At 73.2% G+C, this 115,032-nt stretch carries 107 protein-coding genes and 1 pseudogene (2 of these 108 only partly in view); 61 read left to right on the top strand and 47 right to left on the bottom strand.

All coding sequences use genetic code 11. The features are described 5' to 3' along the window. Positions 1-1,091: the beginning of an ATP-dependent helicase gene (locus O2W16_RS18315; RefSeq protein ID WP_269160254.1), read on the bottom strand. Its footprint begins 3,517 nt before the window's first position; only the first 1,091 of its 4,608 coding nucleotides appear in the window; its start codon is at positions 1,089-1,091; its stop codon lies off the left edge, out of view. Between the two features lie 68 nt (positions 1,092-1,159). Continuing rightward, positions 1,160-1,924, bottom strand: a complete 765-nt coding sequence (locus tag O2W16_RS18310; RefSeq protein WP_269160253.1) for a class I SAM-dependent methyltransferase — start codon at positions 1,922-1,924, stop codon at positions 1,160-1,162. A 109-nt stretch (positions 1,925-2,033) separates the two neighbouring features. Between O2W16_RS18310 and O2W16_RS18305 the strand changes: the two genes are divergently transcribed. The 5 genes from O2W16_RS18305 to O2W16_RS18285 all read left to right on the top strand — a co-directional run bounded on the left by O2W16_RS18305 (position 2,034) and on the right by O2W16_RS18285 (position 7,838). Then, on the top strand, positions 2,034-2,258 hold the full coding sequence (locus tag O2W16_RS18305) for a KTSC domain-containing protein (RefSeq protein WP_269160252.1): 225 nt from the start codon (positions 2,034-2,036) through the stop codon (positions 2,256-2,258). A 15-nt stretch (positions 2,259-2,273) separates the two neighbouring features. Continuing rightward, positions 2,274-3,419 carry an acyl-CoA dehydrogenase family protein gene (locus O2W16_RS18300; RefSeq protein ID WP_269160251.1) on the top strand — a complete coding sequence of 382 codons (1,146 nt, stop codon included), beginning with the start codon at positions 2,274-2,276 and terminating at the stop codon, positions 3,417-3,419. Positions 3,420-3,531: 112 nt separating this feature from the next. Further along, the gene (locus tag O2W16_RS18295; RefSeq protein WP_269160250.1) at positions 3,532-6,108 is read left to right on the top strand and encodes a beta-glucosidase family protein; all 2,577 of its coding nucleotides are present in this window, start codon (positions 3,532-3,534) and stop codon (positions 6,106-6,108) included. Between the two features lie 81 nt (positions 6,109-6,189). Next, the gene (locus O2W16_RS18290) at positions 6,190-7,482 is read left to right on the top strand and encodes an MFS transporter (protein ID WP_269160249.1); all 1,293 of its coding nucleotides are present in this window, start codon (positions 6,190-6,192) and stop codon (positions 7,480-7,482) included. 161 nt (positions 7,483-7,643) lie between these two features. Continuing rightward, positions 7,644-7,838 carry a DUF3046 domain-containing protein gene (locus O2W16_RS18285; RefSeq protein ID WP_269160248.1) on the top strand — a complete coding sequence of 65 codons (195 nt, stop codon included), beginning with the start codon at positions 7,644-7,646 and terminating at the stop codon, positions 7,836-7,838. A gap of 36 nt (positions 7,839-7,874) precedes the next feature. Here the strand turns inward: O2W16_RS18285 and O2W16_RS18280 are convergent, their stop codons facing one another. Further along, a complete protein-coding gene (locus O2W16_RS18280; RefSeq protein WP_269160247.1) occupies positions 7,875-8,732 on the bottom strand; it encodes an NmrA family NAD(P)-binding protein in 858 nt (285 codons plus the stop codon). Positions 8,733-8,812: 80 nt separating this feature from the next. Between O2W16_RS18280 and O2W16_RS18275 the strand changes: the two genes are divergently transcribed. The 3 genes from O2W16_RS18275 (at position 8,813) to O2W16_RS18265 (ending at position 11,493) form a co-directional block, all read left to right on the top strand. Next, positions 8,813-9,223, top strand: coding sequence for a winged helix-turn-helix transcriptional regulator (locus O2W16_RS18275; RefSeq protein ID WP_269160246.1), 411 nt, complete (start codon positions 8,813-8,815; stop codon positions 9,221-9,223). A gap of 228 nt (positions 9,224-9,451) precedes the next feature. After that, positions 9,452-10,486, top strand: coding sequence for a recombinase RecA (recA, locus tag O2W16_RS18270; protein WP_269160245.1), 1,035 nt, complete (start codon positions 9,452-9,454; stop codon positions 10,484-10,486). Between the two features lie 266 nt (positions 10,487-10,752). Then, positions 10,753-11,493, top strand: coding sequence for a regulatory protein RecX (locus tag O2W16_RS18265; RefSeq protein ID WP_269160244.1), 741 nt, complete (start codon positions 10,753-10,755; stop codon positions 11,491-11,493). A 179-nt stretch (positions 11,494-11,672) separates the two neighbouring features. On the opposite strand, the gene O2W16_RS18260 is transcribed toward O2W16_RS18265, so the two are convergent. The 5 genes from O2W16_RS18260 to O2W16_RS18240 form a co-directional block, all read right to left on the bottom strand. After that, positions 11,673-12,083 (bottom strand): hypothetical protein, encoded by a 411-nt coding sequence (locus tag O2W16_RS18260; protein ID WP_269160243.1) that lies wholly within the window; start codon positions 12,081-12,083, stop codon positions 11,673-11,675. Between the two features lie 376 nt (positions 12,084-12,459). Next, positions 12,460-13,347, bottom strand: a complete 888-nt coding sequence (locus O2W16_RS18255) for an amino acid ABC transporter permease (RefSeq protein WP_269160242.1) — start codon at positions 13,345-13,347, stop codon at positions 12,460-12,462. Then, positions 13,344-13,991: an amino acid ABC transporter permease gene (locus O2W16_RS18250; RefSeq protein WP_269160241.1), complete on the bottom strand. Its 648-nt coding sequence runs from the start codon at positions 13,989-13,991 to the stop codon at positions 13,344-13,346. The genes O2W16_RS18255 and O2W16_RS18250 overlap by 4 nt, the downstream gene beginning before the upstream one ends. A gap of 77 nt (positions 13,992-14,068) precedes the next feature. Continuing rightward, positions 14,069-14,956: a glutamate ABC transporter substrate-binding protein gene (locus tag O2W16_RS18245; protein ID WP_269160240.1), complete on the bottom strand. Its 888-nt coding sequence runs from the start codon at positions 14,954-14,956 to the stop codon at positions 14,069-14,071. Positions 14,957-14,985: 29 nt separating this feature from the next. Next, positions 14,986-15,705 carry an amino acid ABC transporter ATP-binding protein gene (locus O2W16_RS18240; protein WP_269160239.1) on the bottom strand — a complete coding sequence of 240 codons (720 nt, stop codon included), beginning with the start codon at positions 15,703-15,705 and terminating at the stop codon, positions 14,986-14,988. Between the two features lie 205 nt (positions 15,706-15,910). On the opposite strand from O2W16_RS18240, the gene miaB reads away from it, so the two are divergent. Next, positions 15,911-17,374, top strand: coding sequence for a tRNA (N6-isopentenyl adenosine(37)-C2)-methylthiotransferase MiaB (gene miaB / locus O2W16_RS18235; protein WP_269160238.1), 1,464 nt, complete (start codon positions 15,911-15,913; stop codon positions 17,372-17,374). A gap of 115 nt (positions 17,375-17,489) precedes the next feature. Here miaB and O2W16_RS18230 read toward each other — a convergent pair whose 3' ends face one another. The 3 genes from O2W16_RS18230 to O2W16_RS18220 all read right to left on the bottom strand — a co-directional run bounded on the left by O2W16_RS18230 (position 17,490) and on the right by O2W16_RS18220 (position 22,109). Then, the gene (locus tag O2W16_RS18230) at positions 17,490-18,632 is read right to left on the bottom strand and encodes a glutathione-independent formaldehyde dehydrogenase (protein WP_269160237.1); all 1,143 of its coding nucleotides are present in this window, start codon (positions 18,630-18,632) and stop codon (positions 17,490-17,492) included. A 28-nt stretch (positions 18,633-18,660) separates the two neighbouring features. Next, on the bottom strand, positions 18,661-20,214 hold the full coding sequence (locus O2W16_RS18225; protein ID WP_269160236.1) for an alpha/beta hydrolase fold domain-containing protein: 1,554 nt from the start codon (positions 20,212-20,214) through the stop codon (positions 18,661-18,663). 179 nt (positions 20,215-20,393) lie between these two features. Next, positions 20,394-22,109, bottom strand: coding sequence for a DUF349 domain-containing protein (locus O2W16_RS18220; protein ID WP_269160235.1), 1,716 nt, complete (start codon positions 22,107-22,109; stop codon positions 20,394-20,396). Positions 22,110-22,149: 40 nt separating this feature from the next. On the opposite strand from O2W16_RS18220, the gene O2W16_RS18215 reads away from it, so the two are divergent. From O2W16_RS18215 to dapF, 3 genes are read left to right on the top strand one after another with little or no spacing between them, the layout of a single operon-like run. Continuing rightward, on the top strand, positions 22,150-22,842 hold the full coding sequence (locus tag O2W16_RS18215) for a hypothetical protein (protein WP_269160234.1): 693 nt from the start codon (positions 22,150-22,152) through the stop codon (positions 22,840-22,842). Further along, a complete protein-coding gene (gene miaA, locus O2W16_RS18210) occupies positions 22,839-23,792 on the top strand; it encodes a tRNA (adenosine(37)-N6)-dimethylallyltransferase MiaA (protein ID WP_269160233.1) in 954 nt (317 codons plus the stop codon). Before O2W16_RS18215 ends, miaA begins: the two co-directional genes overlap by 4 nt. Continuing rightward, positions 23,789-24,697, top strand: a complete 909-nt coding sequence (dapF, locus tag O2W16_RS18205) for a diaminopimelate epimerase (protein WP_269160232.1) — start codon at positions 23,789-23,791, stop codon at positions 24,695-24,697. The genes miaA and dapF overlap by 4 nt, the downstream gene beginning before the upstream one ends. Positions 24,698-24,722: 25 nt before the next feature. Here the strand turns inward: dapF and O2W16_RS18200 are convergent, their stop codons facing one another. Together O2W16_RS18200 and O2W16_RS18195 are read right to left on the bottom strand one after the other, a co-directional pair. Continuing rightward, positions 24,723-24,923, bottom strand: a complete 201-nt coding sequence (locus O2W16_RS18200) for a hypothetical protein (RefSeq protein WP_269160231.1) — start codon at positions 24,921-24,923, stop codon at positions 24,723-24,725. Between the two features lie 72 nt (positions 24,924-24,995). After that, complete coding sequence (locus O2W16_RS18195) at positions 24,996-26,309, bottom strand: MFS transporter (RefSeq protein WP_269160230.1); 1,314 nt, start codon at positions 26,307-26,309, stop codon at positions 24,996-24,998. 69 nt (positions 26,310-26,378) lie between these two features. Here O2W16_RS18195 and O2W16_RS18190 point away from each other — a divergent pair, with 69 nt between their 5' ends. The 4 genes from O2W16_RS18190 (at position 26,379) to O2W16_RS18175 (ending at position 30,360) form a co-directional block, all read left to right on the top strand. Next, on the top strand, positions 26,379-26,948 hold the full coding sequence (locus O2W16_RS18190) for an ArsR/SmtB family transcription factor (RefSeq protein WP_269160229.1): 570 nt from the start codon (positions 26,379-26,381) through the stop codon (positions 26,946-26,948). Between the two features lie 49 nt (positions 26,949-26,997). After that, positions 26,998-28,494, top strand: a complete 1,497-nt coding sequence (hflX, locus tag O2W16_RS18185; protein WP_269160228.1) for a GTPase HflX — start codon at positions 26,998-27,000, stop codon at positions 28,492-28,494. Between the two features lie 101 nt (positions 28,495-28,595). Next, entirely contained in the window at positions 28,596-29,324 is a 729-nt protein-coding gene (locus tag O2W16_RS18180) for a phosphatase PAP2 family protein (RefSeq protein WP_269160227.1), read from the top strand. Further along, complete coding sequence (locus O2W16_RS18175) at positions 29,296-30,360, top strand: hypothetical protein (RefSeq protein WP_269160226.1); 1,065 nt, start codon at positions 29,296-29,298, stop codon at positions 30,358-30,360. The genes O2W16_RS18180 and O2W16_RS18175 overlap by 29 nt, the downstream gene beginning before the upstream one ends. 110 nt (positions 30,361-30,470) lie before the next feature. On the opposite strand, the gene lexA is transcribed toward O2W16_RS18175, so the two are convergent. Next, positions 30,471-31,298 (bottom strand): transcriptional repressor LexA, encoded by an 828-nt coding sequence (gene lexA, locus O2W16_RS18170; protein ID WP_269160225.1) that lies wholly within the window; start codon positions 31,296-31,298, stop codon positions 30,471-30,473. A gap of 387 nt (positions 31,299-31,685) precedes the next feature. Between lexA and O2W16_RS18165 the strand changes: the two genes are divergently transcribed. The 13 genes from O2W16_RS18165 to O2W16_RS18105 all read left to right on the top strand — a co-directional run bounded on the left by O2W16_RS18165 (position 31,686) and on the right by O2W16_RS18105 (position 50,142). Continuing rightward, a complete protein-coding gene (locus O2W16_RS18165; RefSeq protein ID WP_269160224.1) occupies positions 31,686-32,150 on the top strand; it encodes a LysM peptidoglycan-binding domain-containing protein in 465 nt (154 codons plus the stop codon). Positions 32,151-32,577: 427 nt separating this feature from the next. Next, positions 32,578-33,171, top strand: coding sequence for a transcriptional regulator NrdR (nrdR, locus tag O2W16_RS18160; protein WP_269160223.1), 594 nt, complete (start codon positions 32,578-32,580; stop codon positions 33,169-33,171). A 130-nt stretch (positions 33,172-33,301) separates the two neighbouring features. Next, entirely contained in the window at positions 33,302-36,187 is a 2,886-nt protein-coding gene (locus O2W16_RS18155) for a vitamin B12-dependent ribonucleotide reductase (protein WP_269160222.1), read from the top strand. Positions 36,188-36,386: 199 nt separating this feature from the next. Next, positions 36,387-37,097: a helix-turn-helix domain-containing protein gene (locus O2W16_RS18150; protein WP_269160221.1), complete on the top strand. Its 711-nt coding sequence runs from the start codon at positions 36,387-36,389 to the stop codon at positions 37,095-37,097. Between the two features lie 113 nt (positions 37,098-37,210). Next, on the top strand, positions 37,211-39,007 hold the full coding sequence (locus O2W16_RS18145; RefSeq protein WP_269160220.1) for a hypothetical protein: 1,797 nt from the start codon (positions 37,211-37,213) through the stop codon (positions 39,005-39,007). Further along, complete coding sequence (locus O2W16_RS18140; RefSeq protein WP_269160219.1) at positions 39,004-40,461, top strand: hypothetical protein; 1,458 nt, start codon at positions 39,004-39,006, stop codon at positions 40,459-40,461. The genes O2W16_RS18145 and O2W16_RS18140 overlap by 4 nt, the downstream gene beginning before the upstream one ends. Before the next feature lie 312 nt (positions 40,462-40,773). Next, positions 40,774-42,339, top strand: a complete 1,566-nt coding sequence (locus tag O2W16_RS18135) for a DUF3375 family protein (RefSeq protein ID WP_269160218.1) — start codon at positions 40,774-40,776, stop codon at positions 42,337-42,339. After that, positions 42,336-43,178, top strand: coding sequence for a DUF4194 domain-containing protein (locus O2W16_RS18130; protein ID WP_269160217.1), 843 nt, complete (start codon positions 42,336-42,338; stop codon positions 43,176-43,178). The genes O2W16_RS18135 and O2W16_RS18130 overlap by 4 nt, the downstream gene beginning before the upstream one ends. Before the next feature lie 4 nt (positions 43,179-43,182). Further along, positions 43,183-46,656: an ATP-binding protein gene (locus tag O2W16_RS18125; protein ID WP_269160216.1), complete on the top strand. Its 3,474-nt coding sequence runs from the start codon at positions 43,183-43,185 to the stop codon at positions 46,654-46,656. Further along, positions 46,653-47,828, top strand: a complete 1,176-nt coding sequence (locus O2W16_RS18120; protein WP_269160215.1) for a Wadjet anti-phage system protein JetD domain-containing protein — start codon at positions 46,653-46,655, stop codon at positions 47,826-47,828. The genes O2W16_RS18125 and O2W16_RS18120 overlap by 4 nt, the downstream gene beginning before the upstream one ends. Before the next feature lie 229 nt (positions 47,829-48,057). Beyond that, on the top strand, positions 48,058-49,296 hold the full coding sequence (locus O2W16_RS18115; RefSeq protein WP_269160214.1) for a hypothetical protein: 1,239 nt from the start codon (positions 48,058-48,060) through the stop codon (positions 49,294-49,296). Positions 49,297-49,345: 49 nt separating this feature from the next. Further along, positions 49,346-49,810 (top strand): hypothetical protein, encoded by a 465-nt coding sequence (locus tag O2W16_RS18110; protein WP_269160284.1) that lies wholly within the window; start codon positions 49,346-49,348, stop codon positions 49,808-49,810. Beyond that, on the top strand, positions 49,693-50,142 hold the full coding sequence (locus O2W16_RS18105) for a helix-turn-helix domain-containing protein (protein ID WP_269160213.1): 450 nt from the start codon (positions 49,693-49,695) through the stop codon (positions 50,140-50,142). Before O2W16_RS18110 ends, O2W16_RS18105 begins: the two co-directional genes overlap by 118 nt. A 19-nt stretch (positions 50,143-50,161) precedes the next feature. Here O2W16_RS18105 and O2W16_RS18100 read toward each other — a convergent pair whose 3' ends face one another. The 7 genes from O2W16_RS18100 to O2W16_RS18070 form a co-directional block, all read right to left on the bottom strand. Then, complete coding sequence (locus O2W16_RS18100) at positions 50,162-53,512, bottom strand: DUF2442 domain-containing protein (RefSeq protein WP_269160212.1); 3,351 nt, start codon at positions 53,510-53,512, stop codon at positions 50,162-50,164. Next, positions 53,509-54,285, bottom strand: coding sequence for an ATP-binding protein (locus O2W16_RS18095; RefSeq protein ID WP_269160211.1), 777 nt, complete (start codon positions 54,283-54,285; stop codon positions 53,509-53,511). Before O2W16_RS18095 ends, O2W16_RS18100 begins: the two co-directional genes overlap by 4 nt. Next, complete coding sequence (locus tag O2W16_RS18090) at positions 54,282-55,991, bottom strand: Mu transposase C-terminal domain-containing protein (RefSeq protein ID WP_269160210.1); 1,710 nt, start codon at positions 55,989-55,991, stop codon at positions 54,282-54,284. The genes O2W16_RS18095 and O2W16_RS18090 overlap by 4 nt, the downstream gene beginning before the upstream one ends. Continuing rightward, positions 55,988-56,605, bottom strand: coding sequence for a hypothetical protein (locus O2W16_RS18085; RefSeq protein ID WP_269160209.1), 618 nt, complete (start codon positions 56,603-56,605; stop codon positions 55,988-55,990). Before O2W16_RS18085 ends, O2W16_RS18090 begins: the two co-directional genes overlap by 4 nt. A gap of 1,096 nt (positions 56,606-57,701) precedes the next feature. Further along, positions 57,702-58,106: a hypothetical protein gene (locus O2W16_RS18080; protein WP_269160208.1), complete on the bottom strand. Its 405-nt coding sequence runs from the start codon at positions 58,104-58,106 to the stop codon at positions 57,702-57,704. 680 nt (positions 58,107-58,786) lie between these two features. Beyond that, complete coding sequence (locus tag O2W16_RS18075) at positions 58,787-59,056, bottom strand: hypothetical protein (RefSeq protein ID WP_269160207.1); 270 nt, start codon at positions 59,054-59,056, stop codon at positions 58,787-58,789. A 704-nt stretch (positions 59,057-59,760) separates the two neighbouring features. Beyond that, positions 59,761-60,474 (bottom strand): HIRAN domain-containing protein, encoded by a 714-nt coding sequence (locus O2W16_RS18070; RefSeq protein ID WP_269160206.1) that lies wholly within the window; start codon positions 60,472-60,474, stop codon positions 59,761-59,763. A 336-nt stretch (positions 60,475-60,810) separates the two neighbouring features. On the opposite strand from O2W16_RS18070, the gene O2W16_RS18065 reads away from it, so the two are divergent. The 6 genes from O2W16_RS18065 to O2W16_RS18040 all read left to right on the top strand — a co-directional run bounded on the left by O2W16_RS18065 (position 60,811) and on the right by O2W16_RS18040 (position 67,303). Then, positions 60,811-62,349 (top strand): exonuclease domain-containing protein, encoded by a 1,539-nt coding sequence (locus O2W16_RS18065; RefSeq protein WP_269160205.1) that lies wholly within the window; start codon positions 60,811-60,813, stop codon positions 62,347-62,349. A gap of 234 nt (positions 62,350-62,583) precedes the next feature. Continuing rightward, positions 62,584-63,375, top strand: coding sequence for a PASTA domain-containing protein (locus O2W16_RS18060; protein ID WP_269160204.1), 792 nt, complete (start codon positions 62,584-62,586; stop codon positions 63,373-63,375). 247 nt (positions 63,376-63,622) lie between these two features. Next, the gene (locus O2W16_RS18055; protein WP_269160203.1) at positions 63,623-64,600 is read left to right on the top strand and encodes a hypothetical protein; all 978 of its coding nucleotides are present in this window, start codon (positions 63,623-63,625) and stop codon (positions 64,598-64,600) included. A gap of 463 nt (positions 64,601-65,063) precedes the next feature. Next, a complete protein-coding gene (locus O2W16_RS18050; RefSeq protein ID WP_269160202.1) occupies positions 65,064-65,636 on the top strand; it encodes a hypothetical protein in 573 nt (190 codons plus the stop codon). Positions 65,637-65,695: 59 nt separating this feature from the next. After that, entirely contained in the window at positions 65,696-66,283 is a 588-nt protein-coding gene (locus O2W16_RS18045; RefSeq protein WP_269160201.1) for a hypothetical protein, read from the top strand. Between the two features lie 297 nt (positions 66,284-66,580). Further along, complete coding sequence (locus O2W16_RS18040) at positions 66,581-67,303, top strand: hypothetical protein (RefSeq protein ID WP_269160200.1); 723 nt, start codon at positions 66,581-66,583, stop codon at positions 67,301-67,303. 157 nt (positions 67,304-67,460) lie between these two features. Here O2W16_RS18040 and O2W16_RS18035 read toward each other — a convergent pair whose 3' ends face one another. Further along, positions 67,461-68,384: a DUF732 domain-containing protein gene (locus tag O2W16_RS18035; RefSeq protein WP_269160199.1), complete on the bottom strand. Its 924-nt coding sequence runs from the start codon at positions 68,382-68,384 to the stop codon at positions 67,461-67,463. A gap of 366 nt (positions 68,385-68,750) precedes the next feature. Next, a complete protein-coding gene (locus O2W16_RS18030) occupies positions 68,751-69,479 on the bottom strand; it encodes a DUF6308 family protein (protein ID WP_269160198.1) in 729 nt (242 codons plus the stop codon). 183 nt (positions 69,480-69,662) lie between these two features. Between O2W16_RS18030 and O2W16_RS18025 the strand changes: the two genes are divergently transcribed. Together O2W16_RS18025 and O2W16_RS18020 are read left to right on the top strand one after the other, a co-directional pair. Beyond that, complete coding sequence (locus O2W16_RS18025) at positions 69,663-69,989, top strand: helix-turn-helix domain-containing protein (RefSeq protein WP_269160197.1); 327 nt, start codon at positions 69,663-69,665, stop codon at positions 69,987-69,989. Then, positions 69,976-70,236 carry a hypothetical protein gene (locus O2W16_RS18020; protein WP_269160196.1) on the top strand — a complete coding sequence of 87 codons (261 nt, stop codon included), beginning with the start codon at positions 69,976-69,978 and terminating at the stop codon, positions 70,234-70,236. The genes O2W16_RS18025 and O2W16_RS18020 overlap by 14 nt, the downstream gene beginning before the upstream one ends. Before the next feature lie 308 nt (positions 70,237-70,544). On the opposite strand, the gene O2W16_RS18015 is transcribed toward O2W16_RS18020, so the two are convergent. Further along, entirely contained in the window at positions 70,545-70,958 is a 414-nt protein-coding gene (locus O2W16_RS18015) for a MarR family transcriptional regulator (RefSeq protein WP_269160195.1), read from the bottom strand. Between the two features lie 971 nt (positions 70,959-71,929). Between O2W16_RS18015 and O2W16_RS18010 the strand changes: the two genes are divergently transcribed. Together O2W16_RS18010 and O2W16_RS18005 are read left to right on the top strand one after the other, a co-directional pair. Next, a complete protein-coding gene (locus O2W16_RS18010) occupies positions 71,930-72,460 on the top strand; it encodes a class I SAM-dependent methyltransferase (protein WP_269160194.1) in 531 nt (176 codons plus the stop codon). 275 nt (positions 72,461-72,735) lie between these two features. Beyond that, positions 72,736-73,470 carry an SCO family protein gene (locus tag O2W16_RS18005; RefSeq protein ID WP_269160193.1) on the top strand — a complete coding sequence of 245 codons (735 nt, stop codon included), beginning with the start codon at positions 72,736-72,738 and terminating at the stop codon, positions 73,468-73,470. 86 nt (positions 73,471-73,556) lie between these two features. Here the strand turns inward: O2W16_RS18005 and O2W16_RS18000 are convergent, their stop codons facing one another. Further along, on the bottom strand, positions 73,557-73,811 hold the full coding sequence (locus tag O2W16_RS18000; protein WP_269160192.1) for a hypothetical protein: 255 nt from the start codon (positions 73,809-73,811) through the stop codon (positions 73,557-73,559). Between the two features lie 87 nt (positions 73,812-73,898). Further along, entirely contained in the window at positions 73,899-74,147 is a 249-nt protein-coding gene (locus tag O2W16_RS17995; protein WP_269160191.1) for a hypothetical protein, read from the bottom strand. A gap of 101 nt (positions 74,148-74,248) precedes the next feature. Here O2W16_RS17995 and O2W16_RS17990 point away from each other — a divergent pair, with 101 nt between their 5' ends. Further along, complete coding sequence (locus O2W16_RS17990; RefSeq protein ID WP_269160190.1) at positions 74,249-74,548, top strand: hypothetical protein; 300 nt, start codon at positions 74,249-74,251, stop codon at positions 74,546-74,548. 38 nt (positions 74,549-74,586) lie between these two features. Here the strand turns inward: O2W16_RS17990 and O2W16_RS17985 are convergent, their stop codons facing one another. From O2W16_RS17985 to O2W16_RS17965, 5 genes are all read right to left on the bottom strand, one after another. Further along, a complete protein-coding gene (locus O2W16_RS17985) occupies positions 74,587-75,174 on the bottom strand; it encodes a TlpA family protein disulfide reductase (protein ID WP_269160189.1) in 588 nt (195 codons plus the stop codon). Further along, positions 75,174-76,067: a F510_1955 family glycosylhydrolase gene (locus O2W16_RS17980; RefSeq protein ID WP_269160188.1), complete on the bottom strand. Its 894-nt coding sequence runs from the start codon at positions 76,065-76,067 to the stop codon at positions 75,174-75,176. Before O2W16_RS17980 ends, O2W16_RS17985 begins: the two co-directional genes overlap by 1 nt. Positions 76,068-76,133: 66 nt before the next feature. Further along, complete coding sequence (locus tag O2W16_RS17975; protein ID WP_269160187.1) at positions 76,134-77,093, bottom strand: M56 family metallopeptidase; 960 nt, start codon at positions 77,091-77,093, stop codon at positions 76,134-76,136. Beyond that, positions 77,090-77,458, bottom strand: coding sequence for a BlaI/MecI/CopY family transcriptional regulator (locus O2W16_RS17970; RefSeq protein ID WP_269160186.1), 369 nt, complete (start codon positions 77,456-77,458; stop codon positions 77,090-77,092). Before O2W16_RS17970 ends, O2W16_RS17975 begins: the two co-directional genes overlap by 4 nt. Positions 77,459-77,853: 395 nt before the next feature. Further along, positions 77,854-78,066: a hypothetical protein gene (locus O2W16_RS17965; RefSeq protein WP_269160185.1), complete on the bottom strand. Its 213-nt coding sequence runs from the start codon at positions 78,064-78,066 to the stop codon at positions 77,854-77,856. A gap of 155 nt (positions 78,067-78,221) precedes the next feature. Between O2W16_RS17965 and O2W16_RS17960 the strand changes: the two genes are divergently transcribed. Further along, positions 78,222-78,818, top strand: coding sequence for a TlpA family protein disulfide reductase (locus tag O2W16_RS17960; RefSeq protein ID WP_269160184.1), 597 nt, complete (start codon positions 78,222-78,224; stop codon positions 78,816-78,818). Then, positions 78,815-79,690, top strand: coding sequence for a cytochrome c biogenesis CcdA family protein (locus O2W16_RS17955; RefSeq protein WP_269160183.1), 876 nt, complete (start codon positions 78,815-78,817; stop codon positions 79,688-79,690). Before O2W16_RS17960 ends, O2W16_RS17955 begins: the two co-directional genes overlap by 4 nt. Positions 79,691-79,872: 182 nt before the next feature. Here O2W16_RS17955 and O2W16_RS17950 read toward each other — a convergent pair whose 3' ends face one another. After that, positions 79,873-80,517 carry a DUF2795 domain-containing protein gene (locus O2W16_RS17950; RefSeq protein WP_269160182.1) on the bottom strand — a complete coding sequence of 215 codons (645 nt, stop codon included), beginning with the start codon at positions 80,515-80,517 and terminating at the stop codon, positions 79,873-79,875. Positions 80,518-80,806: 289 nt separating this feature from the next. On the opposite strand from O2W16_RS17950, the gene O2W16_RS17945 reads away from it, so the two are divergent. The 4 genes from O2W16_RS17945 to O2W16_RS17930 all read left to right on the top strand — a co-directional run bounded on the left by O2W16_RS17945 (position 80,807) and on the right by O2W16_RS17930 (position 83,222). Then, entirely contained in the window at positions 80,807-80,989 is a 183-nt protein-coding gene (locus O2W16_RS17945) for a hypothetical protein (RefSeq protein ID WP_269160181.1), read from the top strand. Between the two features lie 265 nt (positions 80,990-81,254). Continuing rightward, on the top strand, positions 81,255-82,091 hold the full coding sequence (locus tag O2W16_RS17940; RefSeq protein ID WP_269160180.1) for a TIGR02587 family membrane protein: 837 nt from the start codon (positions 81,255-81,257) through the stop codon (positions 82,089-82,091). Positions 82,092-82,098: 7 nt separating this feature from the next. Next, positions 82,099-82,515 carry a hypothetical protein gene (locus O2W16_RS17935; RefSeq protein ID WP_269160179.1) on the top strand — a complete coding sequence of 139 codons (417 nt, stop codon included), beginning with the start codon at positions 82,099-82,101 and terminating at the stop codon, positions 82,513-82,515. A gap of 77 nt (positions 82,516-82,592) precedes the next feature. Beyond that, positions 82,593-83,222: a hypothetical protein gene (locus O2W16_RS17930; RefSeq protein WP_269160178.1), complete on the top strand. Its 630-nt coding sequence runs from the start codon at positions 82,593-82,595 to the stop codon at positions 83,220-83,222. Positions 83,223-83,280: 58 nt separating this feature from the next. Here O2W16_RS17930 and O2W16_RS17925 read toward each other — a convergent pair whose 3' ends face one another. From O2W16_RS17925 to O2W16_RS17915, 3 genes are all read right to left on the bottom strand, one after another. Further along, positions 83,281-84,495: an AI-2E family transporter gene (locus tag O2W16_RS17925; protein WP_269160177.1), complete on the bottom strand. Its 1,215-nt coding sequence runs from the start codon at positions 84,493-84,495 to the stop codon at positions 83,281-83,283. Positions 84,496-84,955: 460 nt separating this feature from the next. Next, complete coding sequence (locus O2W16_RS17920; protein ID WP_269160176.1) at positions 84,956-85,579, bottom strand: CAP domain-containing protein; 624 nt, start codon at positions 85,577-85,579, stop codon at positions 84,956-84,958. 168 nt (positions 85,580-85,747) lie between these two features. After that, on the bottom strand, positions 85,748-86,281 hold the full coding sequence (locus tag O2W16_RS17915; protein ID WP_269160175.1) for a DinB family protein: 534 nt from the start codon (positions 86,279-86,281) through the stop codon (positions 85,748-85,750). A 92-nt stretch (positions 86,282-86,373) separates the two neighbouring features. On the opposite strand from O2W16_RS17915, the gene O2W16_RS17910 reads away from it, so the two are divergent. Continuing rightward, positions 86,374-87,336, top strand: a complete 963-nt coding sequence (locus tag O2W16_RS17910) for a helix-turn-helix transcriptional regulator (protein WP_269160174.1) — start codon at positions 86,374-86,376, stop codon at positions 87,334-87,336. An 87-nt stretch (positions 87,337-87,423) separates the two neighbouring features. Here O2W16_RS17910 and O2W16_RS17905 read toward each other — a convergent pair whose 3' ends face one another. From O2W16_RS17905 to O2W16_RS17895, 3 genes are all read right to left on the bottom strand, one after another. Beyond that, positions 87,424-88,428 carry a DUF1648 domain-containing protein gene (locus O2W16_RS17905; RefSeq protein ID WP_269160173.1) on the bottom strand — a complete coding sequence of 335 codons (1,005 nt, stop codon included), beginning with the start codon at positions 88,426-88,428 and terminating at the stop codon, positions 87,424-87,426. Beyond that, positions 88,425-88,778 (bottom strand): GntR family transcriptional regulator, encoded by a 354-nt coding sequence (locus O2W16_RS17900; RefSeq protein ID WP_269160172.1) that lies wholly within the window; start codon positions 88,776-88,778, stop codon positions 88,425-88,427. Before O2W16_RS17900 ends, O2W16_RS17905 begins: the two co-directional genes overlap by 4 nt. Positions 88,779-88,879: 101 nt before the next feature. Further along, complete coding sequence (locus O2W16_RS17895; protein WP_269160283.1) at positions 88,880-89,050, bottom strand: hypothetical protein; 171 nt, start codon at positions 89,048-89,050, stop codon at positions 88,880-88,882. Between O2W16_RS17895 and O2W16_RS17890 the strand changes: the two genes are divergently transcribed. Both O2W16_RS17890 and O2W16_RS17885 read left to right on the top strand, forming a co-directional pair. Further along, on the top strand, positions 88,972-89,670 hold the full coding sequence (locus tag O2W16_RS17890) for an SDR family oxidoreductase (RefSeq protein WP_269160282.1): 699 nt from the start codon (positions 88,972-88,974) through the stop codon (positions 89,668-89,670). The two genes, O2W16_RS17895 and O2W16_RS17890, sit on opposite strands and share 79 nt — an antisense overlap. Positions 89,671-89,683: 13 nt before the next feature. After that, positions 89,684-90,667, top strand: coding sequence for a hypothetical protein (locus O2W16_RS17885; RefSeq protein ID WP_269160171.1), 984 nt, complete (start codon positions 89,684-89,686; stop codon positions 90,665-90,667). A 6-nt stretch (positions 90,668-90,673) separates the two neighbouring features. On the opposite strand, the gene O2W16_RS17880 is transcribed toward O2W16_RS17885, so the two are convergent. After that, positions 90,674-91,627, bottom strand: coding sequence for a GGDEF domain-containing protein (locus tag O2W16_RS17880; protein WP_269160170.1), 954 nt, complete (start codon positions 91,625-91,627; stop codon positions 90,674-90,676). 151 nt (positions 91,628-91,778) lie between these two features. Here O2W16_RS17880 and O2W16_RS17875 point away from each other — a divergent pair, with 151 nt between their 5' ends. Next, complete coding sequence (locus tag O2W16_RS17875) at positions 91,779-92,495, top strand: mycothiol-dependent nitroreductase Rv2466c family protein (RefSeq protein ID WP_269160169.1); 717 nt, start codon at positions 91,779-91,781, stop codon at positions 92,493-92,495. A 150-nt stretch (positions 92,496-92,645) separates the two neighbouring features. Next, positions 92,646-94,106, top strand: coding sequence for a benzaldehyde dehydrogenase (locus O2W16_RS17870; RefSeq protein WP_269160168.1), 1,461 nt, complete (start codon positions 92,646-92,648; stop codon positions 94,104-94,106). A gap of 83 nt (positions 94,107-94,189) precedes the next feature. Here the strand turns inward: O2W16_RS17870 and O2W16_RS17865 are convergent, their stop codons facing one another. Further along, a complete protein-coding gene (locus O2W16_RS17865) occupies positions 94,190-95,593 on the bottom strand; it encodes an NAD(P)/FAD-dependent oxidoreductase (RefSeq protein WP_269160167.1) in 1,404 nt (467 codons plus the stop codon). Positions 95,594-95,701: 108 nt separating this feature from the next. Here O2W16_RS17865 and O2W16_RS17860 point away from each other — a divergent pair, with 108 nt between their 5' ends. Further along, entirely contained in the window at positions 95,702-96,382 is a 681-nt protein-coding gene (locus tag O2W16_RS17860) for an alpha/beta fold hydrolase (protein WP_269160166.1), read from the top strand. 12 nt (positions 96,383-96,394) lie between these two features. On the opposite strand, the gene O2W16_RS17855 is transcribed toward O2W16_RS17860, so the two are convergent. The 3 genes from O2W16_RS17855 to O2W16_RS17845 all read right to left on the bottom strand — a co-directional run bounded on the left by O2W16_RS17855 (position 96,395) and on the right by O2W16_RS17845 (position 100,549). Beyond that, positions 96,395-96,853, bottom strand: a complete 459-nt coding sequence (locus O2W16_RS17855) for a hypothetical protein (RefSeq protein WP_269160165.1) — start codon at positions 96,851-96,853, stop codon at positions 96,395-96,397. Between the two features lie 153 nt (positions 96,854-97,006). Next, positions 97,007-98,461 carry a DEAD/DEAH box helicase gene (locus O2W16_RS17850; protein WP_269160164.1) on the bottom strand — a complete coding sequence of 485 codons (1,455 nt, stop codon included), beginning with the start codon at positions 98,459-98,461 and terminating at the stop codon, positions 97,007-97,009. A 567-nt stretch (positions 98,462-99,028) separates the two neighbouring features. Further along, positions 99,029-100,549 carry an aldehyde dehydrogenase family protein gene (locus tag O2W16_RS17845; RefSeq protein ID WP_269160163.1) on the bottom strand — a complete coding sequence of 507 codons (1,521 nt, stop codon included), beginning with the start codon at positions 100,547-100,549 and terminating at the stop codon, positions 99,029-99,031. A gap of 250 nt (positions 100,550-100,799) precedes the next feature. Here O2W16_RS17845 and O2W16_RS17840 point away from each other — a divergent pair, with 250 nt between their 5' ends. Continuing rightward, a complete protein-coding gene (locus O2W16_RS17840; RefSeq protein ID WP_269160162.1) occupies positions 100,800-101,102 on the top strand; it encodes a GlsB/YeaQ/YmgE family stress response membrane protein in 303 nt (100 codons plus the stop codon). Positions 101,103-101,206: 104 nt separating this feature from the next. Continuing rightward, entirely contained in the window at positions 101,207-104,155 is a 2,949-nt protein-coding gene (locus tag O2W16_RS17835; RefSeq protein WP_269160161.1) for a sacsin N-terminal ATP-binding-like domain-containing protein, read from the top strand. 62 nt (positions 104,156-104,217) lie between these two features. On the opposite strand, the gene O2W16_RS17830 is transcribed toward O2W16_RS17835, so the two are convergent. Both O2W16_RS17830 and O2W16_RS17825 read right to left on the bottom strand, forming a co-directional pair. Beyond that, positions 104,218-104,598 carry a hypothetical protein gene (locus O2W16_RS17830; RefSeq protein WP_269160160.1) on the bottom strand — a complete coding sequence of 127 codons (381 nt, stop codon included), beginning with the start codon at positions 104,596-104,598 and terminating at the stop codon, positions 104,218-104,220. Positions 104,599-104,842: 244 nt separating this feature from the next. Beyond that, complete coding sequence (locus O2W16_RS17825) at positions 104,843-105,181, bottom strand: hypothetical protein (protein ID WP_269160159.1); 339 nt, start codon at positions 105,179-105,181, stop codon at positions 104,843-104,845. Between the two features lie 111 nt (positions 105,182-105,292). Between O2W16_RS17825 and O2W16_RS17820 the strand changes: the two genes are divergently transcribed. Both O2W16_RS17820 and O2W16_RS17815 read left to right on the top strand, forming a co-directional pair. After that, complete coding sequence (locus O2W16_RS17820; protein WP_269160158.1) at positions 105,293-106,414, top strand: 5-methyltetrahydropteroyltriglutamate--homocysteine S-methyltransferase; 1,122 nt, start codon at positions 105,293-105,295, stop codon at positions 106,412-106,414. 192 nt (positions 106,415-106,606) lie between these two features. Beyond that, positions 106,607-106,954 carry an STAS domain-containing protein gene (locus O2W16_RS17815; protein ID WP_269160157.1) on the top strand — a complete coding sequence of 116 codons (348 nt, stop codon included), beginning with the start codon at positions 106,607-106,609 and terminating at the stop codon, positions 106,952-106,954. Positions 106,955-107,035: 81 nt separating this feature from the next. Here the strand turns inward: O2W16_RS17815 and O2W16_RS17810 are convergent, their stop codons facing one another. Continuing rightward, the gene (locus O2W16_RS17810) at positions 107,036-107,899 is read right to left on the bottom strand and encodes a DUF1206 domain-containing protein (protein ID WP_269160156.1); all 864 of its coding nucleotides are present in this window, start codon (positions 107,897-107,899) and stop codon (positions 107,036-107,038) included. A gap of 37 nt (positions 107,900-107,936) precedes the next feature. Next, on the bottom strand, positions 107,937-108,773 hold the full coding sequence (locus tag O2W16_RS17805; RefSeq protein ID WP_269160155.1) for a DUF1206 domain-containing protein: 837 nt from the start codon (positions 108,771-108,773) through the stop codon (positions 107,937-107,939). Positions 108,774-108,933: 160 nt separating this feature from the next. Between O2W16_RS17805 and O2W16_RS17800 the strand changes: the two genes are divergently transcribed. The 5 genes and pseudogenes from O2W16_RS17800 to O2W16_RS17780 form a co-directional block, all read left to right on the top strand. Further along, positions 108,934-109,575, top strand: a complete 642-nt coding sequence (locus tag O2W16_RS17800; RefSeq protein WP_269160154.1) for a hypothetical protein — start codon at positions 108,934-108,936, stop codon at positions 109,573-109,575. Positions 109,576-109,959: 384 nt separating this feature from the next. Further along, positions 109,960-111,210 carry a cytochrome P450 gene (locus tag O2W16_RS17795; protein ID WP_269160153.1) on the top strand — a complete coding sequence of 417 codons (1,251 nt, stop codon included), beginning with the start codon at positions 109,960-109,962 and terminating at the stop codon, positions 111,208-111,210. A 52-nt stretch (positions 111,211-111,262) separates the two neighbouring features. Continuing rightward, positions 111,263-112,054 (top strand): alpha/beta fold hydrolase, encoded by a 792-nt coding sequence (locus O2W16_RS17790; protein ID WP_269160152.1) that lies wholly within the window; start codon positions 111,263-111,265, stop codon positions 112,052-112,054. Then, complete coding sequence (locus O2W16_RS17785) at positions 112,045-114,339, top strand: SpoIIE family protein phosphatase (protein ID WP_269160151.1); 2,295 nt, start codon at positions 112,045-112,047, stop codon at positions 114,337-114,339. Before O2W16_RS17790 ends, O2W16_RS17785 begins: the two co-directional genes overlap by 10 nt. 60 nt (positions 114,340-114,399) lie before the next feature. Next, a pseudogene (locus O2W16_RS17780) lies at positions 114,400-115,032 on the top strand (Acg family FMN-binding oxidoreductase) (its annotated part continues 375 nt past the right edge of the window); the annotation flags it as partial.

Raw genomic sequence — 115,032 nt, 5'->3', positions numbered from 1 at the left:
TGCCCGGACTTGAGCGCCTCCTCGACCACCGCGCGCTGCTCCCGGGAGACCGAGCCGTGGTGCGCCGAGGCGACCGGCTTGGCCTCCGGGGGCAGCCCGCCGCCGGAGCCGGCCTGGGCCATCAGCTCGGCCGGGTTCGCGCCGTGCGGCAGCGGCTCTCCGGTCGCCCGTTCGTACGCCAGCTCGTTGAGCCGGCTGGTCAGCCGCTCGGCCAGCCGGCGGGAGTTGGCGAAGACGATGGTGCTGCGGTGGGTCTCGATCAGGTCGAGCACCCGCTCCTCGACCGCCGGCCAGATCGACGTCCGCGGCTGGTTGCCCGCCGCCGACCCCTCCAGCTCCCCGGTGGGCTGCCCCAGCTGGCTCATGTCCTCGACCGGGACGACGACGGAGAGGTCCCACTGCTTCTGCGACGGCGGGGCCACCACCTGCACCGGACGGCCCCCGGCCAGGAAGGTCGACACCTCCTCGATCGGTCGCACCGTCGCCGACAGCCCGATCCGCTGGGCGGGCCGTTCCAGCAGCTCGTCGAGCCGGTCGAGGGAGACCGCCAGGTGGGCCCCACGCTTGCTGCCGCAGACGGCGTGCACCTCGTCGAGGATCACCGTCTCCACCCCGCGCAGCGACTCCCGCGCCTGGCTGGTGAGCAGCAGGAAGAGCGACTCCGGGGTGGTGATCAGGATGTCCGGCGGGCGCTTGGCGAACAGCCGTCGCTCGTCGGCCGGGGTGTCACCCGAGCGGATGCCGACGCTGATCTCCGGCCGTTCCTGACCCAGCCGGGCGGCGGCCTGGCCGATCCCGGTGAGCGGTGCGCGCAGGTTGCGCTCGACGTCGACGGCCAGCGCCTTGAGCGGGGAGACGTAGAGGACCCGGCAGCGGCGCAGCGGGTCCCCCGGCGGGGGCGTGGCGGCCAGCCGGTCCAGGGACCAGAGGAAGGCCGCCAGCGTCTTGCCCGACCCGGTCGGGGCCACGACCAGCGCGTGCTCGCCGCTGCTGATCGCCGTCCAGGCGCCCTCCTGGGCCGGGGTCGGCTGCTCGAATGCGCCGGTGAACCACGCCTGGGTGGGCGCGGAGAACCGGTCGAGAGCGGACACGCGACCAGTGTCCACGCGGGTACGACAGTTCGCCGGGGCCGTCCCGGTGCGATCGAGGTCAGCGCGGTTCAGCGCGGTTGGCGGACCTCGATCAGGTAGCGCTGCGACCACGAGACGAAGGTGCCGTCCCGCTCGATCTGCCGGTGCACCTCCGCGAGCTGTGACCTGTACCGCTCGACCGAGAAGCCCGGCACCGTCCAGACGACCTTCCGCAGGAAGTGCACGACCGCGCCGATGTCGCCGAACTCGACTCGGCATCGGTGGGACCGCACGGCGACCACCAGCAAGCCTGCCGACCGGGCGGCCTCGGCGGTCCGTTCGGCGGTGGGTTCATCGGCATCGTGCCGGGGACCCACCAGCGCCTCGGCCAGCACCCGGTGGGTGCCTGACCCGACGCCCTGGCACAGGTGGGTGCCGCCGGGGGCCAGGACACGCGCCATCTCGTCCCATCGCTGGACGGTGGGGTGCCGGCTGCTCACCAGGTCGAAGGTCGCATCCGAGAAGGGCAGCGGACCGTCGTCCGCGACCTCGGCCACCTCGCCGCCCCAGCCCCCCAGGCGCTCCCTGGCCAGGAGCAGGTTCGGTGGCCACGACTCGGTGGCCGCCACCCGCCCGGGTGCCCGCGCGGCCCGGGTCAGCGCCTCGGCGTACACCTCGCCGCCTCCGGTCTGCAGGTCGAGGGACCTGGTGGCGCGGCCGAGCCGATCGGCCAGCAACCCGCACCAACCCCAGGGAGGCCGCTCCTCGGTGGCCCGGCCGGCGAACCAGGAGAAGTCCCAGCCCTCGGTGGACACGGCTGCGCCTTCGGCGATCAGCTCATCGAATGCGCGCACCGCGGCAGCCTGACGACCCGGTGACGAGCCGACAAGCGGATTCGTCGACATGCGGACCCGGGCGAATCACACTGGTGTCATCTCCACCGTCGTCCCCCAGGGGGCAGCCATGCAGCGAGCAGCAGTGCAGTCCTCCAGCATCGCCACCGTCGGCTACGACGAGGAGGAGCAGGTCCTGGAGATCGTGTTCTGCGACGGCCGCGTCTACCACTTCCTCGAGGTGCCACCGGAACGGGTGCTGTCGCTGCTCCGGGCCGAGAGCAAGGGCCGCTTCTTCAACGCCGAGATCAAGCCGGCCTTCGGTCACCGGGCTGTCGGTCGGCGCTGGGGCTGAGCCACACTGCGTGGCATGCGTCACAGCTTGTACGAGGCCGACCACGACGACTTCCGGAGCAGCGTCCGGGCGTTCTGCGAGAAGGAGGTCGCGCCCTTCCACGACGACTGGGAGCGCGCCGGCATCGTGCCGCGGGAGCTGTGGACGGCGGCCGGCGCCCAGGGGCTGCTGGGCATGGGCGTGGACGAGCGGTACGGCGGCGGCGGGGTGCGCGACTTCCGCTGGTCCTGCGTGCTGAGCGAGGAACTGGTCCGGATCGGCGCCAGCGGCGTGGGCTTCGGGCTGCACAACGACGTCGTCGGCCCCTACCTGCAGGACCTCGCGACCGAGGAGCAGAAGGAACGCTGGCTGCCCCGGTTCTGCACCGGTGAGCTGATCACGGCGATCGCGATGACCGAGCCGGCCGCCGGCAGCGACCTGCAGGGCGTCCAGACCACCGCCCGCCGGGACGGCGCCGACTGGGTGCTCAACGGCTCGAAGACCTTCATCACCAACGGCATCAACGCCGACCTGGTCATCGTCGTCGCCCGCACCGATCCCGAGGCGCCCGGCTCCCGGGGCCTGAGCCTGCTCGTGGTCGAACGCGACATGGCCGGCTTCTCCCGCGGCCGCAACCTGGACAAGGTCGGGCTGAAGGCGCAGGACACCGCCGAGCTGTTCTTCGACGACGTCCGGGTGCCCGCCGCCAACCTGCTCGGCACCGAGGGGCACGGCTTCGCGCACCTGATGCAGAACCTGCCGCAGGAACGACTGCACATCGCCGTCTCCGCGGTCGCCGCCGCCGAGACCGTGCTCGCGCTGACCGTCGAGTACGTGACCACCCGGACGGCGTTCGGCCGGCCGATCGGCTCCTTCCAGAACTCCCGCTTCGTCCTCGCCGAGCTGCAGACGGAGGTGACGATCGCCCGGACCTTCGTCGACGAGTGCGTGCGCCAGCTCGGCAGCGGTGACCTCACCGCCACCGACGCCGCGATGGCCAAGTGGTGGACGACGGAGCTGCAGAACAAGGTCGCCGACCGGTGCCTGCAGCTGCACGGCGGCTACGGCTACATGAGCGAGTACCGCGTCTCCAAGGCCTGGCGGGACGCCCGGGTGCAGTCGATCTACGGCGGCACCAACGAGATCATGAAGGAGATCGTGGGGCGCTCGATGGGGCTGTGACGTGGTTGCCGCCCACCGGAAGGCCTGGTTGTGGGGCGGCTGAGCCGGTCTCTAGGTTCGGCGGGTCTCGGGGGACATCGGGGTCACCTCGAGTGCGACACAGGAGTCGTTCATGAGACCGCACCGCACTCGACGCCTGCGTGCCGGCGTCGCCCTCGTCGCCGCGGCGGCGGTCGTCACCGGCGGGGCCACCCCGGCGCTCGCCTCGCCGGGCACGGACCGGCACGCGGACGGCAACGGCAACGGCCACGGCCACGGCAAGGGGAACGGGCACCGCGACGGGAACGGCCACGGCCACGACCGTGGCGACCACGACCGGGTGGCGCGGCAGGTGGCCGCCCTGGTGGCCCAGCTGACCGTCCCGGAGAAGTTCGGGCTGCTCGGGGGGACCACCGGCAGCAACGGTGCCGCCGGCGCCCTGGGCGGGGTCCCGCGGCTGGGCATCCCGACCCTCGACATGGCCGACGGCCCCTCGGGTGTCCGCGCCGCGGAGCCGGCGACCGCCCTGCCGGCCCCGGTGGCCCTCGGGGCCACCTTCTCCCCGGAGCTGGCCGCCGCCTACGGCGGGGTGCTCGGCCAGGAGGCCGATGCGCTGGGCATGGAGGTGCTGCTCGGCCCGATGATGAACCTGGTACGCACCCCCTACGCCGGCCGGAACTTCGAGACGCTGAGCGAGGACCCGCTCCTCACCGCCTCCCTCGCGGCCCCGCAGGTCTCCGGGATCCAGGACCACGGCGTCATCGCCACGGCCAAGCACTTCGCGGCGAACAACCAGGAACTGGGCCGCGCCGGCCTGGACGTCCTGGTCGACGAGAAGACCCTGCACGAGACGGAGCTGGCCGGCTTCGAGGCGGTCGTCGATGCCGGGATCGGCGCGGTCATGTGCGCCTACAACCAGGTCGAGTCCGTCCAGGCGTGCCAGAACTCCGAGCTCCTCACCGAGGTGCTGCGCGAGCAGTGGGGCTTCGACGGCTTCGTCATGACCGACTGGTTCGCCATCCACGGGCCCGAGGCCCTGGTGGCCGGGCTGGACGTCGAGATGCCCCGGCCGATGGCGTTCCCCGAGCTGGCCCAGGACGTCGACGGCGACGGGCAGGTGACCGAGCGCGACCTGTCCGAGCCGGTCGCGGCCGCACTGGACCGGGCGGTCACCGGCGTGCTGACCGCGATGGCCGAGGTCGGGCTGCTCGACGGCGTGGGCGAGGACCCCGAGCGTGCGGTCGAGGAGAACGCCGCGGTGGCCCGGCGGGTGGCGACGGAGGGCGCCGTCCTGCTGCGCAACGAGCAGCGTGCGCTCCCGCTGTCCGACGAGGCTCTGGGCAGTCTCGCGGTGGTCGGGCCCACGGCGGCCACCCCGTTGAACGGCGGCGGTGGCAGCGCCCGGGTCAACCCCGACGCCGGCGCGGTCGACAGCACCGCCGAGGTGCTCGAGGCCGGCGGCGCCGAGGTCACCTGGGCGACCGGTGAGGACCTCGAGGGCGAACTGGTGCCCGGCGCAGTGCTGGGCAGCGGCAGCCCGTTGGAACTCACCGGCGAGGCCGCCCTCACCGGGGAGTTCAGCGAGGACGTCACCGTCACCGCCCCCGAGGCCGGCACGTACACCTTCCACCTGCAGACCACCGGCCCCGGTGCCGAGGTGACCCTGGGCGAGGAGCAGGTGGCCTCCACCCAGAACCGGTTCGGTGCGCTGGGCGGCAGCCTCATCCCCACCGCCGACGGCTTCATCAACGACAGCTGGACCGTCGAGCTGGCGGCCGGCGAGCAGGTCTCCTCCACGGTGAGCGGCACCGGGACGGTCGAGGCGCCGGTGCAGCTCCGCCTGCACTGGACGACCCCGCAGCTGCGTCAGCAGCGGATCGACGAGGCCGTCTCCGCAGCCGAGGCGGCGCACACCGCGGTGGTCTTCGGCTACAACGAGGGCACCGAGGGAGAGGACCGGGCGTCGTTGGCGCTGCCCGGGTTCCAGGACGAGGTCATCGCCGCCGTGGCGGCGGCGAACCCGCGCACGGTCGTCGTGCTGAACACCGGCGACCCGGTGCTCATGCCGTGGCTGGAGGACGTCTCGGCGGTGCTGCAGATGTGGTACCCGGGTCAGGAGGGCGCCGAGGCCACCGTCGACCTGCTCACCGGTACGGCCACCCCGGGCGGCAAGCTCCCGCAGACCTACCCGGCCGACCCGGCCCGGACGCCGGTCAGCGACCCGGCGAACTACCCGGGCGTCGACCTCGACGGTGACGGGGTGCCCGACCAGCAGACGTACACGGAGGGCACGGACGTCGGGTACCGCTGGTACGCGGCCACCGGGACCGACCCGTTGTTCGCCTTCGGGCACGGACTGTCGTACACGTCCTTCGACTACTCCGAGCTGCGCACCCATACCGGCAAGGACAATGCGGAGGTGTCCTTCGTGCTCACCAACACCGGGTCCCGGACCGGCACCGAGGTGCCGCAGGTCTACCTGGGCGCCGGCACCGCGGCCGGCACGCCGACGCTCCAGCTCGCCGGCTTCGACCGGGTGACGCTGGAGCCGGGCGAGCGGCAGCGGGTGACGATCGAGGTCGACGAGCGCCAGCTCTCGGTGTGGGACGCCGAGGACGACCGGTGGGAGCGCGCCTGCGGCGTCCGTCCGGTCTTCGTCGGCGCGGCCTCGGACGACGTGCGGCTGACGGACTCGGTGCGCGTCCGCTGAGCCGGCCGGCCCGCCGGTGACCACCTCACCGGCGGGCCGTCGACCGGCCGGTCAGCGGCGACGGTCGGGCACACTCACCCGGTGACCCGACCGTCGCTCGCTCCGCCCGACCAGGCTGTCGTCCAGCGCCGCACGCTGTCGGTGCTGTCGGCCGGGGTGGCCCTCGGGGGGCTGGGGGTGACGATCGGCATCACCGTCGGCGGGCTGCTCGCCCGGGACGTCGCCGGGAGCGACGCCGCGGCCGGGCTGGGGCAGACGGCGAGCGTGCTGGGCGCCGCGCTGATCGCCGTCCCGCTGGCGCAGGTCAGCGACCGGTACGGCCGGCGCGCCGGCCTGTCCCTGGGCTACGGGATCGCGGTCGTCGGCTCCCTGGTCGTCGTCGCGGCCGCGGCGCTGTCCTCCCTGCTGCTCCTGCTCGTCGGCCTCTTCCTGTTCGGGGCCGCCACCACCAGTGGCCTGCAGGCCCGCTACGCCGCCGCCGACCTGGCCGAACCCGAGCACCGCGGCCGCTCGCTGTCCCTGGTGGTCTGGGCGACCACGATCGGCTCGGTGCTCGGGCCCAACCTGGCCGATCCGGCCGACGACCTGGGGCGCGCTCTCGGGCTGCCCGCACTCGGCGGGGCGTTCGTGCTGTCGATCGCGGTGTTCGGGGTCGTCGTCCTCGGGGTGCTGGTGCTGCTCCGCCCCGACCCGCTGCTGCTGGCCCGGCAGCTCACCGCGGCCGACCGTCCGGCTGGTCCGGCGCCGCTGCGATCGGGCTCGGCGGCGGCGCTGCGCGCGGTGTGGGCGACCCCTGGTGGGCGGCTGGGGCTGACCGCCGTCGTCGTCTCGCACGCGGTGATGGTCGGGCTGATGGTGATGACCCCGGTGCACATGGGGGCCGGCCACTCCGACGCCGACGGGACGACATTGCAGGTGATCGGCCTGGTCATCAGCGTGCACGTGGCCGGGATGTACCTGTTCTCCCCGGTCGTCGGCTGGCTCGCCGACCGGGCCGGTCGCACCGCGACGGTCGCCCTGGGCGGGGTGCTGCTCCTGCTCGCCGCCGTGGTCGCCGGCACGGCGCCGCCGGGGGCCGCCCTCCAGCTCGGCACCGGGCTGTTCCTGCTCGGGCTGGGCTGGTCGTGCGGCCTGGTGGCCGGGTCGACCCTGGTCACCGAGGCCGTCTCCACCGAGGTCCGCCCGGCCGCCCAGGGCGCCACTGACCTGCTCATGGGGCTGGGGGCGGCCGTCGCCGGCGCGGTGGGTGGCCCGTTGCTCGCGCTCGGCGGCTTCGGGCTGGTGGCTGCGGTGTCCGCGGTCCTCATCGGCCCGCTGGCCGTCGTCTGGGCGGTGACCCGCGGGCCGCTGGCGGCTCAGCGCCGGTTGAGGTAGTCCCGCCCCAACAGGACCAGCAGCGTGACCAGGGCGAGGACGATGCCGATCTGCAGGATGACGTCCCAGGTGGGCGAACCGGTGCTGGGGACCATGCGCCGAGCGTAGGACGCCGGTGGTGCCCGGCGCACAGGTCACCGCCCGGTGGGTACCGTCGGGGCGTGCGGTTGCAGGAGTTCCGGTCCCGGATGGAGCGCCAGTTCGGTGCGATCCGCGCGCAGAGCGTGGCCAGCGACCACGTCTTCGGCCCGCTGGGTGGGCGCACGCCCGCCCAGGCGATCGAGGCCGGCGTGCCGGTGCGCACCGTCTGGCTGGAGATCTGCAAGGAGTACGACGTCCCGCCGAAGGAGCGCTGAGCTCTCCTCCGGGCCCTCCTCCGGCGGGACGCGGGCTCAGCCCCTCAGGACCGAGCGGACGTGGTCGGCGAGCGGCGTGGTCGGCCGGCGGATGAGCCCGGACAGCGCGGTGCTCCCGGTGTCCAGGGCGCCCTGGGCGATCGACTGGTCGAGGCCGACGACGAACTCGGCGGTCTCCTGCGGCAGACCCTGCCCGAGCAGGAACTGCACGTGCTCCTCCGCGGAGAGGTCGCGGTAGGTGACCTCCCGGCCGGTCTCGGCGGCGACGGCGGCAGCGAGGTCGGCGAGCGTGAACGCCTGGTCGCCACCCAGCTCGACGACGCCCGGCTCGGGCTCCGCCGCGGTCAGGACGGCGACCGCCCCCGCCGCGAAGTCGGCCCGCGTCGCCGCCGCGATCTTCCCCGCGCCCGAGCTGCCGACGACCTCGCCGGTCTCGGCGGCGGTGCGGATCTGCTGGTCGTAGTTCTCCAGGTACCAGTTGTTCCGCAGCACCACCGCCGGCAGGCCGACGTCGGCGATCAGCCGCTCGGTGGCGGCGTGCTCCGGGGCCAGCGGCAGCGGGGTGTCGTCGACCTTCGGTGCGCTGGTGTAAGCGACCAGCCCGACGCCGGCGGCTTTCGCGGCCCGCAGCACGTTGCCGTGCTGGGCCACCCGCTGGCCGACCTCGTTGCCGGAGACCAGCAGCAGTCGGTCGCTGCCCTGCAGGGCGGACTCGAGGCTCGCCCGGTCGCCGTACTCCGCCCGACGGACCTGGACCCCGCGCGCGGCGAGGTCGCCGGCCTTCTCCGGGTCGCGGACGACGGCGACGACCTCGCCGGCGGGCACCCCGGCGTCGAGCAGTCCGGTGACGACGAGCCGGCCGAGCTGGCCGGTGGCTCCGGTGACGGTGATCAAGGGGACTCCTCCGAGTGCTTCCTGCATGACTGGCACTTACGAACAGTAAGTGCATGCCGTCCGGACGGTACTCTGGTGGCGTGCGCGACGCAGGCGAGGGTGTGGTGGAGCAGACGGTCGAGGAGCTGGTGGCCGACGTCTTCCGGCGCGCCTGCACCTCCCGCGAGGCGCTGGAGCACGTGACCGGCAAGTGGTCCCTCCTGGCGCTGTCCGCCCTGGCCGAGTCGCCGCACCGGTTCGGTGAGCTGCGTCGCCGGATCGAGGGCGTGAGCGAGCGGATGCTGGCGCAGAGCCTGCAGACCCTGGAGCGGGACGGCTGGGTGCACCGCGAGGTCCGGTCGGCGATCCCCCCGCACGTGGAGTACCGACTGACCGAGGACGGTGCCGCCCTCGTGCCGCACCTGCTGGCGCTCATCACCTTCGTCGAGGGCCGGATGCCCGCCGTCCACGCGTCCCGGGCCGCGGTCGACGAGGTCCGCCCGCCGCGTTGACCCCGTCGCCCCGGGCGGTCTGCGGTGCCGGTCGAGGGCGTTGCCGGAGGGTGCGGGTCGGCGTGACGCGCCGAACCGGCGTGTCACTGGATTCGAACAGGTGTTCGGCATACCGTGGCTCCACAGGTCCGGTGTCTCTCCACAGATGTGCCCGGTCCGCGGAAAGTGTCAGACCCCGGCCCTAGCGTCGGCAACGACCCGCTACAGCGACATCCGAAGGTGGCCACCATGGCAACGCTCGACCGCGACAAGGCCCTCGACATGGCCCTCGCCCAGATCGACAAGCAGTTCGGCAAGGGCTCCGTCATGCGCCTGGGCGACTCGCCCGAGGTCGCCATGAAGGTCATCCCCACCGGCTCCGTCGCCCTCGACATCGCCCTCGGTGTCGGCGGCCTGCCCCGCGGCCGCGTCGTCGAGGTGTACGGCCCCGAGGCCTCCGGCAAGACGACGGTCGCCCTGCACGCGGTGGCCAACGCCCAGGCGGCCGGCGGCATCGTCGCCTTCATCGACGCCGAGCACGCCCTCGACCCCGACTACGCCCGGGCGATCGGCGTCGACACCGACGCCCTGCTGATCAGCCAGCCCGACACCGGTGAGCAGGCGCTGGAGATCGCCGACATGCTGATCCGCTCCGGGGCGCTCGACCTCATCGTCGTCGACTCGGTGGCGGCCCTGGTGCCCCGCGCCGAGATCGAGGGCGAGATGGGCGACAGTCACGTCGGTCTGCAGGCCCGGCTGATGAGCCAGGCGCTGCGCAAGATCACCGGTGCGCTCAGCAACTCCGGCACCACCTGCATCTTCATCAACCAGCTGCGCGAGAAGGTCGGCGTGGTCTACGGCTCGCCCGAGGTCACCACCGGTGGCCGGGCGCTGAAGTTCTACGCCTCGGTGCGGCTGGACATCCGCCGGATCGAGACCCTCAAGCAGGGCACCGACGCGGTCGGCAGCCGGGTGCGGGTGAAGGTCGTCAAGAACAAGGTGGCCGCCCCGTTCAAGCAGGCCGAGCTCGACCTCATCTGGGGTCATGGCTTCAGCCGCGAGGGTGGGCTCATCGACATGGGCGTCGAGCAGGGCTTCGTCCGCAAGTCCGGCGCTTGGTACACCTACGAGGGCGACCAGCTCGGCCAGGGCAAGGAGAACGCCCGCACCTTCCTGCGGGACAACCCCGACCTCGCCGACGAGATCGAGAAGAAGATCAAGGAGAAGCTCGGCATCGGGGTCGTGGCCGCTGCGGCCCCGGCGGACGCACCGGCTGACTTCTGATCCCGCCGGTGTCCGATGCGCTGACCGATGGCGGGCCGGGCAGCGACGGCTTCGGGGACGACGCCGGACCGGCCGGTGACGGAGGTCGCCGGTCCGGTCGGCGTCGTCCCGGTCCGGGCAGTGCCGGGATCGGCGGTGCCCGGACTGGTGGAGATCCATCCGACCGGTCCGAGTCCGGTGGCCGCCGTAAGCGTGGCGGTCGCAGCTCGGGTCCCCAGTGGAGCCGTACGTCGGCGGACGCCGACGAGTCCGATGGGCCGGCCGAGATGGAGGACCCCGAGGCGGTCGCCCGGGGGATCTGTCTTCGGGCGCTGACCGGAACCCCCAAGACCCGCAAGCAACTGGCCGACCTGCTGGCCAAGAAGGACGTGCCCGACGAGGCCGCGGCCGCGGTGCTCGACCGCTTCACCGAGGTCGGGCTCATCGACGACGCGGCGTTCGCGGCCGCCTGGGTCTCCACCCGGCAGTCCGGTCGCGGCCTGGCCCGGCGGGCACTGGCGTCGGAACTGCGGGCCAAGGGCGTCGACGGCGAGGTCGCCGCGGCCGCCGTGGCCGAGGTCGACCCGCAGGACGAGTGGGACTCCGCCCGGCGGCTGGTCGAGCGCAAGCTGCCCTCGATGCGCCGACTCGACCGGGTGACGGCGGAGCGGCGCCTGGTCGGCATGCTCGCCCGCAAGGGCTACGGCGGCGGGCTGGCCGGCTACGTGGTCCGGGAGGCCCTCGACGGCCTCGACGACGAGCTCTCCGACGACCCGCCGGGGGCACTGCCAGCTGCCGGCCCGGGAGGCCAGCCTGCGCCGATCGAGACGTCCAGCGAACCGGACCCGGACCTCGTCGCACCGGTGCCGTGGTCACGCGAGCGCTCGGCTGCCCGTGCTGCTGCCCGCGCTCGCGCCACCGGTGGCGAGGAGGCCGACGTGGGCGGCGAGGTGGGGGAGGGGCTGGCCCGGTCGATCGGCCGGTTGCGACCGCCACCGGACTCACTGCCGGTCGACGACCTGCCCTGAGAGCCTGAGCCGGGTGTCCACCCGGCCGCCGCTGTCCGCAGAACGCAGATCAGCCGATGCGACGATCTTCGCATCGGCTGATCTGCGTTCGGGGATCTCGGTCCCGCCCCGGGGCAGGGTGGACCGGTCGGCGCCTCGTGGGTGGGGTGAGCCGGACGATCAGTGCCCCGGATGGTCGCTCAGCGGTTCAACCAGGCGGAGATGTCGATGGCCACGCCGTCGGCGGCCTCCTCGTCCGGCATCAGCCAACGCCGGCTGCGCTCCTGCCCGGCCCGCAGCCACAGCTCGATCGCGGTGTCGAACTGCGACATGGTGACCTCCTTGCCCGCGAGCGAGCTGGACGGGCCCAGGAAGGTCACGTCGGTCTCCTGTCCACCGACGTACAGCAGCACCACGCGGCAGCGAGAGCGACGGTGCCGGGCCGGTGGCACGGCCTCTCGGACGATCGCCGAGTCCGCGCCGGCGGCGGCGGCGAACCGGCGTGCGCTGGCACGCAGCTTGCTCACGAAGATCTGGGTGGTGGTGGCCAGGTCGTCGTCCTCGTCGAGGTCCAGGTGCATGTGGCGGGGAGCAGCGGCGGTGGAGGTCACGCTTCTCATCTCGGCAGCCGGCGGGCGGGAACGAACCGGCTGAAGGTGCCAAGCGCCGTGCCGCACCAGGGCAGACCTGCCCGCCGAGGAGGACCGGGGCACGCCCGGGACTTGGGCACCCCGACGGCACCCGACGCGCCGGCCCGGCCCACGCCCGGGCCTGCTCAGCCGCCGCATCGTGCGACGGTTGGAGCCGGTCCCGGGCGTCGCACCGGCCACCCGCCCGCCGTACGACGCACGGGGCCGGACACCGCCGGTCGACAGTACGGCTGCCCGGCGCGTCCTGCACGCCCTCATGGGGGTGGCATCGGAGCCGGGGTCGGTCCCACCCGCCGGCGCCCCGACGGTCCGGCGCGCAGCGGGACCGGGTCGAACGCTAGATGCCGGTGGTGGTGGGCGCGTTCTCGTCCGGCATCCGGATCGGCTCGGTCGCGACGGTGGCCTTCTGCCGGCGCCCGCGTCGTTCGACGTACTTGGCCAGCTGGGAGAGGAGCACGTTGACGATGATGTAGATCAGCCCGGCGCCCACGTACAGCTGGAAGGTGTACTGGTCGCCGAACCGCGGGATGAAGAACTCGACCAGGCTGCGGGCCTGCCGCAGCAGCTCGAAGTAGCCGATGATGAAGCCCAGCGAGCTGTCCTTGAGCAGCACCACCAGTTGGGCGATGAGCACCGGGAGCATCCGGCGCACGGCCTGGGGGAGCAGCACCAAGGTCATCACCTGGGACTTGCGCAGCCCGATGCCGAAGGCTGCCTCCCGCTGCCCCTTGTCGATCGACATGATCCCGGCCCGGAAGATCTCGGCCAGCACCGCCATGTTGTAGAGCACCAGTCCGCCGGTGAGCGCGGCGTAGGCGCTGAGCCGGATGCCGAAGCTCGGCAGGATGAAGAACAGCGCGAAGATCACCACGAGCAGTGGGATCGCGCGGAAGAACTCGATGACCGTGGTGACCGGGATCCGGACCCAGCTGTGGTCCGACAGGCGGCCCGCTGCCAGCAGCAGCCCCAGGAGGGTCGCGAAGACCATCCCGACGAGGGCGACCTGCAACGTGCGCAGCAGCGCCTCACCGAGCGCCTGGGGCACGCCGCTGGCGGGGTCGAAGAGCACGGCCCAGCGCTGCGGGTCGAGCTGGTCGTTGCCTGCCAGGCGGAGCAGGACGAAGCCGACGATCGCCAGCACCACCAGCGCGCCGACGGCGGAGCCGATGCGGATCCGGGCCTGGGCCTTGGGGCCGGGCACGTCGAACAGGACCGGAGCGCTCATCGCAGGATCGCCACCCGTCGCTCCACCCGGCTGATCGCGTAGGCCGAGGGCAGCGTGATCAGCATGTAGCCGACGACGACGGCCACCAGGACCAGCACCAGCTCCCCGGCGTTGGCGTTGGACAGACGCTGCATGGACGCGGTCAGCTCCGAGACCGCGAAGCCCGCGGCGATCGAGGTGTTCTTCACCATGGCGATCCAGACGTTGCCCAGCGGCGGGACGACCGACCGGAAGGCCTGCGGCAGCACCACCTCGCGCAGCGACTGGCCGAAGGTGAGCCCGATGGCGCGTGAGGCCTCGGCCTGGCCGGCCGAGACGGCGTTGATGCCCGAACGGACCGCCTCACAGACGAACGCGGCGGTGTAGAGGCCGACGGCGAGCACCGAGCCGGTGAAGAAGCCGACCGAGAAGTCGATCTGCGGCAGCCCGAAGATGATGAAGAAGAAGACCACCGTCAACGGGGTGTTGCGGAAGGTCTCGACGTAGAAGGTGGACAGCCCGCGCAGCGGGGGGATGGGGCTGACCCGGAAGGCCGCCAGCGCGGTGCCCAGCACCAGGGCCAGCACGCCGGCGAGCAGGGACAGGCTCAGCGTCGTGAGGAAGGCGTCCCACAGCAGCGGGAAGTTGTCGATCAGGAACTGCACTGCGCCTCCTCTCGAGGCCGGGGGTGGTGCGGGGCTGCCGGGCGGGGTCGACCCGCCCGGCAGCCCTCACGGGACGATCAGTAGCGGTCGACGGCCGGCGGCTCGGGGGCGTCGGTGCCGCTGATCGCACCAGCGGTCTCGTCCCACGCCTCCGCCCAGGCGCCGGACTCGTAGGCCTCTTCCAGGGTGTCGTTGATGAAGGCCCGGAACTCGTCGTCGCCCTTGGGGATGCCGATGCCGTAGGGCTCCTGGGTGAAGGGGTTGCCGACCAGGTCGAACTCGTCCGGGCTGCCGGCGACGATCCCGGTGAGGATGACGTTGTCCGTGGTCACGGCGTCGACCTGGCCGTTGGCCAGTGCGTCGGCGCACTTGGAGTAGACGTCGAACAGCGTCAGCTGCGCCTCGGGGTAGTTGGTGCGGATCTCCTCCGCGGGCGTGGAGCCCTCCACCGAGCAGACGTTCTTGCCCGCGAGGTCCTCGGGACCTTCGATGCCCAGCGGGTTGCCCTCGGCGACCATGATGTCCTGCCCGGCCTCGTAGTACGGGCCGGCGAAGTCGATCCGCTGCTTGCGGTCGTCGTTGATCGTGTAGGTGGCCACGACCATGTCCACGTTGTCGTTCTCGATGAACTGCTCACGGTTGGCCGACACGGTCTCGGTCCAGGTGATGTCCTCGGCCGCGATGCCGAGCTCGGCAGCGATGATCTTGGCGATCTCGACGTCGAAGCCCTCCGGCACCCCGGACGGGTTGCGCAGCCCGAACCCGGGCTGGTCGAACTTGGTGCCGACGGTCATGGAGCCGGCCTCGGCGAGCTCGGCCATCGTCGTCCCGGCCTCGAAGTCGACCTCCTCGGCGAGCTCGGGGGCCTCGGCGGCCTCTTCGACGGTGTCGCCGGCCTCGCTGGAGCAGGCGGTCATGAGGATGCCGGCGGCCGCGACGGCGGCCGCGTAGCGGGTGATGCGCATGGAGGGTCCTCTCGTGGGTGTGCGGGTGGTCAGTGGTTCAAGATCTTGGAGAGGAAGTCCTTGGCCCGGTCGGAGCTCGGGTTGGTGAAGAACTCCTCCGGGGTGGAGGACTCGACGATGCGGCCGCCGTCCATGAACACGACGCGGTTGGCCGCCTTGCGGGCGAAGCCCATCTCGTGGGTGACCACGACCATCGTCATGCCGTCCCGGGCCAGGCCCACCATCACCTCGAGGACCTCGTTGATCATCTCCGGGTCGAGCGCCGAGGTGGGCTCGTCGAAGAGCATCACCTTCGGGTCCATGGCCAGCGCGCGGGCGATCGCGACGCGTTGCTGCTGACCACCGGAGAGCTGGGCGGGCACCTTGTCGGCCTGGGCGCCGACGCCGACCCGGTCCAGCAGCTCGCGGGCCCGCTTCTCGGCGTCGGCCTTGGACTGCTTGCGCACCTTGATCGGGCCGAGGGTCACGTTCTCGAGCACCGTCTTGTGGGCGAAGAGGTTGAAGCTCTGGAACACCATGCCGACGTCGGCGCGCAGCTTGGCCAGCTCCTTGCCCTCGGCAGGCAGCTGCTGCCCGTCGATGGTGATCTCACCGTTCTCGATCGACTCGAGACGGTTGATCGTGCGGCACAGCGTCGACTTGCCCGAGCCGGACGGCCCGATGACGACGACCACCTCGCCCCGGTCGATCGACAGGTCGATGTCCTGTAGGACGTGCAGTTCGCCGAACCACTTGTCGACGCCGGACATGCGGACGAGAGGCTCTCCGGTCGGACGTTCGGTCACAGCGGGTGACCCTAGGTGGCTCCCGCCCCAGTAACGTCGCGAAGCCATCACGAAGCTGTAACGAAGCTCCGGATGAGCCCTGAGTTCACCCGGTCGAGGTCCTGCCGGTCACCAACCGGAGTCGTCGGCGTGCACCGGGTGCGGCTGGCGCCCCCGTACGATCCCGGTGGTGAACGGCAAGACCTACCTCGTGCGCACCTACGGCTGTCAGATGAACGTGCACGACTCCGAGCGGCTCTCCGGCCTGCTCGAGTCGGCCGGGTACTCGGCAGCTCCCGAGGGCACCGACGCCGACGTCGTCGTGCTCAACACCTGCGCCGTCCGGGAGAACGCCGACAACCGGCTCTACGGCAACCTGGGGCACCTGCGCCCGGTCAAGGACGCCCACCCCGGCATGCAGATCGCCGTTGGCGGCTGCCTGGCGCAGAAGGACCGCGGCGAGATCGTCCGGCGCGCGCCCTGGGTCGACGTCGTCTTCGGCACCCACAACGTCGGGTCGCTGCCGGTGCTGCTCGAGCGGGCCCGGCACAACGCCGAGGCCCAGGTGGAGATCGTCGAGTCGCTGGAGGTCTTCCCCTCCACGCTGCCGGCCAAGCGGGACTCCGCGTACTCCGGCTGGGTGTCGATCAGCGTCGGGTGCAACAACACCTGCACGTTCTGCATCGTCCCGGCGCTGCGCGGCAAGGAGAAGGACCGCCGTCCCGGCGAGATCCTGGCCGAGGTGCAGGCCCTGGTCGACCAGGGCGTGCTCGAGGTGACCCTGCTCGGCCAGAACGTGAACGCCTACGGCGTCGAGTTCCGCGAGCGCGGCGCGTTCGCCGACCTGCTGCGCGCGACGGGGCGGATCGAGGGCCTGGAGCGGGTGCGCTTCACCAGCCCGCACCCGCGGGAGTTCACCGACGACGTCATCGCGGCGATGGCGGAGACCCCTGCGGTCTGCCACCAGCTGCACATGCCGCTGCAGAGCGGGTCGGACGACGTGCTGCGCCGGATGCGCCGCGGCTACCGGCAGGACCGCTACCTCGGGATCATCGACCGGGTGCGGGCCGCGATGCCCGACGCCGCGATCACCACCGACATCATCGTCGGGTTCCCGGGCGAGACCGAGGCGGACTTCGAGCAGACCCTGGAGGTCGTCCGGCAGGCGCGCTTCGCCAGCGCCTTCACCTTCCAGTACTCCAAGCGCCCGGGCACCCCAGCCGCGGAGATGGACGGGCAGCTGCCCAAGGACGTCGTCCAGGAGCGCTACCTGCGGCTGACCGCGCTGCAGGAGGAGATCAGCTGGGCCGAGAACCGGGCGCTCGTCGGCCGGCCGGTCGAGCTGCTGGTCGCCGCGGGGGAGGGCAGCAAGGACGCCGCCCGCGGCCGGCTCTCCGGCCGGGCCCGGGACGGTCGGCTGGTGCACTTCACCGCCGCCGACGGCGTCCGGGCCGGGGACGTCGTGGAGACGGTCGTGACCGCCGCGAAGCCGCACTTCCTGGTCGCCGACGGCGCGCTGCTCTCCCATCGGCGGACCCGGGCCGGCGACGCCAGCGAGGCCGGCACCCGCCCGACCACGCCCGGCGTCACGCTGGGCATGCCCGGGATCGGTGTCCCGCCGCCGCTGCCGGCAGCCGTCCCGGCCTGCAGCTGACACCACCGGGCCCGCGAGGTCCCGGACGGACGAAGGACCGTCCCCCTGCACCGGTATCGGTGCAGGGGGACGGTCCTCGATCAGGTCACCGGGTGGGACGTCCCGGTGGGGTGGGTCAGCTGCCCGGGTGCAGCAGCACCTTGGTCCAGCCCTGGTCCCGGTCGTCGAAGCGCTGGTAGCCCTCCACGGCCTGGTCCAGGCCCAGCTCGTGGCTGGTGATCAGGCCCGGGTTGGCCTTGCCGTCGATGATCAGGTCCCGCAGCTGCCGGTTGTAGCGCTTGACCGGCGCCTGCCCGGTGCCCATCGACTGGCCCTTCGTGAAGAAGGTGCCGAACTGCCAGGGGATCCGGCCCTCCTTGGCCAGGTCGCTGGTCGCGCCCGGGTCCTGCGGCACGTAGACGCCGACGACGCCGATCCCACCGGTGGACCGGACCACCTGGACGAGGTTGTCCAGCACCAGCTCGGGGTGCTCCTCGCCACCGGAGTCGTGCGCCTGGTAGCCGACCGCCTCGACGCCGCGGTCGACACCGCGCCCACCGGTGGCCTCCAGCAGCTGCTCCACCGGGTCACCGGCGCTGAAGTCGATCGCGGTGGCCCCGTACTTCTCCGCCAGGGCCAGGCGGTCGGTCTCCTTGTCCACGACGAAGACCTCGGACGCGCCCCGGATCATGGCGCTGTGCGCGGCCATCAGCCCGACCGGGCCACCGCCGAACACCGCGACCCGGTCGCCGACCTGGAAGCCGGACAGCTCCACCCCGTGCCAGCCGGTCGGGAAGATGTCCGAGAGCATCGTGAAGTCGTTCTCGTGCTCGGTGCCCTCGGGCAGGTGGAGCAGGTTGAAGTCCGCCCACGGCACGCGCAGGTACTCGGCCTGCCCGCCGTCGTAGGGGCCCATGTTGGCGTAGCCGTAGGCCGCGCCGTCCATCCCCTCGGTGGGGTTGGCGCGCAGGCAGAACGACGTCCAGCCGTCGGTGCAGTTGCGGCAGGTGCCGCAGGCGATGTTGAACGGGACCGACACCCGGTCGCCGACCTTGATCCGGTCGACACCGTCGCCGACGGCCTCGACGACGCCCATGTTCTCGTGGCCGAGGACCTTGCCCTCCTCCACGGAGGTGCGGCCCTCGTACATGTGCAGGTCCGACCCGCAGATGTTGGTGGTCGTGATCCGGATGACCGCGTCGGTGGGCGCCTGGATCGTGGCGTCCGGCACCTCCTCGACGGCGACGTTCTTGGGGCCTCGGTAGACGATGGCCTTCATGGTGGTGCTCCTTCCCTGAGGACGGCGATCAGCGGGTGCTGAACGCCCGGGTGAGGTGTGCGGCGGCGTCCTGCTGGGCCTGCTCGGCCTCGTCCAGGACGGCGGCGGCGCCGAAGAACTCGTGCATGACGCCGGCGAAGTAGCGGTGGGTGGTCGGTGCCCCGGCGGCCTCGAGGTCGCGGGCGAACTGCTGCCCCTGGCTGCGCAGCACGTCGCGCTCGTCGGTGATCACCAGCGTGGGCGGCATGCTCGCGCGCTGGGCGGGGGTCCAGTCCAGCAGGGCGATCCGCGGGTCGGTGGCCGCCTCGGGCTTGCCCTGGAAGGCGTGCATCGCCATCCAGGACAGCAGCGCCCGGTTCAGCGGACGGCCGTCGGCGGCGTCCTCCATCGACTCCCCGAACTGCTCGGCGGTGGTCAACGGGTAGACGCAGACCTGCGCCACCGGCGTCGGCTGGCCGTTCGCGGCCAGCTGGAGGGAGGTGGCCGCGGCCATCGTCCCGCCGACGGACTCCCCGCCGATGGCCATCCGGTCGGGGTCGCCGCCGAGCTGCCCGGCGTTCTCCCGGACCCAGGTCCAGGCGGTCAGCACGTCGTCGTGCGAGGCGGGGAAGACCGCCTCCGGCGCCCGCCGGTAGTCCGGGGAGACGACGATCGCGTTGGTCTTGTTGCACAGGCCGCGGCAGGAGGCGTCATAGGTGTCGATGTCGAACAGCACCCAGCCGCCGCCGTGCACCCACATGACGATCGGCAGCGGACCGTCCCCGGCGTTGCTGGGGGTGTAGACGCGCAGGGTCTGCTCGCCGTCGGCGCCGTTCGGGATCTTCAGGTCCTGCACCGAACCGACCGGCTCGGGGCCGGAGATGCCGCGGTCGGCCATGACCTTCTTCACCGCGTCGTCCGGGCCGGGCTGCTTGCGCGCCTGCTCGGGCTTGAGCACCTCGAACGGCAGCGGGCCGAACGAGGAGAGGGCGTCGACGATCGCCTGGGCCTGCGGGTTGAGCAGACCGGAGGCGTCGGTGGCCAGCTCCTTCTGCCGGCCGGACGCCATGTCGCGGACCATGTCCAGCGGCTTGCCCAGCATGCCGGCGACCTTCTCCGCGAAGCCCTCGCTGGGTGCGTGCGGGTGCGGCCGGGTGGGTGCCTCGCGCTTGTTGGTCAGGAAGTCCTTGCCCAGCTCGGCCATCCGCTCCGCACCGGCCTTGGCGCGGAACTGGGGCAGCTCGTCGTTCTCCTCGTCGTCGACGTGGTGCCGGGTGACCTGGATCAGCGTGGTGAGCGACTCCTCGAACTCCGGCTCCCCGGGCTCGGTCTTCCCGAGGACGACGAGGAGCTCCTTGATCTGCTGGTGCTCGTGCTCGGCGTCGTCGTGCTCGTCGGTCATCCCGATCTCCGGCCAGATCGGGTACAGCACGACCTCCTCGGCGAAGGCGTGTGCGGCGAGCTCGAAGGAGATCTGGTCGACCAGCACGCGACGGTTGCCGCGGCCGGCCTCCAGGTGCTGGAACTGCCGGTCGACGATCGCGTGGTCGTCGGCGATCAGGTGGTCGATGTCACCGGGCTGGGTGGGGTAGGACAGGGCCACGGCGGGCTCCTTCCGGGTCGGCGTCTGGCACGCACGCATGCGGCGTTGCGCATTCCGTTGTCCACGACCTACCCGTCGTCCCCGGAGCTACACGACCGTTCCGGAATACACCGAGGGCCCGTCCGGTGAACGGACGGGCCCTCGGTGTTCTGCGCCGTGGCGGACCCGGCGACGGTGCCTCAGCGGCGGGAGGAGGCCTTCTCCGCCTCGGCCAGCCACTCCCGGCGGGTGGCCAGGGCAGCCTCGGCCTCGCTGATCCGCTTCGCGTTGCCCGCGGCCTGCGCCTTGGCCAGCTGGTCCTCGGCCTTGGTCACCGCCGCTCGCATCGAGGTCAGCAGCGGGTTCTCCGGCTGGACCCGGGGGCGGGAGGACTCGCTGGCACCGCGGAACTTCTCCTCCACGGTGCGCATCCGGTCCTCGAGCTCGCGCATGGCACCGCGGGGCACGTGCCCGATCGCGTCGTAGCGCTCCTGGATCTTGCGGAGCGCGTTCTGGTTGCCCTTGTTGGCCGGGTCGAGCTTCTCCGCCTCGGCGAGCAGCTCCTCCTTGGCCTTCTGGTTGGCCACCTCGTCGCTGCTGCGCGCCTGGTCGTTGGCGGTGCGGGCGGCGAAGAACACGTCCTGGGCGGCGCGGAACTTCTTCCACAGGTCGTCGTCGGTGTCCCGGCCGACCCGCGGCACGGCCTTCCAGCGGTCCATCAGCCCACGCATCGCTGCGCTGGTCGGGCCCCACTCGGTGGAGGTCGACAGCCGCTCGGCCTCGGCGATCAGCTCGCTCTTGGCCGCCCGCGACTCGCCCCGCTGCTTGTCCAGCTCGGCGAAGTGCGCGCCACGGCGGCGGCCGAAGGCGTCCCGCGCGGCCGCGAAGCGCTGCCACAGCGCCTCGTCGGTCTTGCGGTCGATGCCCTTGATCGTCTTCCACTCCTCGACGATCGCCTTCAGCCGGTCACCGGCGGCCTTCCACTGCGTGGAGTCCGCGGCGATCTGCTCGGCCTCGGCGGCGAGCGCCTCCTTGCGCTGGACCTGCACGGCGCGCTGCGCCGCCTTCTCGGCCCGGTTCGCCGCGACGGCGGTGTCGGCCATGCTGACCATCGCCCGGGCGCGGGCGGACAGGCTGTCCAGGTCGCCGACCGCCTGGGCCAGCGGGATGGAGTCGGCGAGCTCCTGGGCCTTGGTGCGGATCTCGCCCGGGTTGCCGGTGTGGGCGGCCAGTCGGGCTTCGAGCAGGGTGACCTCGGTGGCCAGGTCGTCGAAGCGGCGGCCGTAGTGGGCCAGCCCCTCGGCCGGGGCGCCGGCCTGCCAGGAGCCGACCGAGCGCTCCCCGGTGGCGGTGCGCACGTAGACCGTGCCCTCCTCGTCGACCCGGCCCCAGGCGGACGGGTCGGAGGCGGGCATGGCCGGGACGACGCTGGGCACGTCGGCGGGTGCGTGGCCGCTGGACGGGCCGGCGGGGGCAGGTCGGGGCGCTGCGGTGGGGGCGCCGCTGCCGCTGGTGGGGTCGGCGACCGCCGCGTCGGCGGGGTCGGCGGCGGCGGGAGTGCCTGCCTCGGGGGTGACGGCCGCGGAGGCGGTGTCACCGCCCGCCGGAGCCGGGGACTCTGCGGCCGGGAGAGTTGTGGCGGGCGCCTCAGCGGGCGGCGCCTCGGCGGCGGGCGCCTCGGCAGCCGGGGGCTCGGCGGCCGGGGGCTCGGCGGCCGGGGGCACAGCGGCCCCCGGGTCGTCGACGACGGGGCCGCCGTCGGCGGGCTGGGCGACCTCCGGGACGGCGGCGTCCGGGGTCGCGGTCAGTGCCCCCTCGTCGACCGGCGTCGCCTCGATGACCGCTCCCTCAGGGCGCTCCTCGGGGGTCGCGGTGGCCTGCTGGGCCCGGTCTCCGGTGTTCTCCGTGCTCGACACGTGAGCAGTCTCCCACGATGCATCCGCGACACTCCCTGGCGTGAGCCCTCCTCCTCCGGTGACGGTGGCGTTCTGCCCGCAGTCACCCCTCGTGCTGCCCGTGGTCGCCGGTGCGCCGAGCCCCGACCTGTCCGCGCTGCGCACCGCGGTCTCCGCCGCCGTGCAGACCGTGCTGGCGGACCGGCCGGAGGTGGTGGTCGTCGTGGGCGAGGGCGCCGACGGGCTCCGGTTCGGCCCCGGGGACGCCGGAGACCTGCGCGGGTTCGGGATCGACCTGGAGGTCCCGTTCGCCGGCCGGGTCCGTCCCGGCGGCCACCGGGTCCCGCTGCCGCACCTGCTGGCCGCCTGGCTGCTGGACGAGGCCGGGCACACCGGGAGCCGGCTCGGGGTGGGGCCGGCCGACCTCGCGGCGGCGCTGGCGGACCTCCCCGTACCGGTGGGGGTGCTCGCGATGGGGGACGGGTCGGCCCGGCGCACCGCGAAGGCGCCCGGTGCACTCGACCCTGCGGCCGGCCCCTTCGACGCCGCGGTCGCCGCTGCCCTCGGGGCCGGGGACAGCGTGGCGCTGGCCGCCCTGGACCCCGTCGCGGGCCGGCGGCTGCTCGCCGCCGGCGTCCCGGTGTGGCGGGCGGTCGGTGCCGCGCTGGGTGGACGCGCCCTCTCCGCCGAGCTGCACCACGACGGCGCCCCGTTCGGCGTCGGCTACCTCGTCGCCACCTGGCACGCCCGGTGACCGCCGCTGCGGAGGACGCCGGGCCTCCGGTGATCGCCGTCGTGGGGCCGACCGCCACCGGGAAGACGGCGCTCGCGGTCGCGCTGGCGCACCGGCTGGCCGGCTCCGGTGCGGGGGGAGAGGTGGTCAACGCCGACTCCATGCAGCTCTACCGCGGGATGGACATCGGCACGGCCAAGCCCACGGAGGCCGAACGCGACGGCGTGCCGCACCACCTGCTGGACCTCTGGCACGTGCGGGAGCCGGCCTCGGTGGCCGAGTACCGGCAGCGCGCGCGGGCCGAGGTCGACCGGCTCCGGGCCGCAGGCGTCGTCCCGCTGCTGGTCGGCGGTTCCGGGCTGTACGTGCGTGCCGTGTTGGACGAGCTGGACTTCCCGGGCACCGATCCGGTGGTGCGGGCCCGGCTGACCGACGAGCTGGCGGTCGAGGGCGCCACGGCGATGCACGACCGGCTGGCGGCGCTCGACCCGGCCGCCGCGACGGCGATCGCGCCGACCAACAGCCGGCGGGTGGTGCGGGCGCTGGAGGTGATCGCGGTGACCGGCCAGCCGTTCACCGCGACGCTGCCCGCCCCACGCCCGCACTACCCGGCGGTCACGATCGGGCTGGACCGTGCGCCCGAGGAGCTGGACGACCGGGTGGCCCGCCGGGTCGACGTGATGTGGGCCGCCGGCTTCGTCGACGAGGTCGCCGCGCTCGCCGGCGACGGGCTGCGCGAGGGACCGACGGCCTCCCGGGCACTGGGGTACGCGCAGGTGCTCCAGCAGTTCGACGGGGTGCTGACCGAGCAGGAGGCCCGGGAGCGGACGGTGGTCACCACCCGCCGGTTCGTGCGCCGGCAGCGGTCCTGGTTCCGCCGCGACGCCGGCACGGTGTGGTTCGACGCCGCCCGCCCGGACCTGCTCGACGGCGTCCTCGCCCTGGTCGCCGACCGTAGGATCGACCGGTGATCGACAGCCACGGCGACGCCGGCCCGCGGGTCCTCCTGGGCCACGGCACCGAGAACGACTTCGTCGTCCTGCCCGACCCCGACGGGGACGTGTGGCCGGAGGCGCGGCTGGACCCCGACCTGGTGCGCCGCCTCTGCGACCGCCGGGCGGGCCTGGGTGGGGACGGCGTGCTGCGCGTGGTCCGCAGTCGGCACGTGCCCGACGCCCCCGGTGTCCTGGGTGCGGCGCTGGCCGACTGCGAGTGGTTCATGGACCACCGCAACGCCGACGGCTCGTACGCGGAGATGTGCGGCAACGGCATCCGGCTCTTCCTGCACGTGCTGATGGCCGAGGGGCTGCTGGAGCGGTCCGCGGCCGAGGCCGGTGTGCTGGTCGGCACCCGGGGCGGTCCTCGCCGGGTGGGTGCCCGACCCGACGGCGGCTACTGGGTCGACATGGGTGCGGCGGTGCCGCTGGGCCGCAGCGAGGCGCGGGTCGCCGGGGTGGCGCACCCGGGGCTCGGGGTGTCGATGGGCAACCCGCACCTGGCCTGCCTGACCGACGTCGAGGTCGACACCCTGGACCTCTCCGTGCTGCCCGGGGTCGACGCCGCGATGTTCCCCGAGGGGGTCAACGTCGAGCTGGTGAACGTGCTGGCCGCCGGGGACGCCCCGGCGGGCGCCTGCGCGCACGTCCGGCTGCGGGTCTACGAGCGCGGCGTGGGGGAGACCCGCTCGTGCGGCACCGGCGCCTGTGCCGCGGCCTACGCGGCGCTGGAGGCCGGCGGGCGCAGCACCGGGACGGTCGCCGTCGACGTGCCGGGCGGCCGGCTGTCGGTGCAGTTCGACGGGGTGACGACGGTGCTCTCCGGCCCGGCCGTCGTCGTCGCCGGCGGGACCCTCACCCGGGAGTGGCTCGCCGGCTGAGGGTCCCGGCCATGCCGGACGCGGGTCAGGGTCGGTCGGGCTCGTCGGCCCGCGTCTCCGGGTCGTCGGTGGGCGCCTCGGGCTTGTCGCCGGGCCCGACGTTCCCGGTGCCGCGGGGAGCGCCGCGGCCGGTGTCCTGGTCGGCGCCGCCGAAGACGTTGCGCGGCGGGTCGAGGCCGGCGGGGTCGCGGCCGGGGTCGTCGAGCTCCTCGTCAGGGCTGGTCATCGTCGTCCTCTCGAGCGGTGGACCGTGCCACGCCGCCCTACCCGGCACCCGGCCGGCCAACCGGCCGGGTGCTCAGCCGGAGCGTTCGGGGTCGCTGCCGGCGGTGGGTGCCCGGGCCTCGGGCACGGTCGTCACGGCGGACGCCGGGAGGTCCGGCCCCTCGGGCAGGTCGCGCATCCGGATCAGGGGGCTCAGCACCACCCAGCCGGCCGCCAGGACCTGACCGCCGGCGGCGATCCACAGCGCGGGCAGCACCCCGAGCCACGTGCCCAGGACACCGCCGAGCAGCCCGCCGAGCGGCATGGTGCCGAACACGATGAAGCGCACCGAGGCGTTCATCCGGCCCAGCAGCGCCGGCGGGCACAGCCGCTGCCGGAAGCTGACCTGGGTGATGTTGTAGACCACCACCGCCCAGCTGAAGCCGAACTGCCCGAGCGTCAGGAACACCAGCGGGGCGCCGACGGCGGCCAGTGGCGTGAGCGCGGCGAACGGCACCAGCACCATGATCGCCAGCGGGATCGCCCGGCCCTCCCCGACGCTGCGGGCGAAGCGCGCCGCCGTCGCCGCGCCGACCAGGCCACCCACGGCGCCGGCGGAGAAGACCAGCCCGAGCACGCTCTCGGACAGCTCCAGCCGGCGCAGTGCGTAGAGCACCAGCAGGGTCGTGGTGATCGTGGAGAAGAGGTTCGACGTGCCGGTGCAGGCGACGATCCGGCGGAGCAGCGGCTGGTGGACGACGAAGGACAGCCCCTCGCCGATCTCGGCGCGCAACGACCGCCGCCCGGCCCGGTCGGGGACGGTGTCCGGGCGCTGGATCCGCCCGATGAAGAACGCCGAGAGCAGGAAGGACGCCGCGTCGACGGCGATCAGCAGGGGGGCGCCCAGCACCCGCAGCAGCACGCCGGTGATGCCCGGACCGGCCACCTGGGCGACGGCCCGGCTCGCCTCCAGCTTGCCGTTGCCGTCGACGAGCTGGTCGCGGTCGACCAGCTCGGGCAGGTAGCTCTGGTAGGCGACGTCGAAGAAGACCGTGGCCGTGCCGGTGGCCGCTGCGACGACGAACAGCTGCCCCAGGGTGAGGACGTCGAGGACGTAGGCGATCGGCAGGGTCGCCAGCACGGCGGCCCGCGCCAGGTCGGCGGTGACCAGCACCCGGCGCCGTCGCCAGCGGTCGACCCACGCACCGGCCGGGAGGCCGATGAGCAGGAAGGCGGCGGTCTCCAGCGCGGTCAGCACGCCCATCTCCAGCGGCGTCGCGTCCAGCAGCGAGACCGCCAGCACGGGCAGGGCGAGCAGGGTGACCTGGGTGCCGAGCTGGCTGACCGTCTCGGCGGCCCACAGCTGACGGAAGTCGCGGTGCCGCAGCAGGTTCCGGTCGCGGGTCACCGGCGCAGCCTCACGTACCGATTGGGGGATGTCAATCACTGTCTCGGGCCGACGGCCTACGCTGCCGGGATGGGTGAGGCGGAGGCCGGCGCGGGAGCACGACGGATCGCCGGCGAACACCGTCCGGCCACCGATGCCGAGGCGCGCGCCCTGGCCTCCGCCGTCCGGTTGCGGATCCTGCGGCTGTGCCTGGACGAGGCGCTGACCAACAAGGAGATCGCCGCCCGGCTGGGCCGCAACCCCGCCACGGTGCTGCACCACGTCCGGACCCTGGTCGACACCGGTTTCCTCGCCGCCGAGGAGGTGCGGCGCGGCGCCCGTGGAGCCCGGGAGGTGCCGTACCGGGCGACCGGGAAGAGCTGGCTGATGGACGGCGCCGGTGCCTCGGGGGCCGCCCGGGACGCCGCGCTCGCCGCCTTCCTGGAGGAGGTCGCCGCCGTGGGGGAGAGCCGGCTGGAGAGCACCCGGCTGGGCCTGCGACTGGGCGCGGCGGACCTGGCCGAGTTCCGGGAGCGGCTGCACCGGCTGCTGGACGAGTACGCCACCCGGCCGGCGGACCCGGGCGCCGAGCGCTGGTCGCTCTACCTGGGGATGCATCCGGAGGTCTCCGGTGTTGTACCCGGCGATGACAACAGGTGATGTGACAAGTCGCTCGCCCCACGCGCAGGGGCATGCCACGCTGGAGACGATGACGACAGCCCAGAACCGCGCGATCCTCGACGATGCAGAGGCCCGGGCCGACAAGGCCCGCGCCAGCCTGCCCGACACCCGGCCGGCGCCGTCGGGTCAGTGGGACGCCGATGGTGACACCACCGGCTCCTACGTCAAGGAGGAGCGGGGTGCCCTCCGCCGCGTCGCGGGTCTCGGCACCGAGCTCACCGACGTCACGGAGGTCGAGTACCGGCAGCTCCGCCTGGAGCGGGTCGTCCTGGTGGGCGTCTGGACCGAGGGCACGGCGGCCGACGCGCAGCGTTCGCTGACCGAGCTCGCCGCACTGGCCGAGACCGCCGGTTCCCAGGTGCTCGATGCGCTGATGCAGCGCCGGGACAAGCCGGACCCGGCCACCTACGTCGGCTCGGGCAAGGCAGCCGAGCTGCGCGAGGTGGTCGCCGCGACCGGCGCGGACACCGTGATCTGCGACGGGGAGCTGGCCCCGGGTCAGCTCAACCAGCTGGAGAAGGTGCTCAAGGTCAAGGTGGTCGACCGGACCGCCCTGATCCTGGACATCTTCGCCCAGCACGCAACCAGCCGGGAGGGCAAGGCCCAGGTCGAGCTGGCCCAGATGCAGTACATGCTGCCCCGGCTGCGCGGCTGGGGTGAGTCGCTGAGCCGGCAGGCCGGTGGCCGGGTCGCCGGCGGTGGCGGCATCGGCACCCGTGGTCCGGGTGAGACGAAGATCGAGACCGACCGGCGCCGGATCCGTTCCCGGGTGAGCAAGCTGCGCAAGGAGATCGCCGGCATGGCGACCGCCCGCACGACGCAGCGGAACTCCCGCGACCGCAACGCGACGCCGAGCGTGGCGATCGCCGGTTACACCAACGCCGGCAAGTCCAGCCTGCTCAACCAGCTCACCGGGGCCGGCGTGCTGGTCCAGGACGCGCTGTTCGCCACCCTGGACCCGACGGTCCGCCGCGCGCACACCCCCGAGGGGCGCGAGTACACGATGACCGACACCGTCGGCTTCGTGCGCCACCTGCCGCACCAGTTGGTCGACGCGTTCCGCTCCACGCTGGAGGAGGTGGCCGACGCCGACCTGCTCGTGCACGTCGTCGACGGTTCCGACTCCGACCCGCTGGGCCAGATCGACGCCGTGCACACGGTGCTCAACGAGATCGACGCGTCCGCCGTCCCGGAGCTGATCGTCGTGAACAAGGTCGACGCCATGACCGAGGAGGACATGCTGGCGCTTCGCCAGGCCCTCCCCGGGGCGATGTGGGTCTCGGCCCGGACCGGTGAGGGCATCGAGGCGCTCCGCGACGTGATCGCCCAGCGGCTCCCGCACCCGCACATCGACGTCGAGGTCCTCGTGCCCTACGACCGGGGTGACCTGGTCGCTCGGGTGCACCGCGACGGCGAGGTCGTCGAGGAGGCGCACGAGGCCACCGGGACCCGGTTGACCGCGCGCGTCGACGCCGGCCTGGCCGCCCAGCTGGACGGTTTCACCGCACCTGCCGCCGAGGTCTGACCGAGGCCCTGCCGCTCCCCGCCGGGTGACCGTGCTCGTCGGACCTCTGAGCAGGCCCGTCGGATCACGAGCAGGTCACGGCGCCCCGGTACCGTGAGGCGGTGACCAGGGGAGCGGTGGACCGGGACGCGGCCACCGGTGGCCGACCGGCTGCACCCGTCATCGGGGTGGGTCGGCCGCCGTGGTGGCTGCTCGTCCTCGCCGCCCTCGTCACCGTCGGGGTGACCGCCAACCTGCTCAGCCGCGGGTGGCTGGAGCGGCTGGACCTGCGGGTGTCCGAGGTGACCAGCGTCTGGGCGCTTCGGGACTCCTGGGCCTACTGGCCGATCTGGGTCGTCACCCAGATCGGCGGGCGGGTGACGATCCTCGTCGTGCTCGCCGGCCTGGTCGGCTGGCTGGCCGTGCGGCAGCGGACGCTGGTGCCCCTGGTCCGGGTGGTCGTCGCGCTCGCCCTGCTCACCACCGTGGTCTACGCGTTCAAGTGGGGCACCGGTCGCACGGCCCCGGCGTTCCCCGGGTCGTTCTTCCACCTGGACGGGGCCAGCTACCCCTCGGGGCACGTGGCGAACGCGGTCCTGATGTGGGGGGTGGCCCGGTGGCAGGCCGTGGAGTTCGGCCTGCCACCGGCCGTGCAGCGTGCCACCTGGGTGCTGAGCGTGCTGGGGCCGGTGGCGACAGGTGTGGCCATGGTGGCGCTGGACTTCCACTGGGTCACCGATGCCGTGGTCGGGCTGTCGGTCGGGCTGCTGCTGCTGGGCGTGGTTCACGGACTCGACGCCCTCGGAATGTCACGCTGGGTTCGTGCCAGAGTCGGCCGATCCCAGGCGTAGTCGCGCCATCCGCCGCAGGGCGGTCGGCGCCGTCCTCGGCGCGCCCGTCGGCCTGCTGGTCTTGCTGCCCGCCGGGTCGGCGGCCGCCGATGACACTGTCACCTCGTTCGGCGAGCCCGTGACCCGGTGCGAGATCACCGACCCGCGGCTCCCGGAGATCTCCGGCCTGGCCAGCGCCGGCGAGGCGATGCTCGCCATGAACGACGGCGGCGACCGCGCCGAGGTGCTCGTGCTCGACGGTGCCTGCGCGGTGGGGGAGGTGCGCACCGCAGAGGTCGACCCCTACGACCCCGAGGACCTCGCCCTCGCCGCGGACGGCACCATCTGGTTGGCCGACATCGGCGACAACGCGCAGAGCCGCGAGACGGTCGCGCTGATCGGCCTTCGCCCCGACGGGACCACCCTGCTGAGCAGGTTGACCTACCCCGACGGCCCGCACGACGCAGAGGCGCTGCTGCTCGCGCCCGACGGCACCCCGTACCTGGTGACCAAGGAGGTGCTCGGCGCCAGCTCCGTGTACCGCCCCGATGCACCCCTCACCGACGGGGCCACCGTGCCGATGAGCAAGGTGACCGGGCTCGGGTTCACGTTGACCGGCACGCCTGGCGGTCCCGTGGGCCGGGCCGGCCAGTTGCTGGTCACCGGTGGCGCGGTGTCCGCCGACGGCTCGCGGATCGCCCTGCGCACCTATACCGACGCCTACGTCTGGCCGCTGAGCGGCTCGGACGTCGCCGGGGCGCTGGCCGGACCCCCGGTGCGCGTGCCGCTGCCGGAGGCGCCCCAGGGCGAGGCCATTGCCTTCGCGGCCAACGACCGGGACCTGCTCGTCGCCGGGGAGGGGCTGCCCGGGGCGGTGACCCTGGTGCCCGCTGCCGGTACCCCGACGGCGCCGGCGCCGCCGCCGGCCACCGAGGCCGCCGCCGGGTCGCTGGCGACCGCCGGTGGGGTACCCCCGCTCACGGCCGGCGTCATCGCCGCAGTCGTGGCCACCGTGTCGGTGTGGATCGGCGGCAAGATCCGGCGGCGCCCGGCCTGATCAGCGCCTGGCTCGCCCACGAACCGGAGCGGATGACGACTCGGACCTGAGGGCCGAGCGGCACCCGATGCGCGCCGGGCCGCACGGCGGCCCGGCGCTCCCGGCGGAGGTCAGACCCGGCGGAGCACGGTGACGACCCGGCCGAGGACCGTGGCGTCATCGCCGGGGATCGGCTCGTAGGCGGCGTTGTGCGGCAGCAGCCACACGTGCCCGTCGCGCCGCTTGTAGGTCTTCACCGTCGCCTCGCCATCGATCATCGCGGCGACGATCTCGCCGTTCTCCGCGGTCGGCTGCTGCCGGACGACGACCCAGTCGCCGTCGCAGATCGCCGCATCGACCATCGAGTCACCCGCGACCTTCAGCATGAAGAGGGTGCCGTCACCGACCAGTTCCCGGGGGAGCGGGAAGACGTCCTCGACCGCCTGCTCGGCCAGCACCGGGCCACCGGCGGCGATCCGCCCGACGAGGGGCACGTACGTGGGTCGGGGAGCCGAGGCGTCGTCGACACCACTGCCCGCACCGGACCCGGCCAGTGCCTCGGCGGCGGCCTCGTTCGTCGTCGATGCGGAGCTGTCGCCGGGCAAGCGCACGTCGAGGGCGCGGGGCCGGTTCGGGTCACGGCGCAGCCACCCCTTGCGCTGCAGCACGGACAGCTGGTGGGCCACCGACGAAGCGGAGGAGAGGCCGACCGCCTCCCCGATCTCGCGCACCGAGGGCGGATAGCCACGGCGCTCGATGGAGTCGCGGATGACCTCGAGCACCCGCCGCTGCCGCTGGGTCAGACCGTCGCCGTCCGCGGCCCGGTCGGGGAACTCGCGCACCGCGGCGCCCGCTCCCGCGGCGGTCGTCGGCGCTGCACCGTCGGCGGATACCGACGCGGCCGCTCCACGCCGCGAAGGGCTCTTGCCGCCGCGCGCCTTCGGGCCGTCGACCGCCATGTGTCCTCCTCGTCCGGCTGCCTGGGCAGCAGTTCCCGGTGGCGCCCTGCCGTGCCGACCGCCGTGTCACCACGGCGAGCCGGACCGTGGACGCCGTCCTCGATCGCTTGGGAACCGTATCGCCCCGGACGCCTTCGTTCAAACAGGTGTTCGAAGAACCCGTCGTGTCGGGGTGTTCTTGTCGGTGGTGTGCGGTAGACATCGCACACACGTTCGAATCGAACGTGCGTTCGACCGAGCCCGGCACCGAGACCCCTGGAGCACCCGATGGCCATTCCGCAGCTCGAGCGCCCCGTCGCCGCCCCGGCCTCGATGGCGGTCGTGCTCCCGTTCCCAGGGGCGGGGCCGGTGGCACCTTCGTCCCGGCCCGAGGGTCAGCGTCCGCCCGTGCGGCTGTCGCGGGCGCCGCGCCCGGCGCTGTCGGTGGTGGTCCGGCGTGAGCTCGGCAGCACGGACGGTCACCCCGGCTGCTCGGTCGGTGTCGTGGACGGTGGCTCGGCGGGTGGTGCCGGTCGTGTGCGGCACGCGGGCAGGGCGGCGTCGGCGGAGTCGGGTGGGCAGGTGCCGCTGCGCCTCACCCGGCGAGGGCGCCGGGTGATCGCCGGGCTGTCCATCGCCTTCGGGATGTCCGTCGCCGCGGCGACGGTCGCGATCGAGTCCGGGGAGGCCGGCGGGGGTCTGGAACTGGCCGGCTCGGCGACGATCGTCGTCCAGTCCGGGGACACCCTGTGGTCGATCGCGGGCGAGATCGCCCCGGAGGAGGACCGGCGCGCCGTCGTCGACGCGCTCCTGGACGTGAACGGCCTCTCCGGCGTCGACCTCGTCCCCGGCCAGGTGCTCGAACTGCCCTGACCTGACTGCTGGCGGTGTTGGTGCGCACCGCGGCGGGTGGTGGGGGTGGCGGCCGCCCGTCGTCCCGTGGGGATCCCGACTCCGGCTCGGTCACGGGGTGCGCCCGTGTGTCGGGCGTGGCTGACCACCGCTCCGGTGGTCAGCGCTGTGGCGAGAGGGGTCCCGAGGGGCGTTCGGGGCGGTTGCGGAAGACGACACGCACCCCGGGGCTTGCACACCTGTGGGGGTGGTCGTACGGTTCCACCACAACATCTAGTAGTTACAGAGCTGTAAGCCTCATCCACAGCCGTTCCACACGTTGTCCCCGGCGCATCCACCGGATGTCCCCGGCGCAGTACACAGCACGGCCATCGGGTCGGGATCCGGTCACGGTGTCACGACGCCGCGACGAGGACCCTCGCGACACCTCGGGAAGGAGGAGATCGGCATGCGCTGCCCCTTCTGCCACAACCCGGACAGCCGGGTGATCGACTCGCGGGAGACCGACGAAGGCGCGACCACCCGTCGTCGACGCTCCTGCCCGGGATGTGGGCGACGCTTCACCACCGTGGAGGAGGCCGTCCTCGCCGTCGTCAAGCGCAGCGGCGTCAGCGAGCCCTTCGCCCGGGGGAAGGTCGTCGCCGGTGTGCGGCGGGCCTGTCAGGGGCGCCCCGTGGACGAGGACCAGTTGGCGCTGCTGGCTCAGCAGGTCGAGGACGCGGTGCGGGCCACCGGCTGCGCCGAGATCCCCAGCAACGAGGTCGGTCTCGCCATCCTCGGACCGCTGCGCGACCTCGACGAGGTGGCGTACCTGCGCTTCGCCAGCGTCTACCGCAGCTTCTCCTCGGTCGCCGACTTCGAGAAGGAGATCGCCGAGCTCCGCGCGGCGCCGGCCCGAGGCGCGGGCAGCGCCGGCGACGGACCGCCCGGCGAACGCGGCGCAGTCGGTGACGACCAGGAGATCCCCGCGGGCGGGACCCCCCGCCGGCGGGCCGCCGAGCGACCGCGGCCGGCCGACGCCGGCAGCGCCGCCGGCCCGTGAGAACTGTCCGACCCCTCCGCTACACAGGTCTCGACGAGGAGACCGCACCACCCGGCTCCGGCACCCGCCGGCTTCCCCAGCCGCTCCGCCCGCACCACCGCACCAGTCCGACCCAGGGAGCCCTCGCACGATGACCGAGACAGCCGACCGCCTCACCACCAGCCGGAACCGCCGCACTGCCAAGGCCCCCAGCCGGGGGAAGGGCCTCAAGGTCAAGCGCGTGTTCACCACTGCGGGTGTGCACCCCTACGACGAGGTCGTGTGGGAGCGCCGCGACGTCGTCATGACCAACTGGCGGGACGGCTCGATCAACTTCGAGCAGCGCGGGGTCGAGTTCCCGGCCGAGTGGAGCATCAACGCCACCAACATCGTCACCACCAAGTACTTCCGTGGCGCGGTCGGCAGCCCCCAGCGCGAGACGAGCCTGCGCCAGCTCATCGACCGGGTCGTCCTGACCTACGGCGCGGCCGGCCGCGAGCACGACTACTTCGCCAGCGAGGGCGACGCCGAGGTCTTCGAGCATGAGCTGACCTGGATGCTGCTGCACCAGGTGTTCAGCTTCAACTCGCCCGTCTGGTTCAACGTGGGCACGGCCTCCCCGCAGCAGGTCAGCGCCTGCTTCATCCTCGCCGTCGACGACACGATGGACTCGATCCTGAACTGGTACCGGGAAGAGGGCCTGATCTTCAAGGGCGGCTCCGGTGCCGGCCTGAACCTCTCCCGCATCCGCTCCTCCAAGGAGCTGCTCTCCTCCGGTGGCACCGCGTCCGGGCCGGTCTCCTTCATGCGTGGGGCCGACGCCTCGGCGGGCACCATCAAGTCCGGTGGCGCCACCCGCCGTGCGGCGAAGATGGTCGTCCTCGACATCGACCACCCCGACATCGAGGAGTTCATCGACACCAAGGCGCGCGAGGAGGACAAGATCCGCGCGCTGCGGGACGCCGGGTACGACATGGACCTCGGCGGCCGCGACATCACCAGCGTCCAGTACCAGAACGCCAACAACTCCGTCCGGGTCAACGACGAGTTCATGCGCGCGGTCGAGAACGGCACCGAGTTCGGGCTGCGGGCCCGTGAGGACAACCGGGTCATCGAGACCGTCGACGCCCGTGAGCTGTTCGGCAAGGTCACCAAGGCGGCCTGGGAGTGCGCCGACCCGGGCATCCAGTACGACGACACCATCAACGACTGGCACACCAACCCCGAGACGGGGCGGATCAACGCCTCGAACCCGTGCTCGGAGTACATGAGCCTGGACAACAGCTCGTGCAACCTGGCGTCGCTGAACCTCATGAAGTTCCTCAAGGACGACGGCACGTTCGACTCCAAGAACTTCGTGAAGTCCGTCGAGCTGATCATCACCGCGATGGACATCTCGATCTGCTTCGCCGACTTCCCGACCGCCCCGATCGGCGAGACCACCCGCGCCTACCGTCAGCTGGGCATCGGCTACGCCAACCTCGGCGCGATGCTCATGGCGACCGGCCACGCCTACGACTCCCGCGGCGGGCAGTCGCTGGCCGCCGCCATCACCTCGCTGATGACCGGTACCGCCTACCGTCGCTCGGCCGAGTTGGCCGGGGTCGTCGGGGCCTACGACGGTTACGCCCGCAACGCAGACGCCCACGCCCGGGTCATGCGCAAGCACGCTGCCGCCAACGACGCGATCCGCCCGGTCGGGGCCGACGACGCCGACGTGCTCAAGGCCGCGACCGCCGAGTGGCAGGAGTGCCTGGCCGTCGGCACCGAGAACGGCTGGCGCAACGCGCAGGCCTCGGTGCTGGCCCCCACCGGCACGATCGGCTTCATGATGGACTGCGACACGACCGGCATCGAGCCGGACTTCTCGCTGGTCAAGTTCAAGAAGCTGGTCGGCGGCGGCTCGATGCAGATCGTCAACCAGACGGTCCCGCGGGCGCTGAAGAGCCTGGGCTATCAGGAGGAGCAGGTCGAGGCGATCGTCGAGTACATCGCCGAGCACGGCCACGTCGTCGACGCCCCGAGCCTGCGCCCGGAGCACTACGAGGTGTTCGACTGCGCGATGGGCGAGCGGTCCATCTCCCCGATGGGCCACGTCCGCATGATGGCGGCGGTGCAGCCGTTCATCTCCGGCGCGATCAGCAAGACGGTGAACATGCCCGAGTCGGCGACCGTGGAGGAGGTCGCGGACATCTACTTCCAGGGCTGGAAGATGGGCATCAAGGCGCTGGCCATCTACCGCGACAACTGCAAGGTCGGCCAGCCGCTGTCCGGTGGCAAGGGCAAGAACGACGGCACCAAGGACGAGGCGCCCGTCGCCGAGGCCGCCCCGGCCACCGCGCTGTCGCACCCGGTGCGCAAGCGGCTTCCGAAGAAGCGGACCAGCGTCACCACGTCGTTCAGCGTCGCCGGCGCCGAGGGCTACATGACCGCCGGGATGTACGAGGACGGCAGCCTGGGCGAGGTCTTCCTCAAGCTCGGCAAGCAGGGGTCGACCCTGGCCGGTGTCATGGACGCCTTCTCGATCGGGATCTCCCTGGCCCTGCAGCACGGGGTGCCGCTGGAGACCTACATCCAGAAGTTCACCAACATGCGGTTCGAGCCGGCTGGCATGACCGACGACCCGGACATCCGGATCGCCCAGTCGGTGATGGACTACATCTTCCGTCGGCTGGCGCTGGACCACCTGCCGGTGGAGAAGCGGGCCAACCTGGGCATCTTCACCGCCGAGGAGCGCTCGGCCCAGGTCGCCGGCTCCTACGGCACCTCGGCCTCGAGCCCGGCGGTCGAGGAGGACGACGTCGACCTGGAGCAGCTGCGCGGCTCCGCGCCGATCGAGACCGCCAAGGTGGAGGAGAAGGTCACCCCGGCCGGCCCGACCTCGGTCAAGGAGGCGCACTCCTCGGCCGAGCTGCTCGAGCTGGTCACCGGCACCGCCACCGACGCCCCGCTGTGCATGACCTGCGGAACGAAGATGCGCCCCGCCGGCAGCTGCTACGTGTGCGAGGGCTGTGGCTCCACCAGCGGCTGCAGCTGATGGCGAGGCTCGCCGGGATGTCCTGCGGATTCTCGCGGAATGTCCCGGCGGGCTCGTCCAAATGTCACCGCGGCTTGCAGTGACGTTATGTATCAAGCTCGCCTAACGAAGCGATCTTGATACATCGCTCTCCAGCCGCCCCGGCCCTCTTCCGAGGGCCGGGGCGGTCCTGCATGGTCCCGACACGGAGGAGTGCCCGGTGAGCCAGGCCCCGCGGCAGCACGACGGCAACGACGGGCTCACCAGCGGCGACCAGGTCGCACAGCGGCCTCGCACCGGCGGCCGCGTGGCCGGACAGGCCTACGCCCCGCCGGCGCCGGCGACGGCGGGCTCGGGGTACGCCTGGCCGTTCCGCGACTACAGCGGCGTTGAGCCACGGCCGCTGCGCGAGGCCTACCAGTGGTGGCAGGCGATCGCCCGGGATGTGGCCGACCGGCGGCGGGCACGTCGCTGGGAGCAGGGCGATGTCGCCGACGCTGCAGGGGTAGCGCTCAACACTGTCCAGCGCATCGAAAGGGGGGAGTGGGTCGCCGCCCACAACCTGTTCCTCGTCTGCTCCGTCCTCGGCCTGCGCATCGAGCAGATCGTCGAGGTCGCCGACCCCCGCCCGCCCTCGCCGACGGACCGCGCCGCCCGCCGTGGGCTGGCCCGGCCCGCCACCCACGACCGCGTCGCGACGCGCGAGGAGGTCCTCGCCGGCCGGGCGGTGCTGTCGGCGCTGGCGCGCCACCACGAGCTCACCGAGCCGCGCGTCGACCTCAACGGCACCGTCTACGTCCGCGCCGCCCGGACCGGCGACTTCAGTCCGCTCTGGCGGTTCTCCACCGTGCTCGCGCAGACGTTGGGCGTGTGGGTGAACGTCTCCGCCGACCAGGGGGAGGCCAACCGGCAGGAGGCGGAACTCCTGTGACTGCGGACGAGGCTCCCGTCTTCAACCCGCGGACGCCGGCGGAACTCCAGACCGGCCTCCATCGTCTACGGCGACTCGTCACCGACCGGGAGCCAGCTGAACTGCGGTCTCGGATGACCACCGTCGAGGAGGACCGTGTCATGGTTCCCGGAAGCACCGCCCGCGCGGTGCACGGGAACTTCGTTCAGCTGTCGAGTGGCCTACTCGTTCCGGCGGGTGCCGCACCCAGGCCTTTCGACATGGCCGCCGTGTACATCACCGGTCGGGAGCTGTTCGGGGTCGCGCCGGGACTGGCCTACACCGTGGACCAGCTGAAGCGCCTCCCGTTCGCCGAGGTGCTGTTCTTCGTGGCCTCCACCCTCGTGCCCTACCGCGACCTGGAAGTCTCGGACCGGGATGCGGACCTGCAGTTCGCGGACAGGTGGCTGGACGGGGACGCGCTCCAGCGAGCCAAGAACCTGCTGCGTAGCCCGGCGCGTCGGTTGGTGGTTCCACAAGCGCTGTACGTGCTGGCCAAGCTGGCTGCCGCGCACAGCCCCGATACGGTCGCGCCGGAGGTCGAGGCCGGACAGGTCCCCGGGGCCCTGTTCGGCGCGGTCGAGGTCTTGGAGAGACCCCGTGCCCAGCCGGCCGATGACGACGAGATCGTCGACACGCGGGTCACCGAGCTCAGCAGCTACCTGGTCGCCAACCACCACCTGAACCAGCCTGTGGACGTCGACCAGCTGATGGCGCGCTTCGTGCGTCTGTGGGTCGAACTGCCCGTCGAGCGCGCGCACGACAAGAAGGTGATCAACCTCGAGCAGACCTTCCGCGACGTCACCGGTGTCACACTCAACGACCTGCAGGCCCTCACCATGTGGTTGTGGACCCTCGGTCAGAACGGCACACCGCACGTGTCGTGGGACGTACTCCGAGAGACGATGCACTGGTCCTCGGAGCGGCTGGAGGCGACGCTGCGGCTCTTCGCGACCGACGTGCAGACGCTGCGTACCGGACTGCTGGGAGAAGCCGATCCCGCTTTCGTCTGGGCGTTCGACACCCTGGAGCGGTACCCCGTTGTCCGCCTAGAGGACGGGTCGGTGCTCCTGCTGGACTCGAACCTGCTCCTCCGGCACGTCTTCGGTGGCTTGACACTGCTCGACCTCGTCGACGCGCTAGACCAGAGCCCTGACCACACCCACCGAAAGCTGAAGAACCAGGTCCTGGACTGCGTCCGACACCTGGCCGAGATGCTTGCGCTCGAAGTGCTCACCTCCCTGGTCGGCACGGGGCCCGGCAGCACTCGGGTGTTCGGTGACATCGAACTGCGTGGGGCGTTCGGCAGGCCGGGGCGTCGGATCTGCGACGCTGCGGTGGACTACGGGGACGCCTGGGTGGTCGTCGAGGTCACCACCAGCAAGCTGACGCGCGGTTCCGTGGCAGCGTCCCCCGAGGCGTTGAGCGGCGACCTGAACAAGCTGGTGGCGAAGGCCGAGCAGCTCCACTCGACGATCGTTGCGCTGCGCGCGGAGGAGTCCTCGCTGACCGGCCGGCCGCCGCACGCGGTCCGCCGCTTCTACCCCCTGCTCGTCGCCGCGGAGGGCTTCCCCGTCAACCCGGTCTCCACCGAGCTGCTGCGCTCGCGCGTTCGGGAGAAGGGCTTGCTCGCCGATCCCGACACGGCCCCGCTCGAGGTCGTCGACACGGTGGAACTCGCCATGCTGGAGGGACTGGCAGAGCAGGGCGGGCCCAGCATGCGTGATGTGCTCGCCGGGAAGGAGCGCGCCGTCTTCCACCGCATGAGCCTGCGGGACTACCTGCTCCAGGACGCAAGGCTCCGTCCCCGTCGTACGCAGCGGGTGCAGGAGCTGATGGACAAGGGGTGGGAGCCCGCTCTGGACACGCTGCGTCCGACGCCCACGAGATGAGGTTCAGCGAGCTCGTCGCCATCGAGCACCGCGAGGACGACGAGTGGTTCAACCCGGTCCTATCCGAGGACACGCCGCTCTACGTCGACCCGTTCCTCGTCTTCGACGACAGCGACCCGATCTTCGCCGGCTCCCACGACGACGTCATCGGGTTCTTCACCCTGTGCCGCAACCTAGTGCGCACCGCCGGCGGGAACACCGCTTCTCCGTACTGGAGGAAGGCGCTGCGGCTGCTGACCTTCCCCGAGCCGAAGGAGTTCGCGCTCGGCATGTCGATGGGCTCGCCCAACGGCTCAGGCACCGGTCCGGACTTCGCCGTGGCGATGGCCGAGGCGCTGGAGATCATGACCCGGGCCGTAGAGCGCGGTGTGGACTACGTCGACGTCTTCGCCCTGTTCGTGCCGGGCCTGGGCGTCGACCGGATCAGCGACATGCTGTGCAACATCCTCAAGGCCCGGTTCATCGCCTACACGCGGGCTGTGTGCACCGAGCGGGGTGTGAAGACCGGACTGCTGACGGTCCGGAATGCGTCCTGGCAGCCGACCACGGGCCGGTGGTCGGATGCCCGGCTGTCGCTGCCCCGGAGCCCGGTCACGAAGGGGGCGGTGCTGCTGACCCCGGAGCGGTTCCTGCAGGACATCCCGCAGCGGGTCACACCCGATGGGTTCTGGTCGTGGGCGGACGCTCACGTGGATCAGGACCTGCGGGACGACCTGAACATCGACCTCGCGGAGGCCCTGGACCATCGGGGTCGCGTCGAGGCAGGTCGTCGGCTGGCGCGGCGCAGCCCGGAGAGCGCGTTCGAGTACGTCGACCAGATCGCCGCCGACGACCACCAGCCCTACGACGTCCGCGCCGACCCTGCCCTCAAGGTGGGCTGGTTCGAGCAGGGGCGGGCGATCGCCCAACGGTTGGCGGCCGACGCCGGACCGCTGGCCGAGCCGACGACGGAGGAGGAGTTCTGCGCCTGGGTCGGGACGCTCGTCGACCGGTTCCAGCACGCTGTCGAGGACACCGACGCGTGGCGGGCGCTGTGGAACGACGACTACACCAAGCCGCGGCAGGAGAAGATCGTTCAGGCTGTCGCCGGTGTGCAGTGGGTCGAGGCGTGCCGTGCCGCCGGCATCGACATCAGCCGCGAGGCCAACGTCGGCCGGGGGCCGGTCGACTTCAAGTTCTCGGTCGGCTGGCAGCACCGGGCCCTCATCGAGGTCAAGCAGATGCACAGCACCAAGCTGGTCCGGGGGGTCGAGGCGCAGCTGCCGCAGTACCAGCGCAGCGAGCAGATCCGCTGCGGCTACTACGTGTGCGTCGGGTACACCGACGACGACTTCGACCCCCTCCGCCTCGACCGGGTCAAGAAGACGTGCGAGACACTGTCGGCGCAGGCGGGCTGGACCATCACCCCTCGGTTCATCGACGCGCGGCCGAAGCAGTCGGCGTCCAAGCTGTAGCCGCCGGACCTCTTCGTCGATCGAGGGCGCCGGCCCGGCTTCGGCTGCGGCATCAGCGGGTCCGGTCGAGCTGCCGCGCTGCCAGCCGTGGGCGCTGGTCATCGCCGACAACGGCGGCGGCACCCCCGGCGGACGGCGGCGAGCCGAAACCGTTCCGAATGGCCAGGAACTGTCGTCGGCTGCCCCTACCATCCGGCAAACGGCGAGGTGAGCAGTCGGTAGCGACTCCGCGGATGACTGTGGCGCGGCAGCGTCCAAGCACCGTGCCTGCGCAAGCCCTGACGCCACCGACCCCGACAGCCGAGGAGACCCGTGAGCGACATCGCCGGCGAACTCGCCCGCGTCCGCGGCGCCTTCGAGCAGCCCACGCTCACGCTGCTGCATCAGAAGCTCGCTCCGGTGATCATCGCGATCTTCCGCAGTTCCTTCGGCCGCGACGTCCGCAGCATCCCCGCCCCGCGGTTGCACGACCAGGTCGACACCTACCTCGACGAGCTACGCCTGGCCGGCGTCACCGACCTGCCGACCGGCTCTGGACGAGAGCTGTGCCTGCGGTGGATGCGCGGGCAGTGGCTGCTGCGCAGCACCGACGACGACGGCACTGAGGTCTACGCGCTGACCTCTCACGCCCAGGACGCCCTCACCCTGGTCACCGGCCTCACCCGTGAGCGGGCCAGCCTGTCCGAGCACCGGATCGCCACCATCGTCAACGCCGTCCGCCGGTTCAACACCGACGTCAACCCCGACCGCGCTGCCCGCGTCGACATCCTCGACAGCGAGATCACCCGCTTGAGCGCTGAACGAGACCGGCTGCTGGCTGGCGGAGAGCTGCAGCAGGTGTCACCGGACTACCTGCTCGAAGGCTTCGGTGAACTCATCAGCCTCATCGCGGCTCTGCCCAGCGACTTCGCCCGCGTGGAAGAGGCCTACACGGGTCTGCGCAGCGACATCCTGGCTTCCTTTCGCGCCGAGGAGCGGCCGGCTGGTGAGGTCATCGACGACTACCTGGCGCGCGCTGACTCGCTGATGACAGCGACCGCCGAAGGGCGGGCGTTCGAAGGAGCGCTGGCATTGCTCAGCGACGACGCGCTGCTGCTGCAGCTGCGCGAGGACCTCGCCGCCCTGCTGGCCCACCCGCTGGCCAACGACATCCTGCTCGACGTCGACCGACGCGAGCTGCGCGGCACCGTCGCCCTCATCCGCGGCGGCCTGGACCGCGTGCTGACCCGGCGCAGCCGGGTGACGGCGACCCTGCGGGAGTACATCGTCACCCACGACATCACCCGCGACCGGGAGCTGGACTCCACCCTGCGTCAGCTCGACGCGGAGCTGGCCACCTGGATGAAAACCGCCGGCCCGCGGGCGACCGTCCCGCTGGACCTGCTCCCGCACCGCGCCGAGTTCTTCCACCTGCGGGAGCGGTTCTACAGCACCGACAACGACGCAGCGCCCCCGCCACTGGCTGACGTCAGCGAGCACCGACCCGACGGGGTGTCGCTGACCGACCTGCTGGCCCAGGGCGGTCCGTCGCTGGACGCGCTGCGCCAGGAGCTGACCCAGGCGCTCACCGGGCCGGATCCGCTCACCTCGCTGGGTGCGATGTTCGACGGCCTGGACCCGGCGCTGCGACGCCCGGTGGAGATCTTCGGGTTGCTGCACCTGGCGACCAACCTACCCGGCATGGATCGCGACGAGCTGGTGGAGACCTACCGGACCATCCGGCCCGACGGGACCACTCGCCAGCTCGCGGTGCCCCGCGTGGCACCGCACCCCGACGGACGTGCCACACCCGACCCCGGTACCGCCGACAACCCCGACACCGACGTCAGCCACGACCACACTCCGGCCGACCGGCCCGGGACGCAGGAGCTCCGATGAACGACTTCGACCAGCCCGCCGACATCGCCCCGGACGACGTCTCGATCGACGACAGCTACCGGGACGATGCGCGCGGGGGCGGCTTCGATCGCCTCGAGGCGCCCGGCGGGGAGACCCCGGGCCTCGACGAGCTGGACGTCGAGGACCCGGAGCGGGAGAGCACCGCGAGCGTCTCGCTGTTCGAGGGCGATGAGGGCGGTCTGGAACTGGACCAGCGCAAGGCACTGGTCGTGCTGCTCAAACAGCGGTTCATCAGCGGGCGGACCCATCCCAAGGAGTGGCAGGCGCTGACCCGCAATCCGCGCCCCATCCGGGCCCGGCTCAACGACCAGTTCCTCGAGCTGCACCTGGACCGTGAGCGGGAGATCGCCTACAAGCGGCAGGTGAGCCCCGAAGGTGGCGGCCGACCATTCCCCACGCTGCTCTACGACGCGCCCTGGGGCAGGGAGGACACCATCCTGCTGGTGTTCCTCCGAACCCGGTTCCGTAGCGAGCAGGCCGCCGGCGCCGACCGGGTGTTCGTCGACCGCCTCGACATGCTCGAGTACGTCGCTCAGCACCGGCCCGCGCACGCCACCGACCAGGCCGGTGACGCCCGCCGCGCCGCCAGGGCCATCGACACCCTCTACAGCGCAGGCCTGCTCGTCGGCCGCAGCGACGCCGACCGGTTCGAGGTCAGCAACGCCATCGAGGTGCTGCTGCCGATGTTCAAGCTGCAGCACCTGCTGACGTGGCTGCGCGAGCACAACGGCTCGACCAACACCGACACCGGGACCGGTGCCGGTGCCGACACGTCCGCCGAGCCCGGCGGCGTCGCGGCCGACGAGAACGAGAGCTGACCCGATGACCACCAGTGAACTCGGCGATCTGCTCGCCCCCGCACCACGTCCCGTCGGGCCGGCATCCGACGGCCTGGTGGCCGACGCCGGACTGCTGTTCCACGTCGACGGCGCCACCGAGGGCACCACGCAGTGGAAGGCCGAGACCTTCCAGCTGGTCAACTGGGGTGGGTTCGAAGGTCGCGTCCGGTTCGACTTCCACCCCGGCGCGACCCTCATCTCCGGCGCATCGGGCACCGGCAAGAGCACGCTGCTGGACGCCTACATCGCGCTGATGATGCCCTCGGACACCTCCTTCAACGGCGCGTCCAACGACGCTGTCGGTGGGCGCGCCCGCAGCGCCGACCAGCGCAACCTGCTCAGCTACCTGCGGGGGCAGACCGACACCACCGCGGACGCCGATGGCCGGGAGACGGCCAAGGTGCTGCGCGGAGAGCGCACCGCCACGTGGGGCGCAATCGGGATGACGTTCATCGACGACCACGGCCGGCGGTTCACCGCGTTCCGCGTCTACTACGTGCCCGCCCGAGCACGTCAGGTCAGCGGTCAGGTGACGATGCGGATGGCCACCTACGACGGCGTGCTCGACTTCGCCGACCTGGCCGAGCACATCGGCGCCGGTGACCAGCATTTCGTGCCCAAGGCGCTCAAGGCCGCCTTCCCGGGGCTGAAGACCCACGACAGCTACGCCGCGTTCGCCACCACCCTGCACACGAAGCTGGGCATCGGTGCCAACGGCGACGGGGAGAAGGCGCTGCGCCTGCTGGTGCGCATCCAGTCCGGGCAGCAGATCAAGACCGTCGATGAGCTGTACAAGGAGATGGTTCTCGAGCGGCCGGCCACCTACGCCGCCGCCGACCGCGCCATCGAGCACTTTGACGACCTCGAAGCCGCCTACCTGGCCATGCAGACCGAGCAGGACAAGGCCACGCTGCTGACCCCGATCACCGACCTGCACCAGCGGCTGCTCACCGCCCGCGCCGAGGTGGAGACGATCGACACCTTCGGCCTGACGCACCCCGGAGACACCCCGGTCAAGCTGTGGAGCCTGCGCACCGAGGCCACGCTGCTGACCGACGCCGTGGACGCCAACGGGACGGCGCGGCAGCTGAACACCGACCGGCTGCGCGGCGCCCGCGAGGCCGAGCAGGGTCTCACCGGCGAGCTCGAAGTGGCCCAGGAGGAGCACCGCCGCAACGGTGGGGACGACCTGGCGCGGCTTGCCCGCGAGATCGAGGACAAGCAGCGGCTGCGCGAGGACCGGCTGGCCCGCCGGGCCACCCTCGCGGAGCGGACGACCGCGCTGGCCGCGCCGCTGGCCACCCGGGAGGACTTCGACCGGCTGCGCGCAGACGCCGACGCCTTCCTGGGCACGTTCACCGGTAGACAGGCGCGGGAGCAGAAGCAGCGTGATGACCTGATGCGCGAGCAGTTCCCGCTGTCTGAGCGCAAGGCCCAGCTGACCGCTGACCGGGACTCCTTCGCCGGCCGGGCCGGCCGCGTCCCCCGAGCACTGGACGAGATGCGCCGGCAGGTCGCCGCGGCGGCCGGTATGGACCCCAGTGAGCTGCCGTTCCTCGCTGAGCTCATCGACGTGGCCGCCGAGGATGACCGGTGGCGCACCGCCATCGAGACCGTCCTGGGCGCCAGCGCCCGGCTGCTGTTGGTGCCCCGTGAGCGGCTGGGGCACTTCTCGGCAGCGATCGACCCGCTGCACCTGCGCGGACGCTTGCAGTTCGAGGGCGTCCCCTCCCACCTGCCGCACACGCCCAGCAGCGACCGGGCGCGCGTGGCGGGAAAGCTGCTGTACGCCGACCACCCTTTCAGCGGCTGGGTCACCCGGCACGTGTCCGAGCCGGCCCGCAACGCGCTGTGCGTGGAAACCGCAGCCGACCTCGCCGGCGACGGCTACCGGGTCACCCGCGCCGGGCAGACCCGCTCGGGCAGCCGAGGCAGCCATGGCCGCAACGACACCGCCAACGTCATCGGGTTCTCCAACGCCGACGCAATCGAAGACATCGACGCCCAGCTGCGGAAGCTCACCACGCAGCTACACGAGCTCGACCAGCGGCGGGCGGAGGTGGACCAGAAGCTCGCCGGCCTCGGGCGTAGGCAGCTGGCATACGAGGCGGTGCAGGCCGCCCGCTGGGAGGACATCGACGTCGCCGGCGTCGAGGCGCGCATCGCGGAGCTGGAGAGCAACCGCCGCACCATCCTGGAGTCCGACGACCGGCTGCGCGCCATCGAAGCGCACATCAAGGCACTCAAGGCCCGCCTGGAGACCGCCCAGCAGCAGCGGTTCGCGTTGCAGGCCAGCAAGAAGGACCTCGACGCCCGCCATGGTGAACTCGCCGAACGGCAGGACGAGGTCACCGTCGAGCTCATCCGGATCGACGACGAGCATCGGGTCGTCCTCGGTGATGAGCAGACCACCCGGCTGGACAAGGAGTTCGCCGCGGCCGCCGCGCCGGGTGACCCGGCCAACCTGACGGACTTCACCAAGAACATGGCCCGGCTGTACCGCCGGCTCAACGACGCCGTCGACGGTGCACGTCAAGACGCCGAGCGCACCGCGGCAGAGCTCGGGCGGATCTTCATCTCCTACCAACACAGCTGGCCCGACCCCAACTTCGGCATCACCGCGGAGTCCTACCCCGACTACGCCCGCGTGCTGGACAACATCATCACCACCGGCCTGCACGCCCGCCGCGAGGAGTGGCGCCGGCGCCTCACGCTGTGGAGCGGTCAGGACCTGGTGCCGCTCAACGGCGCGATGCGCGCCGCGGTGGAGGAGATCGAGGACCGGCTCGCCCCGATCAACGACATCCTGGCCACGCTGCCCTTCGGCGCCGGCCAGGATCGGCTGCGCATCAAGCTGCGGCGCCTGACCCCTGAGCACGTCACCCAGTTCCGTCGAGACCTGGCGCAGCTGTCCTCGGTGGCCACCGCCGGCCTCGACGACGCCCAGATGGAACGCCGGTTCGCCGAGCTGCAGCAGTTCATGGCCCAGATCCGGCGCCGGGAGGACCCGCGGGCCACCGCAGAGCTGTCTGACCGAGACAGGCTGCTGGACGTGCGCCGCCATGTGGACATCACCGCCGAGCGGTACAACGACGCCGGGCAGGTGCAGAGCGTGCACTCCGCCCTCGGCGGCAAGAGCGGTGGGGAGAGCCAGGAGCTGGTCGCGTTCATCGTCGGCGCCGCGTTGCGGTTCCGCCTCGGCGATGAGCTGCGCGCCCGTCCCCGGTTCGCCCCGGTGTTCCTCGATGAGGGCTTCGTGAAGGCCGACGCCGAGTTCGCCGGCCGTGCTGTGCAAGCCTGGAAGGGTCTTGGCTTCCAGCTCATCGTCGGGGCGCCGCTGGACAAGGTCACCGCGCTGGAGCCGCACATGGACGACTTCCTGGCCATCACCAAGAACACCGCGACCGGGTACGCCTTCGTCGACCGCGTCGAGGACGCCCCCGGCGACCAGTCGTGAAGAGCCCTCAGCAGCTCCTGGCCGACATCGACCGGCGGCTGGGGAAGTCCTGGGCCGGTGCCCTCACCGGAACCGAGGACGCACCGGCCTGGCCGCACCCGTTCCCCATCGGTGAGCCGACCTCGGTTGAGCTGGCCGCCGACTTCACCACGACGATGCGGCTGGTGGACAGCTGGCGCAGCTGGGCGGCGCAGCACGGCCTGGAGGTGGCCTACCGCGGCCGCCGTGTTTCCGGCACGCCGCAGCAGCTGCCCACGCACCTGACGGTCCCCGACCTGGACACCGCCGCGCGGCTGTGCGCCGGGCCGTGGCCGGCCAGGCTCGACCGGGCCCGCTCCCGGGCCGCGGTCCTCACCGGCCGCTACCCCCATCTGCTCGCACCGGCCAGCACGCTCACCGCGGTCGACAAGCTCTCCGACGTCGACTTCGACCTGCTGTGCCGCGCCGCGGACTGGTTCGCCCACAACGATGCGACCGGGTTCACGCCCCGGCAGGTGCCCATCGCCGGCATGCACGCCAAGTGGCTCAACACCCGGCAGGCGCTGGTCCGTGAGCTCGCCGGCGTCGACGAGCTCGGGCTCCTGCCCGACCACCCGGCCCGCATCCACTTCACCTACCTCGACCCGGCGTACCGGGCCGCTGGCGGCCGCGTGCACGACTCCGCGACGGTCGGAGACAAGATGCAGCTGCCGTACCGGCCGCAGGTGGTGGTCATCTCGGAGAACAAGGACACCGCCATCCACTTCTCGCCGGTGCCGGGAGGGGTGTCGGTGGAGGGTGTGGGTCGCGGTGGCCGGACCGCGGCGAGTTTCGACTGGATCACCGGGGCGCCGCGCGTCATCTACTGGGGCGACATGGACGCCGACGGCCTGGAGATCCTCGACGGGTTCCGTGCCGCCGGGGTGCCCGCCGCGTCGATCCTCATGGACCCGGCCACCTACGACGCCTGGGAGCCCTACGGCACCAACGTGGACAAGAACGGCAAACCGCTGGGGCCGCGCCCACCACGACCGGTGCCGCACCTGACCGAACCCGAACGGCTGCTGTACGAGCAGCTCGCCTCACCGGGCTGGACCCGGCACCGCCGAATCGAGCAGGAACGCATCCCGCTGGGCGTGGCGCTTGAGCACGTGCACCGGGTGGCGCTGCCTGCGCCCCGATCCGTGGGGTGATGCCACCCGCCGGCAGTTGGCGCGCCCGTGGCCGACCTTCACCGGCGCCCCGCCGGCGGGCACCATGTCCAGACGTGAGTGACCGCCCACCCGTCGCCGTCTTTGCCCGGCCCGCCGGACCACGGCGGAACTCCCGATGAGCACACGCATCTGGCTGGACCCGACGGCCAGCGGCGGTCACCGCACCGCGCGGCGCATCGACGTCGAACCGGGCCGCTTCTTCACCAGGGTGACCCTGGACCGCGACAACTACGTCTACACGGCCCGCCAGCAGGGGCGGGGTGCCGAGGCAGAGCTGCGGCCGGGGTTCGCGGACGCGGTGAAGAAGTGCGTCGACGCCGCGTCGGACTACCTGTGGGTGCACGGCTACGCCGGCGGCTTCGTCCACTCGCCGGGCCCTGGGACCATCTCCATGTCCGTGCCGTTCCCGCTGGCCGACCAGGCTGCGGAGGCGCTGCGCGCGGCCGAGATGGACGGCGACTTAACCGGGCTCGAGGCGCTGACCGAGGCCGTGACCGTGCCACTGGACGAGTGGTTGCAGCCGGGCGAGCGGCAGCTGCGCCAAGGTGTCGACTTCACGTCCGCGCCGTCAGCGTTCCTGCAGTTCCTACGGGCGAGAGCGCGAGCGAGAGGTCTTCGGCTCAACGGCCGCGCTGAACCCGGTGCGGTGTGGGTGCACCCCACGATGCCGCCGGAAGCCGCGGAGCTTCGGGACCGCTATCCCGACCGGTTCGGCCACTACCCCGACCCAGCCTTGTACGCACAACCTGCCGACGATGATGGCGGGCCGCTGAGGCCCTACGTCGGCGCAAGGTCGGAGCGGCCGTCCCGGGACGCGACTCCGGTCGTGTTCCTGCAGCCACAGTCGGCGTCACTGAGTTCTGAGCAGTGCCCGTGCGGCTTCCCCGGAGCGGAGACCGACGACAACAACGCCGGCCACCTGCAGGGTCACATGCGGTGGTCGACCGGGGTGCTGATCCCGCGCAACCTGACCTGGTACGGCGGACACATCGCCGTGGTCAACGCCACGTCACCGGTCGGGTGGCGCAAGCTGGCCTACGGGTGCGCGCTGCTGCCAAGGCGGGAGAACCACTACGACTTCCCCTCGTTCGCCGTCGGTGACGGTGAGCCTGCTGAGGACAACGCGCGGGCCTACCTGTACCGGTCTGGCAGGCGGGTGGTCGGCTTCGTCTCGGTCTTCGACACCGCGCACGCCCGGTGGTACCCGCGGCCCATGGAGACGTCAGAGGGGGTGGTCCAGCCAACCGACGGTCAGCTGCGCCCGACCGTGAACGTGATCTTCACAGCGGGCATCTGGCGCCGCCGCGGTGTTGCCCAGGAGCTGGTCCGGGCCATTGCCACAGACGCTGACGTCGCAGTGTCGGAGGTTGCCTGGCACACCCCGTTCTCGGACGCCGGGCGCGGACTGGCCACGCGCATGGCCCCTGACGGAGCCTGGCTCGCCTGACCCACCGGGAGCCCTGCCCTGTCGCGCGCTGGATCCTAGGATGCGGCCCGTGAGCGAGTCAGACGACGACGGCAGCCGTACGTTCCTGCACTTCGATGGGCTTCCCGTGCTCAGCAGGTCGGCCTTCCAGCTGCACAGCTTCGCCGCGCTGAACAGCATCCAGGCCGGTCACCCTGGCTTCGTCAGCGACGACTACCTCAACGCAATCAGCGCCGAGACCAGCGTCACCGCGCTGGAACTGGAAGCCGCCGGCATGTGGCAGCGGCGCGACGAGGGCTACTTCATCGTCGCTGACGAGATGGTCGCCATGATGGTCAGCCACAACGAGGAGATGGACCGGCTCGCCGCTGCGTGCCAGACCCGCGGCGCGCACACCGAGGGAGAAGACGCAGGCGCATGGATCATCTGCGCCGACTGCGGGATCCCGCTGGTCCGGCCCGACGGGGGCCCGGTCGCGCTGCCCCATGGGGGCAAGCTCGGCCCGGATGCCCGCGAGGGCGGCGTCGCCAGCTGAGGTCACTGCGCGTCACCTCCCTGGGGGACGCGCAGCGTGGGGCACCTCGCTACCGTCGGCTCGTGCCGTACCCGCCCCGTCCAGAAGCGGGGGTTCGGCCGGAGCTCCGGGGTTCCGCCAGTCCTCGCCCTGACCCGCTGCTGCAGCAGCGAGTGGAGGCCTACATCGTTGAGCGGTACCAGGCCGGGGCGAGTCTGCGCGTCCTGGCCGAGGAGACAGATCGCAGCTTCAGTGCGATCCGCAACATCCTCGACCGACGTGGCATACGTCGAAGAGGCACGGGAGCCCCCCGGCTCACCGACGAGACCGACGCGGGAAGCCAGCTCAACTGATCTCGGTGTCGCTGGGCGGTCACAACGGTGTCGTGGCCGTCGCTGCGCCCGGGGCGTCAGCAGCGACAACGTTCACCCAGGCGCCCACCGCGTCCGCAGCAGCCGCGGCGAACGTCCGCAGCGCCTGGTAGCCGGCCTCGCCGGCCGTCAGCGTGACGACTAGGTCGCCGAGCTCGTCGACGCCCGGGTCGGTCAGTCCGTGCATGTCGGCCAGGTGCAGTAGCCGCGGGCCGGCGGCGAGCACCTGGTCGCGGGTGGCCGTGCGCAGTCCCGGCGGAGCCACGTCCGTCACCGGTCGGCCGACCCGGCGCAGCTCGACCGGGGAGATGTCCAGGCCGGTGGCCGGCCAGACGACGGTGCCGGCCTCGGGGTCGACGATGACGGTGGCGAACAGCTCGGGGTCCCGGAGTGGAGCGCCGACGTCGCCCCACAGGTAGGGCTCGACGTCGACGACGGTCACCGCACCGTCGGCCCAGGTCAGGCGCAGGGTGTACCCGCCGGCCAGCTCGACGCCGGTGACGTTGACGAACCGGTCGTCGCGGGCCGATCGCAGCGCGGGTCCGGCCTGCCGCCGCAGGAGCAGCCACCCGTCCTCGACGGATGCGACACGGACCCACGACCAGGCGGCCGGCGACCCGGCTAGCACCACCGCACCAACCGCCGGCGCGCCCGCTGTAGGCACCCGCGCCCACACGGTGCCCGGCTCCGCGGCCTCGAAGTTCAGGTCGGCGGGGATGAACGGGCCTGGGCCGACGATCCGAACATGCACCCGGCCGTCGCTGGTGACCTCGACGACCTGGACGAGCACCGGCTCAGCCTCGTCACCGGCCAGCAGGTAGGCCCCCGGTCGTACCTGAGCGAAGTCCCGGGCCTCGTCGGCGAACGCCCACGGCAGGTCCCGCTCGGAGGTGGACTGCACGTCCAACGGCAGGTCGATGCGGACAGGCGGTAATGGGACGGTCAGCCCGGGCAACGGCAGCTGCCCGGCCCCGGCGGCCGTGCGATGTTCACCGAGCGCCTCGGCCAAGCGGCGGGCGAGGTCGTCCCGCTCGGCGCGGACGGCGGTCAGCTCAGCGCGCAGGCGGCCGGCCTCCTCTACGCCGGGGCCTACGGCTGCGGCGTCCGGTGCGTCTGGTCCGGGCTGGCCGGGCGAGGTGGTGGTCACTGGTCCTCCTGCGAAGGGTCGAGCGCGGCGTGGGCGTCGGCGGGAACGGCTGGCTCCGCACGGGTCGGGGCGGGCACGAGGAGGGACACCGCGGCGTCGTCGGTCAGGCGCAGGTCGCCGACGTCGTCGCTGGTGAGGATGCCGGCGCCGGCGAGGGACCCGGCGGCGACCTTGTCGGCGTTGGAGCGGGCGAGCAGGTGGTGCCCGCCGCGACCGGAGGGAGGTGCGACGGCGCGGGTGAGGGCGGCGTGCACCAACCGCGCCTGGGTGAGGTGCCAGCCCGGTGCGAGCGGCGTCGTAGCGCAGCACGGCGGCCAGGGCCTCGGCAGGCAGTGCGTCGGCGGCCCGGATGAGCGACACGCGGTTCTGCAGCCGGTGCACCCGCAATCCGGCCGCCGGCGCGGTCAGTGCCAGGCCGTCGATGGCGGCGGCCAGCCGCTCGGCGGTCCAGCCCAGCACGTCGGCGAGGGTCTCGGTCGGCACCAGCACGCCGAGCGCGTGCAGCGCAGCGCCGACCAGCCGCACGTCCTCGGCGCCCTCGTCGCTGGTGCCGAGCCCGGTGGTCTGACCGGCCGGGACGGTCGGCGGTGTGGCCTGCGCCCGGTGGCGGGGGAGCAGGTCGGCGAGGTCGAGCCCGAGCAGCCCGGCGAGCCGCAGCAGCAGGCCCAGGGGCTGTTCGGCGTGGTTGGCGCCGGACTCCAGCCGGCCGACGACGGCGGTGGTGACACCCAGGCGCTTGGCGATGTCGTGGCGGGACAGTCGCAGTTCCATCTTCCGCCGGCGGAGCAGGTCGACGTCCAGCAGCGGCGCCGCCGCGGCCGTTCGGGAGTCCACGGTGGTCGCACGTGCGGCCGGTGTCATGACGCCCGGTGTGGTGTCTGGTGTGCCTGGCACCGGCGTGCCGAGGGCGGTGACGGTCACGCCCCAGCGGCGCAGCGTCGTCGCACCGTCGGGAGCCTGCCGCTCCACCAGCCGGCTGGTGACCACGACACCGAGCTCGGTCCGCGCCTCCGAGAGCAGCCGGGCCAGGCCCTTGTCCGACAGCTGGGTGCCGACGCTGGTCGTCAGCAGCGGTGCGTCAGGTGGAGCGCCGGAGGCCAAGCGCAGCAGCCGCTGCTCGGCGAGGTAGCAGGCAGCGTCAGGCTCGATCGTCACGGTAGAGCCGCCGGTGGTGACGGTGGTTCCGTCGAGTACGACGTCGGCGACGGTGAGCGCGCAGATGGCAGCCGACCCGAGGCGGGCCGCGGCCAGCGCGCACGCCGCGGCCCGGACCGGCAGCCGGTAGGCCCGCAGCCGCTGCCACACCTCGGGCGTGCGGGCGGTCGCCGACGGGGCCGCGGAGGCGGTGCCCAGGAGAGCGGGGACGTCGACCTGGATGAGCAGGCCACGCCACAGGCCGGCGACCTGCAGGCCGCGGACGTCGCAGAGGAACTGGGTGAGGGTGCCGGCGACGTCGTAGCGGGCCAGCAGCCAGGTGGCGAGGATTCCGGTGAGGTCGCCCGGGTCGGTGGCGGCGTCGAGCTGGTCACCGGCGTCGGTGACGGCGGCGGCCAGTCGTCGGTGCACCCAGGTCGCCTCCGGTGGGGTGAGCAGCCGGCGGCTGGCGGCCAGCAGGGTGGTGGCGTCGACCAGTGGCAGCTGCCGCGGCTCGACGGCGCTGGCGGAGGGAGCGGGTACCTGTTCGGCGGCCGGGTCGTCTGGAGGGCTGTTGGGGTCTTCCAGCAGGCCGGGCCACGCCGCTGCGGTGTCGGCGACGGTCACCTCGGCGGCGCACCAGTCGCCCAGGGTGGTGGTGACGGTCTCGGTGACCGGGGGAGCGGTGACCAGCCACAGCCGGGCGCGGGCGGCGGCGGCCAGCAGCACCAGGTCGGTGAGGGTGCTGTGGGTCAGGGACTCGGCGCCGGCGACCAGCACGTCGGTGATGCGGCCGGCGACCAGCCGGACCGGCAGTAGCTGCAGGTTCTCATCGCCGTTGCGGCCGGCGCCGGTGACGGTGAAGTCGACGCCGAGTGCGGCGAGCAGGTCGCGGGTGAGCCAGTCGGTGCGGCGCAGGCCGGGTCGCACCCGCACCGCGATGCGCCCATGATCGGGGTCGTTGGCCGATGCCGGCCGCAGCACGACGTCGTCATCGTTGGCCACGTGCAGCACCGTGAACCCGGCGGGCGGTGCGCTCGCCGGCACCGGCTGGATGAGGGCGGTGGTCATGCCGGGACCTCCCAGGCGTCGAAGCCAGCGAGCACGACCGCGCTGCCGAGTAGGCGGGTGGTGAGCGTGGAGTGGGTGGGCTTGCCGCGGGCGCCCAGCTCGTCGTTGGCGTTCTCGGCTGCGCGCATCAGCTGCGCCCAGCTCCGGAACCGGCCGGCGCAGTAGCGGGCGTCGATGCGCTGCAGCAGCTGGGGGTCGGCTCCGCGCAGCAGCGGATGCCACGCCTGCAGCGTCTTCAGCAGCTCCGCGCCGGTGAGCACGTCGAAGGCGGCGGTGCGGCCGCGCAGCCGGCTGCGGACACCGGGGACCCGGGCGGCCGCGGCCGGCAGCTCGCTGCCGACGAGGACGAGCGTCCACTCCGGAGCGGTTTCCTTCAGGTAGATGAGCTGGTCCAGTCCGCGGGCCTGGGCGCGGTGGGCCTCGTCGACGACGATGACCGGCGAGTGCTCGGTGAGCAGCTCGGCCAGGTCGTCGGTGCGGTAGTAGGACTCGCCGGTCGGGCGGCCGCCGGTGAGCTTCTGCAGCAGCCGGGTCGTCATCTGCGTGTGCGTGGCGGTCGGTTCGGGCTGCAGGTAGACCGCGAGCCGGCCCGCGGCAGTCATGCCCTCAAGGAAGGACAGCGCGCAGAACGTCTTGCCGGTCCCGGCCTCGCCCAGCAGCGCGGCGAGGTCGTTGTCGCTGGCCGCGCGCCGCAGCACGAGCATCGCCCGGTTGTAGGCGGTGGTCGGCACGTCTGCGCCGCCGGTGAGGCCGCGCAGGTGCTTGCTGTTCACGGCGCCACCGGCCCGCTGCTGAGGCCGTCGTCCAGGTCGCGGGCGAACTCATAGCCGAGCTCGTCGGCCAGTTCGTCGTCCAGTTCGTCGTCCAGCTCGTCGGCCAGGTCCCCGGGCCTCGAGCTGAGGTCTGTGGAGGACTCGGCGACTTCGGCGACGACGGAGTCAGCGCTGAACATGGCATCGAGGTCGGCACTCAGGTCGTCGGACGGTGCGTCGAACAGGTCATCGAGGTTGGCGGCCAGGTCGTCGCGGGCGTACTCGGCGGCGTTCTGCCCGTAGGTGGTCTCGGCCCCGCCGGTGGCCTTCGCCCGCTCGGCGACGGCGCGGCGCATCCGCGCCCCGTCGCGTTCGGCCTCCCGCAGCTGCTCGTACTGCCGGCGGCGCTCGACCAGCAGCGCGGTCCGCTGCGCGGGGGTGAGGGTGGCCGAGGGGTAGGCGGTGCACACCCACTCGTCGCCGCTGAACACCTCGATGAACTGGCGCTCCAGTTCCATGTTGGGCAGGTAGCGGACCGTGACCTTGCGGCCGACGAGCCGGTTGAGCCCGGCGGCGACGTAGTCAACGCCCTGGAAGCGGACGCCGTTCTTGTTGACCGTGCGGAGATGCTGCGTGGACAGCATCGCCGGCATCAGCTGCTCGATGGTGGCCTGTCGCAGCTGGTTGGTGTCGGCGGCCCAGGAGCGCAGCGGAGTGGTGTTCAGAGCTCCGTGCACGCGGGCGGTGTTGTACTCCTCCAGCGCCCACCGCTCGGCCTGGCTGATGAGCAGGTCTTCGCCCAGCAGTGCCGTCCCGCTGGTGTGGTTGCCCCAGTAGGCGTGCCCCGTGAAGGACTGCGGACCGTAGGCGTAGCCGGGCATGGTGCTGTAGCACTCGCTCTGGCTGATGCCGTGCCAGGACTCGATCTTGCCCTTCTCCCAGCCGGCGTACGGGGTCACGGCCGACCCCATCGTGGCCAGCGACACGACCAGTGCGGTGACCAGCTCGGCGAGGTTGGCCTTGGCGTTGTCCCACACAATCTGGTCGGGAATGCCACCGACCCACACCTCCTGGCCGTCCAGCAGGTAGGGCCGGCCGAGCACGCCGCGGGCGATGCAGGCGGCGACGTCCTCGGCGCGCGGTGGACCCGGGGTGAACACGGTGGCCATGACCATCCGGTGCTTGGACTCGATGGCGGTGGTCTGGTGCAGCTTCACCGGCTTGGCGCCGCGGGTCGGGATGACGAACACCGGCACCTCCTGGCTGTCGAGCTCCCAGACGGCGTTGCGCTCGGCGACCTCGACCTTCAGGTACATGCGGGAGGCGATGAGGGTCTTGGCCCCGTCACCCTTGACCGCACGGGCGATGCCGTTGTCGTCGTAGTTGCGCAGCGCGGCGGTGAACGCCTGGTAGGAGGGGGTGGTCGGGTCGGTGGCGCGCAGCTGCTGCCAGGCCTGCTTGAGGGTGTGCGTCGCCGACACCACGCCGAGTACTTGCGGGCTGACCTGCCAGCCGGTGCGGGGTGCCGGGTCGGGCACGTTGGCCACCCCCGCCACGCCGCCGGTGAGGTGCTCGGCGTGACCGGTCAGCCAGCGGCGCACCTGGCGAGGGCTCACTCCGGCGGCGACCGCGGCACGCCGGACCGCCTCGTCGGGCACGCTGCCATCGGGCCGCTGCGCGGCGACCGCGATGGCCAGCGCCGCACGCCGCAGCCAGCCGGCGGTCACGCCGCCACCCCGGCAGGAGTCACGAGCGCGCCGGCGTACCGGGTGCCGGCCAGCGGCACCAGCCCGCCGACCGGGTCGTGCAGCAGCGAGGTCGCCGGCGCCGACAGCGCCAGCAGCCGAACACCGGCCAGCCGCAGCCCGCAGCGCTCCGCCCAGGCGGTGGCCTGGGAAATGCGGGCGAAGGAGTCGGCGTCGGCCAGCGGGTGACTCGGCGGAGCGGTGCGCACCACATCGACCAACACCGCTCCGGCCGCGCTGCGCCAGGTCAGCGGCGCCTCCAGCGGCGCAACAGCGTCCAGCTCCCAGCCGGCGGGCAGCCGGAAGAAGCGGTCGTACACGCCGAGGAAGGCAGCCAGCTGCTGGCGGGTTGCGGCGTGCCGGGCCGGCATGCCGTGCGTGGCGACGATGCGGCCGGCCAGTGCCAGTGCGTCAGCGGCCCGCTCCCACGCGGGTCCACCGGCTGGAGTGTCCAGGTGCTCGGCGAGGGCGAGCTCGCACCGGCCATTCAGCGCCTGGTGAAATCCGCGGTAGCCCTTCTCCCCGGCTGGCCGCGCAAGCGCGGCGGTGGCCGGGGTGGGTCCGGTCGCCGGGGGGCGGTCGATGACGGCGTTCACGTGTGGTGGTCCTCTCGGTTGAGTGCTTGCCGGTTGGCGCAGCAGGTCGGGACCGTGCTCCCGTGGATCGGGTACAGCGATCCCTGATGCGCGACCGGTTGGCCCCCCGAGTCCAAGTGCTCGAAACGGCCAACGGCACAGCGCGGCTCGTTCCGGGCGTCGGAGCGCCCAGTCGTCTATCAGGTGTTCGAACGTATGTTCGACCAAGACACCGACAGTGCGCAAGATCAAGATGTCTGACAGTGGGCGATGTTGAGGTGGCCGACCTCGAGCCTGTGTCGTCCTCGGCGCCTGGGAAGCCGATGTGCCGCAGGGTCCGGTCAGGCTGCGCGAGCCCAGATCAAAGTGACGTGTCAGAGTCCGTCGGCGTGCCACTCAGGACGACCGCGTCGTTGTCCACGGCGGGGCTGCCCTGGCCGAGCGGGCGAGGCCGGCAGTCGCCGCGGTGCCCGTGGTGGCCGGCGGGTGGCTTCCTGACGACCGCATCGACGGCAGTCAGCTCGGCGTCGACGCGGCGCCGACACTGGCCGGGAGGATCGCCGCCGCGTGGTCGGCCCCGGCGACGGCCCCGGCGCGCTCGAGGACGCCGTCGCCGAGGCGTGGACCGGGTGTACCGCCCGCGAGCCCATCTGGACCGGTGCGGGAACCGACCTGCTCACCGGCACGCTGGTGCACACTTCCGGGCCGATGGCGTCCACCATCCACCGCTGCTCGACGTATCGGTGTCGCAGGTGATCCTCCACCGAGCCGGAACCGAGGCTGCGCACCCGCGTTAGCCGTTCCTTGGTCGGGTGGTGCTCTCGGTGCTGGCCGTGCTTCAGGCCGGCGCGTAGGTCGACGTTGCCGGTTCACCGGCGACGTCTCGACTGTGCGCGCCGATCGCAGGGGGGTGCGGCCAGCGATCGACGTTGCAGCAGTCCGTACCGGCGCCCCGTCCGGCAGGCGCATCATCGGGACGTGCGCTGACGACGTTCGCTCCACGACCCGCGGGCTTGCCGAGGGTCTGGTGTTCCCGGTCGTGCAGCAGCTTGCTGTGCAACCGTGAACGGGCCGAGGCCCCGGGGAGCAGCCCGGGGCCTCGGCGGTACAGAGGGGCTCAGGCGGTCGGCTGGTTCCCGGAGTCGAGGATGATCGCGGCGACGGACTCGGTCACGCGGTAGCGGACGATGTCGGCCTTTTCCTCCCGCTCCCACGGGTAGTTCACCTCGGGGCCGTAGCGGTGGACGACCTTGAGGTGCAGCCGGCTCATCGTGCCGCCCATCTGGGCGTAGTTGAGGCCGGTCTTCTCGCCGAGCTCCGTCGCCGGGACCCAGTCAGGCGAACCGGCGGCGATGGCGTTGAGCATGCCCGCCTGCAGCTCGGTGGCGTTCTCCACCACCCAGGCGATGATCTCCTCGGGTGTCGAGGTGACTTCGGCGACCGGGTTGACGATGTCCTGGTGGGCGGCCAGCAGGGCCTGCGCTTGCATCGTGGTCAGGTCGCGGAACGTCAGGTCGGGCATGTCTGGTCTCCTAGTGCTTCGAGCTACCTCCGAGCACTCCTTGTGCTCGCTGGAAGAAGCATGGAGCACCGTTTAGCCCTTGTCAAGCCCGAGCACCCTCCAAGCTCCCTCGACCTGACCGCTAGGACCGGTGGAGGTGTCTTTTCGGGACTTCCGAAGCCGCAGAACTGCCCTCGGAGCTGTTGTGCCACAAGTCGTGGCACTACGCGTGAGCCTCGGTTCTCGGGTCAGCCCTGGTAGGCGTCGGGCAGGACGCGCAGCTCTTCAGCAGGTCCATCGCGGCCAGTTCTTACTGTGCCCGCGGGCGCCGATGCGCGCGCGGCTGACGCCGATCATTCGGGCGGACCTGGGACGCGAAGATGTGCTTCCGCCGCCGCCATCGCAGGTACTGCATGGCGACCGACGTCAATCCGTGCTCGAGCCTGGTGGTCGTCCGGGGAGACACGCCCACTCCTGGATCGACGAGCAGCGCACCGATCAGGACGCCTCGTCGACTGCTCCGGCTGGCCACGACGGTAGAAAACCTTCGCCGACGCCTCCTCAACGCCGGCATCGGCACATGGGCTGGCCGACGGCCAGACCATCACCGGTGGTGAGGGAAGTCCAACACCCGGCCCGGGCCGGGTCTTGTCGGTGGTGCCCTGACCACGGTGGCCAGCCACAGCAGGCGGGCGACGCGGTCAGCCACGCAGATGCTGGTACAGCGACGCCCGGGCACAGCCGGCCGCCCGGGCCAGGTCGGCCACCGTGTGCCCCGCGGAGGCGGCCTGACGGATCAGCGCCGACCAGCGGTCGTTCACCGCGCGGTACGCCTCCCAGGCCGCCACCTGCTCGGCAGATCCGCGGCCATGTGTGGCGGTGAGGTCGGCGATGTGCCGGCGGGCCTGCCTGCGGTCGGCGGCAGCATCGCGCAGCTCGGCCAAGCCGCGGCCCCGCTGCTCGCCGTCCACGGCCGCACCGTAGTAGCACCGCGCTCACCGTGGACCGCCCTGTGGACCGGTCAGTCGAGCAGTCGGAGCTTGTCCGCGGGATGCCAGCCAAGCTCGGCACCGTCGAAGAAGCGCCCCCTCCACACAGTGGCCAAGCCCAGCCAGGTCCCGTCCGGCGTCTTCAGCCGGCCCCACAGCCAGCCGACGACCTTGCCAGGGCTTCCCTCGTCCACTCCGCTCGTCGAGAGGGCAACAGGTCGCGGAGGGCTCACGTAGGACGCGGTCGGCCGAGCCAACGCCGCCTGAAGCTCAGCGACAAGCTGCTCATCCGGCGTCGGCGTCCACACACCTTCGACGCTAGGACCGGGCGACGGGATCCCTCCGCGTGTCGCCGTACGCATGTTCGACACATCTGCGGGCCCGAACGAGGGGACGCAGATCTCGGCGGCCAGCGTCCGGTCGGCCGCAGCGCCGCGTGTAGAAGAGTGGGCCGTCGCTTGGTGCACCTGCCGGACTGACACGGAGCCGCCGGGCGGCGCGGCGAACGCGGACCGTTCGCTCTATGCCCAGTTGGCCAACAGCCTGTTGACCAACTGTGCAACAAGCTGTTGCCCGAATGCGCGCCCGGCCCCGTGGACCCCTGCCCAGGGGACCGCAGCGAGCCACCGCCGGGTCCGGCTCATGGTCGAGCAGCCTGGCAAGCCGCCGACGGGCTCAACCTGTGACTACCGGGTGTAGGTGGGCGGTGGTGAGCCGGCCGGTCGAGACGCACGCACGTGGGCGATTACGTCCGGAGCTGCGGCCAGGATCGACACCACGCCGGCGTCGCCCCCGGGGCGTGAGCCGCGCAGGGAGATCGCGACCAGCTCCTCCCCGCCGGCCAGCCGCTTGAGGTAGGCGCGTGCCTTCATCTTGTTGACGTACCCGGCGCGGTACCGGCCGGTGCGGTCGAAGACCGCCACCGCCCGGTCGTCGTGCGGGTTGTCCGGTTCGGGCACCAGGCGCACCGTGGCGCCGGGGGAGAAGTCCCCGGCGCGGCAGTCAGCCTCGTAGTACCGGCCGCCGCGCAGGTTGGAGACCAGCAGGCCCGCGGGCAGCAGGCGGCGATCGGTCGGGCCGACGAGCAGGCCGGTGCTGTCCTCGCAGAACCGCAGCACCCCGTCGTACCGGATGAGGTGCACGGTGGGGCGCCCGTCGGTACCGATGAACCGCTGGTTGTTGCCGTCGGGGGCTGCGTACCACCGGGGGTTGGACTCGTCGTCGATGTCGGCAGCCGACGCGCTGCGCTGACGGAACGTCGACGCTGCCGCGGGCTGCGGCGTCGACCTTGAACCTGCGGTCCGGTCGACCATCGGGGGCGGCGGTGGAGGAACAGCGACCGGCGCCAAGGTCGTCCGGTCTTCGCGTGTTCGGCCCAGCAGTCGGTCGAGCAGCCCCATGCCGGGGACCGTAGCCAGTGGCGGTCAGCAGATGGCTGACCGCCACGTGAGCGCCGCGATGTCGTGCAGGTCGCGCGGGGCGCCGCCGGCCGCATGGCGCAGACCAACCTCCCGGGGCTGGCGGTGCTGGTGGGGCACGGGTGCTCCTGGCTCTGACGGAACGTCTTCGTCCGCTGACATGCTGCCCGGACAGTCGAGCGACGGGGGATGGCGATGGGGTTCTTCGACAGGTTCCGCAAGAGCAAGCCGCGGCACGCCGCACCGGCGGGCGGTCCGCCGCCTGCTTCGCCCGGAGTGGTGAGGCCGGCTCAAGCGTCGGCCTCAAGCGCAGCCCGGGTGCCGGGGTTCGCGGTCATCGACGTGGAGACGACCGGCTTGTCGGCCGCCGGCCACCGGGTGCTTGAACTGGCCATCGTCCGAACCGATCCCGCGGGCCGGGTGCTGGACGAGTGGGTGAGCCGGTTCAACCCGGAGGGACCCGTCGGCGCCACGCACATCCACGGCATCACCGCAGCGGACGTGGCCCGCGCCCCCCGCTTCGCTCACGTGCTGGAGGAGATCAGCGACCGACTCGCCGGCGCTGCGATCGCCGGGCACAACGTCAAGTTCGACCTGGCCTTCCTGCGCGCCGAATACGCCCGCGCCGGATGGGCGGTGCCGCACCTGCCGGCCGCATGCACGCTGGCAGCCAGCTGGGACCACCTGCCCCACCTCGCCCGTCGCCGACTGCCCGACTGCTGCGAGGCCGCCGACATCCGGCACACCGGCGCCCACTCCGCCCTCGGCGACGCCCGAGCGACCGCCGCACTGCTGGCCGGCTACCTCGGCCACGGCTTCGCCCAGCCGCCGACGGCCAAGCTCCTCGCGCTCCCGCAGCTGGCCCGGAACGTCGCCTGGCCAACCGCGCCTGGTGGCGTCGAGCCGCTCGGCGCAGACGCCCCCGCATGGGTGCAGCGGTGGAGCGCCCCGCCCAAGCCGCCGGCGGTCCCGCTGGTGCAGCTGCTCGAGCGCTTCCGGCTCGCCGACGCCCTCGACGACGGTGCCCCCGACGGCTCCCTGCCGTACCTGCAGCTGCTGTCCGAGGTGCTCGAAGACGGCGTCCTCGACGACGAGGAGCGCGCCGCGCTGGTCGACCTCGCGGCCATCTACGACCTCGACGCCACGGCAGTCGCAGCCGCCCACCGCGGACTCCTGCTCGCCCTGGCCCACCTCGCGCTTGACGACGGCCGGGTGAGCCGCGCGGAGAAGGCGGAGCTGACAGCCACCGCCGAGCTCCTGGACGTGCCGGTGAACGTGGTCACGAACGTGCTGGACGCCGCGGAGCGGGCCCGCCACGCCCGCCTGTCCGCCGATCTAGGTCCACTGCCGGCCGACTGGTCCCTCGGGGAACCGCTGCGAGTCGGGGACAAGGTCGCCTTCACCGGCTGCGACTGGGCGGTGCGCGAGCGCCTCGAGCAACGCGCTGACCGGCTCGGGGTCCGGGTGATGAACAACGTCTCCTCCCGCACGGCACTGCTCGTCACCGACGGCAGCTTCGAGGGCGGCAAGGCCGACAACGCGACCACCCTGGGCACCCGCCTCGTGCACCCCGACGAGTTCGCACTCCTCCTGGACCACTTGCAGCCCGCGGTCAGCAAGTCGACCATCGCCACCCCCCGGCCGCGCCGTAGTGGCGACTCGGTGGCTGCTGTTGCGTCCCCTACGCCGGTGGTCTCCGAGGGGCGCACGGTCCCGGCAGCACACATCAGCCCGTCTCCGGCTGCCGTACGCGCGTGGGCGCGCGCCAACGGCTACGAGGTGGGGGAGCGGGGGCGCCTGCCCTCCGAGGTGACCGAGGCCTACCGCCACGCGCAGAACGAAGGCAGCAGCCACTGACCGGAGTGCGGAAGGCGCCGGTTGGCTAGCCGGGACAGGCGATACGGCACGACCCCGGTGACCGGCAGTTGGCCGGTGGTGCCGGTGAGTCTGCTGGGACGACACCAGCGGCCGCGTCACCGGCCGATCCGGTGCCGCATGTGACTCTCGGCTCGTGACTGCGCTACTGGGCCTGGGTCGGGGTGGTTGGTGATGGCTGCCGCTCGGAAGCAGCAGTCCAGCGGGTGCTTGCCGATGGCGGGGATCGTCGCGGTCCTCATGCTGGTGTCCCAGCTGTTCGGCCACGACAACGACGACGAGGACGCTGCCGCCGCGGAACCCGAGCCGGTGGCGGTGACGGTCCCCGACCTGACCGGGGTCGATCCCGAGGCGGCCGAGGAGCAGCTGCGGGCCCTCGGGCACCGCGACTGGCACTCCCACGGCGTGCCCGAGCAGGAGGACCTGTCTCCGAACAACCGCGGGGTCGGCGGCTACCAGGAGCAGTGGACGGTCGTCACGACCCGGCCAGCTGCCGGACAGTCGTGGCCGGTCGGTGAGCCCATCTACCTGTTCGCGCTGCAGACGGCCGAGTGGCAGTGGTTCCTCGCGCACCCGACGATGCCGGACGTGCCGTCCGGGGTGCCGGGCGGGCAGCTGCTCGAGGAAGGGCAGCTGCTGCACGACGTCGCCGAGCTCACCGACCTCCGCTACGCACCCGGCCACGAACCGCCGAACATGTCGGCGATCGGGGGCAGCGACTACCCGACCGATGACCTGGTCGACGACCCGTCCCTGGAGCCGGACAGCGAGCGCGCGCCTCGCCTGGCGCTGGTGGAGGCGGCGACGAACACCGACGCGCCGTCGATCGCCACGATCCCCGCAGAAGGGGCGCCGCTGCGGACGGGGCAGATCCTCACCGTCACCGTCGGCGACGACCCCGACGCCTACTACAGCTCCGGCGGTGGGGGTGGCGGCTACGGCTACGGCGACGGGGACGACGGCGACTTCAACGTGCCTGGTTGGGCGTGCCCGACGCGCTGGTGCTGACCGGTCAGCTGCCAGTCCCCGACCTCACGGTGCAGGCTCGCAGGTCAGAGCCGACCCCGGGTCGCCCCGCCACCAGCAGGGGTCGTGCTGTGGACCACCGAGAACACGCTGACGCGGCGCCGGTGCGGTGCGGCGCCGGGCCAAGCTGAGCCGCAGGATCGGCGGGGGCGCCGACGACATTGGAGCAGTCCGGGGCGTCACCGTGCGACCAGATGACCTGGTGAACGGCCTGGGCAGACTGGGCGACATGGCGCACACCGAGGATGACTGGCAGCCGCTGCTCCAGCGCTTGCGCTCCGGGCCCATGTTCGAGAAGTGGCACTGGCTGCAGTACAACTTCTCCCCGCACCACTACCGCGAGCCCTACTTCGCGCGAGTCACACTCGATGCCCTGCTGGCCTGCGATCGGGCGATGAGCGGGTTCGCCGACGACATGCTCGGGCGCCTCGAACGCATCGGCGGTCGGGACAGAAACCTCGACGACTACGAGCAGATCAAGCAGTGGCTCGGCGAGCTGTTGGTCGTGCACCACTTCGTCACCTACCCCTGGACCTCCCCGGTCACCTTCGACCACGAGCCGGTGGCCGACGGCTCCAAGCAGAACCCGGAGATGACCGTCAACGCCCCGAGCTTCCGGCTGGGCATCGAGGTCAAGACGCCCGACCTGCGCGCCCTCGGCGAGCGGCGCAAGAGCGCCGACTGGCAGCTCCTCGACCGCATGCCCGGCATGAGGGAGTCGCTGTCTGGGGACGTGGCCCTGCCACAGGACAACCCCATCAAGGACTTCCTGCGCAGTGCCGACAGCAAGTTCGCCGGCTTCCGTGCCGACGACCCGACCTTCAGGTCCGTTCTGATCATCGTGTGGGACGACTTCATCAACGAACCGCTCAGCGCGCTGCTGTCGCCGAGCTCCGGGCTCCTGACGCCGAACAGCTTCGACAAGTTGTCCGACGGCAGCCGCCGGACCTACCCCAACGTCGACGCCCTCGTACTTCTGCGCCATCAACATCAGTTCGTCGAGGGGATGGCCAACCGGCCGCCACTTGACCAGCGCGACAGCTTCCTGGACTACGGCCGGCCCGGAGCCTTCCCGTTCAACGCGCTCGTGGCCTGTCCCGACGGGCAGCCCCTGGGTGAGGCGTTGGTGACGGCGTTGCACACCGTCCCGCCCCATCCGACGCTCGGCGCAGAGTACATCCCGGCCGAGACCGTCATGTGGATCTGACAGCGACACCGGCGCGGGAGCGGCGCCGCCGCCGCGCCCGGCCCAGTCGGGCTGCCCGCACGGCCTCAAGTCGGTCGGGCGACGAGGCAGTCGGTGCTGGTGATGCGGCGTCCCGCGGTCGCTCTCAGGACTAGCCGGTGGTCACGGCTACCGTCGTCGCGTGCGGGGGAGACGGCTGTTGGCGGTGGTTGCTGTCTTCGCCGTCGTCGGAGCCTGCAACGAGGACTCCGACCGCTCTGAGCCGGCGGCAGACCAGGCCTCAGCCGTGACCAGCTCGGCCCCTGCCCCCTCGTCCGTGCGCGCACGGCCATCGAACTCCCCATCGGCCACCGCCACCCGCACCCCATCGGTCGCGCCGTCGCGGACGACGACGCCGCCACCGCCACCGCCGCCACCGCCACCGCCGCCACCGCCACCGCCACCGCCACCGCCGCCACCGCCGCCACCGCCACCGCCACCGCCAGTGACCGTTCAGCCCCTCACGTTTGTGTCCAAAGTCGAGGACGAGCCGCTCCAGGCTCCGCTGCCGCCCCTCCCGACCGCACCGGGTCCGTCCGCGACGCTGACCATCAGCGGCGGCTGGACCGGTGGGCTGCAGACAGCGGGTCTGCGGGCCGCCCCGTTCGTGCGATGCCAGGTCATCCATGCGAGCCCGCGGATGGGTGGCGATCGCCTCTGGTACGAGGTCAGCTCTGACGGGGAGTTCTCCCAGTTCGTCGACGTCGGCGAGTACTACGTGAGCATCGTCCGCCGCGCCGGGCATGGGGACCGGCCGATCGAGACCGAGGTCAAGCTCTGGAGTCGGACGGCCACCGACGAGCACTACGAGATGTGGGACAGCACCGGCGTGGTCGACAGCGATGAGCAACAGATCTCCGTCGCAGCGTCGCCGGACAACCGCACGTTCGCCTTCTCGGCAGTCACCGTGCCCCTGACGTACCACTCGACGATCGACCCCGACGCCGCGGTCACCTGGGCTCTGGTGCAAGGAAGCGTCGCTTGCCCTGAGCCGCCCGGTGCCATTCCCGGCGTCTGAACCAGGTCATGCGTTGACCTTCGACTGGCATCACGACACAGATCAGCGGAGGAGCTGCCGTGACCTCGGCCCAGGAGAGCGCCCAGTGGTTCGTCGACCTCTGGGCTGACGAGGTGCGCAGTCTGGTCCATGACGTGCGAGCTGACCGTCAGCGGCTCGACGAGTTGGACCGCGCCTACGAGCGGGGTGAGTGGACCATCACCGAGCACGATCTGATGGCATGCGGTCGGCGACTGTGGGCCCGCCAGCACCACCTCGTGTGGGCGGCCAACCAGCTCGAGCGGTGGGTGCGCCGGCTCGCCAAGGAACAAGGGCAGCCGGAGATTCCCGCCGATCCGGAACTCACCGCGCTACGGGATGCGCTCGAGCATCTCGACGACGCCGTCCTGGACGACGACACGGCATCAGCCGGTCCCGGGAGGAACAACCGCTCGCTGCGGAAGCTGCCCGGCGGCCAGTTGTACATCGGCGCGTTCGGCGCAAGCCGGCTGTTCGGGCTCGTCGACCCGGCTGACCTCGAACGCCGAGCGCTGGCCATCGTCACCACCGCCGACCGCCTCGAGCAGGAGGCTGCCGACTACGCGCACGACCTCATGGCCCGTGGCGAGTGGCCACCGTGGGAGGAGGGCAGCGAAGAGGAGCAGTGATCGGAGCCTGGTCGCTGACCGTCCTCGTCGCGCGTCACATCCCAGCGGGCGTCACCGGCGGCGCGTCGGCGACTTCGGCCACGCCAGTCACTCCGGTGCCGGTGCCTTCCTGGGGTGGGCGGGCTCGCCACCGCACACTGCTGGTCGTGCACCCGCCGGACCGGCCCACCTCAACAACGGCCTCGTCGGGCTCCTGCGGGGCCGTGGCTGGCCGCCGAGGTTGTGGCGGCCACCCTGTCGGGCTGCGGTGCAGCCACCGGCGATGACGCAGGCGTTGGTCGGTTGGACACCGGCCCGATGGAGCAGTTGCTCGAGTCCTTCACCGACCGGGCGTCCTCCGACCTGTCCCTCGATCTCGCTACGTGCCCCGTGCTCGACGCTGCCACCTTCGAGCGGGCCGCTCCTACCGCGCTCGATCTGCCGCCGGTGGGGCAACCGTGGAGTGGTGGGCTGATGGGGGACCTCGCGAGCTCCATCGGCCGGTTGACCGGTCACCCCGCCTGGTCGCTGCGGCTGGAAGGGCTGGAGGTCGGTCGCATACGGCCGGGCCGCGGCTGGCTGGACGTCGGCAGGGTCGGTCGCACCGGCAAGGAGAGTGAGGCTCGTCAGGTGTGGCGGGCAGCGGTAGGTGAGGCCGCCGCAGGGACCCGGCTGACAGTGACCACCGACGACGACGGGTCCGTCGATCACGCCAGCACGACGCTTTCGGCGTTCGCCCAGAGCTGGCTCCGTGAGCCGGTCTCCGACGGCGAGGTCCGGCAGAACGAGCATGCGTTGGAGTCGCGCATCCTGCGCGGCGCCTGTCCGGTGCAGGCGTCCACCGGCGCGCTGGACCTCCTGTGCCCGGACCACGGCATGACCAGCTGGGGTAGCCAGTTCCCGACCCGATGGGGCCTACCGCGAGCAACGCCGCCCGCTACCTCGACGGTACAGCGGCCACACCGAAGGACCAGGAGCCTGTGGCCACCCAGCTGGTCCTCAAGCATGCAGAGGGTGCTCGCCAGCGAGCAGGCCGCGTAGCGCCTCGGACCTGCGTGTCACAGCCGGTTGAGAGGTTTCACCGGAATGGCAGGCGAAGCTGCGAGTGCCAGAAGTTGCACCGCTGACAAACGTTGCCCGAACTGCCAGAAGCTGCCTCGGCAAGAGCTGCACGTGCCAGAAGTTTCGCCTGCCTCGGCTACTGGAGCGTCACCTGGCAGGAGATGGGGAGCCCGGTGGCGACGCGGTAGGCGGCGGACTGCCAGGCGTACACGCCGGAGATGTTGCCGGTGCCGGTCGCCGTGCCGTGGGCCGGCACGTAGAAGGGGGCATGCGGGCTGGGGCCGAGGTCGCCCTCGGGGGCATGCCACTCGGTGGTGTACCGGGGGGAGGCGACCTGTTCCTCCAGCATCACGAGCACGTCGTAGTCGGAGGTGTTGGTGATCGTGTAGGTCCAGTCACCGTCGTACATGCCGTCGGTGTCGCCGTAGACCAGGTCGTTGTCCTCGCCAAGGTCGCCGTAGCGCTCGACGTTCGACTCCCCGGTGAGCGTGATGGGGCTGGCGGTGACGGTGACCGGCAGTTCGGTGGGGCACTGCGGGGCCACCGGCTGGACTTCGACGCCATCCGTCATCGCGGCTCCTTGGCCGAGGTCGACGAGCTTCTGCGGGCAGTAGACGCCGACCGCGGCGACGACGAAGGCGGCCGCGTCGATCGGGTCCAGCGTCATCGGGTCGACTGTGTTGTCGACCTCGTAGGTGGTCAGCAGTTCCCCGGCGACCGAGTCGATGTTGGCGCCGGTGTAGGAGGCGCAGACGCCGCGGCCGAGCCGGGCGATGCCGGCCGAGGCCGCGGTGAGGTCGGTGGGAAGGATGAACGGGTCACGGGTCAGGAACGCCCGGACGCCGTCGAGGGCGGCGACCTCGCTGACGAACGCGCTGTCAGCATCGGCCGGGGTCGGGTAGCCGGGCGCGAGGAAGGGCTCGGCCGGCGGCTCGGTGGTGGCGGGCGCCGCCTCAGAGGCGCGCGGTGCCGCCTCGGGCTCGGGCGAGGATGTGTCGGCGCAGCCTGCAGTGAGCAGCGCAGCCAGCAGCAGGCCGGTGGTGGCGACCGTGCGGGGCACGGGTTCCTCCCGTCGGGTCGAGCCGCGGGCCCGCCCGGCGGCGGTGCGGCGAGGTAGGCATGGCAGTGCGCTGCCATGCCCGACATGGTGGCCTGCCGCGGTGGCGAACTCCGGCAGGTCAGCGGCTGATTCTGCCGGCTGGGCGCGCAGGTGCGGGTGGGGCGGGCACGGCACTTCGGACAGCCTGCACATCCTGCGCCGCCGACGTCGACAGGTTCGCCGCCGGCGCCACATCCGGTCGGACGACCCAACTACGGCGGTGGCTGTCCGCCGACCCACGGGTCAACCGGCTCTACCGCGGGCGCAGGCGAGCGGACCGTTTCGTCGACGACACGCTTCGACGAAACCCGGGTCGGACGGGGGAGCTCAGGCGCGGGGCAGCCAGGTCCACAGGGCGACATCGAGGACGCGCAGCGGCACCGCGTCGCAGCGCACCCCGTGCGTGGTTTGCACCTGCTCGGTGAGCTCATCGAGCCGCTGAAGGATGTCCGGCTCCCCGATCAGGAACGCGAACACCTGCCAGTCGACCCGGCGGTTTCCGTACCGCCGGATGGCGGTCCCGTACAGCCCCAGTCCCTCGCAGACCACTCGGTCACGTACGGGGAACAGTCGAGGGCGCTTGCGGGTGCACAGCTTCGCCGAGGTCACCCACGGGTTGGGGTTGGCCACTCGCGGGTCGCAGCAGCCGGCGTGAACTGCCTGCGCCAGGGTCTCCATCGCCGCGAACGTGGCGCGGTCGGCGGCGGCGAGATCGACGTCGGTCGGTAGCCCCTCCAAGGCCTCGTCGATGCCCGCACGGATGGCGGAGTCGGTCAGTAGCCGGCGCGTGACCAGCGCCGCAACGGGGGCGTTGAGGACAGTGAGCGCGTGTAGGTCGGCGGCGGTGATGGTGGCCGGGTCGACCGGTGGTAGCTCGAGGAAGGTCGTCCCGGCGCCCCGACCGGTCGGGTCGTAGTGCCGGGCGAGCCTCTCGATGGCCGGCCGGGCCGTGTCGTCGGCGAGGGCCTCGATGGCCACCCGCCTGGCGTACTGCAGCTCGCTGGGCTCCGGCCGCGGCCAGTCGTCAGGAACGTCGGGTGGGGGAGGGGTGGTCACGGTGCCGGACCGTAGCGGGCCGGCGGGCATCCGCCGGTGCTGCGGCACAGGTCGGGGCGTCGGTCCCGCAGGTGATCGACTAGCCGACGCCATCGCCATGGCGTCAACCGCCGTGTACTTACAAACCATTGGGTTTTAGACCAGGTAAGGCGCAATGGTTTGCCAATCGTAGGAGGTGGTCCGATGTCCCGTCGCGTGACGGTCTACTCCACGCCCACGCGCGATGTCTGCGCCGCTCTCGGTTCGGAGGTCGCTCGGGTCCGCCGCGAGCGCCGCTGGTCCCAGACCGAGCTTGCCGAGCGAGTCGGGGTCGCGCTCGGCACGATCCGCGCCGTCGAGAAGGGGGCGCCGTCGGTCACCTTCGGCGTGGCGGTCGAGGCGGCCACCGTTCTCGGGATCGACCTGCTCGGCGGCCCGGCCGCCGCCGCCACGCGGGCCGCGGACAACCGCCGCACGCTGGCCCTGCTCCCGCAGCGGGTCCGGGCGCAGGCCGTCGATGACGACTTCTGACCGCCGCAGCGACGAGGTGGCCGAGTTGAACGCCGAGCTGGACGCATCGCTCTCGGCGACGGCCTGCACCATCCGCTTCGGCGAGGTCCTCGCTGCCCGCGGCGAGGCAACGGCCGCCCTCAACGAGCACGGCCGGCTCACGCGGTATTACCCGGACGGCACCACCAGCCCGCTCGGGCAGAAGTCCGGTGCGGTCGTCGTACCCACCCGGCATCATCCGCTCGTGTCCCGCCTCCCGGAGCCATAGCAGCCGGACTACTGCGGCGGCTGCAGCCGCGAGCGGCCGCTGTGCCAGCTGGAGGGCGCCGACGGCGACCACGTGCACCGCTGCCGCGACTACCTGCGTGATGCGTCCGCTGGCCCAGTCGTCGACGGCGACGCCGACCACACCGCCGACGTGGCGCAGTAGCAGGCTCTTCTGCAGGAGCGGAACGAAGCCCGGAGATGGCATGCGAGCTGTGGGTCCTGGCCGGAGGCCCCTGGCTGCCCACTCACCCCGAGATGGGCCTGCCGCCTGACTGGCGGGCCCACTTCGACGAGAACCGGCGCCTTCGCCTACCGGCCAACCACTCCGAAGGGGCGCCGCCAGCGGGCGGGCCGTTCGTCGGGCACCTGCTCCAGGTGGCCGAGCTCGGTGAGGCGCTGCAGCATCTTGTGCACGTTCGGCCGCTTCAGGCCGGTCGCGGTCTCCACGTCGGCGGCTGCCAAGCCAGCCGGGCTCTCCAGGCCGCCAAGAGCCAGCACGGCCAGCTGCCGCGGTCCGAGGCCGCCCCGGGGGACGTCCGCGCCGGCCACCGCCTGCCCCACCGCTGCCGCGGCCTCGCCGCCGGTGTCCTCGTCGTGGACAGCCGACAGTCGAGTGCCGAGCAGCGACAGCGCGCGGCCCACCGACACCAGCGCGTCGGCCACGGCGAGCTCCTTCGCCCGCTGCCGGGCCGCAGCTCGTTGAGCCTCGGAATCGTGTATCACGGTGTATCAAGATAGCAAACGAACTTGATACTCGATACCGAATGTCACCCGCAAGTCTCGGAATGACACTTGGACAAGCCTCGCCAGCTGATGTGAATCAGGAAGTGTCCCTGCTGGCGCGGACAGCAGTGTCCAGAGTCCGGACAGCAATGTCCCGGACGTGGCCAGCGGGACACTCCCTCGGCTGATGCGGCATGTCCATCGGCCCGGCTCCTGAACGAGGGCCGGGCCGGTGGTGTCCCTCCCATGTACGGACGCGAGCGCGCCGGAGGTACCGCACGCAGTCCGAGGGTGAGCAGCGGCTCCACAGCATCGTCCGCCTCCTGGAGCAGTCGAACCGCGAAACACCGACATGTCGTGGGTGCTCCTTCCTGGCCTGCGGCGGTGACCATCGAGTCGCATGGCGCCACGCATCGCTGAGCCCGCGGTGTCCGCACCTGGTGACCACCGGTCCCAGGACCCTGCGGAAGGGTCCCAGCAACCTGTTGGGGAGATTGCCCGCCGCCCTCGTCGCGGTCCCGGGTCGTCCAGCAGCCTGCTGGACGACTTCAGTGACCAGCTGAGCGCATGTCCACTGCCGGAGCCTGCTCGGTCTGGGCCCAGGCCACGCGAGGAACTCGCCGGGGTGGCGCGGGAGCGCCGGCGGGGCGAGGGACGCTGTGCGCCGCCCGCGGGAGGGCATCGCTGCGGCGTCGGCACGCCACGGCGGCGTGGTGGCCATGGACTGCTACGCCGGGATGGTGGGGCCCTCGGGTGTTGGGCCGCGGTAGCCGTAGCGGCATCCGGACGCGGTCATGCCGTGCGGCGCCTGGCGATCGGCTCGCCATCGCAGCTGTCGGTGCCGCACTGGCCGACCCATGATGGCCGGTGCAGGGCCGGCAGCAACGGGTTTGCCGGGAACTGAGGAGACGCGCATGCCCGTCATGTCGACCGCCGAGCGGTGGTTCTGCCAGAGCGCACCGTGGGGATGGATGGCCGGCCGGCTGATCCTCGGCTGGGCCCTGCAGGGGGTTACCGCGCGGGGGGCCGTCCTGGAGCTGGGCAGCGGCAGTGGTGCGATGGCGGCGGAGACGATCCGGCGCCATCCCGAGTGTCAGCTGACCGTCACCGACGTCGATCCGGCGATGGTGACCGCTGCACAGCGGCGCTTCGCCGACGAGCCGCAGGTCACGGTGCGTCAGGCCGATGCCAGCGGGTTGCCGTTCGCCGACGGATCGTTCGACGTCGTGGTGAGCTACCTGATGCTGCACCACGTCATCGCGTGGCGGCAGGCGCTCGGGGAGGTCAGCCGCGTGCTGCGACCGGGTGGCCAGTTCGTCGGCTATGACGTGGCCGCCGCGCCGCTGACCGAGTGGGCGCACAGGGCAGAACGTTCACCGCACCAGCTCATCGGCCGCCACGAGCTGGAGTCGGCCCTGTCGCAGGTCGGCTTCGAGTCCGTGAGCGTCCGGTCGACGGTCGGTGGGCAGGCTGTGCGGTTCACCGCCGGAGAGCCGGGCTGACTCCGGTCCGCAGGGTGGCCATCGGCTGATCGGGGCGAGCCGGGGGCAGCCACACCACGGCTGCGCGCTGCTGCCCGCCGGCCGACAGCTGGACCTCTCGCCGGTTGGGTCCGGTGGCACACCTCGCACCCTGGGGCCGTGCAGCCCGAGCTCGTCATCGACCTGACGTCCGGGGTCGGCCGCGCCGAACGCGGTCGACCAGGGGCGAACGTCTCCTACGATACGCAATAGTAGAGTGATGGCGATCCGGCCGGCCCGCCAACTCAGGAGGTCTCGTGCGCGCAGTCCCAGGTCGAGCAGCCCTCGGCTCGGCCATCCTGGTCGGCGGCCTGCTGCTGACCGGATGTGGTCAGGGTGCCACCGGAGCGGCCCAGGCCTCGGCCGCGGGCGGCGCCAGCATCTCCGCGGACGACGATGGGTTCCACGGCACGCTGGTGCAGCAGGCCCAGCCCCGTCCGGATCTGACGCTGCCCACCACCAGCGGGGAGCTGTTCGACCTCGGGGACCGCCCTGAGGACGAGATCACGCTGCTGTTCTTCGGCTACACCCACTGCCCGGACCTGTGCCCGACCACGATGGCCGACCTGGCACTGGCGCGGGACATGCTCGACCCCGGGATCCGCGACCGGGTGCAGGTGGTGTTCGTGACCGAGGACCCGGCGCGGGACACCCCGGAGGCGCTGCGGGAGTGGCTGGACCGGTTCGACCCGGAGTTCACCGGGCTCATCGGCGGCAACGAGGCGACCGCCGCTGCCCTGCGGGAGCTGTACCTGCCCGAGAGCGCCCAGGTGGCCGACCCCTCGACAGCGATCGTGCACCCGCACGAGGGCGGCGAACACGCCGCTGAGCACGAGCAGGGCGGTGGCGGAGACAGTCATGGGGACTACGGGGTCGACCACGCCGGAGCCGTGTACGCCTGGGGCCCTGACGGCCAGTCGGTGGTCTACACCGGCGGAACCGCGCCGGGCCAGTACGCCGAGGACCTCGCCCGGCTGGCCGCCACCGATTGAGCCCGACCGCCCCGTCCCGGCTCCGGGGCTGAGGCGGTGGCGGGGACGGCGCAGTACGTGAGCGGACTTGCGGCGGTCGGTCGCGGTCAGCCCCCGGACAGGTCGCGCTGCGCGCGGAGGTACTCCTCGCGTTGGATCTCGCCCGCCGCGTAGCGACGGCGCAACAGTTCCTGCGCACTGGGGGATGCGTCCGGCTGGGTCGGCGTGTGGTGCCTGACCAGCCGGACGGCCGCCAGGACGGCAACCACCAGCAGGGCGATCCCGACCAGGATCCAGAGCAGCATCCAGCCGCCCATCATCCCCATCATCCCGTCTTCCATCATCCCGCCGTCATGACCCATGGGCCACCCCTTCCCTCGAGTCGGCAGGGCGTCCCCTGGAGCGCCCCACCCCTTGTCGCCAGCCGCTGTCTGTGGCCGGTTGACCGATCAGGCGTGATCGGCGGTGCTCTCGTGCATCTGCTCGCACATCCGCGTCATGGCGGGGTCGCCTTCCTCCATGAGCTCGTGCATCCGCGCCATGCCCGGGTTGCCCTGCTCCATGAGCTCGTGCATCTGCGCCATTCCAGCAGGCGCGCCCGGCGTTCGGCCCTCGTCGTCGGAGTGGGCCTGGGCCACCCCGACGGGAACGGCGATCACCCCTGTGAACAGTGCTGCAACCAGCAGGGACTTTCCCATGATGTGCTCCCCAATCTCACCTGCGTTGTGATCGTCCTCGTCTACTATCAGGAATAGTACGCCCGCTCCGACGGGGCCCGCTGGGGCAGTGGCCGTAGCTGATGGCCACGCTGGCCTGGTGCTCCTTCGCGTCCCGGGAGGCGACGCACTGGCACGTCGAGGCCGGGCACCCGGTCATCGACATCGCCGTGGAGGGCGGCTGCTCCCCGAACCCCATCCGGGTGCAGGTCGGCGCGCCGGTGCGGCTGCGGTTCAACCAGCAGGAGAACTGCGACCAGTACAGCTGGGCCTGCGGGAGAGCCGCGCGCCGGCTCGGACCCGACCTCCGCGTCAGTCGGTGGTCCACCCACTGGCCGACCACCGGCTCCCACTCACCCGCCCGGACCGGTGCCGACAGCTGATCTCGGGAGCGCCGGCGGTCGAGCGGGGCTGAGGCCGCTCAGGCGCCCCCGGAGCGGAGGAGTGCGTCGATCAGGCGCTGCAGGTCCTCGGACGTCAGCTGACCCACCACCCGGTCGATGACGCGGCCGTCGGGATCGAGGGCGAGGGTCACCGGCAGGCCGCGCATCCCCAGCTCGCGGAGCAGCTCCCCGCCGGCGTCGACGGCGTGCGGGTAGTCGATGTCGTGCTCGTCGAGGAACCAGCGGGCAGCGTCGGGGTCGTCCTGTACGTCCACGCCCAGGAAACGGACCTGCTCGTCGTGTCGAGCGTGGGCGTCCTGCAGCATCGGCATCTCCTCCCGGCACGGGGCACACCAGGTCGCCCACAGGTTGACCAGGGTCGGGCGGCCGGTCAGCCGGTCCAGCGCCACGTCCGGCCCAGGGCCCAGGCAAGGCAGGGTGAGCGGCGGCAGGGCGTCCACGCCAGCCGGCACGATCTCCTCGGGCAGGTGCTCGCAGGCCGGTGCGGGGGGAGCCTCCCCGGCGGGCGCCGGCTCGGTCCTCGACGTGGTGGCGCTCGGCTCAGTGGTGGCACAGCCGGCCAGCAGGGCGGCGGTCAGCAGTCCGCCGACCAGCCGCACCCGCATCAGGACTCCTGGTACAGCTCGGTGAAGGTCTCCCCGCCGTCGGTGGAGGCCAGGACTGCGCCCTCGACGGCCACGTAGACCTCGTCCCCCTCCACGGTCACCGCCGCCGGCGGGCCACCGGTACTCCCGCGCTCTTCCCAGGTCCGCCCGCCGTCGGTGCTGACGAACACCGTCCCGTCCGGAGCGACGCCAGCTGCTGTGCCACCGTCGGCCGTGATGTCGACCAGCGCGAGCAGCGGGGCGCCGGCGACGGCGGTGAAGTTCCTCCCGGCGTCCTCGCTGACCACCAGGCCGGCCTCGGTGGTGGCGAGCACTCGTTGCGGATCGGTCGGGTCGGCGGCCAGGTCGGCGATCCGCATGTCCCCCCGGTCGGCCCATTCGATGCCGTCCTCGCTGACCAGCAGCCGGCCGCCGCTGTAGCCGTAGACCAAGCCGTCGGCGGCATCCAGGGCGTGGAAGTCGGCCTCCCCGGCCAGCGACAGCGTCTCCCAGGTCTGCCCGCCGTCGGTGCTCTCGATCAGACCGAGGTCGCCCGGGCCGTCCTGACCCGCGCCGGGGTGGCCGCTGGCCAGGTAGTGCTGGGGGCCGACGACGGTGAAGCCCATGAAGTCCTGCACCCGGTCGGCGATGCGGGTGAGCTCCCCGTCCGGGGAGATGCGCACCACCCCGTAGTGGGTGCCGGCGTACAGGCCGTCGTCGGCCGGGTCGACGCCGAGGCCGTGCACGTGCTCCAGGGTGATCTCGCCGCCGTCCGCGCGCGCCTCACCGTCACCTCCGGCGGCCGGGTCCGCGCCGCAGCCGGCGAGGACGAGTGCGCCCGCCGCGGCGGCGCCGGGCAGCCCCCACCGCCGGGCACGGCGGGCGGGTCGGGTGGACGGTGCGGACGATCGCATGAGCTCCCCAGGAAACCGGACGAATTGTTACTACTCTCCATAGTAGTGCGTCCAGCGACGAGCGGGTCAGACCCAGCCAGTTCCGGGCAGGACGCACAACCCGCTGGCAACCGCGGAGGCCAGCGGCCAAGCGGCCAGCGCGACCGGCCCGGCCACCACCAGCACCGTCGCCGTTGCCGCGACGATCCGCTGTACGGCGCCGAGGGGGGCGGCCGGCCGGAGCAACCGTGTCACCCGGTGCACGCCGGCCCCCTGGGCGGCGGCCAGTGTCGGGGCGGGGGCCCGCATGTCGGCGAGGGTGACCAGGGCGGAGGCGACCTCCACCCGGTTAACCTGCCGGGCTGCGGCGTCGTCGGCCAGCAGTTCGACCAGTCGTTCGGTCTCCGCACGGCCCCGGGAGAAGAGGGGCACCCTCGGGAACGCCCGGTCGAGGACTCGGGCAGCGCCGACGGCCAGGTGGTGACGGCCGCGCAGATGGCACCGCTCGTGGGCCAGGACGGCGGCGAGCTCGTCGGCGGACAACGTGTCCAGAGCTGCGGTCGTCACCACGACGGTGCGCCGCCGTCCGGGCAGGCAGAAGGCGGCCGCGTGGTCGGACTCCAGCACCACCGCCCCCAGCGACTGCTCGGGGCGAGCACCGGTCAGGATTCCCGCGCGCAGGCGGCGCCGCTCCCGCTGGTCGCGCAGACGGCTGCGGGCGGCGACCCAGCCCAGGCGAAGGGACACCCCGCCCGACAGCACGACGCCGGCGAGCACCGCGGCCAGCTGCCCGGGGGAGCGGTAGACGGCGGCGATGGTCGCCGCGCAGGCATCGAGGATCGACGCCAGGCCACCGGCGACCGCACCGGCCGGCACCAGCAGCGCCAGGCCGGCGAGCACCACGGACGCGAGCACACCGGCGGAAGCCGCCTGCCAGGCGGCGACCGCCAGCCGCGGAGACCGGTCGGCCCAGCCGGCACCGATCGCCCGTGGCGCCAGTACCACCAGCGCCGTGGCGAAGCCCAGCAGTGCGACGGTGGTGGTCACGAGCTCTGTGCCTGCCGGGCCGCTTCGACCGCGGTCCGCAGGCTGGCCACCGCGTCGGCGTCGAGGTCGGCGACGAAGTGCATGAGCACCTCGTCGCGGTCCCCGGCCGCGCTCAGCACGTCCTGGAGCATCGCCGCGGAGTGCTCCGCTCGGCTGCGGGTGGCGCGGTACCGCCAGGCCCGCCCTTCCATCTCCCGGCTCAGGGCGCCCTTGCGGTGCAGGTTGTCCATGACCGTCATCACGGTGGTGTAGGCGAGCGGGCGGGACGGGGTCAGCTCGGCGAGCACCTCACGGACGGTGGTCGCTGCTGCGCGTCGCCACAGCACGTCCATGACGACGGCTTCCAGGTCACCGAACGGGCGCACCCGCCACCTCCTCATCTCCACCGCGCCGCTGGGCGACCCGGTCAGCCACACCAACCCGCCGGCCGAAGCGAGCTTCCCGACACAGTACTAGTGGTGGTAGTGGACGACGTCCCTGTCTGTGGGTCGGCCCGGCGTCACCTCATCACTGCCGGCACCCCGCAGGCGGCCGGTCCCGCAGCGGCCCGATCGCCAGCAGGGCCACTCCCACGGCAACCGGCAGCGCTGACCACAGTTGCGGATGGGTCGACCCGAACACCGCCGCCTGGTGCAGCTGCCGCGTCATGTCGTCGTCCGCCGCCGAGTACGGCGGCAGCCTCGGCGGGCATGGGCCGCAGGCGGCGCAGACAGGTGGCGGCCAGGCCCCCGCCAGGATCAGAGTCGGCGCAGGGAAGCGCTCATCGGCTCCGCTCGGCCCGCCCCGGGTGGCTGTCGGTGGTCGATCGTTCGGCGCGCAGCTCGTCGACCTCGGCACGCAGCCCGGCGAGCTCGGCGTGGTCGTCCTCGTTCGGCTGCGGCGCCGATCCGTGACTGCGGCTCATCCACCACATCATCGCGCCCATGCCGACCGGACAGGCCAGCAGGACCAGCAGGTACAGCAGCTCCGACATCGGTGCCTCCACGGGGGTCGTGCGGCGCCGCGACGGAGCCACTACACCCGATAGTAGATGGCTGCTCCTAGCTGTCATAGTAGCGATGTGGAGAGGGAGCAGCTCAGTCGCACAGCCAGCCGCCGCCGGTCGCGTCCCACCCCGGCGGCACGCCGATGAGCCGGCCGTTCAGCCGCCGGACCCTGCTGCTGGCCGCCGGTGGCGCCGCCGCAGTGGCGCTGGCCGGCTGCGCCACCGGCGGCGACGACACCGCCGGCGCCGCCCGCGAGTTCGAGTTCACCGAGCCCACGCCGGCGGCGACGGTCATCGCCGAGGACCAGCGGGCACCGGCCCCGGCCTTCTCCGGTGAGCTGCTCGACGGCACCGCGTTCGACTCCTCGTCGCTGACCGGGGACGTCGTCGTGATCAACTTCTGGGGATCCTGGTGCGTGCCGTGCCGGGTGGAGACCCCGGAGTTCCAGGCCGTGCACGCCGACGTCACCGACCGCGGCGCGCAGTTCCTCGGCGTCGACGTCAAGGACCAGCGGCAACTGGCCATCGCCTTCGTCGAGCGGCTGGGGGTGGCCTACCCGTCGGTGTTCGATCCGCGCGGTGAGGTGGCGATGGCCTTCCGCGGGTTCCCGGCCAACGTGGTGCCGTCCACCATCCTGCTCGACCGCGACGGCCGGGTCGCCGCCGTCTACACCGGCCAGGTCCGCGGCGAGGACCTGCGGATCGCCGTCGAGCGACTGCTCGCCGAGGACCAGCCGTGAGCGAGCTCGCAGCGACCTTCGCCGGCATCGTCACCGACGGCCCGCTGCTGGTGGCCATCGCCGTGGCCGCGCTGGTCGGGCTGATCAGTTTCGCCTCGCCCTGCTGTCTGCCGCTGATCCCCGGCTACGTCAGCTACGTCGCCGGGCTCGCCGGCTCGCAGGTCACTGCTGGTGCCGCCCGAGTTCCGCAGGTCGCCGGTGGCGGGGCTGCCGGTGCGACGTCAGCCGGCTGCTCCGCTGAGGCCGGCGCCATCCCCACCCCGACGGCGGCCCCGGCAGCCGCCGGCCGTGGCCGGGTGCTGGCCGGGTCCCTCCTGTTCATCGCCGGGTTCAGCGCGGTATTCGTCTCCTTCGGCGCCCTCTTCGGCGGCCTGGGCCGGCTGCTGCTCGAGTGGTCCCCGGTGCTCACCCGGGTCGCCGGCGTCGTCGTGATCGCGATGGGCCTGTCCTTCCTCGGCGCGATCCCCTGGCTGATGCGCGAACGCCGCGTCCACCACCGGCCGCCGGCCGGCCTGGCCGGCGCCCCCGTCCTCGGCGTCGTGTTCGGCCTCGGGTGGACGCCCTGCCTGGGCCCGACGCTCGCCGCGGTGAACACCCTCGCCTACACCCAGGCCTCGGCCGGCCGTGGCGCCGTCCTCGCCCTCGCCTACTGCCTGGGGCTGGGCGTCCCCTTCGTCCTGGTCGCCCTCGGCGCCCGGCGCGCCCTGGCGTTGTCCGCCCTGGCCCGCCGGCACGCGCCTGTGGTCATGCGGATCGGCGGAGGCCTGATGATCGCCCTGGGGATCCTCCTGCTGACCGGCTGGTGGGACGCGCTGATGATCTGGCTGCGGGCCTGGCTGGGTGCCACCGGGCTGAGCACGTCGGCCTTCTGACTCGGCCCCTGGAAGTCACCCGCGTCGGTTCCGCGCAGCGCCCAGCGGGCGGCTGTGCTCGGCGTGCGGGTCGCTCGGCCGGTGCGGGCAGCGCGAACCGTGCACGGACTCCCCGGGGATCGTGCGCAGCGGCAGTGGCGGCGCGAGGTGAGGTCCAGCGATGGGCCTCGCCTTTCCCCGTGTCACCTGCCGACACGCGCAAGGGCGACCCGCGTCGCGACCGGACCTCGGTCGTGAGCCCGCCCGGGGGAGAGGGCAAGCCACCGGGTCCCGCCGCAGCGACCGGGTACCGACGAGGCGTCCACACAGCAACCTCGAGGAGGAACGTCCCTGCGCGTGGAGGACCTGTCCGGGAACGACGCCAGGGTGTACCGGGTGGTGGCCGAGCTGGAGGACGCCAGCTCGGCGCCGCATCTGCAGGACATCGCCAGCCGGGCCGGCCTCGACGCGGAGGAGACGCGCGCGTCCCTGCACCGGCTGATGAACAGCGAGCCCAGCCTGGTGCACGAGACCCCCGTGCGAGCCTTCCCGGCCACGCGATCCTGGTGAGGATCGCGCGAGGGCTGCGCGATGCCCGGCTTGCTGTCGTAGCGGGCCTGTTCGGCGGCCTGCCCTCGCACCGGTCCGGGGCCGTCGTCCACCCGCAGCGACGATCCGACCTCGCCCTCGTTGCGGTAGTCGACCGGCGGGATGGCCGGGATCGCCCGCAGCACCTCCGCGGTGGCGCCCTTCTGCTGGGTGGCCGCCAGCAGGTCGTCCTTGCCGGCCGGGTAGTCCACATCGCTCAGGTGCCGCAGCACCTCGTCCTGGGTCAACTGCTGGGCCACGCTGCCATCTCCCCTCGTCAGGGTCGGCCCTGTGCCGGGGTCGCGGTCTCCCACGCGGTACCCCGGCACGGTCCGGGTACGCCCGGCAGCTCAGCGATGGCCGCGCCTCTCGGTGTTCCATCGACCATCACGACGAGGGCCTTCCGCCTCGCCCCTCGTGGAACTCACGACCGGGAACTCACGACTCCCGTCGTCGGCGCGGGAACCGTCATCCCGCCGCGGCGAGCATGGGCTCATCGGTGGGCGGGTAGGTCCCGGGACCCAGACCGGTCACGTCCCGGAGGCAGCCATGCACACGCACCGTCCCGGCCCGCAGGGCGGCTTCCGCCGTCTCCTCGTCCCGATCCTGATGGCGGGCGCGGTCAGCGTCACCGCGACCGGTTGCGGGGGCGGTGAAGCCGAGAACGAGGACATCAACCCGGTGGAGGACACCATGGCACCGGTCGACCCGACGGCGGAACCGGTCGAGTAGTCCCCGCCGCGGGGGAGCTCGTCGCCGACTCGAGGACCGTCCCGGCGGGGCAGAGCGGGACGCGCGCCGGTGTGCGGCGCCGTGCGGCGGTCGCGCCCGTCGACGCGGTGAGGCGACCCGTCGGTGGGATCGCCCGGGCGGTCTGGCCCCGTGGTCGCCGCCGCAGTCCGGGTGCGCCACCGTGGCGTGCACGACACCGTCTCCCGGGCCCGGCTCGGTCGTCCCCCAGGCCTCACCACCGGGGGCGCCCGACTACGTTGGCCGCGTGGTGGATCGGGGTGACCAGCAGGCGCCACCGCAGACCGAGGACGAACACCTGCTGGCCAAGAGCAGCGGCCGTGCCTTCGGCGGTGCACTGCTGTTCGCGCTCCCGCTGCTGATGACCATGGAGATCTGGGAGCTCGGGCTGACCATCCCGAGGTACCGCCTCGGCCTCCTCCTGGCGGCGACCGTGCTGCTCGTCGTCTTCCTCTCCCACCACTTCGGCGCCGGGATGCCCGGGGTCGGCTGGCCCGGCTCCCTGGCCGACGCGGGCGTGGCGTTCGTGATGGCCGCGGTGGCGACGGCGCTGGTTCTCGGGGTGCTCGCGGTGATCAGGCCCGTGCAGGGCTGGCAGGACTCCCTGTCGGTCATCAGCCTGGCGATGCTCCCGGCCGCCGTCGGTGCGTCGTTCGCGCGCAGCCAGCTGGGCGTCGGCGGCCGGCGGACCCCGACCTCCACCTACGGCGGCGAGCTGCTCCTGATGGCGGCGGGTGCGGTCGTCTTCGCGGCCAACATCGCGCCCACCGAGGAGGTCGTGCTGCTCGCAGCCAAGATGGGCGCCTGGCACCCGGTGGCCCTCGTCGTCCTGTGCCTGGCCCTGACGCACGGCTTCGTGTACTGGGTCGGGTTCCGGGGACAGGAGGCGGCCGTCGGCGGGGTGCTCCACTCGTTCCTCACCCTGACCGTCATCGGCTACGTGATCGCGCTTGCCGTCTCGGCCTTCCTGCTGTGGACCTTCGGCCGGTTCGACGGGGTGGGTCCGGCCATGGTCGTCACCGAGGCCGTCGTCCTGGCTCTGCCGGCGAGCCTGGGTGCGGCGGCCGCCCGGCTGATCCTGTGAGGACGACGTGAGCGACGCCGCGGACCGGGACGAGACCGGGACCCCCGACAGCGACACCAGCCGCGGCGAGTACCTGCTCGGCGCCCTCGGGGCCGTGGTGGTCCTCCTGGTGCTCGCCTTCCTCGCCCACCAGGCCGTCGTCGTGCGCGACGGACGTCCCCAGCTGTCGGTCGCGGCGGCGGAGGCCCAGCAGGTGGAGGGCGGTTGGGCGGTGCCCGTCGAGGTGGTCAACGAGGGCGGCCAGACCGCTGAACAGGTCGAGGTGACCGGCGTGCTCTCCCGCGACGGCACCGAGGTCCAGCAGGCGACCGCCACGTTCTCCTACCTCGCCCCGGGCAGCCGGCAGTCAGGGGCCCTGCTGTTCTCCGCGGATCCCACGGACGGCAGGCTGGAGATCCGTCCGGCGGCCTACACGCTGCCCTGACCGGGTAGGGCGACGGCGACGGCGACCGACCCGGAGGCCCCCGGCGCCGGGCGGCCAGCGGGGAGCAGAGGAGTGAGATGACCAGAGACCACCATCGCGTGCCGAGTGGGCCGGTTCCCGGCTGGCGGCGTCGCGCCCTCCCACTCGGCGTGGTGCTCCTCGCCTCGGCGGGGCTCGTCGGCTGCGGGCAGGACCCCGATCCGTTGCAGCCCGAGGTCACGGCCGAGGAGCTCGAGGACGTGCGGGACGACGTCAGCGCGCTGGAGCGGCGGGTCGAGGCGCTGGAGGCCGACGGCGCGACCGACCCGACGGCCGATCCCGCTGCGCCGGACACCGAGGCCCCGGAGACCTCACCGCCTGCGGAGGCGACTCCGCAGTTCACCGAGGGGGAGAACGTGTCCATCCGGGCCGAGGTCGTCGGCCTGATCGCCACCACCGACATCGGGACCGCGTTCCGCGTCTCGACCGGGTCCGGGCGGGCCGTCGCGGTGGTGTCGGCGACCCCGGTACAGCCGCTGGAGGTCCAGGACGTCGTCCGGGTCTCCGGGACGGCGACGGCGGTGGACCGGGAGACCTTCGAGCGGGACTTCGGGATCGCCCCGTCGGTGATCTTCGACGACCCGGAGGCCTTCTTCACCGGGGAGGCGGAGCAGATCGCCATCGCCGCCGACCAGGTCGAGCTGCTCGAGGAGGCGGCCGTCGACTAATGGGGCTTACCGGACGTGCTGCGGTCTGGCAGGTTCGGTGCCGGTAGCGGCCGGTGGGTCAGCCCGGGGGAGTGCTGGCCGGGAGCGGGTGAGCCGCCCCCTCGGGGTGCTCGGCGGGCGCCGGATGCGTCCGCAGGTGCTCCACCACGCGGTAGGTCACCGCCAGCATCGGGACCGCGAGCAGGGCGCCGGGTATGCCGGCGATCAGTCCCCCGGCGGTGACCCCCAGCAGGATGACGATCGGGTGCAGCCGGACCGCCCGGCCCATGATCAGCGGTTGCAGGACGTTCCCCTCGACCTGCTGGACCACCAGCACGACGACGAGCACGATGACCGCGTCGGGCACCCCGTTGGTGACCAGGGTGACCAGCACGGCCACCGCGCCGCTGACGGTCGCACCGACGATCGGGACGAACGCACCGACGAAGGTCAGCAACGTCAACGACAACCACAGCGGCACGCCCAGCAGCAGCAGCGCCAGGCCGATGCCGACGGCGTCGATCAGCGCCACGATGATCACGCCGCGCACGTAGCCGGCCAACGTGTCCCAGGCCGCGAGCCCGGCACCGTCCATTCGCCCCCTGGTCCGTTCCGGCACCCGGGCCAGCGCCCAGGCCCACATCTGGGCGCCGTCCTTGAGCAGGAAGAAGACCAGGAACACGATCAGCACCAGTGCGCCCAGCGCGACCAGGCCGAGCTGGGCCCCCGCACCGGGGCTGGGAGTGGCCTCGTAGAGCCGGGTGACGATGTCGTTGCGGACGTCGGCGACCTGCTCCGGGTCCAACTGCAGCGGGCCTTCGATCGCCCAGACGCGGATGCGGTCGATGCCGGCGGCCAGCGGCCGGGTCAGGTCCTGCAGCGTGGCGGCCGCCCGGAAGCCGATCAGGAAGCCGATGCCGGTCAGTACACCCACCAGCAGCAGCACGGCCGCCAGTGCGGCCAGCGACGCCGGTGCGCCGACCCGGCGCAGCCGTCCGGCGACCGGTGCGCTGATCGCGGTGAGCAGGATCGCGACGGCCACTGCGAAGGTGAGCATGGGCAGCCGGAACAGCAGCCAGAACCCCAGCCAGACGACGGCCGCCCCCGCCAGCGTCGCCCCGCCCACGGCCATCACGCGCAGCGCCCAGGGCGGCACCGCGCTGATCCGTACCGGGTCCAGGGTGCCGGGGAAGCCGGGGGTGCGGGGGGAGGGGGTCGAGGCTGTGGGGACTGCTGGTGTCGGCGCGGGCCGGGTCTCGGTCGTGCCGCCGGCGGCCGACGCGCCGTTGACCACGGGGACGCCGTCAACCCGCGGTGCGTCGCCGGTCGCCGGTGGGCCGCCGGTCGCTGGGGCTCCGCCGGTCGCTGGCGTACCGGCCGGTCGGGCGGTCATCGGCGGCTGAGCTGGGCGGGTGATGTTCCTGGACAGTCGGATCATCGTGCGCTCCTGGCTCCCGTGCTCGGCACGATCACGTCCCTTCCGTTCGCTGCCGGTGCAGTGCCCGGTGCGGCGCCGGCCGGCACCTCACCGGAAGGTGCGGTGCCACCGGCAGGAGACACGATCCCAGCAATGACGCGGTCGTGGCCTACCGGTGCCCGGATGTTGGTGCTGCCCAGCCGGTTCCTGGCCGGACAGGGTCGCCGGGGGCGGTCCCCGATCGTCCGCTCCTCGGCCTGGAGCGTGAGGCAGGCTGGGTGGTCGACGAGGGCCGTACCCGGATGCAGGCCGTCGTCAATCCCGGCGGGTGGTGGCGTCAGCAGGTCGGGCCGTCGTCGTCCGGGCGGGTGATCGGCTCGGCCGGAGGAGTGGTGGTGGCGACCGCCGGTCGCTCCGAACCCGCCGTCCGGCCGAACTCCTGGGTGGCCCACACCGAGCCGTCGGGGGCGCAGAAGACGCCCACCCCGAGCCGGTCCCAGCCGGGGTTGAGGACGTTGGCCCGGTGGCCGTCCGAACGCATCCAGCCGGCGTGGATCGTCCCGGCCGGCACCGGGCCGGTTGCGGAGAAGATGTTCTCGCCCACGGCGCGGAACCCGGAGAGCTCGTCGCCCTGCACCAGCGCATGGATGTCCTGGTGCTGGAACTCGCCGGTGTCGGCCATCTCCGCGCTCCAGTCGCGGCCGACCGCGGCCAGTGCGTCGTTCCAGGCCACCGGTTCCAGCCCGCGGGCCTCCCGCTCGGCGTTCACCCGGTCGAACACCGCCCGGGCGACCTGCTCCTCGGCCGACGCCTCCGGGCCCCCGGCTGGCGCCGACTGCGGTTCCGGTGCGGAGGCGATCAGGGGGCCGGACCCGGACGAGGTGGAGGCGACGACGCAGCCGGTGGTGCCGGACAGCACGGTCAGGACGACGGCGACGAGCGCGCCGCGGATGCGGGTCACCCGGTGTCCCTACCCGTCCACGGGCCCGGTCAGCCGCCGCCGGCCTCCATCGCGGCCGTTCCGTGACCGGCCGGACCCGGCCCGAGCGCACCGCGCGGCCGGGGAGCACGTCGGTGCGCAGCTCCCCGTCCGCCGGCCCGCGAATCGACCGGCTGCGCCGGTCCGGGTTCAGCCCATCGACTTCTGGCCGTCGATCGTCTCGCGCAGGACGTCCGCGTGGCCGGCGTGCTGGGCGATCTCGGCGATCACGTGCAGCACCACCCGCCGGGCGGACCACCGGGCGCCCGGCTCGAACCACGGCGCCGGCGGCAGTTCGTGCGCGACGTCCAGGCTCGGCAGGGTCCGGACCAGCTCGTCGGTGCGCTGCGCCACCGCGGCCTGGTCGGCGAGCAGGCCGGCCAGCGTCTCGTCCGGGCCCATGACGAACTCCGCGGCCCACTCCTCCGCCGTCGACTCGTCGAACGCCGGGAAGGTGGCCGGGCCGGTCACCATGAACTCCGCCCACATCCGTTCCATGGCGGTGACGTGCTTGAGCAGGCCGCCCAGGGTCAGCTCGCTGACGGTGGGCCGCAGCCGGGCCTGCTCGTCGGTCAGTCCCTGCACCGTGTGCGCCAGGAACCAGCGGTGCTTGGTGAGCGACTCGAGGAGGTCGGCCCGTTCGCCGGTCACAGGGGTGGGGGTGGTGGTCTCGGTGGTGGTCATCGGTGTGCCCTCTCGTCGATGGGATCTCGTACCGACGATGCTGCCGGGCATCGGTGCCAGATCCTGTCCGCGATCGATGGCAGTCTGAGGGCATGGTCGACCCCACGTCCCGTGCGCTGCGCCTGCTGTCGCTGATGCAGGGCCGACGCGACTGGGCCGGCGCCGACCTGGCCGGCCGGTTGGGCGTCTCGCTGCGCACCCTGCGCCGGGACGTGGACCGGCTGCGCGAGCTCGGCTACCCGGTGGAGGCGCGCCCCGGGGTCGACGGCGGCTACCGGTTGGCCGCCGGGGCCGCGCTGCCGCCGCTGGTGCTCGACGACGACGAGGCGGTGGCGCTCACCGTGGGGCTGCAGGCCGCGGCGGCCGGGGCGGGCGCTGGGATGGCCGAGGCCTCGGTGCGGGCCCTGACGAAGGTGGTGCCGGTGCTGCCCGCCCGGCTGCGCCGTCGGGTGGAGGCGCTGCGGGCGATGACCGTGCCCGCCCCGCCCTGGTCCGACGGTGGCCCCGCGGTCGACCCGGGCGTGCTGGTGGCGGCCGCCCAGGCCTGCCGGGAGACCGAGCGGCTGGAGTTCGTCTACACCGCGGCCGGGAGACCACCGGCGGACCGGCTGGTGGAGCCGCACCGGCTCGTGCCGCTGGGCCGCCGCTGGTACCTCGTCGCCTACGACCCCTCCCGGGGTGACTGGCGCACCTTCCGGCTGGACCGGATGTCCGGGCCGCGGGGCACTGGGTCCCGGTTCGCGCCGCGACCGCTGCCGGCCGAGGACGCCGCCGCGTTCGTCCGGGCCGGCATGGACCAGTTCCGCAGGCCGACCGTCGTGGAGGCGGTGGTCGAGGCCCCGGCGGCGGTCGTCCGCGACCGGGTCGGCCGGTGGGTGCGGGTCACCGACGAGGGTCCGGACCGCTGCCGGCTGCACCTGGAGACCGACGACCTGGACTGGCCCGCCCTGGTGTTGGGCGCCGTCCGGGCGGAGTTCACCGTGGTCGCCCCGGACGAGCTGCGCGTGCGGCTCGCGGAGTGGTCGCAGCGCTTCGCCCGCGCCGTCGCCGGCTGACCCGCGTTCACCAGGAGGCGCCGGCCGGGCCCCCCGCGTCTCCCACCAGCTGGGCACGGTGCCCGGCGTGGTGCCCGGCCGGTCGGGTCAGCTGTGCTGCCGGGTGGCGAGGGTGTTGAGGAGCGCGGCGCCCTGATCGGCGCCCGGCACGGTGACGGTGAAGCGCCGTCCGTCGCCCTGGACCACCTCGAGCGCCTCGCCCCGGCGAAGCACCACGCCCCGGCGCCCGTCCCGGCCCACCCGGTAGCCCCAGCCGCCGAACTCCCGCATCGGCCGGACGTCGACGACGGTGGCCTCGGCGACGTCGGCGAGCGGCACCTGCCAGGACGGCCGCCCCAGTGGGGAGCGCACCGTCAGCCCGCGCTCGTCGACCCACACCCGGACGGAACCGAACAGCAGGCCGACGCCGAGCAGCACTGCCGGGGCCAGCAGCAGCGGGGCGGGGGCAGTGCCGATGAGCACCAGTCCGCCGAGCACCAGTCCGCCGACGCCGAGTGCGGCGAGGGCGGGAGGACCCATCGTCGCCCGGCGGGACCAGACGGCCCGCTCGCCCTCGGCGACGGGCAGCCGGGGCGCGGTCTCCGGCGGGGCGCTGGACGCCCGGGCGGCGCCGCGCGGCGGGGCGGGCAGCAGTCGGGCGGCGGCCACCCCGCCGAGGACGGCGAGCAGACCGGCGACGAGCGCGGCCAGCATGGGGGAGGGGGCCGCCGCGGGGTCGGCCAGGCCGCGCTGCCCGGCGATGCTGCCCACGGCGAGCCCGACGCAGAAGACGGAGATCCCGGTCGCCGAACCGGCGACCAGTCGGCGCTCCTGTGCGGCGACGCGCCGGGCGCGCAGCACCAGGCCGGTGACCAGCGAACCGAGCACGGGGACCACGCCGGTGAGGAGCACCGCGCGCAGCGGGTCGGCGAAGCCGTCGGCCTCGCCGCCGGCGCCCCAGTGCACCGCGACCGGCGTCGGCAGCTCCGGCCGCCAGGCGGCCACCAGGGCCGCCCCGGCGGCCCAGACACCCAGCGGCAGCGCCACGGCCGCGACCTCACGGGCCCGGCGGAACGGGCTCCGTCCAGTGGGGGTGTTCATGTGCTCGCTCATGCCATCGCCTCTCTGACCATCTCGGTGACCTCGGCGGTGCTGAGCCCGAGGCGCCGTGCCTCGTCGACCAGGGCGTGCACCGCCTGGCGGAGCGCGGCGACCGCCGGCGCGGCGTCCGGGCGCACCTGGGCGCCGCGGCCGCGGCGCAGCTCGACCAGGCCCTCGGCCCGCAGCTCCTGGTAGCCCCGCAGCACCGTGTGCAGGTTGACCCCGAGCGCAGCCGCCAGGTCGCGGGCGCCGGGCAGGCGCTCACCCGGGGCGATCTCGCCCACGGCGATGCCCCGCCGCACGGCCGCGGAGATCTGCGCGTGCAGCGGTGCAGGGGAGTCGGGGTCGATGCGCACCAGCACGCCGGCAATCTAACTGTTCTATACGGACTAGAACAAGTCTCCGGTGCATCCGGACCGTGGGGAGCGGGTAGCGGCCGCCCATGAGCCAGAGCAGCCGGCAGTCACGCGTCGCCGTCGTCACCGGGTCGGAGTCGGGCATGGGCCAGGCGATCGCCGTGGCCCTGGCCGAACAGGGCTGCGACGTCGGCGTCACCTGGTACCGCGACCGCGCCATGGGCGAGAAGACCGTCGAGCTGGTCCGCGAGGCCGGCCGGCGCGCCGAGCTGCGGCACCGGACCTCACCCGGCTGCCCGGTGCCGCCGCCGTCGTCGACGACCTGGCAGACGCGCTCGGCGGCCTCGACGTGCTGGTCAACGACGCCGGCACCGGGCACATGTCCACCGTCCTGGACACCGACTGGGAGACCTGGCGCACCGTGCTCGCCACCGACCTCGACGGCGCGTTCCTCTGCCTGCAGCGCGCCGCCCGCCGGATGGTCGATGCCGGCCGAGGGGGCCGGATCATCAACATCACGAGCGTGCACGAGCACCTGCCGCGGGTGGGCAACGCCGCCTACAGCGCGGCCAAGGGCGGGCTCGGTCTGCTGACCCGGGTCGCCGCCCTCGAGCTGGGTGAGTACGGCATCACCGTCAACGCCGTCGCCCCCGGGGAGATCGCCACGGCGATGACCGGACAGGAGGACGAGGACCCGACCGCACCGGACAAGCGCCGGCCGGGCATCCCGGTGCCCCGCCCCGGCGATGCCCGCGAGGTCGCCGCCGTGGTGGCGTTCCTCGCCTCCGACGCCGCCGGCTACGTCACCGGTGCGTCCTGGGCCGTCGACGGCGGCATGATGCAGATGGGCCCGCAAGCCGGCTCCGACCTGACGTCGGACGACTGGCGCCGCCCCTGAGCGCGCAGAGGGGGTGCCCGAGCTGGACGACGACGGCCTGCACGCCTTCGCCGAGGAGCTCTACGCCGTCGCGCCGGAGGAGTTCATCGCCGCCCGCACCGCCGCTCGGGACCGGGCCCGGGCCGCCGGGGACAAGGCGCTGGCGAAGTCGGTCGCCGCATTGCCCAAGCCGACGACGGCGGCCTGGGTGTGCAACCTGCTGGCCCGGCGCCGGCCCGGGGAGGTCGACCAGCTGCTCGAGCTCGGCGACCTGCTCCGGCAGGCCCAGGCCGACCTCTCCGCCGACCAGCTGCGCGCGCTGGGCCGCCAGCGCAACCAGGTGGTGGCCGCGCTGGCGCGCGAGGCACGGGCGGTGGCGCACCGGGAGGGGCACGACGTCAGCAGTGCGGTCGCCGAGCAGGTGGAGAGCACGCTGCGGGCCGCGATCGCCGATCCCGACGCCGGGACGGCGCTGCGAGCCGGCCGGCTGACCACGGCGCTGTCCTACAGCGGCCTCGGGCCGGTCGACCTGAGCGGCGCGGTGGCGACCCCCGTCCGCTCCGGCGGACCGACCTCGACCCCGGGCCCTGCCCCGGTCCGGCGACGGGAGGCCCGGACGGGAGCGGACACCGCGACGGCGGAGCGGAGGCGGGAGGAGGCGCGGCGACAGGAGGAGGAGCGGCGCCGGGAGGCTGAGGAGCGCCGCCGTCGTGAAGTGGAGCAGGCCCGGCGGGACGCCGAGGGGGCCGCCCGGGTGGCCCGGGACGCCGACGCCGCGGTGCAGACGGCCGAACAGCAACTGGTCGAGGCAGCGGGACGACGCGACGAGCTCCAGGAGCGGGTCGCCGAGCTGGCCGAGCAGCTCCGCCGGGCCGAGCGGCGGGCCGACGAGGCGGCCGGTGCGGTGGGGGCGGCCGAGCACCGGCGGGACGCCGCCGCCCGCCGCGCGCACACCGCCGCGGCGATCCGGGACCGGGCCGCGGCGCGGGTGGAGCAGCTCGCGGGCGCCGACGACTGAGCCGGTTCAGCTGCCGTCGTCGGGGCGACCTGCCGTCCGGCGGCGTCGCTTGCCCGCGTACAGCTCGGCGTCGGCGCGCTGCAGCAGGACGGCCAGCGAGTCGCCGGCGCGGGCGGTCGCCGTCCCCACCGACCAGCCGATCGGGCCGCCGTCCAGGCGTGCGAGGAGCTCCTGGGCGCCCGGGGCGTCGGTGGCGGGCAGGCACAGCACGAACTCGTCGCCGCCGTACCGGCCGAGCAGGTCGGCGGTGCGCAGCCGCGCCTGCCAGTGGTCGGCCACCTGCTGCAGCAACCGGTCGCCGGCGCCGTGCCCGTCGCGGTCGTTGACCGCCTTGAAGTCGTCGAGGTCCAGGACGGCGACCGTCAGCGGTTCGTCGCTGCGCAGTGCCCGCGCCAGGCTCCGGCCGGCCTCGGCCTCCCAGGACCGGCGGTTGGCCAGGCCGGTGAGCGGATCGGTGGCCGCGGCGGTGCGCAGGGCCTGGTTGAGCCGGGCGTGTGCCTCGGTGAGGACCAGGGCGCTGACCGCGGTCATCAGCCACGGGAGCGCCGCGGCCGAGGGGAGGGCGACGGCAGCGCCGAGGCTCGCCGTGCCGACCGCCAGCCCGGCGTGGGCCCGGGCCGCGGGCAGGGAGCAGAAGTGTGCCGCGTAGAGCCCGATCGCGATGAGCACCGGGCCGAGTCCGACGATGCCGACGGCGGTGACCGACCGCGAGGCCAGGAGGGCCACCAGCAGCGAGACGCCGGCCAGGGCGGTGTGCCCGCCGGCCTGTGACAGTCGGTCGCCGCGCGCGAGGAGCGCCGCAGCACCACCGATCCCGACGGCGGCCAGCACCCCGGTGAGGACAACCGGCGTCTCGGGGTGCATCGGTCGCAGCGCGCCGGCCACGCAGAACAGCCCGCCCGTCCCGTACAGCAGCGCCAACAACCCGACCCGGGCCGGGACCCGTCGGTACGCCGTCACCCCGCCCACCTGCCGCTCTCCATGTCACCGCGTGCATCGGCGATCCGGGCAGGAGCCTGCACCACCGGCCCCCCCGGGCCGCCCCCTCCGAGTGATCCGGGCGGGTCGCCGTCCCCGGGTGGGCGCGCTGCTGCGGGGCTACGGTCGGGAGATGGCCGATCTTCGCTTCTACTTCGACCCGGTGTGTCCCTTCGCCTGGATGACCAGCAAGTGGGTCCGGATGGTCAGCGCCCAGCGCGACCACCGGGTCGAGTGGCGGTTCATCTCGCTGCGGTTGATCAACGCCCACGTCGACTACGCCGCCCAGTTCCCGCCGGAGTACGAGGCCGGGCACACCGCGGGGCTGCGGCTGCTGCGCGTGGCGGCCAGGGTCCGGGCCGAGCACGGCCCGGACGTGGTGGGCGACCTGTACGAGGCCCTGGGCCGGCAGGTCTTCGAGACCGCCCCCACCGAGGGTGAGGACCCGGGGCGGCGGGGCACCCGGGAGTTCCTCGCCCCGGTGCTCGCCGACCTGGGCCTGCCCGCCGAGCTGGCCACCGCCCTGGACGACGAGTCCTGGGATGCGGAGCTGCGCGCCGAGACCGACGAGGCGCTCGCGCTGACCGGCAAGGACGTCGGCACCCCGATCCTGCACTTCCAGCCGCCGGAGGGCGTCGCCTTCTTCGGCCCGGTCATCAGCCGGCTGCCCTCGGAGGAGGAGGCCGTCGCGCTGTGGGACCACGTGGTCGGCCTGGCGAGCTTCCCCGGTTTCGCCGAGCTCAAGCGGAGCCTGCGGGAGCGGCCCCAGCTGCCCTCCTTCGGTGTGTCCGCCGGCGCCGCCGGCCAGCAGGAGGACTGGCACGGGGGCAGTCGCCGGCAGCACCGCTGAGCCGAGGCAGGGAAGCGGCCGGCGGCTCGTGCCGCGCTGACCCGGGAGCCCTCACAGCTCCTGACTTCTGGTGGACGGAAGCAGGGGTGACGTGAGGGCGCGCACATGGCACAACCGGCATCGACTGCTCATCGACGAGACGAGGACCACATGGCACTGCTCGAGGACGGCGCGTGGCGCGGCAAGATCTGGACCGGTTCCTGGACCGACGGCAGCGGGGGCACGTACACCGCGGTCGAGCCGGCCACCGGTGCGGAGCTCGGTGAGGTCGGCAAGGCCACCCCCGCCGACGTGGAGAAGGCCGGCGCCCGCGCCGCCCAGGCCCAGCGGGAGTGGGCGGCGCTGCCGTTCGAGCAGCGCGCCGCGGTGCTGCGCCGGGCCGGTGACCTGCTCACCGCGCACGCCGCCGAGATCAAGGAGTGGCTGGCCCGGGAGTCCGGCGCCATCCAGCCCTTCGGTGACTTCCAGGTGCACACCAGCGCCCAGGAGTGCTACGAGGCCTCCGCGCTGCCCAGCCACCCCTACGGCGAGCTGCTGCGCAGCGGCTCACCGCGGCTCTCCTTCGCCCGGCGGGTGCCGGCCGGCGTGGTGGGGGTGATCGCACCGTTCAACGTGCCCACCATCCTGGCCATCCGGGCCATCGCCCCGGCGCTGGCGCTGGGCAACGCGGTGGTCCTCAAGCCCGACCCGCGCACCGCCGTCTGCGGTGGCGCGGTGTTCGCGCGGGTGTTCGAGGAGGCCGGGGTGCCGGCCGGGGTGTTCCAGGTGCTGCCCGGCGGCGCCGACGTCGGGCAGGCGCTGGTCACCGACCCCGCCGTCCGGATCATCGCCTTCACCGGCTCCACCAAGGCCGGCCGCTCGGTCGGCGCGCTCGCCGGTCAGCACCTCAAGCGGGCGCACCTGGAGCTGGGCGGCAACTCCGCGCTGATCGTGATGGGCGACGTCGACGTGACCGCCGCCGCCTCGGTCGGCGCGTGGGGCACCTTCGCCCACCAGGGGCAGATCTGCATGGCGACCAGCCGGCACCTGGTGCACGAGTCGATCGCCGAGGAGTACACCGCCATCCTGACCAGCAAGGTCGAGAACCTGCCGGTCGGGGACACCTGGCGTGACCAGGTGGCGCTCGGCCCGATCATCGACGCGGGTCAGCGCGACCGGGTGCACGGCCTGGTCACCGCGAGCATCGACAGCGGGGCCACGGTGCACACCGGCGGCACGTACGAGGGCCTGTTCTACCGGCCGACCGTGCTCGGCGACGTGCCGGTGGACTCCCCGGCCTACCAGGAGGAGATCTTCGGCCCGGTGGCACCGGTGACGCCGTTCTCCTCGCTGGAGGAGGTGGCAGCGATGGCCGCCGGGACCGAGTACGGATTGAGCCTGGGCATCCTGACCCGCGACGTCTACGCCGGCCTGCAGCTGGCCGAGCGGATCCCGTCCGGGCTGGTGCACATCAACGACCAGACGGTGAACGACGAGGCGGTCGCCCCCTTCGGTGGGGTGGGCGCCTCGGGCACCGGCTCCCGGCACGGCGGCCCGCAGGCCAACATCGAGGCGTTCACCGAGACGCAGTGGGTCACGGTGCGCGGCGACCTGCCGGCCTACCCGTTCTGACCCTCCCCGCACGACGACGGCCCCGGCCCCGCAGCAGCGGGACCGGGGCCGTCGTCGGGCAGGAGCCGATCAGGCGGGGTCGATCAGGCGGAGTCGCGCCCGGTCACGTCGACCGGCTCGCCGAGGTGCCGACGGCCCCCGGTCTTGGAGACCTCGAAGTCCGCACCGAGCTCCTCCAGGGCCAGCCGGCCGTACACCTGCTGCTGGGTGGCCGTGCGCTGCGAGCGGCCGCGGCCGAGGAAGCTGACCGCCCAGTGGATCGCCGTCGTGAAGCGGTTCTTGAAGCCCACCTGGTACATGATGTGCACGCCCAGCCACAGCACCCAGGCGAAGAAGCCGCCGAACTGGAACTTCCAGGTGTCGGCGACCGCGTGGAACCGCGAGATGGTCGCCATGCTGCCCTTGTCGAAGTACGTGAACTCCGGGGCGGTGGGCCGGCCGGCGACCCGGGCCTTGACGGCGTCCGCGGCGAACTTGCCGCCCTGGATGGCGACCTGGGCGACGCCGGGGAGCCGCTTCAGCGAGATCATGTCGCCGACCACGTGCACCTCGGGGTGGCCCGGCAGCGTCAGGTCGTCCTGCACCGAGATCCGGCCGGCGCGGTCGACCGCGGCACCGGACTGCTCGCCCAGCATCTTGCCCAGCGGGCTGGCCTGCACGCCCGCCGCCCAGATCTTGGTCGCGGCGTGGATGCGGCGCTGGTGCCCGTCGCCGTCCTTGACCACGATGCCGTCGGCGTCGACGTCGGTGACCATCGCCCCCAGCTGGACCTCGACGCCGATCTCGTTGAGCTGCCGGTGCGCCTTCTGGCCGAGCTTGTCGACGAACGGCGGCAGCACCTTCGGCGCGGCGTCGAGCAGGATCACCCGGGCGCTCGTCGGGTCGATCCGCCGGAAGTCCTTGCGCAGCGTGCGGCGGGCCAGCTCGGCGATCTGCCCGGCCATCTCCACCCCGGTCGGGCCGGCGCCGACGACGACGAAGGTCAGCAGCCGGTCGATCTCGGCCGGGTCGGTGGCCAGCTCGGCGAGCTCGAAGGCGCCGAAGATGCGGCCGCGCAGCTCCAGGGCGTCGTCGATGCTCTTCATGCCCGGGGCGTACTCGGCGAACTGGTCGTTGCCGAAGTAGGACTGCCCGGCGCCGGCGGCCACGATGAGCTCGTCGTACTCGTGCACCGTGGTGCGGCCGAGGACGGTGGAGGTGACGGTGCGGGCGGTCAGGTCGATGTCGGTGACCTCACCGAGCACCACCCGGGCGTTGTCCTGGTCGCGCAAGATCTCCCGGGTGGCCGGGGCGATCTCGCCCTCGGAGAGGATGCCGGTCGCCACTTGGTAGAGCAGCGGCTGGAAGAGGTGATGGCTCGTCTTCGCCACGAGCGTGACGTCGACCGGGGCCTTCTTCAGGCCCTGGGCGGCGAAGAGACCGCCGAACCCGGACCCGATGATGACGACACGGGGGCGCCGTCCGGTGGACTGGGTCACGGGGGTCACACTGGCTCCTGATGTCGTCATGATGACTCATCCTCCCACTACTGCTCTGGAACGTTCGGGCGCCCTCCGCCGCGGGGCGCCGTCGTCCCGGACACAGTCGGCATCCAGGTGAGCAGCCTGGAGGCGAACGGTGTTCCCGTCGCGGTGTGCGTTCCAGGTCTCGGTCTCGACGAACGGTCCTGGGCCCGGGTCCGGCGGCGGGCCCGGGTCGTCGTGGTGCCGCTGCCGGGCATGGGCGCCCGAGGGCCCGTCGGCACCCTGGAGGAGCTGACCGACCAGCTGCTGGCGGCGCTCGGACCGGGCCGGTGCGTGCTGGTCGCGCACTCGCAGAGCTGTCAGGTGGCGGTCGCGGCCGCGGAACGGGACGCCCGGGTGGCCGGCGTCCTGCTGCTCGGCCCGGCCACGGACCCGGCGACCCGGCGGACGCGGGTGCTGGCCGGCCGGTGGGTGCGTACCGCGCTGCGGGAACAGTGGTGGCAGGTGCCGGTGATCGTGGCCCAGTGGCTGCGGACCGGACCCCGGGACATGGCCGCCCTGTGGCGGCGGACCGTGCACGACCGCATCGACGAGCGGCTGCGCCGGGTGGTGGTGCCGGTGGTCGTCGTCCGCGGCACGCGGGACGCCCTGTGCCCCGCGGGGTGGGCGGCGCACCTGGCCGTGGCGGCCCCTCGTGGTCGGCTGGTCGAGCTGCCCGGAGCCGCCCACATGACCCCGCTAACCCGCCCGGACGACGTCGCCGGCCTGCTCGCCGGCCTGCTCGCCGAGGTGACCGAGGAACAGGCCGGCTGATCGCCCGGCGGCCTACTTGCGGCGGGAGCGGACGACCCGGCGGGTGGCGCGGCGGCTGGTGAGGGCCTCGGTGAGCAGGCCGATCCCGATGCCGAACATCCAGACGTCCTTGGCGATCGACAGCCCGTCCTGGGTGGGGGCCACGCTGCGGCCCGGCTTGGTCATCCCCGGGGTGCGCAGGTAGAGCCCCAGCAGCCCGCCGGAGAAGCCGGTGAGCGCTGCGCCGGCGACCGCGGCGGGGACGAACGGGGTCAGCAGCAGGGCGCCGATGGTGATCTCGGTCGTGGACAGCCCCTTGGCGAAGGTGGTCGCCGGGACCTTCTTGAGAGCGGGGTAGGCGCCGGCGGCGAAGCCGTGCAGGCCTGCCGCGGTGGCCTCGTCGGCGCCGCGCTTGCCGAGGCCGGAGTTCAGGATGAACGCGCCGGTGGCGATGCGCGGGGCGATCTCGCTGGGGGTGATGGGCAGGCGCATGGCGACCTCTACTCGTTCCGGGGATGGTGCAGTTCTCAACATCATCATCCGGGTCGCCGGGGGCTCCCGCGACCGGGGCCGGGCACGAGAACGGGCTGCGGGCGGCCTCAGCAGTGCTGAGACCGCCCGCAGCCCGGGGTGATCAGCTCAGGGTCAGCGTCCGGTGCGCCCGCGGCCGCGGCCGGCACCGCTGGGGGCCTGACCGGCCCGGGAGGCGAGCTCGGCGCGGGTCCGGGCCGGTCCGGCCGAACGGGTCTGCCCGCCGCGGCCACCGCCGGAGGACGACGCGGGGGCCGCGCCGCCACCGCCACCGGAGCGACGACGGCGGCCGCCGTTGCCGCCCCCGCCGGTGCCCTGCGGCTGCGGGGCCGCCACCGGGGCCGGCTCGACGTACGGCGCGGCCGGGCCGGTCAGCGCGGTGATCTCCCGGGCGCCGGGCTTGATCGCCGACACGTCCGGGGTGATCCCGGCCTGCCGGGCCAGGGTGCGGACCTCGCCGGCCTGGTCGGGCGTGGCGATGGTGACCACGATGCCGCCGGCACCGGCCCGGGCGGTCCGGCCCGAGCGGTGCAGGTAGGCCTTGTGCTCGGCCGGCGGGTCGACGTGCACGACGATCGCCACGTCGTCCACGTGGATGCCGCGGGCGGCGATGTCGGTCGCGCAGAGCACCCGGGTGTCGCCGTTGCTGAACGCCTCGAGGTTGCGCTCGCGGGCGTTCTGGCTGAGGTTGCCGTGCAGGTCCACGGCGGGCACGCCGGCGGCGGTCAGCTGCTTGGCGAGCTTCTTGGCCTGGTGCTTGGTGCGGGTGAACATCACCGTCCGGCCCAGCCCGGAGGCGAGCTCCTGGACGATCTGGCCCTTGTCGGCGGCGTCGACCCGAAACACGTGGTGGGTCATCGTCGAGACCGGGGCCACGGCCGGGTCGACCGAGTGCGTGGTGGGGCTGGACAGGTAGCGCTTGATCAGCACGTCGACGCCGTTGTCCAGGGTGGCGGAGAACAGCAGCCGCTGACCGACCTTGGGGGTGCGGTCCAGCAGGCGCTTGACGCCGGGCAGGAAGCCCAGGTCGGCCATGTGGTCGGCCTCGTCCAGGATGGTGATCTCCACCGCGCCGAGGTCGGCGTGGCGCTGGTTGATCAGGTCCTCCAGCCGCCCCGGGCAGGCGATCAGCACGTCGACGCCGGCGGCGAGCGCCTGCACCTGCGGGTTCTGCCCGACACCACCGAAGACGACGGTGGTCTTCATGCCCAGCGCGCGGGCCAGCGGGTCGACGACGGCGGCGACCTGGTTGGCCAGCTCGCGGGTCGGCACCAGGATCAGCGAGCGCGGGCGCTTGGGCTGGCGCTTGGTGGTGGAGCCGGCCAGCCGGGCGACCAGCGGGATGCTGAAGGCCAGCGTCTTGCCCGAGCCGGTGCGCCCGCGGCCGAGCACGTCCCGGCCGGCCAGGGTGTCCGGCAGCGTGGCGACCTGGATCGGGAACGGCGCGGTGATGCCGCTGGCGGTGAGCACCTCGACCAGGGGCGCAGGCACCCCGAGCTCGGCGAAGGTGGTGTCGGTGGGCAGCACGGTGGCGACGTCGCCGGCCGGCACGACCGGGGCGACGGGCACGGCCTCGGCTGCGCGGGTCTCCCGGTCCTGCGGGGTGCGGGTGTCGGCCGGCTGGCCCTCCGGGCGGGGGCCGGTACCGCGACCGCGCCCGCCGCGACGGCGGCGGTTGCCCTCCGAGCTGCCCTCAGCCGACGGTGCGGCGGGGCCGTGCCCAGCGGGGCCATGGCCAGCAGGTGCCTGGCCAGCAGGTGCCTGGCCAGCAGGTGCCTGGCCAGCAGGGGCCTGGCCGGCGGGGGCCGACGGGCGGGTGGCGCGACGGCGCGGGCGGTCAGCGCTGTCGTTCTGGGCAGGGGGGAAGGCGTTGGTCATCTATGGGTCCTCAACAGTCCGGTGGCCACCGTTCGTCCACCGGGCGCAGGGCACCATCGCTGGGCCGCTGAACGTCATCCGGGGCGGACGTCGGGTCGCCGGCGCGCCTCGGTGGCGCAGCCTCGCGCCGACGTCGAGTCCACCTGCTCTCGGATGAGCGGGGGGCGGCGCCGGTCCCGCTCACTCTGCCAGACGTGGCCGGTCACCGGGCGCAGCCGGGGGAGGGACTGGTCACATCGAGGGGCCCGTGACCGCTCCTCAGCGGTGGCGACCGTGCACCAGCCGCATCACCCGGGCGAGCGCGTCGGCCGCGCCGGCCGGACGGCTGAAGCTCATCAGGTCCACCGGCAGCCCGACCCGTTGCCGGGTGATCGCCTTGGCCCGGGTGAACTCGCGCAGCCCGTCCTCGCCGTGGATCCGGCCGAACCCGCTCTCGCCCACCCCGCCGAAGGGGAGCGCCGGCACCGAGACGAAGGTGAGCACCGAGTTGATCGACGTCATCCCGCTGCGCATCCGGCGGGCCAGGTCCATCGCCCTGTCCGCCGACCCGCTGAACACCGAACCGCCCAGCCCCATGCTGGAGTCGTTGGCCCGCCGCAGGCCCTCCTCGGCGTCGGGCACCTCGGTGATGGTCAGGGTGGGGCCGAACGTCTCCTCGCGGACGGCGGCGGAGCTCTCCGGCACGCCGAGCAGCACGGTGGGGGCGATGAACCCGCCGTCCACGGTGCCCCCGGTCACCGCGCGCCCACCGGCGGCCGTCGCGTCGTCCAGGTGGCGGCGGACGACGTCGGTCTGGCTCGCCATGGTCATCGGGCCGTAGCTGGCGCCGTCGTCCGAGCCGGGACGCAGCGCGGCCGTCCGCCGGGTGACCTCGGCGACGAACCGGTCGTGGACGGCGCTGGTGGCGTACACCCGCTCGATGCCGATGCAGGTCTGCCCGGCGTTGCTCATCGCGCCCCACACCGCGGCGCCGGCGGCGGCGCTCACGTCGGCGTCGTCGTCGACGATCATCGCGTCCTTGCCGCCGCACTCCATGAGCACGGGCGTGAGCGTCTCCGCGCAGACCGCCATCACCTTCCGGCCGGTGGCGGCCGACCCCGTGAAGGCCAGCTTGTCGACCCCGGCCCGGCAGAGCGCCGCACCGGTCTCGCCGGAGCCGGTCACCAGCTGCAGGACGTCGGCGACGTCGGGGACCGCCGCTCGCCACGCCGCGACCAGCCAGTCGCCGATCGCGGGGGTGAACTCGCTGGGCTTGAAGACGACGGCGTTGCCGGCGGCCAGCGCATAGGCGATCGAGCCCATCGGGGTGAAGACCGGGTAGTTCCACGGTCCGATCACGCCGACGACGCCCAGCGGCTGGTACTCCAGGTACGCCGCGTGGTTGGCCGCGAGCGCCCCGGCCCTGACCCGGCGGGGGCCGAGGGTCTTCTCCGCGTGGCCGGCGGCCCAGGCCAGGTGGTCGATGGCGAGGGTGATCTCCAGGACCGCATCGGCGTGCGGCTTGCCGTTCTCCCGGTGCACGAGGTCGGCGAGCTCGTGCACCCGCCGGGCGAGGTGACCGCGGTAGGCCGCCAGCCGGAGCCGCCGTTCGGCGAAGCCGAGGGCGGCCCAGGAGGCGGCGGCGGGGTGCGCCCGGGTCACGGTCTCCCGGACGGCGTCGGCGTCGTGGACCGGGAACACCGCGACGACCGCGCCGGTGGCCGGGTCCGTCGACTCGAACGTGGCCAGGCTGCCGGCGGACGCGGCCGAGACCTCGGGCACCTGCTCGCTGAGCGACATGTGACGCAGGTTACTGAGTTGGTCGGGCCGATGCGCCGCAGTGCAGCAGACCGTGGTGGGGCACGTCACGATGCGTGAGGGAGATCATCGGCGGCAGAGGGAAACCGCTGGTCGAGCCATGATCGTGCGCGAGCGAATGGCCGCCAGTGGGCTCCGTGGTCACTCAATGTGATGAACATTGATCATCTTCGCGTTTGGGCACGTTCCCACCTGGGGACATGATCATCTGCTTCTGGAGACGCCAGGACGCATGACGGTCCGCCGTCGGAAGAAGGAGGCACTCGTGCTCTGGAACATCATCGTGCTCATCGTGGTCGGTCTGATCGCCGGGTTCATCGCCCGCGCCGTCGTCCCCGGCAAGCAGGACCTCGGCATCGGCCTGACGATCGTGCTCGGCATCGTCGGCTCGCTGGTCGGCAACCTGCTCGGGAGCCTGTTCACCGGCAACGGCTTCGAGCTCGGCACCGCCGGCATCATCGGTTCGATCATCGGCGCGATCGTCGTGCTCGGGATCTACGTCGCGGTCACGGGGCGCAAGCACGTCTCCCGCTGACGGGAGTCGCACTCCCCGACACGTCGAGGGCCCGGCCTGCACAGGCCGGGCCCTCGGCGTCTGTCCGGGGACCTCGAGCGCGGGTCCTCCGGCATGCTGCCCCGGTGTCCACCCCCGCCGAACTCCGCCGCCGGGTGCTGGCCGCCTGGACCGACTCCCCGGCCCGGTTCCGGGAGGACGCCAACGCCGAGGAGGACCTGGTCCGCGGTGGCTACCGCGACCGCCTCCTCGTCGAGCTCGCCCAGAACGCCGCCGACGCGGCGAGCCGGGCCGGGGTGCCGGGGCACCTCCGACTCGACCTGACCGAGGGCGTCCTGCGGGCCGCCAACACCGGGGCGCCCCTGGACGACGACGGCGTGCAGGCGCTGGCGACCCTGCGGGCGTCGGCCAAGCGGGACACCGGCGACAGCGTCGGCCGCTTCGGGGTCGGTTTCGCGGCCGTGCTCGCGGTGACCGACGAGCCGGCCGTCCTCTCCACCGGCCGCTCCGTGCGGTTCAGCGCCGCCGACACCCGGGGGGCGGTGGCCGCCGTCCCCGCACTCGAGACCGAACTGGCCCGTCGGGACGGTGCGGTCCCGGTGCTGCGGCTGCCGTTCGAGGTCGACGGCCGGCCCGCGGCCGGGTTCGCCACCGAGGTCGTGCTGCCGCTGCGACCGGACGCCGCCGAGGCAGTGCGGGCGTCGTTGCAGTCACTGGAGGCAGAGGTGCTGCTGGCGCTGCCGGCGCTGACCTGGGTCGAGGTGGTGCTCGACGGCCGGGTGCGCAGCCTCACCCGCTCCGACCACGGTCCGCGGGTCCGGCTGGGCGACGACGACAGGACGACGACCTGGCAGCTGCTGCAGCGCACCGGTGAGCTCCCGTCGGCCCTGTTCGCCGACCGCCCGGTCGAGGAGCGCGAGCGCCGCCGGTACGCCGTCACCTGGGCCGTCCCGGTCGACGACGACGGGGTGCCGGCCCCGTTGGCCGGCCGCCAGGTGCTGCACGCGCCGACCCCGAGCGACGAGCCGCTGTCGCTGCCCGCCCGGCTGATCGCCCCCTTCCCGCTGGGCCCGGACCGCCGGCACGTCGCTCCCGGCCCGGTCACCGACGCGCTGGTCGAGGTCGCCGCCGCGGGCTACGTCGACCTGCTCGCCGGGCTGCCCGCCGACCCGGCGCTGCTGCAGCTGGTGCCGGCCGTCGGGCTGGCGGCCGCCGAACTGGACGCCGCGGTGTGCCGGGCGGTACTCGGCCGGCTCACCACGGCCGCATGGCTGCCGGCCGCCGACCCGGAGGAGCCGCCGCTGCGCCCGGACCGGGCCGTGGTCCTGGACGACCCGACCGAGGAACGCGTCGCCGCCCTGGTCGGTGTGCTCCCCGGTCTGCTGCCCGCGGGCTGGTCCCGGCGCACCGACGCCCGGGTGCTGGCCGCACTGGGCGTGCGGCGCGCCGGGTGGGCCGACGTGGTCGAGGCGGTTCGCGGGGTGCGGCGGCCGGGGGAGTGGTGGGCCCGGCTCTACGGCGCGCTGGACGGCGCCGACCGGGACGAGCTCGCCGCCCTGCCGGTGCCGCTGGCCGACGGGCGGACGGCGCAGACCCCGGCCGGTGTGCTGCTCGTCGACGAGTCGCTGCCCGCCGGGCGACTGGCTCCGCTCGGGCTGCGGATCGCCGACCCGGCCGCGGCGAGCGGTCCGGCCCGGCGGGTGCTGGAACGACTGGGTGCACGGCCGGCGACCGCGGCGGCGGTGCTCGCCGACCCGGACGTCCGCGCGGCCGTGGAGAACTCGCTGGACCGGGCGGACGACGGGGAGGACGTCGAGCCGCTGGCCGTTGCCGTCCTCGCGCTCGTCGCCGCGGCCGGCCCGGTCCCCGGCGAGCTCCCGTGGCTGGCGGAGCTGGCCCTGCCCGACGACGACGGCGGCTGGGCGCCCGCCGGTGAGCTGGTGCGCCCCGGGTCACCGCTGGCCGACGTGCTCGCACCCGGGGCGCTCGGCGCGCTCGACCCGGCGTTCGCCCGCGCCCAGGACGTCGACGCACTGCGTGCGGTGGGGGTGCTGGACACCTTCGCCCTGGTGACCGCCGAGGACCCCGACGAGCTGGACGTGGACCGGGTCGAGGAGTGGGCGGACGCCGTCCTGGACCGGCTGCCGGCCGATGCGCCACCGCCGGAGTGGCCGGTGCTGACCGGCGTGCGGGACCTCGAGCTGGTGCGCGACTGGGACCGCGCGCTGCCGCTCCTGGCCGCCCTGCCCCCGGCTGCCCGGGCCGACGTCGACCTCGGCGGCACCGCCGTCCCGGGGTACCTGCGCTGGTGGCTGCGGACCTCGCCGGTGCTGCACAGGGCGCTGCCGGCCCGGCTGCGGGCACCCGGTGCGGTCGAGTTGCAGGGACTGTACGAACCGGTCGGGGACCTCCCCGCCGCGGTGCTCGACCTGCTCGCCGTCCCGGCCACCGTGACGGACGTGCTGGCCGACGTGGACGACGCGATCGACCTGCTCGACCGGCTCGGCGACCCGGCCCGCACGGTCTCCCCAGCCGTGCTGCGCACGGTGTACGCCCAGCTCGCCGCGGCGCTGGACGGTGTGGACGTCGAGCCGCCGCGGCGGGTGCGGACGGCGCCGGACCAGGTCAGCGCCGAGGCGGTCGTGCTGGACGCGCCGTGGTTACAGCCACTGGTGTCATCGGCCGTGGTCCCCGCTGGGGGCCGGCCGGTCGCGGTCGCCGACCTGCTGGACGTGCCGCTGGCCAGCGAGCAGGTCGGCGCCCGGGTCACCAGTCGCCCGGCTCGGACCGTGGGCTGGGCGGAGGTGCCCGGTGCCGGACTGGCCGCCGCCCGGCTGGGGCTGGCCGAGCTCACCGGGTCGGTCGCCGTCCACCCGACGCTGACCGTGACCGGCGGGGTCGAGGTGGCCTGGTGGCCCGGCGCCGACGTCGACGCGGTGGACGGGACACCGGCCGCCCTCGGCCGGGCGCTGGCCTGGCGGTCCGGGGCCTGGCCGTTGCGCCAGGCGCTGGCCGAGGCGTTCGCCCATCCGCACCGCGCGGCCGAGTTCGCCGCCGAGGACGCCGTCGGCTGACGGTCCCCGTCCTCCTCCCGCGAGCTCCGTGGGGAGGAGGACGGGGCCGGCGCGCTCCGCGCTCAGTAGTAGCGCGGGATCGCCTGCGCGCCGGGTGCGTGGCCGTGCCGGCTGTCCGGGCGCGGGCCGTGACCGGGGGCCCGGCCCCCGGCACGCGGCGCCCGTTCGTGGGCCAGCCAGGCCTCGTGCAGGGAGAGCCAGTGCGCAGCAGTGAGGTCGCTCGCCCGTGAGGTCGGGGACAGGCCCTCGGCGTGCAACCAGCGCACCCCGGCGGTGCCGGGCAGCAGCCCGCGCAGCACCGCGCCGAGCGCGGCCGGGCGGCCGGCGCCGGGGGCGGCGAGGACCGCGTGCGTCAGCCGGTCGAAGCCGTCGTGGGCGTCGTCGGGGAGCCGGCCGCGGGCCGCGCCGGCCGGGCCGTCGAGGGCAGGGGTGGGTCGTGACACGGGGGCCTCCAGGAGGGGCAGCGGGCAGCCCGCGACATCGGCGCAGGCACGCCGGAGAGGGAGAGGAGCGGTCTCGGCCGGTCGTCGGACCGGCGGACGGCGGGGCCGCGCAGCAGCGCCCGCGGATCAGCTCAGGAGGTGTGCAGCCGCAGCCGCAGGAAGGTGTCGCCCATGTCGAGGACGGTAGGGACGGCGTCCGTTCCCGTCCACCGGATATCGGCTCAGCCGGCCACCGGTTGTCGGCTCAGGACGCCGTGCGGTCGTCCGCGGTCGAGGCCCCGGTCGTCCGGTCCTCGGCGGCGCGCGCCTTGGCGGCCTGCCGCGCCTGGTGGGCGGCGTAGCGGGCGGTGTCCTTCTCCCGGCGGGGGGCGTTCTTCTCCCACTTGGCCTTGCGCCGCCGGGCGCGGGCGAGCTCGCGGGTCTCGAAGTCCGGGTGCTGGGACCAGGTGCTGGACAGCTGGACGACCACGACCGCGGCAGCGCCGAAGATCAGCACGACCGAGCCCAGGATGACGTCCGTGCCGAAGGCCAGCACGGTGAGGACGACCCAGGCCACCCCGGCGACGACGGTCCGCTTCGACATGCCGTCCAGTATCCGCCTGCCGGCTGTGCAGCCGGCGTGGCCTCGGGCACCCCGTGCGGCCCGGCGTCGTTCGGACAGGCCGACGCGCGGCAGGTCGAGCATGCTGGGCAGATGTCCGACCGTTCCGGCCCACCGTTCCGCGCCGACCACGTCGGCAGCCTGCTGCGCCCCCCGGCCCTGCTCGACGCCCGAGCCCGGTTCGCCGCCGGGGACGTCGACGCCGCCGAGCTGCGCGGGATCGAGGACGAGGCGATCGCCGACGTCGTCCGGATGCAGGCCGACGTCGGCCTGTCGACGGCCACCGACGGGGAGTTCCGCCGCGCGTCCTGGCACATGGACTTCATCTACGCGATCAACGGCATCAGCAAGGTCCAGGAGAACATCGAGGTCCACTTCAGGAACGCCGACGGGACGATCGACTTCACCCCGGCCGGCCTGCGGGTCGAGGGGCCGCTGTCGATCGACGAGCCGATCTTCGGCCCCGACCTGGCCTTCCTGCAGTCCCAGGTGCAGCCCGGGCAGACGGCGAAGCTGACCATCCCCTCGCCTTCGATGGTCCACTACCGGGGCGGGGCCGCGGCGATCGACCCGGCCGTCTACCCGGACGAGGACGCCTTCTGGGACGCGCTGTCGGCCGCCTACCGCCAGCAGGTGCAGGCGGTCGCCGCCCAGGGGTGCACCTACCTCCAGCTCGACGACACCAGCCTCGCCTACCTCAACGACCCGGCGCAGCGCGCGGAGCTCGCGGAGCAGGGGCGCGACGCCGAGCACCAGCACGAGCGGTACATCCGGCAGATCAACGCCGCCCTCGCCGGCCGGCCCGAGGGGCTCACGGTCACCACGCACATGTGCCGGGGCAACTTCCGGTCCTCCTGGGTCGCCGAGGGCGGGTACGACTTCGTCGCCGAGGCGTTGTTCGGGGGGCTGGAGGTCGACGGCTTCTTCCTGGAGTACGACGACGCACGCTCCGGTGGCTTCGAGCCGCTGCGGTTCGTGCCGCCGGGCAAGCGGGTCGTCCTGGGGCTGGTAACCAGCAAGCGGCCGGAGCTGGAGGACAAGGACCACCTCAAGCGCCGGATCGAGGAGGCCGCCCAGTACGTGCCGCTGGAGCAGCTGGCGCTCTCGCCGCAGTGCGGCTTCTCCTCGACCGTCGAGGGCAACGCCCTGACCCGCGACGAGCAGATCGCCAAGCTGGCCCTGGTGGTGGAGACCGCGCAGGAGGTGTGGGGCTGACACGCCGAGCCTGTGGGATCGCTCCCTCGGCGTGGCGGGGCGCGCCACGCCGAGGGCCACTTGTGCCCAACCGACCTGTTCCCTAGCGTTCGCAGTGCGGTTCAACCACCAGCCGCGACCGAGTGCACGCTGCTCGGCGCACGAGGCCGGTCGGCGACGCCACCGGTCACGCGAGCTACGCCGGAGGTCCGCATGACCGCACTCAACGTCGACATCGACCCCACCCGCATCGACGTGCACGCCGCCACCTCGTCGGCCGGCTGCACCGTCTCCGTCAGCGGTGAGGTCGACTCCGCCACCGCCCCCGGGCTGCGCGGCTGTCTGCTCGAGGTCGTCCAGCGCCCGGACACCACGACCGTGGAGGTCGACCTGCGCGGGGTCACCTTCCTCGACTCCGCCGGGCTCTCCGCCCTGGCGACCGCCCACCGGGCAGCAGTGGCCGCCGGCCGCGAGCTGCGGGTGCGGTGCGGGACGACGCGCGCCGTCGTCCGGCCGCTGCAGATCACCGGCCTGTGGGACGTCTTCACCGTCGTCGACTGATCCAGCGGTCACGCCCCCGGTGACCGAGCACACGTCCGCCGCACCACCAAAATGGCCATTTTGGTGCTCGGGTGGGGCGGGTCAGGTGGCGGGGTCGCGGTCGGGGTAGCGGGCCCGGACCAGCGCGTAGACGCCGAACGCGGCGAACCCGACGGCGACCGCGGTGAGCAACCAGCGCCCGGTCGGCACGCCGCCGATCGCGTTCATGGCACCATCCAGCCCAGTCGCGGTCGACACGTCGCGGGTGGCCGCCGCGTACACCAGCAGACCGCCGGAGACGGTGAAGGCGACCCCCTTGGCCACGTAGCCGACTGCGCCCAGCCGCTGGATCCGCGTCGCCCACTCGTCGGGGACGGAGTCCAGGTCGACGTCGCGCATGAACTTGCCGGTGACCCCACGGACGAGGAAGTACAGCCCGACCGTGGCGACGCCGAGCCCCACGGCGAGGACCAGCGCCGATCCGCCGGGGATCTCCAGCGCGTCGTCGGTCATCGCCTGGAACCGCTCGTCGGCCTGGTATCCGGCACCGACGGCGAAGAACAGGGCCGTCACCGCCAGCACCGCATAGACGACCGCCTTCGCCGCGCACTTGGTGCAGACGACGGCGGCGCGCAGCCGGCGCGCGGGGTGCAGCAGCCCGGTCCACCAGCGCAGCACCTCACCGGCCTGCCAGAACGAGAGGGCGAACAGCCCCAGACCGATGACCCACAGCAGCACCCGGCCGCCGGGGGAGCCGGAGATCGCCTGCAGGGCACCGGTCTGGTCGGCGTCCTCGGTGCTCGGCTGCACGGACCAGGCGATCCGGGACGCCAGCCAGCCGATCAGCAGGTGCAGCACGCCGTAGGCGACGAGCCCCACCCGGGCGAGGTGCTCGAGGACGGGGTGGTCGGTGACCTCCCGGGCCCGGGCGACCGCGTCGTGCACCCGCTGCGGGACGACGTTCACCACGCTGATGCTGCCGGAGCAGCCCGGCCGGCGCCGGTCAGGTCCGCTCGGGGAAGCGGGCGCGGAAGAGGCAGAAGACGCCGAACGCGGCGATGCCCAGGGCGACCAGCGTCAGCAGGGCCTGACCGAACGGCGCGGACAGGATGGTCTGCATCGCGTCGTCGAGGCCGCCGGCCTTGTCCGGGTCGAAGGTGATCGCCGCCCAGCCGAGGAGGGCACCGACGACCGCCAGGGCGACCCCCTTCGCCGGGTAGCCCACCTGACCCAGCCGCTCGATCAGCCGGCGCTGGGTCGCCGAGGCGTCGACGGTGTCGATCTCCTTGAGGAACCGCTTGGTGACGCCCTTGTGCACCAGGTAGGCGCCCACCCCGAGCAGCGCGAGCGCCGCCGCCCCGACCAGGTAGCGGCCACCGGGCCAGCCGAGGACACCGGCGACCGCCTGCTCCTCCTGTCCCGAGCTGGACTGCCCACCACCGGTGGCGAACCGGATCGCGGTGTAGGCCAACACCAGGTAGATGACGGTCTTGGCGATCGCCTTGGCGATCGTGGCGAGCGCGTCCTTCCGCGCATCGCCCGAGGCCTGCAGGCCGGCCCGGTGACGCAGCACCTCGGCCAACTGCCAGACGGCCAGCGCGAGCAGGCCCAGGGCCAGCACCCACAGCAGCGCCTTCCCGAACGGCTGCGCGGCCAGGGTGGACATCGCGCCCGACTGGTCGGCCGAGCCGCCACCGCCACCCCAGGCCAGCTGCAGCGACAGCCAGGCCAGCAGCAGGTGGACGACGCCGTAGGCGATGAGCCCCACCCGCGCCAGGTGCTCCAGTGCATCGCTGTTGCCTGCCTGGTCGGCTCTCGCCGCGGTTCCCGAGGTGCCCATGACCGTTCCTCCTGTGTCGCCGTGTGCTCGGCGAACGCCTGTCGCAAGCGGCGATCAGCGTGGCACAGCAGCAGGTCCACCGCCGGGGGAGCGCACGCAGGCCAGGTGGCGGTACCGGTCCGTGCGGGACGGATCCCGGTCGGTGAGGGAGACTGGCGGCGTGACGAACGCCGTGACCGCCGGCCGGCAGGCCGGGAGCTCCCCGATCACCCCGCCCACGCCGGAGCAGGCCCGCTCCACCTGGCCGCGGATGGCGGTGCTGGGCGTCGCCCTGCTCGCCCTCGGGGTCCTGGCGCTGACCTGGGCGGGGGTCGGTCCGCGGGTGCTGCTCGGCGCGATCGGCCTGTTCGGCGTGGTCCGGGGGGTGGCGCTGCTGCGCGGCGCCCGCACCGGTGCGGTGCAGCGCACGGCCGCACTGGTCGGCGCGGGAGGCGTCTGGTTCGGGGCCCTCGCCATCGGCCTGGCCCTGCTGTCGGCGACGGCGACCGGCTGGCTGTTCGTCGCCGCCGGTGTGGTCGCGCTGCCGGTCCTGGCCGTCGCCGCCGCCGACCGCCGTCCGCTGGCCCTGGCCGGTGCCGTGCTGGTCGCAGCCGCTGCGGTGGCGGTCGCCGTGCTCGGCGGCGTCGACGCCCTGCTGGCCACGGCGCGTGTCCTCGCCGCGGCCGCGGTCGTGACCCTGGGCCTGGCCAACCTGGCCGGTGCCGTCGGCATGGCCCGGATCGCCCGCCGGCCCGCGCCGGCTCCGGCAGCCGGTTGCGGTGGCTGCGCGTGCGGTGCCGGCGGCTGCGGTTCCGGGGGCTGAGCACCCCCGTCCCCTGGCACGGCCGTGCGCCGTCCAGTCGTCTCGCGCCGGACATCTGCCCGTCACCAGCGCGGCCTAGCGTCGATTCCGTGGTGGCCGGGAGACCCCTGGTGCACCGCAGGGGGAGGCCGGGGACACCGGCCGGGCGAGAGGAACGGGACGATGCGCACGATCGAACGCACGCTGTGGACGTGCGAGAACTGCCACCGCAGGAACGCCAGCGCGCGCAAGCGCTGCGCCGAGTGCGGCACCACCCGGCACTGATCAGCACCACCCGCGGCCGCGCGCAACGGGGCGCCGGCCCGGAGGGTCCGCGCACCCGGGCGTGACCCGATCGCCGGTTTCCCCGTCCACCGGATGGGCAACGCAGACCCCGTGATCCGCATGCCCCGGTTGGACCAGTCGATCCCGATGTTGGCCAGGGGCTATGCCTGGCTGCCCGATCTGCGCCGCGCCGTCGGCCGGGACAGCGTGCGCACCCGGTTGATGATGCGCCCGACGCTCGGCGTCGAGGGGGCCGGTGGCGCCCGGTTCCTCTACGACGAGCGCAACGTGCGGCGCAGCGGTGCGCTGCCGGAACCGGTCGTCAGCACCTTGTTCGGCCACGGGGCCGTGCACACCCTCGACGGCGAGGCCCACCGGGTGCGCAAGGCGATGTTCGTGCACCTGCTGATGGGCGAGGGGATCGGCGACCTCGTCGACCGGGTCACCTCGGCCTGGGACGAGGCCGTGCCGCGCTGGGCCCAGCAGCCGCAGGTCGTGCTGATGGACGCCGCCGCCGAGGTGCTCACCCGCGGCGTCTGCGACTGGGCGGCGGTGCCGGTGACCGACGAGGAGCTGCCGGCGCTGGCCCGCGACCTCACCACCATGGTCGACAGCTTCGCCACCGGAGCTCCTCGGCACTGGCGGGCCCGCCGGGTGCGGCAGCGGCGCGAGGCCTGGCTGGCCGGCATCGTCGAGGAGGTGCGCGGCGGCCGGCGGACCGTGCCCGCGGGCTCGGTGGTCGACGTCGTCGCCGGCCACCGCGACTCCGACGGGGAGCTGCTGGAGCCGCGGGTGGCCGCGGTGGAGGTGCTCAACGTCATCCGCCCGACCGTCGCGGTCTGCTGGTTCGTCGGCTTCACGGCGCATGCGCTGCACCACTGGCCGGGCATGCGGGAGCGGCTGCGCACCGGCGAGCCGGCGTTCGCCACCGCGGTGGCCCACGAGGTCCGGCGGTACTACCCGTTCGCTCCCTTCATCGGCGGCCGGTCGCCGCGCGAGGTCGAGTGGGAGGGGGAGACGGTGCCCGCCGGGGCGATGGTGCTGCTGGACCTGTTCGGGCAGAACCACGACCCCGAGCTCTTCCCGGAGCCCTACGCCTTCCGGCCCGAGCGCTTCCTGGACGGTGCGGGAGCCGGAGCCGCGGTGCGCCGGATCGGCCCGTGGGAGCTGGTGCCCCAGGGGGCCGGGGACCCGCGCACCGGGCACCGCTGCCCGGGGGAGGACATCACCGTCGCGCTGCTGTCGGCGCTCGCCGTCCGGCTGGCCCGGCTGCAGTACAGCCTGCCGCCGCAGGACCTGGAGATCTCCCTGCGCCGCATCCCGGCCCGACCGGCCAGCGGGGTGCTGCTCACCGCTGTCCGCCCCGACTGAGCGGCAGGCGCACCCTGGTACCGGAACCCACGTGTCGCGTAGGTTCGCGGGCATGAGCGTCCGCACGCGGCACGACGTCCGTGTGAGTGGCCGACCCGGGGGGCGGCCGATGGTGTTCGCGCACGGCTACGGCTGCGACCAGAACATGTGGCGCTTCATCACCCCGGACTTCGAGGTCGACCACCAGGTGGTCACCTTCGACCACGTGGGCTTCGGCCGCTCCGACCTCTCGGCCTACGACCCGGTGAAGTACAACTCCCTGCGCGGGTACGCCGCGGACGTCGTCGAGGTCATGCGCGACCTGGAGCTGAGCGACGCGGTCTTCGTCGGGCACTCGGTGAGCGCCATGATCGGGGTGCTGGCCCACGCCCAGGCCCCCGAGCTGTTCGGGGCGATGGTCATGGTGGGGCCCAGCGCCCGGTACGTCGACGACGGGGACTACGTGGGGGGCTTCTCCCGCGCCCAGATCAAGGACCTGCTGGACAACCTGGACGCCAACCACCTGGGCTGGTCGACCGCGATCGCGCCGGTGATCATGGGCAACCCGGACCGGCCCGAGCTGGCTGCCGAGCTGACCAACAGCTTCTGCCGCACCGACCCCGACGTGGCGCGGCAGTTCGCCCGGGTGTCCTTCCTCTCCGACAACCGGGCCGACCTGCCCGGCGTCGACGTGCCCACCCTGGTGCTGCAGTGCTCGGAGGACGTGATCGCGCCGGAGACGGCCGGTCGGTACGTGCACGAGCACATCGCCGGCTCGACCTTCACCCAGCTGACCGCCACCGGGCACTGCCCGCACCTGAGCGAACCCGAGGAGACCACGGCCGCCATCCGGGCGTGGTCGTGACGGCGTCCCGCACGGCCGACTCCGAGCGGCGCCGTGGGGACGGCGACCGGGCCCGGCTGGACCAGTTGCTCGAGGACGACCCGGCCGACCTGTACGAGAACGCGCCCTGCGGCTACCTGTCCACGCTCCCGGACGGGACGATCGTCAAGGTCAACCGCACCCTCTGCAGCTGGCTGGGCCGCCCCGCCGAGCGGGTGCTGCGCACCCGGCTGCGCGATCTGCTCAGCGTCGGCGGGCAGGTCTTCCACGACACGCACCTCGCGCCGCTGCTGCGGATGCAGGGTGCCGTCCGTGAGGTCGCGCTGGACGTCGTCCGGGAGGACGGCACGGCGCTGCCGTGCCTGGTGAACGCCGTGGAGCTGCGCGATCCCGAGGGCCGGCCGTTGATGGTCCGCGCGACCTTGTTCGAGGCCACCGCCCGGCGCCGGTACGAACGGGAGATCCTGGCCGCACACCGGGCCGCGGAGCTCTCCGAGATGCGGTCCCGGACGCTGCAGCAGGTCGTCGTGGAGCTGGCCGGCGCGACGTCGGTGGCCGACGTCGCCTCGGTCGTCGTGCAGCAGGCGCGGACGGCGTTGCGCAGCCGCGGGGCCGCGCTGCTGCTGGTCACCGGCGGCCCGGTCGTCCCGGACGGCAGCGCCGCCGACGCCGGGACGCGGTCGGAGCTCGTCGTCGCCCGGTGCGACGGGCTGCCGGAGGCGTTGCTGCACCAGCTGGCCACGGCGGCCGACGGGCGGATCGCCCTGGAGCTGGCCGAGGGGCTGCGGGTGGTCGTCCCCGACGAGCGGCTGCACGGCCGGCGGCCCGAACTGGCCACCGCGCTGGAGGAGGCCGGCCTGCACGCGCTCGCCGTCGTCCCGGTGTCCGCCGACACCCGGCGCCTGGGCGTGCTGCTGCTCGGCCTGGGCAGCTCGGCCGACGACCTCATCGACCTGGACGAGCCCCGGGACGGTGCGCTGTCCGACGGCGACGTCGACCTGCTGTGGACGCTCGGTCGCCAGGCCGGTCAGGCGCTGGAACGGGCGCGGCTGCACGAGGAGACCACCCGACAGGCCGCGCGCTCGGCCTTCCTGCTGCACGCCGCGCGGCTGATGGCCGGGGCGGCCGGGGTGGCCGAGACCATCGACCGACTGTCGGAGCTGGCCGTGCCCCGGCTGGGCGACGTCTGCCTGCTGGACCTCGTCAGCGAGCACGGGGCCCGGCGGGTGATGGCCCGGCACGGCGACCCGGCCCGCCAGCACCTGGTCGACAGCCTGCTCGAGTGGGCGCCGCCGGCGCGGGAGCTGCCCCATCCGGCCCGCCGGGCGCTGGCCGAGGGCCGCACCCAGTGGTTCACCGCACCCGACGAGGCCTGGCTCGCCTCGGTGGTCCGCGACCCCCGGGAGCTGGCGGCGGTACGTGCGCTGGAGCTGTCCAGCATCGTCAGCGTCCCGCTGATCGCGGAGGGGCGTTCGCTCGGGGCACTGACCCTGAGCACCGACCGGCGCCGCGGCCCGTTCAGCGCCGCCGACGTCGAGGTGGTCGAGCAGCTGGCGCACCAGGTGTCCCTGGTGCTCAGCAAGGCGCAGCGGTACGAGCTGGAGTCGCGCACCTCGCACACGCTGCAGGCCACCCTGCTGCCGCCGCAGCCGCCCGCGGTGCCGGGGATGACCGTCGCCGTGCGCTACCTGGCCGCGACCTCCGGCGTGGAGATCGGCGGCGACTTCTACGACGTCGCGACGCTGCCCGGCGAGCACGTGGCGATCGCCGTCGGCGACGTGGTCGGCCATGACATCACCGCGGCGGCGACGATGGGCCAGCTGCGCAGCGTGTACCGGGCACTACTGGTGGAGGCGCCGCCGCCGTCCGCCGTCATCGACCGGCTGCAGGCCAGTTGGCCGTTGCTCGGGCTGCACCGGATGGCCACGGCCCTCTTCGCCACCCTCGACCTGCCCACCGGGCTGCTGCACGTCGCCTCGGCCGGTCACCCGCCGCCGCTGCTCATCGTCGACGGGCGCGCGGAGTACCTGCCGGTGGTGCCCAGCCGGATGCTCGGTGCGCCCCCGGCGCCGGCCGTCGAGTGGAGCGGGGTGGTACCGGCGGGCGCGACGCTGCTGCTGTTCACCGACGGCCTGGTGGAGAGCCGGACCAGTGACCTGGACGCCGGCCTGGCCCGGCTGCGCGCGGCGGCCGAGCGCTGGGCCGCCGCGGGCGCCGACGAGCTCTGCGACCGGCTGCTGGCGGAGCTGGCCGGTCCGCACCGCGCCGACGACATCGCGCTGCTGGCGCTCACCCGGGACGCCTGACCCGGGACCTTCGGCCCCTGCCCTGCGGCTCGTTCCCGGGGAGGCTGGGGGAGACGTACCCGAAGGCGACAGGAGACCGACATGCCGGACCAGGCGCAGTGGACCCAGGTCGTGGAGCAGGCGGTGCGGGCACCGTCGATCCACAACACCCAGCCCTGGACGTTCACCGCCGCCGGCGACCGGCTGGAGGTGCGGCGCGACAGCTCCCGGGCCCTGCCGGCGATCGACCCCACCGGCCGCCAGCAGGTGCTCAGCTGCGGGGTGGCCGTGCACTTCGCGGTGGTGGCGCTGCGGGCCGCCGGCTTCGCCACCGACGTCGACCTGGTGCCGGACCCGGCCGATCCGGAGCACCTGGCCACCGTGCGGGTGGTGGGGCCGGCCGAGCCCAGCGCCTCCGACGTCCGGCTGGCCGCGGCGATCGACGCCCGGCACACCGATCGTGCGCCGTTCCTCGCCGAGCCGCTGCCGGCCGGGCTGGTCGACCGGCTGCAGGCCGAGGCCGGCCGCGACGGCGTCTGGCTCAAGCCGATCAGCCGGGTGGAGGAGGAGGCGGCGGTCGCCGTGCTGCTCGACCAGGGCGAGCAGCAGGAGTTGCGGGACCCGGCCTACCTGGCCGAGCTGCAGGCGTGGACCCGCACCGACCCCGAGGCACCGGACGGCGTGCCGGTCGCGGCGCTGCCCACGGAGGGCCGC

Origin of the sequence: Modestobacter sp. VKM Ac-2984 (assembly GCF_026967985.1) — a bacterium.
In the GTDB taxonomy this organism is placed as follows: domain Bacteria; phylum Actinomycetota; class Actinomycetes; order Mycobacteriales; family Geodermatophilaceae; genus Modestobacter.
This window is presented reverse-complemented; position numbering and strand designations above follow the sequence as displayed.

Coding starts and splice junctions, on each gene's coding strand:
- O2W16_RS18305 (WP_269160252.1), top strand. CDS start 2,034: ATGCAGCGAGCAGCAGTGCAGTCCTCCAGCATCGCCACCGTCGGCTAC.
- O2W16_RS18300 (WP_269160251.1), top strand. CDS start 2,274: ATGCGTCACAGCTTGTACGAGGCCGACCACGACGACTTCCGGAGCAGC.
- O2W16_RS18295 (WP_269160250.1), top strand. CDS start 3,532: ATGAGACCGCACCGCACTCGACGCCTGCGTGCCGGCGTCGCCCTCGTC.
- recA (WP_269160245.1), top strand. CDS start 9,452: ATGGCAACGCTCGACCGCGACAAGGCCCTCGACATGGCCCTCGCCCAG.
- O2W16_RS18265 (WP_269160244.1), top strand. CDS start 10,753: ATGGAGGACCCCGAGGCGGTCGCCCGGGGGATCTGTCTTCGGGCGCTG.
- O2W16_RS18255 (WP_269160242.1), bottom strand. CDS start 13,347: ATGAGCGCTCCGGTCCTGTTCGACGTGCCCGGCCCCAAGGCCCAGGCC.
- O2W16_RS18245 (WP_269160240.1), bottom strand. CDS start 14,956: ATGCGCATCACCCGCTACGCGGCCGCCGTCGCGGCCGCCGGCATCCTC.
- O2W16_RS18240 (WP_269160239.1), bottom strand. CDS start 15,705: ATGTCCGGCGTCGACAAGTGGTTCGGCGAACTGCACGTCCTACAGGAC.
- O2W16_RS18230 (WP_269160237.1), bottom strand. CDS start 18,632: ATGAAGGCCATCGTCTACCGAGGCCCCAAGAACGTCGCCGTCGAGGAG.
- O2W16_RS18200 (WP_269160231.1), bottom strand. CDS start 24,923: ATGACCAGCCCTGACGAGGAGCTCGACGACCCCGGCCGCGACCCCGCC.
- O2W16_RS18190 (WP_269160229.1), top strand. CDS start 26,379: ATGGGTGAGGCGGAGGCCGGCGCGGGAGCACGACGGATCGCCGGCGAA.
- hflX (WP_269160228.1), top strand. CDS start 26,998: ATGACGACAGCCCAGAACCGCGCGATCCTCGACGATGCAGAGGCCCGG.
- lexA (WP_269160225.1), bottom strand. CDS start 31,298: ATGGCGGTCGACGGCCCGAAGGCGCGCGGCGGCAAGAGCCCTTCGCGG.
- nrdR (WP_269160223.1), top strand. CDS start 32,578: ATGCGCTGCCCCTTCTGCCACAACCCGGACAGCCGGGTGATCGACTCG.
- O2W16_RS18155 (WP_269160222.1), top strand. CDS start 33,302: ATGACCGAGACAGCCGACCGCCTCACCACCAGCCGGAACCGCCGCACT.
- O2W16_RS18145 (WP_269160220.1), top strand. CDS start 37,211: ATGACCACCGTCGAGGAGGACCGTGTCATGGTTCCCGGAAGCACCGCC.
- O2W16_RS18140 (WP_269160219.1), top strand. CDS start 39,004: ATGAGGTTCAGCGAGCTCGTCGCCATCGAGCACCGCGAGGACGACGAG.
- O2W16_RS18130 (WP_269160217.1), top strand. CDS start 42,336: ATGAACGACTTCGACCAGCCCGCCGACATCGCCCCGGACGACGTCTCG.
- O2W16_RS18125 (WP_269160216.1), top strand. CDS start 43,183: ATGACCACCAGTGAACTCGGCGATCTGCTCGCCCCCGCACCACGTCCC.
- O2W16_RS18105 (WP_269160213.1), top strand. CDS start 49,693: ATGGATCATCTGCGCCGACTGCGGGATCCCGCTGGTCCGGCCCGACGG.
- O2W16_RS18100 (WP_269160212.1), bottom strand. CDS start 53,512: ATGACCACCGCCCTCATCCAGCCGGTGCCGGCGAGCGCACCGCCCGCC.
- O2W16_RS18080 (WP_269160208.1), bottom strand. CDS start 58,106: ATGCCCGACCTGACGTTCCGCGACCTGACCACGATGCAAGCGCAGGCC.
- O2W16_RS18070 (WP_269160206.1), bottom strand. CDS start 60,474: ATGGGGCTGCTCGACCGACTGCTGGGCCGAACACGCGAAGACCGGACG.
- O2W16_RS18060 (WP_269160204.1), top strand. CDS start 62,584: ATGGCGGGGATCGTCGCGGTCCTCATGCTGGTGTCCCAGCTGTTCGGC.
- O2W16_RS18055 (WP_269160203.1), top strand. CDS start 63,623: ATGGCGCACACCGAGGATGACTGGCAGCCGCTGCTCCAGCGCTTGCGC.
- O2W16_RS18040 (WP_269160200.1), top strand. CDS start 66,581: ATGGAGCAGTTGCTCGAGTCCTTCACCGACCGGGCGTCCTCCGACCTG.
- O2W16_RS18025 (WP_269160197.1), top strand. CDS start 69,663: ATGTCCCGTCGCGTGACGGTCTACTCCACGCCCACGCGCGATGTCTGC.
- O2W16_RS18020 (WP_269160196.1), top strand. CDS start 69,976: ATGACGACTTCTGACCGCCGCAGCGACGAGGTGGCCGAGTTGAACGCC.
- O2W16_RS18010 (WP_269160194.1), top strand. CDS start 71,930: ATGGCCGGCCGGCTGATCCTCGGCTGGGCCCTGCAGGGGGTTACCGCG.
- O2W16_RS18000 (WP_269160192.1), bottom strand. CDS start 73,811: ATGGGTCATGACGGCGGGATGATGGAAGACGGGATGATGGGGATGATG.
- O2W16_RS17995 (WP_269160191.1), bottom strand. CDS start 74,147: ATGGGAAAGTCCCTGCTGGTTGCAGCACTGTTCACAGGGGTGATCGCC.
- O2W16_RS17990 (WP_269160190.1), top strand. CDS start 74,249: ATGGCCACGCTGGCCTGGTGCTCCTTCGCGTCCCGGGAGGCGACGCAC.
- O2W16_RS17985 (WP_269160189.1), bottom strand. CDS start 75,174: ATGCGGGTGCGGCTGGTCGGCGGACTGCTGACCGCCGCCCTGCTGGCC.
- O2W16_RS17980 (WP_269160188.1), bottom strand. CDS start 76,067: ATGCGATCGTCCGCACCGTCCACCCGACCCGCCCGCCGTGCCCGGCGG.
- O2W16_RS17965 (WP_269160185.1), bottom strand. CDS start 78,066: ATGTCGGAGCTGCTGTACCTGCTGGTCCTGCTGGCCTGTCCGGTCGGC.
- O2W16_RS17960 (WP_269160184.1), top strand. CDS start 78,222: ATGAGCCGGCCGTTCAGCCGCCGGACCCTGCTGCTGGCCGCCGGTGGC.
- O2W16_RS17945 (WP_269160181.1), top strand. CDS start 80,807: ATGCACACGCACCGTCCCGGCCCGCAGGGCGGCTTCCGCCGTCTCCTC.
- O2W16_RS17930 (WP_269160178.1), top strand. CDS start 82,593: ATGACCAGAGACCACCATCGCGTGCCGAGTGGGCCGGTTCCCGGCTGG.
- O2W16_RS17915 (WP_269160175.1), bottom strand. CDS start 86,281: ATGACCACCACCGAGACCACCACCCCCACCCCTGTGACCGGCGAACGG.
- O2W16_RS17910 (WP_269160174.1), top strand. CDS start 86,374: ATGGTCGACCCCACGTCCCGTGCGCTGCGCCTGCTGTCGCTGATGCAG.
- O2W16_RS17905 (WP_269160173.1), bottom strand. CDS start 88,428: ATGAGCGAGCACATGAACACCCCCACTGGACGGAGCCCGTTCCGCCGG.
- O2W16_RS17875 (WP_269160169.1), top strand. CDS start 91,779: ATGGCCGATCTTCGCTTCTACTTCGACCCGGTGTGTCCCTTCGCCTGG.
- O2W16_RS17870 (WP_269160168.1), top strand. CDS start 92,646: ATGGCACTGCTCGAGGACGGCGCGTGGCGCGGCAAGATCTGGACCGGT.
- O2W16_RS17855 (WP_269160165.1), bottom strand. CDS start 96,853: ATGCGCCTGCCCATCACCCCCAGCGAGATCGCCCCGCGCATCGCCACC.
- O2W16_RS17845 (WP_269160163.1), bottom strand. CDS start 100,549: ATGTCGCTCAGCGAGCAGGTGCCCGAGGTCTCGGCCGCGTCCGCCGGC.
- O2W16_RS17840 (WP_269160162.1), top strand. CDS start 100,800: ATGACGGTCCGCCGTCGGAAGAAGGAGGCACTCGTGCTCTGGAACATC.
- O2W16_RS17825 (WP_269160159.1), bottom strand. CDS start 105,181: ATGTCGAAGCGGACCGTCGTCGCCGGGGTGGCCTGGGTCGTCCTCACC.
- O2W16_RS17820 (WP_269160158.1), top strand. CDS start 105,293: ATGTCCGACCGTTCCGGCCCACCGTTCCGCGCCGACCACGTCGGCAGC.
- O2W16_RS17815 (WP_269160157.1), top strand. CDS start 106,607: ATGACCGCACTCAACGTCGACATCGACCCCACCCGCATCGACGTGCAC.
- O2W16_RS17805 (WP_269160155.1), bottom strand. CDS start 108,773: ATGGGCACCTCGGGAACCGCGGCGAGAGCCGACCAGGCAGGCAACAGC.
- O2W16_RS17795 (WP_269160153.1), top strand. CDS start 109,960: ATGCCCCGGTTGGACCAGTCGATCCCGATGTTGGCCAGGGGCTATGCC.
- O2W16_RS17790 (WP_269160152.1), top strand. CDS start 111,263: ATGAGCGTCCGCACGCGGCACGACGTCCGTGTGAGTGGCCGACCCGGG.